This window comes from Nonomuraea sp. 3N208 (assembly GCF_052245935.1).
Taxonomy (GTDB): Bacteria; Actinomycetota; Actinomycetes; order Streptosporangiales; family Streptosporangiaceae; genus Nonomuraea.
Window position 1 is genome coordinate 56,879 of record NZ_JBQQBR010000028.1, and the last position, 111,586, is coordinate 168,464.

General features: G+C 70.7%; 111 protein-coding genes (2 of these 111 cut by a window edge). 54 read left to right on the forward strand and 57 right to left on the reverse strand.

The window, feature by feature from the left end; genetic code table 11:
* Positions 1-154, forward strand: partial view of a serine hydrolase gene (locus ACTWPT_RS36490; RefSeq protein WP_443182071.1) — the end only. It extends 728 nt beyond the left edge of the window; 154 of the gene's 882 nt are visible here — the last part of the coding sequence; the start codon falls outside the window, past its left edge; it ends in the stop codon at positions 152-154.
* On the opposite strand, the gene ACTWPT_RS36495 is transcribed toward ACTWPT_RS36490, so the two are convergent.
* From ACTWPT_RS36495 to ACTWPT_RS36505, 3 genes are read right to left on the reverse strand one after another with little or no spacing between them, the layout of a single operon-like run.
* The gene (locus ACTWPT_RS36495) at positions 151-354 is read right to left on the reverse strand and encodes an FmdB family zinc ribbon protein (protein WP_305915180.1); all 204 of its coding nucleotides are present in this window, start codon (positions 352-354) and stop codon (positions 151-153) included. The two genes, ACTWPT_RS36490 and ACTWPT_RS36495, sit on opposite strands and share 4 nt — an antisense overlap.
* 3 nt (positions 355-357) lie before the next feature.
* Positions 358-1,155 carry a GNAT family N-acetyltransferase gene (locus ACTWPT_RS36500; protein WP_443182072.1) on the reverse strand — a complete coding sequence of 266 codons (798 nt, stop codon included), beginning with the start codon at positions 1,153-1,155 and terminating at the stop codon, positions 358-360.
* 54 nt (positions 1,156-1,209) lie between these two features.
* Positions 1,210-1,719, reverse strand: coding sequence for an HNH endonuclease (locus ACTWPT_RS36505; protein WP_443182073.1), 510 nt, complete (start codon positions 1,717-1,719; stop codon positions 1,210-1,212).
* A gap of 280 nt (positions 1,720-1,999) precedes the next feature.
* Here ACTWPT_RS36505 and ACTWPT_RS36510 point away from each other — a divergent pair, with 280 nt between their 5' ends.
* Genes ACTWPT_RS36510 through ACTWPT_RS36530 form a run of 5 tightly spaced genes read left to right on the forward strand, consistent with a single transcriptional unit; the run spans position 2,000 to position 5,860 of the window.
* Complete coding sequence (locus ACTWPT_RS36510) at positions 2,000-4,057, forward strand: prolyl oligopeptidase family serine peptidase (RefSeq protein WP_443182074.1); 2,058 nt, start codon at positions 2,000-2,002, stop codon at positions 4,055-4,057.
* Positions 4,058-4,067: 10 nt separating this feature from the next.
* On the forward strand, positions 4,068-4,859 hold the full coding sequence (locus ACTWPT_RS36515; protein WP_443182075.1) for a helix-turn-helix domain-containing protein: 792 nt from the start codon (positions 4,068-4,070) through the stop codon (positions 4,857-4,859).
* A gap of 4 nt (positions 4,860-4,863) precedes the next feature.
* On the forward strand, positions 4,864-5,214 hold the full coding sequence (locus tag ACTWPT_RS36520; RefSeq protein WP_443182076.1) for a VOC family protein: 351 nt from the start codon (positions 4,864-4,866) through the stop codon (positions 5,212-5,214).
* The gene (locus ACTWPT_RS36525) at positions 5,211-5,621 is read left to right on the forward strand and encodes a cupin domain-containing protein (protein WP_443182077.1); all 411 of its coding nucleotides are present in this window, start codon (positions 5,211-5,213) and stop codon (positions 5,619-5,621) included. The genes ACTWPT_RS36520 and ACTWPT_RS36525 overlap by 4 nt, the downstream gene beginning before the upstream one ends.
* The gene (locus ACTWPT_RS36530; protein ID WP_443182078.1) at positions 5,618-5,860 is read left to right on the forward strand and encodes a hypothetical protein; all 243 of its coding nucleotides are present in this window, start codon (positions 5,618-5,620) and stop codon (positions 5,858-5,860) included. Before ACTWPT_RS36525 ends, ACTWPT_RS36530 begins: the two co-directional genes overlap by 4 nt.
* Here the strand turns inward: ACTWPT_RS36530 and purU are convergent.
* A complete protein-coding gene (gene purU, locus ACTWPT_RS36535; protein WP_443182184.1) occupies positions 5,857-6,711 on the reverse strand; it encodes a formyltetrahydrofolate deformylase in 855 nt (284 codons plus the stop codon). The genes ACTWPT_RS36530 and purU overlap by 4 nt on opposite strands.
* A 256-nt stretch (positions 6,712-6,967) precedes the next feature.
* Here purU and ACTWPT_RS36540 point away from each other — a divergent pair, with 256 nt between their 5' ends.
* Complete coding sequence (locus ACTWPT_RS36540; RefSeq protein WP_443182079.1) at positions 6,968-7,915, forward strand: inorganic phosphate transporter; 948 nt, start codon at positions 6,968-6,970, stop codon at positions 7,913-7,915.
* A 37-nt stretch (positions 7,916-7,952) separates the two neighbouring features.
* A complete protein-coding gene (locus tag ACTWPT_RS36545) occupies positions 7,953-8,585 on the forward strand; it encodes a DUF47 domain-containing protein (protein WP_443182080.1) in 633 nt (210 codons plus the stop codon).
* Positions 8,586-8,595: 10 nt separating this feature from the next.
* On the opposite strand, the gene ACTWPT_RS36550 is transcribed toward ACTWPT_RS36545, so the two are convergent.
* Both ACTWPT_RS36550 and ACTWPT_RS36555 read right to left on the reverse strand, forming a co-directional pair.
* Positions 8,596-9,561, reverse strand: a complete 966-nt coding sequence (locus tag ACTWPT_RS36550; RefSeq protein WP_443182081.1) for an SDR family NAD(P)-dependent oxidoreductase — start codon at positions 9,559-9,561, stop codon at positions 8,596-8,598.
* A gap of 149 nt (positions 9,562-9,710) precedes the next feature.
* Positions 9,711-10,592 carry an LLM class F420-dependent oxidoreductase gene (locus ACTWPT_RS36555; RefSeq protein ID WP_443182082.1) on the reverse strand — a complete coding sequence of 294 codons (882 nt, stop codon included), beginning with the start codon at positions 10,590-10,592 and terminating at the stop codon, positions 9,711-9,713.
* 33 nt (positions 10,593-10,625) lie between these two features.
* Between ACTWPT_RS36555 and ACTWPT_RS36560 the strand changes: the two genes are divergently transcribed.
* On the forward strand, positions 10,626-10,988 hold the full coding sequence (locus ACTWPT_RS36560) for an ArsR/SmtB family transcription factor (RefSeq protein WP_443182083.1): 363 nt from the start codon (positions 10,626-10,628) through the stop codon (positions 10,986-10,988).
* Entirely contained in the window at positions 10,981-11,424 is a 444-nt protein-coding gene (locus ACTWPT_RS36565; RefSeq protein WP_443182084.1) for an NUDIX hydrolase, read from the forward strand. Before ACTWPT_RS36560 ends, ACTWPT_RS36565 begins: the two co-directional genes overlap by 8 nt.
* Here ACTWPT_RS36565 and ACTWPT_RS36570 read toward each other — a convergent pair.
* From ACTWPT_RS36570 to ACTWPT_RS36580, 3 genes are read right to left on the reverse strand one after another with little or no spacing between them, the layout of a single operon-like run.
* Complete coding sequence (locus tag ACTWPT_RS36570; protein WP_443182085.1) at positions 11,405-12,148, reverse strand: MBL fold metallo-hydrolase; 744 nt, start codon at positions 12,146-12,148, stop codon at positions 11,405-11,407. The two genes, ACTWPT_RS36565 and ACTWPT_RS36570, sit on opposite strands and share 20 nt — an antisense overlap.
* Entirely contained in the window at positions 12,148-12,918 is a 771-nt protein-coding gene (locus tag ACTWPT_RS36575; protein ID WP_443182086.1) for a hypothetical protein, read from the reverse strand. Before ACTWPT_RS36575 ends, ACTWPT_RS36570 begins: the two co-directional genes overlap by 1 nt.
* Before the next feature lie 15 nt (positions 12,919-12,933).
* Complete coding sequence (locus ACTWPT_RS36580; protein ID WP_443182087.1) at positions 12,934-13,560, reverse strand: TetR/AcrR family transcriptional regulator; 627 nt, start codon at positions 13,558-13,560, stop codon at positions 12,934-12,936.
* An 86-nt stretch (positions 13,561-13,646) separates the two neighbouring features.
* On the opposite strand from ACTWPT_RS36580, the gene ACTWPT_RS36585 reads away from it, so the two are divergent.
* Entirely contained in the window at positions 13,647-15,383 is a 1,737-nt protein-coding gene (locus ACTWPT_RS36585; RefSeq protein ID WP_443182088.1) for an NmrA family NAD(P)-binding protein, read from the forward strand.
* 18 nt (positions 15,384-15,401) lie between these two features.
* Here the strand turns inward: ACTWPT_RS36585 and ACTWPT_RS36590 are convergent, their stop codons facing one another.
* From ACTWPT_RS36590 to ACTWPT_RS36610, 5 genes are all read right to left on the reverse strand, one after another.
* A complete protein-coding gene (locus ACTWPT_RS36590) occupies positions 15,402-15,854 on the reverse strand; it encodes a hypothetical protein (protein WP_443182089.1) in 453 nt (150 codons plus the stop codon).
* 68 nt (positions 15,855-15,922) lie between these two features.
* Positions 15,923-17,560: a tetratricopeptide repeat protein gene (locus ACTWPT_RS36595; RefSeq protein WP_443182090.1), complete on the reverse strand. Its 1,638-nt coding sequence runs from the start codon at positions 17,558-17,560 to the stop codon at positions 15,923-15,925.
* A 271-nt stretch (positions 17,561-17,831) separates the two neighbouring features.
* Positions 17,832-19,094, reverse strand: a complete 1,263-nt coding sequence (locus tag ACTWPT_RS36600; protein ID WP_443182091.1) for a DMT family transporter — start codon at positions 19,092-19,094, stop codon at positions 17,832-17,834.
* Positions 19,095-19,415: 321 nt separating this feature from the next.
* Positions 19,416-19,904, reverse strand: a complete 489-nt coding sequence (locus ACTWPT_RS36605) for a GNAT family N-acetyltransferase (protein ID WP_443182092.1) — start codon at positions 19,902-19,904, stop codon at positions 19,416-19,418.
* A complete protein-coding gene (locus ACTWPT_RS36610) occupies positions 19,901-21,451 on the reverse strand; it encodes an XRE family transcriptional regulator (protein WP_443182093.1) in 1,551 nt (516 codons plus the stop codon). Before ACTWPT_RS36610 ends, ACTWPT_RS36605 begins: the two co-directional genes overlap by 4 nt.
* A gap of 277 nt (positions 21,452-21,728) precedes the next feature.
* Between ACTWPT_RS36610 and ACTWPT_RS36615 the strand changes: the two genes are divergently transcribed.
* From ACTWPT_RS36615 to ACTWPT_RS36630, 4 genes are all read left to right on the forward strand, one after another.
* Entirely contained in the window at positions 21,729-22,013 is a 285-nt protein-coding gene (locus ACTWPT_RS36615) for a hypothetical protein (RefSeq protein ID WP_443182094.1), read from the forward strand.
* Between the two features lie 610 nt (positions 22,014-22,623).
* A complete protein-coding gene (locus tag ACTWPT_RS36620) occupies positions 22,624-23,442 on the forward strand; it encodes a mechanosensitive ion channel family protein (RefSeq protein ID WP_443182095.1) in 819 nt (272 codons plus the stop codon).
* A gap of 4 nt (positions 23,443-23,446) precedes the next feature.
* The gene (locus ACTWPT_RS36625; protein ID WP_443182096.1) at positions 23,447-23,833 is read left to right on the forward strand and encodes a globin; all 387 of its coding nucleotides are present in this window, start codon (positions 23,447-23,449) and stop codon (positions 23,831-23,833) included.
* A gap of 18 nt (positions 23,834-23,851) precedes the next feature.
* The gene (locus ACTWPT_RS36630) at positions 23,852-25,354 is read left to right on the forward strand and encodes a glycoside hydrolase family 13 protein (RefSeq protein WP_443182097.1); all 1,503 of its coding nucleotides are present in this window, start codon (positions 23,852-23,854) and stop codon (positions 25,352-25,354) included.
* Here ACTWPT_RS36630 and ACTWPT_RS36635 read toward each other — a convergent pair.
* The 3 genes from ACTWPT_RS36635 to ACTWPT_RS36645 all read right to left on the reverse strand — a co-directional run bounded on the left by ACTWPT_RS36635 (position 25,349) and on the right by ACTWPT_RS36645 (position 27,680).
* A complete protein-coding gene (locus ACTWPT_RS36635) occupies positions 25,349-26,512 on the reverse strand; it encodes an MFS transporter (RefSeq protein ID WP_443182098.1) in 1,164 nt (387 codons plus the stop codon). The two genes, ACTWPT_RS36630 and ACTWPT_RS36635, sit on opposite strands and share 6 nt — an antisense overlap.
* The gene (locus tag ACTWPT_RS36640) at positions 26,509-26,928 is read right to left on the reverse strand and encodes an acyl-CoA thioesterase (protein WP_443182099.1); all 420 of its coding nucleotides are present in this window, start codon (positions 26,926-26,928) and stop codon (positions 26,509-26,511) included. Before ACTWPT_RS36640 ends, ACTWPT_RS36635 begins: the two co-directional genes overlap by 4 nt.
* Positions 26,929-27,068: 140 nt before the next feature.
* Positions 27,069-27,680: a TetR/AcrR family transcriptional regulator gene (locus ACTWPT_RS36645; RefSeq protein WP_443182100.1), complete on the reverse strand. Its 612-nt coding sequence runs from the start codon at positions 27,678-27,680 to the stop codon at positions 27,069-27,071.
* Positions 27,681-27,866: 186 nt separating this feature from the next.
* Between ACTWPT_RS36645 and ACTWPT_RS36650 the strand changes: the two genes are divergently transcribed.
* Positions 27,867-28,268 (forward strand): NUDIX hydrolase, encoded by a 402-nt coding sequence (locus ACTWPT_RS36650; RefSeq protein WP_443182101.1) that lies wholly within the window; start codon positions 27,867-27,869, stop codon positions 28,266-28,268.
* Positions 28,269-28,272: 4 nt separating this feature from the next.
* Here ACTWPT_RS36650 and ACTWPT_RS36655 read toward each other — a convergent pair whose 3' ends face one another.
* The 13 genes from ACTWPT_RS36655 to ACTWPT_RS36715 form a co-directional block, all read right to left on the reverse strand.
* On the reverse strand, positions 28,273-28,524 hold the full coding sequence (locus ACTWPT_RS36655; RefSeq protein ID WP_443182102.1) for an SCO4226 family nickel-binding protein: 252 nt from the start codon (positions 28,522-28,524) through the stop codon (positions 28,273-28,275).
* Between the two features lie 407 nt (positions 28,525-28,931).
* On the reverse strand, positions 28,932-29,444 hold the full coding sequence (locus ACTWPT_RS36660) for a VOC family protein (protein ID WP_443182103.1): 513 nt from the start codon (positions 29,442-29,444) through the stop codon (positions 28,932-28,934).
* Positions 29,445-29,592: 148 nt separating this feature from the next.
* Entirely contained in the window at positions 29,593-31,257 is a 1,665-nt protein-coding gene (gene ettA, locus ACTWPT_RS36665; protein WP_443182104.1) for an energy-dependent translational throttle protein EttA, read from the reverse strand.
* A 265-nt stretch (positions 31,258-31,522) separates the two neighbouring features.
* Positions 31,523-32,674, reverse strand: a complete 1,152-nt coding sequence (locus ACTWPT_RS36670; RefSeq protein WP_443182105.1) for a GGDEF domain-containing protein — start codon at positions 32,672-32,674, stop codon at positions 31,523-31,525.
* A gap of 813 nt (positions 32,675-33,487) precedes the next feature.
* Positions 33,488-34,081, reverse strand: a complete 594-nt coding sequence (locus tag ACTWPT_RS36675; protein ID WP_443182106.1) for a single-stranded DNA-binding protein — start codon at positions 34,079-34,081, stop codon at positions 33,488-33,490.
* A 137-nt stretch (positions 34,082-34,218) separates the two neighbouring features.
* The gene (locus ACTWPT_RS36680) at positions 34,219-35,841 is read right to left on the reverse strand and encodes a GTP-binding protein (protein ID WP_443182107.1); all 1,623 of its coding nucleotides are present in this window, start codon (positions 35,839-35,841) and stop codon (positions 34,219-34,221) included.
* Positions 35,838-38,501, reverse strand: coding sequence for a dynamin family protein (locus tag ACTWPT_RS36685; protein WP_443182108.1), 2,664 nt, complete (start codon positions 38,499-38,501; stop codon positions 35,838-35,840). The genes ACTWPT_RS36680 and ACTWPT_RS36685 overlap by 4 nt, the downstream gene beginning before the upstream one ends.
* 8 nt (positions 38,502-38,509) lie before the next feature.
* Positions 38,510-39,742, reverse strand: a complete 1,233-nt coding sequence (cobA, locus tag ACTWPT_RS36690) for a uroporphyrinogen-III C-methyltransferase (RefSeq protein ID WP_443182109.1) — start codon at positions 39,740-39,742, stop codon at positions 38,510-38,512.
* A gap of 79 nt (positions 39,743-39,821) precedes the next feature.
* On the reverse strand, positions 39,822-40,838 hold the full coding sequence (gene speB / locus ACTWPT_RS36695; protein ID WP_443182110.1) for an agmatinase: 1,017 nt from the start codon (positions 40,836-40,838) through the stop codon (positions 39,822-39,824).
* Positions 40,839-40,851: 13 nt separating this feature from the next.
* The gene (gene cobT / locus ACTWPT_RS36700; protein ID WP_443182111.1) at positions 40,852-41,922 is read right to left on the reverse strand and encodes a nicotinate-nucleotide--dimethylbenzimidazole phosphoribosyltransferase; all 1,071 of its coding nucleotides are present in this window, start codon (positions 41,920-41,922) and stop codon (positions 40,852-40,854) included.
* Positions 41,923-41,981: 59 nt separating this feature from the next.
* Complete coding sequence (locus ACTWPT_RS36705; protein WP_443182112.1) at positions 41,982-42,824, reverse strand: sirohydrochlorin chelatase; 843 nt, start codon at positions 42,822-42,824, stop codon at positions 41,982-41,984.
* Between the two features lie 70 nt (positions 42,825-42,894).
* Entirely contained in the window at positions 42,895-44,070 is a 1,176-nt protein-coding gene (locus ACTWPT_RS36710; RefSeq protein WP_443182113.1) for a bifunctional cobalt-precorrin-7 (C(5))-methyltransferase/cobalt-precorrin-6B (C(15))-methyltransferase, read from the reverse strand.
* A gap of 184 nt (positions 44,071-44,254) precedes the next feature.
* On the reverse strand, positions 44,255-45,409 hold the full coding sequence (locus tag ACTWPT_RS36715; RefSeq protein ID WP_443182114.1) for a GNAT family N-acetyltransferase: 1,155 nt from the start codon (positions 45,407-45,409) through the stop codon (positions 44,255-44,257).
* Between the two features lie 77 nt (positions 45,410-45,486).
* Here ACTWPT_RS36715 and ACTWPT_RS36720 point away from each other — a divergent pair, with 77 nt between their 5' ends.
* Both ACTWPT_RS36720 and ACTWPT_RS36725 read left to right on the forward strand, forming a co-directional pair.
* A complete protein-coding gene (locus ACTWPT_RS36720) occupies positions 45,487-45,897 on the forward strand; it encodes a DUF2795 domain-containing protein (RefSeq protein WP_443182115.1) in 411 nt (136 codons plus the stop codon).
* A gap of 3 nt (positions 45,898-45,900) precedes the next feature.
* Positions 45,901-46,911 (forward strand): baeRF2 domain-containing protein, encoded by a 1,011-nt coding sequence (locus tag ACTWPT_RS36725; RefSeq protein ID WP_443182116.1) that lies wholly within the window; start codon positions 45,901-45,903, stop codon positions 46,909-46,911.
* Here the strand turns inward: ACTWPT_RS36725 and ACTWPT_RS36730 are convergent.
* From ACTWPT_RS36730 to ACTWPT_RS36740, 3 genes are read right to left on the reverse strand one after another with little or no spacing between them, the layout of a single operon-like run.
* Positions 46,901-47,446: a LutC/YkgG family protein gene (locus ACTWPT_RS36730; protein WP_443182117.1), complete on the reverse strand. Its 546-nt coding sequence runs from the start codon at positions 47,444-47,446 to the stop codon at positions 46,901-46,903. The genes ACTWPT_RS36725 and ACTWPT_RS36730 overlap by 11 nt on opposite strands.
* Positions 47,433-48,824: a lactate utilization protein B gene (locus ACTWPT_RS36735; RefSeq protein WP_443182118.1), complete on the reverse strand. Its 1,392-nt coding sequence runs from the start codon at positions 48,822-48,824 to the stop codon at positions 47,433-47,435. Before ACTWPT_RS36735 ends, ACTWPT_RS36730 begins: the two co-directional genes overlap by 14 nt.
* A complete protein-coding gene (locus ACTWPT_RS36740) occupies positions 48,821-49,552 on the reverse strand; it encodes a (Fe-S)-binding protein (RefSeq protein WP_443182119.1) in 732 nt (243 codons plus the stop codon). Before ACTWPT_RS36740 ends, ACTWPT_RS36735 begins: the two co-directional genes overlap by 4 nt.
* A gap of 62 nt (positions 49,553-49,614) precedes the next feature.
* On the opposite strand from ACTWPT_RS36740, the gene ACTWPT_RS36745 reads away from it, so the two are divergent.
* On the forward strand, positions 49,615-50,322 hold the full coding sequence (locus ACTWPT_RS36745; protein ID WP_443182120.1) for a FadR/GntR family transcriptional regulator: 708 nt from the start codon (positions 49,615-49,617) through the stop codon (positions 50,320-50,322).
* Positions 50,323-50,377: 55 nt separating this feature from the next.
* Here ACTWPT_RS36745 and ACTWPT_RS36750 read toward each other — a convergent pair whose 3' ends face one another.
* Positions 50,378-51,784, reverse strand: coding sequence for a sulfatase family protein (locus tag ACTWPT_RS36750; RefSeq protein WP_443182121.1), 1,407 nt, complete (start codon positions 51,782-51,784; stop codon positions 50,378-50,380).
* A gap of 115 nt (positions 51,785-51,899) precedes the next feature.
* On the opposite strand from ACTWPT_RS36750, the gene ACTWPT_RS36755 reads away from it, so the two are divergent.
* From ACTWPT_RS36755 to ACTWPT_RS36765, 3 genes are read left to right on the forward strand one after another with little or no spacing between them, the layout of a single operon-like run.
* Positions 51,900-52,901: an LLM class F420-dependent oxidoreductase gene (locus ACTWPT_RS36755; RefSeq protein WP_443182122.1), complete on the forward strand. Its 1,002-nt coding sequence runs from the start codon at positions 51,900-51,902 to the stop codon at positions 52,899-52,901.
* 43 nt (positions 52,902-52,944) lie between these two features.
* Positions 52,945-53,592 (forward strand): response regulator, encoded by a 648-nt coding sequence (locus ACTWPT_RS36760; RefSeq protein ID WP_443182123.1) that lies wholly within the window; start codon positions 52,945-52,947, stop codon positions 53,590-53,592.
* A 46-nt stretch (positions 53,593-53,638) separates the two neighbouring features.
* Complete coding sequence (locus tag ACTWPT_RS36765; RefSeq protein WP_443182124.1) at positions 53,639-54,349, forward strand: DUF4328 domain-containing protein; 711 nt, start codon at positions 53,639-53,641, stop codon at positions 54,347-54,349.
* A 13-nt stretch (positions 54,350-54,362) separates the two neighbouring features.
* Here ACTWPT_RS36765 and ACTWPT_RS36770 read toward each other — a convergent pair whose 3' ends face one another.
* Genes ACTWPT_RS36770 through ACTWPT_RS36780 form a run of 3 tightly spaced genes read right to left on the reverse strand, consistent with a single transcriptional unit; the run spans position 54,363 to position 59,085 of the window.
* Positions 54,363-57,992, reverse strand: coding sequence for a DNA polymerase III subunit alpha (locus tag ACTWPT_RS36770; RefSeq protein ID WP_443182125.1), 3,630 nt, complete (start codon positions 57,990-57,992; stop codon positions 54,363-54,365).
* The gene (locus ACTWPT_RS36775) at positions 57,992-58,258 is read right to left on the reverse strand and encodes a DUF6504 family protein (RefSeq protein WP_327590012.1); all 267 of its coding nucleotides are present in this window, start codon (positions 58,256-58,258) and stop codon (positions 57,992-57,994) included. The genes ACTWPT_RS36770 and ACTWPT_RS36775 overlap by 1 nt, the downstream gene beginning before the upstream one ends.
* Before the next feature lie 59 nt (positions 58,259-58,317).
* Entirely contained in the window at positions 58,318-59,085 is a 768-nt protein-coding gene (locus ACTWPT_RS36780; RefSeq protein WP_443182126.1) for a GntR family transcriptional regulator, read from the reverse strand.
* Positions 59,086-59,197: 112 nt separating this feature from the next.
* Here ACTWPT_RS36780 and ACTWPT_RS36785 point away from each other — a divergent pair, with 112 nt between their 5' ends.
* The 6 genes from ACTWPT_RS36785 to ACTWPT_RS36810 all read left to right on the forward strand — a co-directional run bounded on the left by ACTWPT_RS36785 (position 59,198) and on the right by ACTWPT_RS36810 (position 65,534).
* Entirely contained in the window at positions 59,198-60,352 is a 1,155-nt protein-coding gene (locus ACTWPT_RS36785; protein ID WP_443182127.1) for an ABC transporter substrate-binding protein, read from the forward strand.
* On the forward strand, positions 60,349-61,173 hold the full coding sequence (locus ACTWPT_RS36790; RefSeq protein WP_443182128.1) for an ABC transporter permease: 825 nt from the start codon (positions 60,349-60,351) through the stop codon (positions 61,171-61,173). The genes ACTWPT_RS36785 and ACTWPT_RS36790 overlap by 4 nt, the downstream gene beginning before the upstream one ends.
* Positions 61,161-62,012, forward strand: coding sequence for an ABC transporter permease (locus ACTWPT_RS36795; protein ID WP_443182129.1), 852 nt, complete (start codon positions 61,161-61,163; stop codon positions 62,010-62,012). Before ACTWPT_RS36790 ends, ACTWPT_RS36795 begins: the two co-directional genes overlap by 13 nt.
* A complete protein-coding gene (locus ACTWPT_RS36800; protein WP_443182130.1) occupies positions 62,009-63,082 on the forward strand; it encodes an ABC transporter ATP-binding protein in 1,074 nt (357 codons plus the stop codon). Before ACTWPT_RS36795 ends, ACTWPT_RS36800 begins: the two co-directional genes overlap by 4 nt.
* Before the next feature lie 67 nt (positions 63,083-63,149).
* Positions 63,150-63,896 carry an HAD family hydrolase gene (locus ACTWPT_RS36805; RefSeq protein WP_443182131.1) on the forward strand — a complete coding sequence of 249 codons (747 nt, stop codon included), beginning with the start codon at positions 63,150-63,152 and terminating at the stop codon, positions 63,894-63,896.
* Between the two features lie 9 nt (positions 63,897-63,905).
* A complete protein-coding gene (locus tag ACTWPT_RS36810; RefSeq protein WP_443182132.1) occupies positions 63,906-65,534 on the forward strand; it encodes a serine/threonine-protein kinase in 1,629 nt (542 codons plus the stop codon).
* A 36-nt stretch (positions 65,535-65,570) separates the two neighbouring features.
* On the opposite strand, the gene ACTWPT_RS36815 is transcribed toward ACTWPT_RS36810, so the two are convergent.
* On the reverse strand, positions 65,571-66,170 hold the full coding sequence (locus ACTWPT_RS36815; RefSeq protein ID WP_443182133.1) for a TetR/AcrR family transcriptional regulator: 600 nt from the start codon (positions 66,168-66,170) through the stop codon (positions 65,571-65,573).
* Between the two features lie 228 nt (positions 66,171-66,398).
* Here ACTWPT_RS36815 and ACTWPT_RS36820 point away from each other — a divergent pair, with 228 nt between their 5' ends.
* Complete coding sequence (locus ACTWPT_RS36820) at positions 66,399-67,289, forward strand: Vgb family protein (protein ID WP_443182134.1); 891 nt, start codon at positions 66,399-66,401, stop codon at positions 67,287-67,289.
* Positions 67,290-67,381: 92 nt separating this feature from the next.
* Here ACTWPT_RS36820 and ACTWPT_RS36825 read toward each other — a convergent pair whose 3' ends face one another.
* Complete coding sequence (locus ACTWPT_RS36825) at positions 67,382-67,540, reverse strand: hypothetical protein (RefSeq protein WP_443182135.1); 159 nt, start codon at positions 67,538-67,540, stop codon at positions 67,382-67,384.
* 190 nt (positions 67,541-67,730) lie between these two features.
* Between ACTWPT_RS36825 and ACTWPT_RS36830 the strand changes: the two genes are divergently transcribed.
* The gene (locus ACTWPT_RS36830; RefSeq protein ID WP_443182136.1) at positions 67,731-68,678 is read left to right on the forward strand and encodes a quinone oxidoreductase family protein; all 948 of its coding nucleotides are present in this window, start codon (positions 67,731-67,733) and stop codon (positions 68,676-68,678) included.
* Positions 68,679-68,683: 5 nt separating this feature from the next.
* Positions 68,684-69,307 (forward strand): LysE family translocator, encoded by a 624-nt coding sequence (locus tag ACTWPT_RS36835; RefSeq protein ID WP_443182137.1) that lies wholly within the window; start codon positions 68,684-68,686, stop codon positions 69,305-69,307.
* Positions 69,308-69,327: 20 nt separating this feature from the next.
* On the opposite strand, the gene ACTWPT_RS36840 is transcribed toward ACTWPT_RS36835, so the two are convergent.
* Positions 69,328-70,350 carry a PucR family transcriptional regulator gene (locus ACTWPT_RS36840; RefSeq protein ID WP_443182138.1) on the reverse strand — a complete coding sequence of 341 codons (1,023 nt, stop codon included), beginning with the start codon at positions 70,348-70,350 and terminating at the stop codon, positions 69,328-69,330.
* Positions 70,351-70,508: 158 nt separating this feature from the next.
* Here ACTWPT_RS36840 and ACTWPT_RS36845 point away from each other — a divergent pair, with 158 nt between their 5' ends.
* Positions 70,509-71,735 (forward strand): RNA-guided endonuclease InsQ/TnpB family protein, encoded by a 1,227-nt coding sequence (locus tag ACTWPT_RS36845; protein ID WP_443182139.1) that lies wholly within the window; start codon positions 70,509-70,511, stop codon positions 71,733-71,735.
* Between the two features lie 37 nt (positions 71,736-71,772).
* On the opposite strand, the gene ACTWPT_RS36850 is transcribed toward ACTWPT_RS36845, so the two are convergent.
* Together ACTWPT_RS36850 and ACTWPT_RS36855 are read right to left on the reverse strand one after the other, a co-directional pair.
* Positions 71,773-72,564, reverse strand: coding sequence for an ABC transporter permease subunit (locus ACTWPT_RS36850; RefSeq protein ID WP_443182140.1), 792 nt, complete (start codon positions 72,562-72,564; stop codon positions 71,773-71,775).
* A complete protein-coding gene (locus ACTWPT_RS36855; RefSeq protein WP_443182141.1) occupies positions 72,561-73,454 on the reverse strand; it encodes an ABC transporter ATP-binding protein in 894 nt (297 codons plus the stop codon). The genes ACTWPT_RS36850 and ACTWPT_RS36855 overlap by 4 nt, the downstream gene beginning before the upstream one ends.
* A gap of 100 nt (positions 73,455-73,554) precedes the next feature.
* Between ACTWPT_RS36855 and ACTWPT_RS36860 the strand changes: the two genes are divergently transcribed.
* On the forward strand, positions 73,555-74,367 hold the full coding sequence (locus tag ACTWPT_RS36860; protein ID WP_443182142.1) for a patatin-like phospholipase family protein: 813 nt from the start codon (positions 73,555-73,557) through the stop codon (positions 74,365-74,367).
* A gap of 25 nt (positions 74,368-74,392) precedes the next feature.
* On the forward strand, positions 74,393-75,427 hold the full coding sequence (locus ACTWPT_RS36865; protein WP_443182143.1) for a 1-acyl-sn-glycerol-3-phosphate acyltransferase: 1,035 nt from the start codon (positions 74,393-74,395) through the stop codon (positions 75,425-75,427).
* Here ACTWPT_RS36865 and ACTWPT_RS36870 read toward each other — a convergent pair.
* Both ACTWPT_RS36870 and ACTWPT_RS36875 read right to left on the reverse strand, forming a co-directional pair.
* Complete coding sequence (locus ACTWPT_RS36870; RefSeq protein ID WP_443182144.1) at positions 75,369-76,856, reverse strand: cobyric acid synthase; 1,488 nt, start codon at positions 76,854-76,856, stop codon at positions 75,369-75,371. The two genes, ACTWPT_RS36865 and ACTWPT_RS36870, sit on opposite strands and share 59 nt — an antisense overlap.
* 315 nt (positions 76,857-77,171) lie before the next feature.
* On the reverse strand, positions 77,172-77,405 hold the full coding sequence (locus ACTWPT_RS36875; protein ID WP_443182145.1) for an antitoxin: 234 nt from the start codon (positions 77,403-77,405) through the stop codon (positions 77,172-77,174).
* A gap of 183 nt (positions 77,406-77,588) precedes the next feature.
* Between ACTWPT_RS36875 and ACTWPT_RS36880 the strand changes: the two genes are divergently transcribed.
* Together ACTWPT_RS36880 and ACTWPT_RS36885 are read left to right on the forward strand one after the other, a co-directional pair.
* On the forward strand, positions 77,589-78,557 hold the full coding sequence (locus ACTWPT_RS36880) for a CapA family protein (protein ID WP_443182146.1): 969 nt from the start codon (positions 77,589-77,591) through the stop codon (positions 78,555-78,557).
* Positions 78,558-78,645: 88 nt separating this feature from the next.
* Entirely contained in the window at positions 78,646-79,065 is a 420-nt protein-coding gene (locus ACTWPT_RS36885) for an SPW repeat protein (RefSeq protein WP_443182147.1), read from the forward strand.
* Between the two features lie 47 nt (positions 79,066-79,112).
* On the opposite strand, the gene ACTWPT_RS36890 is transcribed toward ACTWPT_RS36885, so the two are convergent.
* Positions 79,113-80,546: a hypothetical protein gene (locus tag ACTWPT_RS36890; protein WP_443182148.1), complete on the reverse strand. Its 1,434-nt coding sequence runs from the start codon at positions 80,544-80,546 to the stop codon at positions 79,113-79,115.
* A 167-nt stretch (positions 80,547-80,713) separates the two neighbouring features.
* Here ACTWPT_RS36890 and ACTWPT_RS36895 point away from each other — a divergent pair, with 167 nt between their 5' ends.
* Positions 80,714-81,145, forward strand: coding sequence for a CBS domain-containing protein (locus tag ACTWPT_RS36895; protein WP_443182149.1), 432 nt, complete (start codon positions 80,714-80,716; stop codon positions 81,143-81,145).
* 178 nt (positions 81,146-81,323) lie between these two features.
* Here ACTWPT_RS36895 and ACTWPT_RS36900 read toward each other — a convergent pair whose 3' ends face one another.
* From ACTWPT_RS36900 to ACTWPT_RS36915, 4 genes are all read right to left on the reverse strand, one after another.
* Positions 81,324-81,791 carry a general stress protein gene (locus ACTWPT_RS36900; RefSeq protein WP_443182185.1) on the reverse strand — a complete coding sequence of 156 codons (468 nt, stop codon included), beginning with the start codon at positions 81,789-81,791 and terminating at the stop codon, positions 81,324-81,326.
* 113 nt (positions 81,792-81,904) lie between these two features.
* Entirely contained in the window at positions 81,905-84,541 is a 2,637-nt protein-coding gene (locus tag ACTWPT_RS36905) for an AAA family ATPase (protein ID WP_443182150.1), read from the reverse strand.
* Between the two features lie 109 nt (positions 84,542-84,650).
* Positions 84,651-85,670 carry a cytochrome d ubiquinol oxidase subunit II gene (locus ACTWPT_RS36910; RefSeq protein ID WP_443182151.1) on the reverse strand — a complete coding sequence of 340 codons (1,020 nt, stop codon included), beginning with the start codon at positions 85,668-85,670 and terminating at the stop codon, positions 84,651-84,653.
* A gap of 2 nt (positions 85,671-85,672) precedes the next feature.
* Positions 85,673-87,037: a cytochrome ubiquinol oxidase subunit I gene (locus tag ACTWPT_RS36915; RefSeq protein WP_443182152.1), complete on the reverse strand. Its 1,365-nt coding sequence runs from the start codon at positions 87,035-87,037 to the stop codon at positions 85,673-85,675.
* A gap of 215 nt (positions 87,038-87,252) precedes the next feature.
* Here ACTWPT_RS36915 and ACTWPT_RS36920 point away from each other — a divergent pair, with 215 nt between their 5' ends.
* The 4 genes from ACTWPT_RS36920 to ACTWPT_RS36935 all read left to right on the forward strand — a co-directional run bounded on the left by ACTWPT_RS36920 (position 87,253) and on the right by ACTWPT_RS36935 (position 90,997).
* Complete coding sequence (locus ACTWPT_RS36920; protein WP_443182153.1) at positions 87,253-88,092, forward strand: SDR family NAD(P)-dependent oxidoreductase; 840 nt, start codon at positions 87,253-87,255, stop codon at positions 88,090-88,092.
* 82 nt (positions 88,093-88,174) lie between these two features.
* Positions 88,175-89,554 carry an aldehyde dehydrogenase family protein gene (locus ACTWPT_RS36925; RefSeq protein ID WP_443182154.1) on the forward strand — a complete coding sequence of 460 codons (1,380 nt, stop codon included), beginning with the start codon at positions 88,175-88,177 and terminating at the stop codon, positions 89,552-89,554.
* A gap of 4 nt (positions 89,555-89,558) precedes the next feature.
* Positions 89,559-89,996, forward strand: a complete 438-nt coding sequence (locus tag ACTWPT_RS36930; protein WP_443182155.1) for a DUF3598 family protein — start codon at positions 89,559-89,561, stop codon at positions 89,994-89,996.
* Positions 89,993-90,997: a nitrilase-related carbon-nitrogen hydrolase gene (locus tag ACTWPT_RS36935; protein WP_443182156.1), complete on the forward strand. Its 1,005-nt coding sequence runs from the start codon at positions 89,993-89,995 to the stop codon at positions 90,995-90,997. Before ACTWPT_RS36930 ends, ACTWPT_RS36935 begins: the two co-directional genes overlap by 4 nt.
* Positions 90,998-91,009: 12 nt before the next feature.
* Here the strand turns inward: ACTWPT_RS36935 and ACTWPT_RS36940 are convergent, their stop codons facing one another.
* The 4 genes from ACTWPT_RS36940 to ACTWPT_RS36955 are packed head-to-tail and all read right to left on the reverse strand — an operon-like array spanning position 91,010 to position 94,585.
* The gene (locus ACTWPT_RS36940) at positions 91,010-91,810 is read right to left on the reverse strand and encodes an ABC transporter permease (protein WP_443182157.1); all 801 of its coding nucleotides are present in this window, start codon (positions 91,808-91,810) and stop codon (positions 91,010-91,012) included.
* Positions 91,807-92,586, reverse strand: a complete 780-nt coding sequence (locus ACTWPT_RS36945; protein WP_443182158.1) for an ABC transporter permease — start codon at positions 92,584-92,586, stop codon at positions 91,807-91,809. Before ACTWPT_RS36945 ends, ACTWPT_RS36940 begins: the two co-directional genes overlap by 4 nt.
* Positions 92,583-93,560: an ABC transporter substrate-binding protein gene (locus ACTWPT_RS36950; protein ID WP_443182159.1), complete on the reverse strand. Its 978-nt coding sequence runs from the start codon at positions 93,558-93,560 to the stop codon at positions 92,583-92,585. The genes ACTWPT_RS36945 and ACTWPT_RS36950 overlap by 4 nt, the downstream gene beginning before the upstream one ends.
* Positions 93,561-93,607: 47 nt before the next feature.
* A complete protein-coding gene (locus tag ACTWPT_RS36955) occupies positions 93,608-94,585 on the reverse strand; it encodes an ABC transporter substrate-binding protein (protein WP_443182160.1) in 978 nt (325 codons plus the stop codon).
* 419 nt (positions 94,586-95,004) lie between these two features.
* Here ACTWPT_RS36955 and ACTWPT_RS36960 point away from each other — a divergent pair, with 419 nt between their 5' ends.
* The 8 genes from ACTWPT_RS36960 (at position 95,005) to ACTWPT_RS36995 (ending at position 103,266) form a co-directional block, all read left to right on the forward strand.
* Entirely contained in the window at positions 95,005-97,500 is a 2,496-nt protein-coding gene (locus ACTWPT_RS36960; protein ID WP_443182161.1) for a nitrate- and nitrite sensing domain-containing protein, read from the forward strand.
* A 174-nt stretch (positions 97,501-97,674) separates the two neighbouring features.
* Positions 97,675-99,165 (forward strand): polysaccharide deacetylase family protein, encoded by a 1,491-nt coding sequence (locus tag ACTWPT_RS36965; RefSeq protein WP_443182162.1) that lies wholly within the window; start codon positions 97,675-97,677, stop codon positions 99,163-99,165.
* A gap of 49 nt (positions 99,166-99,214) precedes the next feature.
* The gene (locus tag ACTWPT_RS36970) at positions 99,215-99,718 is read left to right on the forward strand and encodes a SigE family RNA polymerase sigma factor (protein WP_443182163.1); all 504 of its coding nucleotides are present in this window, start codon (positions 99,215-99,217) and stop codon (positions 99,716-99,718) included.
* Positions 99,719-99,731: 13 nt separating this feature from the next.
* Entirely contained in the window at positions 99,732-100,877 is a 1,146-nt protein-coding gene (locus ACTWPT_RS36975; RefSeq protein ID WP_443182164.1) for a hypothetical protein, read from the forward strand.
* 24 nt (positions 100,878-100,901) lie between these two features.
* On the forward strand, positions 100,902-101,333 hold the full coding sequence (locus tag ACTWPT_RS36980) for a YciI family protein (RefSeq protein ID WP_443182165.1): 432 nt from the start codon (positions 100,902-100,904) through the stop codon (positions 101,331-101,333).
* A 284-nt stretch (positions 101,334-101,617) separates the two neighbouring features.
* Entirely contained in the window at positions 101,618-101,794 is a 177-nt protein-coding gene (locus ACTWPT_RS36985; RefSeq protein ID WP_443182166.1) for a hypothetical protein, read from the forward strand.
* A gap of 114 nt (positions 101,795-101,908) precedes the next feature.
* The gene (locus ACTWPT_RS36990; RefSeq protein WP_443182186.1) at positions 101,909-102,091 is read left to right on the forward strand and encodes an oligopeptide/dipeptide ABC transporter ATP-binding protein; all 183 of its coding nucleotides are present in this window, start codon (positions 101,909-101,911) and stop codon (positions 102,089-102,091) included.
* A 44-nt stretch (positions 102,092-102,135) separates the two neighbouring features.
* Positions 102,136-103,266: an acyltransferase family protein gene (locus ACTWPT_RS36995; protein WP_443182167.1), complete on the forward strand. Its 1,131-nt coding sequence runs from the start codon at positions 102,136-102,138 to the stop codon at positions 103,264-103,266.
* A gap of 39 nt (positions 103,267-103,305) precedes the next feature.
* On the opposite strand, the gene ACTWPT_RS37000 is transcribed toward ACTWPT_RS36995, so the two are convergent.
* Positions 103,306-104,760, reverse strand: coding sequence for a PucR family transcriptional regulator (locus tag ACTWPT_RS37000; protein WP_443182168.1), 1,455 nt, complete (start codon positions 104,758-104,760; stop codon positions 103,306-103,308).
* A gap of 137 nt (positions 104,761-104,897) precedes the next feature.
* Between ACTWPT_RS37000 and ACTWPT_RS37005 the strand changes: the two genes are divergently transcribed.
* From ACTWPT_RS37005 to ACTWPT_RS37025, 5 genes are read left to right on the forward strand one after another with little or no spacing between them, the layout of a single operon-like run.
* The gene (locus ACTWPT_RS37005; protein WP_443182169.1) at positions 104,898-105,758 is read left to right on the forward strand and encodes an ABC transporter substrate-binding protein; all 861 of its coding nucleotides are present in this window, start codon (positions 104,898-104,900) and stop codon (positions 105,756-105,758) included.
* On the forward strand, positions 105,755-106,594 hold the full coding sequence (locus tag ACTWPT_RS37010) for an amino acid ABC transporter permease (RefSeq protein WP_443182170.1): 840 nt from the start codon (positions 105,755-105,757) through the stop codon (positions 106,592-106,594). Before ACTWPT_RS37005 ends, ACTWPT_RS37010 begins: the two co-directional genes overlap by 4 nt.
* Entirely contained in the window at positions 106,591-107,361 is a 771-nt protein-coding gene (locus ACTWPT_RS37015; RefSeq protein WP_443182171.1) for an amino acid ABC transporter ATP-binding protein, read from the forward strand. The genes ACTWPT_RS37010 and ACTWPT_RS37015 overlap by 4 nt, the downstream gene beginning before the upstream one ends.
* A gap of 13 nt (positions 107,362-107,374) precedes the next feature.
* Entirely contained in the window at positions 107,375-109,102 is a 1,728-nt protein-coding gene (locus tag ACTWPT_RS37020) for a thiamine pyrophosphate-binding protein (RefSeq protein WP_443182172.1), read from the forward strand.
* 15 nt (positions 109,103-109,117) lie between these two features.
* Entirely contained in the window at positions 109,118-110,212 is a 1,095-nt protein-coding gene (locus ACTWPT_RS37025) for a TetR/AcrR family transcriptional regulator (protein WP_443182173.1), read from the forward strand.
* Positions 110,213-110,262: 50 nt separating this feature from the next.
* On the opposite strand, the gene ACTWPT_RS37030 is transcribed toward ACTWPT_RS37025, so the two are convergent.
* The 3 genes in view from ACTWPT_RS37030 to ACTWPT_RS37040 are tightly spaced (each overlapping or abutting the next) and all read right to left on the reverse strand, a layout consistent with a single transcriptional unit that may run on beyond the window.
* A complete protein-coding gene (locus ACTWPT_RS37030) occupies positions 110,263-110,844 on the reverse strand; it encodes a GTP-binding protein (protein WP_443182174.1) in 582 nt (193 codons plus the stop codon).
* The gene (locus ACTWPT_RS37035) at positions 110,825-111,184 is read right to left on the reverse strand and encodes a DUF742 domain-containing protein (RefSeq protein ID WP_443182175.1); all 360 of its coding nucleotides are present in this window, start codon (positions 111,182-111,184) and stop codon (positions 110,825-110,827) included. Before ACTWPT_RS37035 ends, ACTWPT_RS37030 begins: the two co-directional genes overlap by 20 nt.
* On the reverse strand, positions 111,181-111,586 hold the 3' portion of the coding sequence (locus ACTWPT_RS37040) for a roadblock/LC7 domain-containing protein (RefSeq protein ID WP_443182176.1). The gene runs 20 nt beyond the window's last position; the window shows 406 of its 426 coding nt (coding positions 21-426); its start codon lies beyond the right edge, outside the window; it ends in the stop codon at positions 111,181-111,183. The genes ACTWPT_RS37035 and ACTWPT_RS37040 overlap by 4 nt, the downstream gene beginning before the upstream one ends.

A 111,586-nucleotide genomic window follows, 5' to 3' on the forward strand; every position in this document is an offset into this window, starting at 1 on the left:
ACGGCTCCGCGTGCGCGGGCACGAGCTGCTGATCGCCGTCCTGTCAGAGCGCAGCCCGGACATGGAGACCGGCGTCGCCACCGTGGAACACCTGGCCAAGCTGGCGGTCAACGCCCTGACCCGGGCGGAGACGACCGTCGAGGCAGTGTCCTAGGAGCAGCAGCCACCGCCGCAGCAGCCACCGCCGGTTGCCCTGGGCGCGGCCGCGCCGCCCGTCATGGCCACCGTGGACAGCAGCTTCACCGTGTCGTCGTGGCCCTCCGGGCAGGCCGCCGGGTCGTCGGAGGCCGACATGGGACGGGACACTTCGAACGTGGAGCCGCAGGCGCGGCAGCGGAAGTCGTAACGCGGCATGGACTAAGCGTAAGTGATGTGCGCGTAGTCGGACACGGGCTCGTAGCCGATCGCCTGGTAGATGGCGTTGCTTGTCGGGTTGTCCAGGTCGGTGAAAAGCACCACTTGGTCGCAGCGCTCCGCCAGCCCGGTCTGGCTCGCGTACGCCGTGACGGCAGCGGCGTATCCGCGCTTGCGGCACGACGGCGGCGTGTAGACGGGCCCGATCCGGCAGACCCCGCCGGCGGCGGGTGAGAGCGCGGCGAGCGAGACGGGCACCCCGTCCGCCTCCCACACGAACAACTCCCGCGCCGCCAGCCGCTGGGCAACGCGCTCGGCGGCGTCGCCCTCGGGCAGCGCCACCTCGTCGCTGAACGCCTGATACCAGCTCACCAGCAGCGGATAGTCGGCGGGCACCGCAGGCCTGCCCCACCCCGGCACGTCGGGGACGGCGAGTGTGCCGAGCCGGTAGAGCCGCTCGGAGATCACCCGGATGGGCGGCCCGAGCAGGCGCGCGACCTCGTCGGTCAGCTCCACCTGGCCCACGAGCGCCGGAATGTCCCGGCCGAGCGCCTCCACCAGCGACGGGACGGCCTCGACCGGCATGACGGCGAGCCCGATCGGGTACGGAGGGGTGTGGAAGGCCGCCCCGCGCACTACGCCGTCCACCGTCCACCAGCCGAAACGAGGGTCCTTGGCAGGCATGCCGGCCCTCAGGTTGGCCAGGACGGTCAGCGGGACGGTGTTGCCCACCGGGTCGCCGAGCAGGTAAGGCTCGGCGACCGCGGCGTACTCCTCAGTGTCCGAGGTGAAGGTCCACATGCCTGGCATCGTGTCAGGCCGGGACCGCCTCGTCCAAAGCGGTTTCAGGCCCCTTTATGCAGCGGCCTCGAGGTAGGGCGCCCACTGGGGGTCTCCGACGAGCGACGCGCCGATCAGCCTCCAGTGGGCGCCCCGTGGCACCGCCGGGCTGACGTGTAGCGTCCACCCCAGCTCCTCCAGGTATTTGTCGGCCTTCCTGTGGTTGCACGTCGTGCAGGACGCGACGCAGTTTTCCCAGGTGTGGGCGCCACCCCGGGACCGTGGGATGACGTGGTCGATGGTCTCGGCCCGCTGACCGCAGTAGGCGCAGCGGTAGTTGTCGCGGCGCATGAGCGCTGCCCTGGTCAGGGGGATGCGGGACCGGTAGGGGATGCGGACGTATCTGCGGAGCCTGATCACCGAGGGCACATCGAGCGTGCAGCTGGCGGAGCGTAGCACCGCGCCCCTGCCGTCGCGATGCACGATGTCGGCCTTCTCCCGCAGCACGAGCACGATGGCACGGTGCAGCGAGAGGGTGGTCATGGGCTCGTAAGTGGCGTTGAGCAGCAGGACTTGGCGCGTCATCGTGCCTCTCCCTGCTGCGCGCGTATCAAAGGGGACATGCCGCGGCATGTCCCGCCTGTCGGCCCCTCCTGGGGCACTTGTGCTTCCGTCACGTGGACCTCCGCCGGACGGCCCAGCGGATGGTCACCACGGCACCGTCCTGTCACCAAGTCTGGCGTTTGCACCGTGGTCCCCGCCACCCCAAAAACATCTGACCGGAATGACTAGAGGGACGCACGATACGTTTTATGCCCGTTTCACCAGCGCTTTACCCCTCTCCATTGGCAGTAGGGTTCCGTGCATGACGCGAGAGCCGTACCCGACCGCACGCCGCGAAGACACTGTCGACATCCTTCACGGAACGCCCGTTCCGGACCCCTACAGGTGGCTCGAGGACCCCGACAGTCCGGAGACGAAGGGATGGCTGCTCGCGCAGGCCGAGTTGTTCTCCCGCGGAAGGGGGCCGCAGCGGTTCAAGAGCCGCATCGCCGAGCTGCTCAGGTCCGGCTCGGTCGGCACGCCGGCGTGGCGCGGCGGGCGTCACTTCTTCAGTCGCCGCACCCCCGACCAGGAGCACGCCGTCTACTACGTCGTCGAGCCGGACGGGACCGAGCGGGCGCTGGTCGACCCCATGGCGATCGACCCGTCCGGGCTGACCACGCTCGACGCCGTGCAGCCCGACAAGGAGGGGCGCCTGCTGGCGTACCAGATCTCGGTCGGCGGCGACGAGGAGTCGGCGCTCTACGTCATGGACGTGGCCACGGGCGCGCGCATCGAGGGCCCGATCGACCGCTGCCGCTACTCCCCCATTGCCTGGCTGCCCGGCGGCGAGGCGTTCTACTACGTGCGCAGGCTGCCGAGCACCGAGGTGCCGGAGAACGAGACGCAGTTCCACCGCCGCGTCTACCTGCACCGCGTCGGCACCTCCACCGAGGACGACGTGATGATCTTCGGCGAGGGCCTGAAGATGACCAACTACTACGGCGTGTCGGTCTCACGGGACGGCCGCTGGCTGCAGGTGTCCTCGCACGAGGGCACGGCGCCGCGCAACGACCTCTGGGTGGCCGACCTGACCGCCTCCCCGATCGACCGGCCGGAGCTGACGGTGGTCCAGGAGGGCGTGGACGCGCAGACCGGGCTGGCGTTCGGCCGCGACGGCAGGCTCTATGTGCACACCGATCGCGAGGCGTCGAGGGCCAGGGTGTGCGTCACCGACCCGGCCACGCCCGGCTACGACACCTGGCGCGAGCTGATCCCCGAGGACCCCGAGGCGGTGCTGAGCGACTTCGCGATCCTCGACGACCTCGAACGCCCCATCATGCTGGTGGGCTGGACCCGGCACGCGATCAGCGAGATCACCGTCCACGACCTGGAGACCGGCGAGCGCGTCGGCGAGGTGCCCACGCCCGGACTCGGCACGATCGGCGGCATCGCCGAGCGCCCCGAGGGCGGCCACGAGGCCTGGTTCGGCTACACCGACAACACCACGCCGCCCACCATCCAGCACTACGACGCCAGGACCGGCGAGACCACGCTGTGGGCGGCCTCGCCCGGGGCCATCGAGGTGCCGGAGGTGCGGACCCGGCAGGTCGTCTACCAGTCGAAGGACGGCACGGACGTCCGCATGCTGATCATCTCTCCTCTTGAGGAGAGCTCCGGCCCGCGGCCCACGATCCTTTACGGCTACGGCGGCTTCGGCCTGTCGATGACCCCCGGCTACTCGGCGTCGGTCCTGGCCTGGGTGGAGGCCGGCGGCGTATACGCCATCGCCAACCTGCGTGGCGGCGGCGAGGAGGGCGAGGACTGGCACCGCGCGGGCATGCTGGCCCATAAGCAGAACGTGTTCGACGACTTCCACTCGGCCGCCGAACACCTCATCGAGACCGGCGTCACCACGTCCGCCCAGCTCGGCATCTCCGGCGGCTCCAACGGCGGCCTGCTCGTGGGCGCCGCGCTGACGCAGCGCCCCGACCTGTACGCGGCCGTGGTCTGCTCCGCGCCGCTGCTCGACATGATCAGGTACGAGCAGTTCGGCCTCGGCGCCACCTGGAACGTCGAGTACGGCAGCGCCGAAGACCCCGAGCAGTTCGGCTGGTTGCGGAGCTACTCGCCCTACCACCACGTTCAGGAGGCGGTGGCGTACCCCGCGACGCTCTTCACCGTCTTCCAGTCCGACACGCGCGTGCACCCGCTGCACGCGTGGAAGATGTGCGCGGCGCTCCAGCACGCCTCGACGGCGGAGCGGCCTGTGTTGTTGCGTAACGAGGCCGAGGTGGGACACGGGGCGCGCGCGGTGAGCCGTACGGTCGACCTGTCGGCCGACACGCTCACCTTCCTCGCCACGCACACCGGCCTCTAATCTTGGTCATATGAGCACACTGGGGCTGGCCGTGGTGGAGGCCGCCCCCAGCGCTGCGTTGCGCCCCTACGTGACGCGGCTGTGCGCTTACCGCGAGCACTATGGCTCCCCGGTCACACGGTCGGAGGCCGCGATGCCCGGGGCCGTGCTCATCCTCGCGTTCGGCGGGCCGATGGAGGTGCGCGGGGAGCGTTTCACGGCGTTCACGGGCGGGCTGGGCGACCGGTTCACCATCACCCGTGTGACCGGGCCGTGTGAGGGCGTGGAGGTGGACCTCACGCCGTTCGGGGCCAGGCGCCTCTACGGTCTGCCGATGCGGCACCTGACGAACCTGACGGTGCCGGTCGCGGAGCTGCTCGGGCCGTGGGCGGACATGGCTGTGGGGCGGCTGGCGGAGACGCCGTCGTGGCGGGAGCGGCTGGCGCTGGCCGATCGGCTGCTCACGGCCCGCATCCATGAGGAGCCTCCGCTGGGACCCGAGGTGGCGTGGGCCTGGGCGCGGCTGCTGTCGGCGGGCGGCCGGCTGAGCTCCTCCTCGCTGGCGGAGTCGCTCGGCTGGAGCCACCGGCACCTCGTGGCGCGCTTCCAGGACCAGATCGGGCTGCCGCCGAAGACGGCCGCCCGGGTGATCAGGTTCGGGCGCGCCATGCGCCTGTTGCGCTCGGGCACCCCCATCACGCAGGTGGCGGCGGAGTGCGGCTTCTACGACCAGGCACACATGAACCGGGAGTTCCGGGTGCTCGGGGACACGACGCCGGGTCAGATTTATCCAAGACTGGAAGGAGCGGGCGGGGCATCCTGAGCACATGGAGCGAACCGTTTACGCACTAGCCCGCTACCAGAACTGCCAGGCCGCGATCGACTTCCTGACCAGCGCGTTCGGCTTCCGGGTCCACGAGGCGTCCAAGAACGACGAAGGCGCCGTCAACCACGCCGAACTGCTCGTCGGCAACGACATGATCATGATCGGCGAGGGGCGGCCGGGCGGGCCCGGCATCTACGTCGCGGTCGGCGACGTCGACGCCCATCATGACCGTGCCAAGGCGGCGGGGGCCGCGATCATCATGGAGCTGGTCGACCAGCCGTACGGGTCGCGCGAGTACGGATGCAAGGACCCTCAGGGCAATTCCTGGTGGTTCGGGACCTACCGGCCATGAGTCTGCTCAAGGCGGAGCCGTTGCTCGGGCGGACGGCCGGGCGGATGGACGGGTCGTTCCTGGTCGCGGAGTGGAGCGACCCCGGCTCGACCGCCGGCTACATCGCCGTGCCGCACCGGCACCTGCGCGATGACGAGATCTGGTACGTGCTGGAGGGCACGCTCAGGTTCCGGCTGGGCGGCGACGAGGTAGAGGCCGAGGCGGGAGCGGCGGTGTTGGGGCCCGCGGGGGTGCCGCACACGTTCTGGAACCCCTCGTCCTCGCCGGCCCGGTACCTGGTGGTGATGTCGCCGGGTACGGTGCGGCTGATCGAGGAGCTCCACTCGGTGCCGGACCGCTCGGGGGAGCGACTGCGGGAGCTGTTCGAGCGGCACGGCTGCGAGTACTTGCCGGACCTGTGGTCGTGACGACCCGCTCCGCGGGGCAGGAGCGTGTGGGCGAGCGACCGCTGCTGCAGCAGCCCGATGGGAACCCGCAGAATCCGCTGGGCGACATCTACTGCGTGTCCTTCTTCCGCGAGCCCACTCCCATCGAGGTGCTGCGCCGGTTCGGCGGCCCGGGTGAGCCGTCCGCGCGGGAGATGACCTTCGAGGAGTTGCTCGATGGCCCCCTCCTCGTCGGCGCCATCGACCAGAGTCTCGGTTAGCGCGGGAAGACGACGGTCTTGTGGCCGTCCAGCAGCACCCGCTGCTCGGCATGCCACTTGACCGCCCTGGCCAGCGTCACGCACTCCACGTCCCGCCCGATCGCCGCCAGGTCCTCAGGCGAGTGGCTGTGGTTGACCCTGGCCACTTCCTGCTCGATGATCGGCCCTTCGTCCAGGTCGGAGGTCACGTAGTGAGCGGTGGCGCCGATCAGCTTGACGCCGCGGTCGTGCGCCTGGTGGTAGGGCTTGGCGCCCTTGAACGACGGCAGGAACGAGTGATGGATGTTGATCGCCCGCCCGGCCAGCTTCTCGCACAGGGCCCGCGAGAGCACCTGCATGTAGCGGGCCAGCACCACCAGGTCCACCTGGTAGTGCTCGACCAGCGCCAGCACCTCGGCCTCCTGCTTGGGCTTGGTCTCCGGGGTGACCGGCAAGTGGTGGTAGTCGATGCCGTACGACTGCGTGAGCGGCCGCAGGTCGGGATGGTTGGACACGACGGCCACGATCTCGATGCCGAGAGTCTTGGCCTTGACCCGGTAGAGCAGGTCGTTGAGGCAGTGATCGAACTTGCTGACCATGATCAGCACCCGCGGTTTCCTGGCCACGTCGCGCACCGTGAATTCCATGGCGAAGCCGGGCGCGAGCGCGGCGAAGGCCGCGTTGAGGTCGTCCTCGCCCAGCGGTCCGGCGAACTGCACGCGCATGAAGAACCGCTGCGCGACCCTGTCACCGAACTGCTGGCTCTCGATGATGTTGCATCCGTTCCGCGCCAGCAGGCCGGAGACGGCGGCCACCACACCGGGCCGGTCGGGGCAGGACAGCGTCAGGATGTATTCGGCTGGGCTGGTCACTTCGTTCACTCTCGCGGGCAGGGGATCGTCAGGTGCCTTGCGGCTGATCTGGGCAGAGTACCGGTCGCCGGGCACGTCCACCGCTGCCTCCCCCGTCAACTACCGGTGGTGGCGGCACGATCGAGCGTACCGGGCGCGACGCGGCTTCTCCGGCGTGGCGCTGATCTCCCGGATCTTGGGTAGTAATCGGGCATTACGGACAATCGCCGGGACTCTAGCGCGCCTCGCCCCAGCCAGGCGAGAGGGAATGGAGTGCATGCTTTTGGACGCCGCCGTTCTGATCGTGGTCGCGGGTTTGTTCGCGGCCGTGTCCGGGGTCAACGACGGGGGCGCCCTTCTCGCCACCGGGCTCAAGCTGCCCACGGTGCGCCCGGCCACCGGCATCCTCGCCCTCGTGGTGATGGTGGCGATCGTGCCGCTGGTCACGCACCAGGTGGCGCGGACATTCGTGACCAGGCTGGCGAGCTTCCACGAGCCCGGCGGCAAGATCGCGACCACGATCGCGGTGATCTCGGCTCTGGCCGTGGTGGCGGCGCTCAGCGCGAAGGGCCGCCCGACCAGCCTCACCCTGGCCATCGTGGGTGGCCTCACCGGGGCCGGGCTCGGGTGGGGGCTGCCGGTCTCGCCGGGGTGGGTGGCGCTGGTGCTGGCGTTCGGCCTGGCGGCGCCTGCCGTCGGCGGCCTGCTGGCCTGGGCGCTCATCCGGGTGCTGGTGGTGGTGACCACGGCGCGGGGGCTGGGGTCCTGGCATCGGGCGGGGTTCCTGCTCCAGACCCTCGCGTACGCGGCCAACGACGGCCAGAAGATGCTCGCCGTATTCATGATCGCACTGGGCTTCTCGGACGCGCCGCTCGCGTACACGTCGCTGGTGGCCTCCCTGTTCGCGCTCGGCACCTTGTACGGACTGCCCAAGGCCGGGCGCACGCTCAGCCGCGAGATCATCGTCTTCCGGCCGACGCACGGTGTCGCCGCGGAGCTGGCGGCGGGCGTGGCGGTGATCGGCTGCGCGGCCGCCGGCATGCCGGTGAGCATGACCCAGGCCGTTGCCGGAGGGCTCGTCGGCGCGGGCATGGCCCAGGGGGGCGGACGGGTCCGCTGGTACGCCGCCGTCAAGATCGGTACGGCCTGGATGCTGACCCTGCCGGCGAGCGCGCTGCTGGGCGGGGTGGGGGCCTTCGTGGTGAAGGGGATGACGCAGTTATGAACGGATCACCCGCGACGTCCAGGAAGGCAGGCAGGGGATGAAGCGGCTACGGCGGATCAGGGATCTCATGGCCGGCCGCATGGACAGTGCGGTCACCGAGGCCCTGCTCGGGCAGCTGAAGGCCACCAAGGATGGGGCGTGGCTGGCCATGGCCATGATCGGCGGCGAGGTGGGCCGTACGGGGGCACACGAGCAGATGCGCTCCATCGAGCACCTCGGCGACGAGGAGCGGGCCCGCCTCGTCGACGAGCTCAAGACCGCGCTCGTCACACCCATCGATCCGGAGGACCTGTTCCGGCTGTCCCGGTCGATCGACGACGTGCTCGACTCGCTGCGGGACTTCGTCCGCGAGTCCCACCTCTACCGGGTGCCCGACCAGATCCGCTTCTCTCCCCTGCTCGACCAGGTCATCGTCGGCATCGACGCGCTCGAGAACGCGGTCCGCGGCCTCGCCTCCCGGCCTTCCGGGGTGGCGGTCGACGCGCTGGAGGCGAAGAAGGCGGGCGGGGCCATCCGGCGGATGTACCAGTACGAGATCTCGCGGATCTTCTCTGGGGAGCTGACGGCGGACGTCATGAAGGAGCGTGAGCTGGTGCGCCGCCTGGAGATCGTCGGCGTGGCTATCGGCGACGCGGCCGACGCGATCGCGGACGGAGCGATGAAGCGGTGAACCCAGGTGGTCAGCGGGTTGAGGCGAAGGCGTCGACGCCAGTCAGGTCGGCCGAGAGCCGCCACAAACGTGCCGCCTCATCCGGGTCGATCGCGTAGGGGCGCACTCCCCGCCCAGGGTTGTCTTCGATGGTCACCTCCGCGATCTCGCAGTCCTCGCAGTAGACGCCGCCCATGCCGGCCAGCTGCGGCGAGGTGGCCGCCCACACCTGGGTCGCCGCTCCCTGCTCGGGCGTCTTGAAACTGGAGTCCAGCGCATGGCCCGCCTCGTCGATCCACCCGGCCGCGACCATCTCCTCCTTGGGCAGATGCCGCTGCAGCGGTGTGAGAATGGCACCGGGATGCAGCGAGAACGCGTGTGCCCCCGCATCCCGTGCCAGCTTGTCCAAGTGCACGGCGAACAGGATGTTGGCGGTTTTAGCCTGCCCGTACGCCTGCCACTTGTCATAAGCCCGCTCAAACTGAACGTCGTCCCATCGGATGCCCGAAATGCGGTGACCGCCGGACGAGACGGTCACGACCCGGCCCTGGCCGCGGGCGATGGCCGGCCACAGGCGGTTGACGAGTGCGTGGTGCCCGAGGTGGTTGGTCGCGAACTGCGCCTCCCAGCCAGGACCGACCCGCGTCTCCGGGCAGGCCATGATGCCCGCGTTGGCGATGACGATCTCGGCGCTGCGACCGGTGGCGAGGAAACGCTCCGCGAACCGCCGTACGCTCTCCAGGTCAGCGAGGTCGAGCTCGTCCACCTCGACCCCGTCGATGCCCCCGACCGCCTCCTGAGCGGTGTCGGGACGGCGGGCGGGCACGACGACGCGGGCGCCGGCCCGGGCGAGCGCACGTGTGGTCTCCAGCCCAAGGCCGGAGTAGCCCCCGGTGACGATCGCCAGCTTCCCGGACAGATCGATGCCTTGGAGCACGTCGTCCGCGGTGCTCCTGGCGCCGAAGCCCGACCCGATCTTGTGCTGTGGCGTTGTCATGTCCCCACGCTACGAATTGGAGCGCACTCCAGGTCAACCCGCATGGCGTAGGCCATGCGGAGGCGAGCTCGCCCCGCGCGGCGCCCGGCTGCCGGGGGTGTGTGCGGACCTCTCCGGCGCGCCCCCGGCCTCGGGCGTTGGCACTGGTTCTACAGGGGGAGGGCAGGGGCGAGGTGGGTGAGTTGAGTGAGAGCCTCGGTGAGGTCCGGGGCGTTGGGCGACAAGGGCTGGATGGCGACGTGGTCGGCGCCGGCGTCCAGGTGGGCGCGGACCCGCTTGACGATGGCGTCCGCATCGCCCCAGGCCACGATCGCGTCTGCCAGGCGGTCGCTGCCCCCGTCGGCGAAGTCGGCGTCCGTGAAGCCCAGCGTGCGCAGGTTGTTGAGGTAGTTGGGCAGGGTCAGGTAGTAGGCCATGTGGGTGCGGGCGATCTCGCGGGCGCGGGCCGGGTCGGACTCGAGGACGACCGCCTGCTCGGGGATCAGGAGGCGGCCGGGGCCGAGGATGCGGCGAGCCTGGGCGGTGTGCTCCGGCGGCACGAAGTAGGAGTGGGCACCGGCCGCCCGCTCCCGGGAGAGCTCCAACATCTTCGGGCGGAGCGCCGCCAGGATCCTCGGAGGGCCGGCCGCGGGGAGGCTCTGCGCGGCCTCATCCATGGCGTCGAGATAGGCCCGCATCGTGGTCAGCGGCTTGCCGTAGTCGTGGCCGCGCTGGCCCACCAGAGGGGCGTGGCTGACGCCGATGCCCAGCAGGAAGCGGCCTGGGTAGCCATCGGCCAGCGTGACACCCGCCGCCGTCATGGTCATGGCGTCGCGAGCCCAGAGGTTGGCGATGCCGGTGCCGACGGCGATGCGCTCGGTGGCGGCCAGCACGATGGCCGCCACCGTGAACGGCTCCTTGCTGCCCCAGCCCTCGTTGACCCAGACGGTGCCGTAACCCAGCTCCTCGATCCGGGCCGCCGCCCGCCGCGCCTCCTCGGCGGGGGCCTTGCCGATCAGGGGGTGCCAGACTCCGACGCGGCCGATGTCCACGGTCGCTCCCCTCGCGTAGGATGTTCGATCGAGATGGAACACTACACGAGTGTTCGACCGACGTCGAACAGGGCACGCGCCCTCACGCACACTTCTCCCCTCGAGGTCTCGCTCCAGGCCGCCCTCGACGCCCTCGGCGACTCCGTACGCCGCCGCATCGTCCGCGAGCTCGCCGGTGTGCCCGACTGGACCCGCCCCTGCGGGACGTTCGCCCACCTGCCGGTGGCCAAGTCCACGCTCAGCCACCACTTCGCCGTCCTGCGCAACGTCGGCCTGCTGGAGCAGCGCGACGAGGGCAGCCGCAGGCTCAACCGGCTCAGGAGGGCGGAGTTCGATGAACGGTTCCCCGGGCTGCTTGCGCTGGTTCTGAGTGAGGAGCCGCTCCCCGATGAGTGACCCGAGCGACCGCCCCGCCGCGCGCGTCGTGTGCCTGGACCGGGACGGCAGGGTGCTGCTGATGCACTGGTACGACCGCGTCAGCCGCACCGACGTGTGGGAGCCGCCGGGCGGCGGGATCGACCCCGGCGAGACCCCGCTGGAGGCGGCCAGGCGGGAACTGGCCGAGGAGACCGGGCTGCCCGGCGAGGCCGTCCTGGACCGCTACGTCCAGGTCGAGCGGGATTTCACCTGGCTGGGCGTCCATTACGTCAAGACTGAGCCCTTCTACCTGGCCAGGTTCGGCACACCCCGCCCGGCGGTCGATCCGGGTGAGCTTACAGAGGAGGAGCGTCAGGCGTACCTCGGCTACGAGTGGGCCGAGGAGCTGCCCGAGGCGGTCGACCCGCCGGAGCTGGCGAAGGTCGTCGAGCGGCTCACCCGAGATCGAGGGTGAGGCCGCCGGAGGCGACGGACAGCGGGCCGCCGTAGGAGCGGGCGGCCGCCGCGAGCGCGGGCTCCGCCGGAGTGTCCGGCCACAGGTGGGTGAGCAGCAGCCGCGCCGCTCCGGCCGATGACGCGGTACGCCCTGCGTCCAGCGCACTGGACAGGTAAGGCGCGTCCTCGTCGGGCACCCGTTGGGGGTATGTCGCCTCCGCCACCAGCAAGTCGGCGTCCTTGGCAAGGGAGAGCAACTCGGCCGACGGCCCCGTGTCCCCCGTGTACGCGATCACCCGCCCGCCGCCGCTCAGCCGCAGTCCCGCGTTGGGCACGTGATGCGGCAGATCGAAGACGTCCAGGCGGAAGGGCCCGATCTCGACCGGCGTGCCGTGACGGAGCTCCCGAGGGGAGAAGCTCCCCGCCAGCATGCGGCGGTTGTCCAGCGCGAGCACGGCGTCCAGCGCACCCGGCGGCGCGTGCACCGGCAGCGTCGCCGCCGGTACGCCGGCCAGGGCGCGGGCACGCAGCAGCGGGTTGAGGTCGGCGCAGTGATCCGGGTGGCCATGGCTGACCAGCACCGCGTCCACCTCGTCGGCCCTCATCCGCTCGAGCAGCCGCGGCAGGACGGCGTAGCCGGGATCGATGAGGACGCGGAAGCCTTCGTGCTCGAGCACGTATCCGCTGCACGCCTGACCGGCCGCGGGCCAGGCGCCGCACCCGCCCAGCACGGTGAATCTCATCAACCCCCCAGCTCGGCCAGCGTGGTCGCCATCAGCTCGCGCAACAACGCGCCCGCCAGCTTCTCGTGCGTGTGCTCCACGGACAGCCCTTTGGCCACGCGCTCCCGGTAGATCTCCCGCTCGCGCCCGTCGGTGTAGGGCAGCGCGGTCATGCCGACGACCACGGTGACCCGGGTGCCGCCCCGCGGCAGGACGGCGACGGCATGCGTACGCAGGCAGGTCTCGTCGGGCGCGCCGAACCAGCCGCACTTGATCCCAGCGTCGGCCGCCCCGAGCACCTCCCGCACGCCGAACGCCTGCTCCACGTCGACCTGCCGCATCCACCCAAGGACGGTCGCCGCGGCCGGATCGCCCGCGACGGCGCACTGGGCGAACGCCGCGTAGGCGGTGGCGACCTCGTCGGCGGCCACCTCGACGGAGCCGAACCGCGACGGGTCGCCGTTGGGCGGCGACCAGGCGACGCCCGTGCGCCGGCGGATGTCGTCGAGGATGACGCCGGGCCCGACGGCGAGCCAGAGGTTGAGGGTGTCGGCGTTGGAGGAGATGACGACGGCGGGTTCCGCGTGGCGGCGCCACCGGTCGGCGTCGGGGATGCGGTCCGCGCTCACCCATGCGTACAGAGGCTTGAGCAGTGAGGCACAGCGCAGCCGCGCCAGGCCGGATCTGACGCCGACCGTGCGGGCCGGCGGCCCGCCGTAGCCGCGCCTGATGCCGGCCGCCTGGACACCGGCACTGGAATCAAGGTCGTTGAGCAGCTCGTAGTACGCCACCCATCCACCGTAGACCTAAGGGCTCTCTCCCCAACGGCCTTCGTACCACTCCAGGCTCGGTGGGTCGCCGGGCAGCTCAGTCCGCCCCGGCGCACGCAGGCCGTCGAGCGCGATGGCCAGCAACCGCTGCTTGACGTGCTGGTGCTGTTCGCTGGGGGGTCCAGGGGCGGGGCGGCTGAACTGCTCGATGAGCAGGGAGACGTCGAGCATGGTCACGTCGTTCCTGAGCACACCGGCCTCGCGTGCCCGGGAGACCAGCCGATCGGCCAGCTCCGTGGCCTTCCGCGAGGTCCGCCACATCTCGTCGGTGACCTCGATGGTGCCCGCGACGGGCGCGAGCGCGCCGGATCTGAGACCCACGCAGGTGCGTACGTACAGCTCCAGACCGGCCCAGGGATCTTCGTCCGCGAGCCCCGCGTCGGCGGCCTCGACCACGCGTTCCATGGCGATCAGGCAGAGCCGCTGGAGCAGCTCCTCCTTGGTGCGGTAGCGGCGGTAGAGGCTGCCCATTCCCACGCCGGCCTGCTTGGCGATGGCCGACACCGGCGCGTCGAACCCTTGCGTGGTGAACACCTCGTGCGCGGCCTGCAGCAGCCGCAGATCGTTGCGTGCCGCCTCGGCCTGCCTGCCGCGTGTCGCCATGCCGTCCAGGATAGCCCTGTTGCGGAGCGATCCGCTCCGGTATAGATTTCGGAGCGGATCGCTCCGAATAAATGTGGAGGTATGTCATGCGTGCGGTGGTCTTGAGGCGGTACGGCGGGCCGGAGTCACTCGTAGTCGAGGAGGTGCCGGACCCCGTCGCCGGGCCGGGGCAGGTGCTGGTGGAGGTCGCGGTGGCGGGCGTCACGTTCGTGGAGACGCAGGTACGCGCCGACCGCGGACCGCGCCGGGCCGAGCTGCCCGCGATCCTGGGCAACGGGGTCGCGGGCACTGTGCTGGCGGTGGGCGAGGGCGTGGACGCGTCGCTGGTCGGCACGAGGGTGGTCAGCACGCTGGGCGGCTCCGGGGGTTACGCGGAGCTGGCGGTGGCGAGCGCCGGCGACCTGATCCCGGTGCCGGAGGGCCTGTCGCTGGAGACCGCGGTGGCGCTGCTGGCCGACGGGCGTACCGCCGTGGGCCTGGCCAGGGCCGCCGCGCCACAGCCCGGCGAGTGGGTGCTGGTGGAGGCCGCGGGCGGCGGCGTGGGCAGCCTGCTGGTGCAGCTGGCCCACACCGCCGGGGCACGCGTGATCGGCGCGGCGAGCAGCGCGGACAAGCGTGAGCTGGCCGCGAGCCTGGGCGCCGAGCTGACCGTCGACTACACCGACCCCGGCTGGACCGAGGTGGTACGCGCCGCGACCGGCGGCTTGGACGTCGTCTTCGACGGCGTGGGCGGCGAGCTCGGCGCGGCGGCCCAGGGCCTGCTCAAGGACGGAGGCCGCATCAGCGTGTACGGCATGGCAGGCGGACCCATGACCACTCCCGACCCACGCGTGACAGCCGTCCCCTGGCCTCAGACGGACCTGCGCGAGCTGTCGAGGGCAGCGCTGGCGGAGGCCGTGGCCGGCCGCCTGCGTCCCACGATCGGCGCCGTGCTCCCCCTGGAGTCTGCCGCCGATGCCCACGCGGCCATCGAGTCGCGCACGGTCACCGGCAAGACCCTGCTGCTGCCCGCACGGGCGCGGACCATCCTGGTCACCGGCGCGACCGGCAACCAGGGCGGGGCGGTGGCCCGTGAGCTGCTCGCCCGGGGCTGGTCGGTCCGCGCCCTGGTCCGCGACCCGGACTCCGCCCGCCTGCCCGCCGGCGTCTCACCGGTCCAAGGGGACCTGAACGACGCGGACTCCGTACGCACGGCCATGGCAGGCGTCCACGGCGTCTTCAGCATGCAGGCGTTCGCGTGGACGGAGGAAGAGCTGGCCAGAGAGGTCCGCCAGGGCACGACCATCGCCGACGCGACCAAGGAGCTCCACGTGGCACACCTGGTCTACAGCTCGGTCGGCGGCGCCGAACGCGACACCGGGATCGCTCACTTCGCGAGCAAGTTCGCCGTCGAACAGCACATCGCGGCTGCCGGCGTGCCCGCCACGATCCTGCGCCCGACCTTCTTCATGACGAACCTCCTCTTCTACGCCGACGCGCCCGACGGCGAGCGGATGATCGAACTGCCGTTCCTCCCTGGGCAGCGCATGCAGATGATCGCACCCGAGGACATCGCGTACTTCGCGGCCGAGGCGTTCGACCACCCGGCCGATTACGTGGGCCGGCGGCTGGAGATCGCCGGCGACGCCCCCACCGGGGACGAGATCGCCGAGGTGTACGAGCGGGTCACCGGCGTGGCCACCCGCTTCGCACCGCAACCAGCCGGCGGGGAGCGGATGTACGAGTGGTTCCAGGAGAGCGGCTACCAGGCCGACCTCGAGGCTCTCAGGAAGGAGCACCCGGGCCTCACGACGTTCGAGTCATTCCTCCAGAGCCACCTCTGACCGGCGTTCCCGGGCGCCTCAGAGACCGGACCTCGCCAGCGACAGGGCGAGCGCGACCGGCGCCAGGGCCACCAGCGCCACCGCCGCCGCCACCTTCCAGCCCCTGGCCAACCCCGCCTCCGTCACGAACGCCGCCACGGCCCCCGCCACCGCGAACGCCGCCCCCGCCGCGACGGCGTCCGCCATCTGGGACGTCCACGATGGCAGCGTCTCCCCGGCCAGCCTGAACGCCACCAGCGCCCCGGCCGCCACCACGGCCACCCGCCGCCCGGGCCGTACGTTCACCCGCTCCAGCACCAGCGCCGCCCCGGCGAGCAGTGCGAGCGAGATCACCACGACCACCCCCAGGGCCGGGACCAGGCACCCCCAGTCCTCGCAGCCCACGCCCGTCCAGGCCAGGCGGACGGTCGCCCACCACAGCACCCCCAGGGCCGCGCACACCACAGACGCCCGGCCCATTCGCCCCCTCATACCACCAATGTTCCCACCAGCCGAAGCCGTCCTGTCATGAGCGACCGGCCAGGCATCTACAGGCACTGTCAGGAGAACAGGCTCGCCCGGCGTTCATCGGCGTCGGCGTCGGCGTCGCGGCCCAGCGCGCGCAGGGCGATGGCCCGGTTGACGTAGAGATCCGGCTGCGGCTGCAGCTCGATGGCCCGGCTCAGGTCCTCGACCGCGCCCTCCAGATCCCCGGCCGTGTATCTCAGCACCGCCCGGTTCCCCCAGGCCGCCGCCAGCGTGGGCGCGCCCTCCACGGCCAGGTCCAGCGCCGTCCTGGCCTCGGCGAGCCGGCCGGCCGTCGTCTCCAGCTGGCCCAGGACCGTGAGCAGGTGCGGGTTGCCGGGCACCAGGGCGAGCCCGGCCGTGACGTCGGCCATGGCCTCCTCGTCCTGTCCCGTGGCGGCCAGGAGCCCCGCCCGGTTGATGTAGGCGTCCAGGTAGTCAGGGTCCAGCTCGATCACCCGGCCCAGGTCGGCGAGCGCGCCCCCGGTGTCGCCGCGCACGATCCGCAGCTCGGCCCGGTTGTAGTACGCCTCGGGCAGCGGCGGCCCGGCGCGCATGGCCCTCTCGTAGTCCGCCAGGGCCTCCTCGTGCTGCCCCAGTTTGAACAGCAGGTTGCCGCGTTCCAGGTAGTAGTCGGGGAAGGCGGGATCGATGGCGATCGCGGCCGCGTAGTCCTCCAGCGCCTCCTTGGCGTGCCCGAGCGCGGCCAGCAGCTGGGCCCGGTTGGCCAGCAGCACCATCCGGTGCAGCGGATGCCGCTCCCCCAGCTCACGCGCCAGCTCGATGGCCGACTCGACCAGCGACAACGCGGCGCCGAGCCGCCCGTGCCGCAGCTCGATCAAGGCCAGCCCGTTGCGGTCGAAGCCGAGCTTGAAGGCCCGCTCGGCGGGGTCGGGCAGGATGGTGGAGATGGCGATCGCCTCGTTGATCCAGCGCCTGGCCCTGGCGAGGTCGCGCCGCGCGGGGTCGGGGTGGCGGGCGTCGAGCATAGCGGTGCCGTACGCGCTGGCGGCGTGCATCGCCGGATCCTGGCTGACCGCGCGCACCCGGTCCCACAGCGCGCGGGCCTCCGCGGTACGGCCGAGCCCGCCGAGCGCGGTCGCGGTGCGCTGGGCGAAGGACCACCAGCGCGCCCCGCCCGGCTCTGTGCCGGCCATGCCGCGCTCCCCCAGCTCGACGACGGCGTGCAGGTAGCCCTCCCGCATGGAGCGATCCACCGTCGCCCACAGCTCGTCGGTGTCGCGGGTGTCGGGCGCGGGCTCGGGTCCGTCCGAGTACAGCATGATCTCCAGCGTGGCCGGCGGGATCCGCCGCACCATGACCTCGAGCAGCTCCAGGTCCGTCGGGTCGGCCTCGGCCACGTTGCACACGGCCAGCGTGCGCCCCGGGGACACGGCATTGCGGACGAACTCCGCGATCCCGTTGGCCAGCCGCAGCGTACGGCGGGGCGCCGGCACGAGGATGCGTTCGTCGTCGGTCAGTCGGCCGTCGATCGTGGCCCGCCCGGCCGGGACCAGATCGGCCAGCTCAGGTGCCGCCGCGAGGATCTCGATGTCATGGGCCCGCACCAGATCGCCGGATCGTTCCAGGGCCCGCGGCACCAGATGGCGTAACAGGGCCGCGGCGACCGTGTAAGGGCCGCGCGGCCGGCGATGCCCGTCTATCGGTGGCATCAGCAGCCGCGCGGCCCCCCAACTGGAAGGTGGTTCGCCCTGGACCCTGACGTGGGACCTCGCCGCAGTCACCCCTTGTGAATGACGCCGGAGGTTCCTGCGAGCCTCGCGGTTCCAGGCTTGCGGACGACGATGCGCTTCATGACGCGTACCTCTCCACTCGGGGGTGATTCCCTATTATTAGGGCACCCCTACGAATATCAAGGCTCGCGGTGAATAAGCCCGAGGCTCATGGATAAAAAGCAGTTGCCTTTTGATTGGATAATGTAACCTATTTGGACCGAAACCAGCGGAGCAATCCCGCGGTGCGCCTCTGGCCGGATTCTTCCATCAAGTCGCACAGGCAGCGACCCAGCAGCGTGACCGACCGGCAGCAACCGGGCCCCGGCAGGCTCTTGGCGCGGACGATCAGGGTGGCCCGCTCGATCAGCCGCTCCAGGCTGGGCTCACCACCACCCTTGAGCGAGCGGGTGTTCCAGGGGCACGACGCGACGTCCGCACATGCGCCCTTGGCGAGGTGCGGCACCGCCGCCCTCCTGTCGAGCCGGAGCGGATCCGCACGTTTGATCTTCAGGTCCGCCAGCGCCTTGGCGGCCGCCCGGGAGGCGACGCGAAGTTCGTGGTTCTTGCGCTTGCGTTCCGTTCCGAACGTGGCCGCCCGGGCCGGCAGCGCGAGTAGCATCGCCCCCGCCATCAGCCCGCCACCCACCAGCATGCTCAAGCCCACCTGCTCGTTGAACCAGATCACGGCGATCAGCGCCACCCAGAGGGGCTGCGACGACATCATGATCGCGCTCGGCACGGGAGGAACGTGCGCCTGCCCGTACGAGCGTGCCAGGAATCCCAGCGCGCACGAGACCACGGACAGATGCGCCAGGAGCAGCCAATCCGGCGCGCCGGCCGGCAGGGCGATCCCGTCGCGCGCTCCGAAGGCCCCCGTCAGCAGCCCGATGGTGAAGAGCTGGATCACGGTCAGCGCGTACGGGTGGAACGTGCCGCGCTTGGACAACTGGCCGAGCATGAGCGTGTGGCCGGCGTAGAGTCCGGCAGCGAAGAGCGTGGCCGCGAGCGCGAGCAGTGAGAACTCGTGCTCTCCCACCCCGCGCATCAGGGTGAACGCGGTCATGCCGGCCAGGGCCAGCACGACGCCTGCCCAGATCCGGCGCGGCACTCTGGACTTGAAGAGCAGGAGCGCCAGGATCGGCGTGATCACAACACTGCACCCGACGGCGAACCCCGACACGGCCGACGGCAGGCTTCCCAGCGCGATGGCCTGGGCGGTCTGCCCGACCCCGAACATGACCCCGAGAACGGCCCCGTTGATCCACGTGCCCCGTGAAAGCCCCCGAAAGCAGTTGGGCTTGATGAGGAGGAGCGTCAGCGCGGCGATCAAATAGCGCTCGGCGAGCAGGTCCTCTACTGGTAACCGGTCGATGAGATCCTTCATCAGTGGGAACGCCGACCCCCAAGCGGCGCTGACGAACAACAGAAGCACGGCTCCCAGGAGGGGGCGGGGAGCGGGCACGACTGTCATGCCCAGAAGCATCTCACTACTATTCGCAGCCGGTGATGTACAGGGCGCAGCCGGTGAGGTTCCTCTACCACTCGGAGTTAAGACCCTCACCCACGGGCTTGCACATCCATACCAGGAGAAGGCCTGAGCCGCTCATTTTCCACCATGGCCCATTAATGGGAAATGAGTTTCTTCCTGTGGGAAAAGCACCGCGAGGGAGTCACGCCGCCTGATTGGCGGCCATCGGCGGGGACGTCACGCCGGGGTATCCGGGGGCGGTCACCGGGAAAGACGGGAGTGCGGCCCCAGGAGGGGGTGGTGGGGCCGTACGGGAGTGCGGGGTCAATGCTCGAGGACGGCCGGCAGGACCAGGCGTTTCTCGCCGTAGACGACGATCAGGTCGCCCACGCGCTGCCTGGACAGCTCTCGCCAGCCTTGGCGCTCGTACAACGCGAGCGCGGCCTCCTGGTTGAGTGTCGTGTCTCCGACGACGCTGTGGAACCCGAGCTCCACCGCGCGCTGCTCGAGCGCGGCTAGCATGGCCGCGCCGAAGCCACGCCGCTGGAACCCGGGATGGACTCTCAACCGGCAGACCTCAGCGGTCGTGGTGTCCACTGGTTTCAGCCCGCCCATGGCGACGACCCGCGAGGACACCTCGCCCACGAGGAAGTCCCCGCCGCAGGCCAGGTAGATCTCCTGGATGCGCGGGAAGTCGTCGTCGTAGTAGACGCCGTCGCCGGGAACCAGGCCGACCTCCGCGAGACAGATCCGATGGAGCGCGAGGATGGTGTCCAGATCGGACCACCGATAGCGTCGGACCGTCAATTTCATGCACCAGCCCCTTTCATTAGGGTCTTGGGCCGCCGCAACGCGGCCCGGTACTCCGGCAGTCCTGGAGCGTTGGCGTCCTGCGCCGTAATCATCTGCTCCAGCGCCAGGGCCGGGCGCACGATGAAGTCGGTCAGGTATTCGTCCCCGACCAGCAACAGCGCCTTCGTCCCGATGGCGAGCGCCTCCTTGACGTCGCCGTCGATCAGGCGGCACTGCGCCTGATCGAGCCTGATCAGCGTCTGGTCCACGATGTGGTCCTCGTATTTGGTGAGGGCCTGGTCGAGAACCACCTCCGCCTCGATCGTCTGGCCGAGCTTGGTGAGCACGTCGCCCTGGTAGAAGTAGAGCTGCTTCTCGGTATAGCCGAAGGCGACGTCCTCCTGGTCCTCCTCGCGCATGTGCGAGAAGGCGTTCCTTGCCCGGGCCAGCGCGCGCTTGGCCTGGTCGACGACCTCCTTCTTGCTGTCGGCCCCCGACATCATGGCCAGTGCCCTCGCCTCGACGACCGGCGCCATGGCCTGGGCGGGGCACGGTGTCGAGCCGGCCAGGTCGCGGCTCTTCTTGGCCAGATGCAGTGCCTCGCGGGCGTCGCCGAAGTAGAGGGGGACGAGCGACTCACGGGCGCACACCCACGCGCGCAACGCGCGATCGCCCGTCTCGTCGGCCGCCGTGCGCCCGGTGCGGAAGAACGCCCGCGCCAATCGATGATCGCCGAGGTTGATCAGGATCATGCCGCTCAGCCCGGCCAACTGAGCGGCCATCCTGCACAGGCGCTCGGCCAGGTCCGTCGGCTGGCGGCGGGCCATGGCCGCGCGCACGGCGCTGAGCTCCAGCAGCACGTCGCACAGCAGCCGCAGCGGGGCCGTCGTGGTGTATTGGCGACCGAAACTGCTCGTCGCCTCCTCCCACTGGTCCAGCATCGCCGCCGACACGGTGGCCGACACGAGGGTCTCGTCCATCCGGCGCCTGATGCCCTCGCAGGCGCCGAGCACCGGGCCGTCGAGCTCCGCGAGGGAGGTGTCGACGTTGAGCAGATTTAAGAGCATGCGGCGGAGGATGTTCTCATCCTCCTGAGCGTCCGGGTCGGGCGGCATCGGATGGATCACCAGCTCGCGCTCCATCGGCAACAACGGGGCGCGTTCCTTCGCCTCCCCGCCCAGTAGAGCGGGCATCCGATGGCCGTGGCCGCAGATGCACGGCCCGTCGTAGCCGAGCGCGGCCGGCTCGACGCGGTAGACGGTGCACAGGTAGTGCAGGTATTCGGGCCCGGGGCGCTTGAGCCCGCTCTCGTACGCCGACAAAAGCGTCTCGCCGATCCCCGGCATCGGCTTCTTGTCACGCTCGAACAGGGCTCTGACCTGCTCGATGACGTCGGCCAGCGCGATCCCGTGGGAGAGCCGGTGCGCCTTGATGCGGGTCGTGCTGAATTGGGTCGTGCACGCCTCATGGATCTCATCGGCTATCTGGGCCGACGTGCGCCCGGCGGCCAGGCCTCTGGCCCGGACCTGTCGCGCGATCTCCGTCTCCCGGTGCTGCCTGCCGGTCATCCCGGCCCCTCTCAACGCATGTCTCGACCGGTCCACAACTGGTGACTGATCGTAGTCGCCATGTTGCTCTGCGCCTACCCATGACTATGAAGCAATGAGGGCGGCTTGGAAACGCCCACTCGCAAGATTACGGTTAAGGATCGTCCTCCGAGGGGCTGTTTCTTACAACCCATGAGGGAAAAGCAACTCCCTGTAGCCAAGAACCACGCGTTGCATCCGCCGCCGACATGAGACATCTTTGGCCCACCAGCAGCGATTCGTAGGGAGGACGAGAACGGTGGGGGACGACGACTTCGAGCTATTGGACCGTCTCGTGGCCGAACTCGGCGCGCTCGGGTTGCTCGCACGAGTGGTCAGTGCGCAGAGCGGACGCCGGTTCGTACGGGTGATCAACCCGAACGCGACCAGCCTGTCCGAGAACGTCACCTGTCGGCCGACGGCCGTGTCCGACATCCCGGACTGGTGGTACTGCTGGTCCTGGGGCGAGCGGATGCACACGGCCGACGACCCGGCCGGTGCGGCGACGAAGGTCGCCCGCGTGCTCGCCGCGGTGGGGGAGTGACGACGCGGTGATCCGGGTGGAGCGCAGCCACCGCGGCTCACCGTACCCACGGCGGCCATGCGGAGCCGGCGGGGTGACCGGTGCGGAGGGTCCCGGTATGCCGGGGCCCTGGTCACTCCGCCGGTTCCGAGTTCAATCGCGTCACCTCCCGTACGGCTCGCACCCGTACGCACGAAGCCACCCGACCGGTCCGCCGGGCGGGTGTTCGGGGGATCCCTCCCGGAACCGGCGCGGGACATGCTTCCGGGTGTGTGTCCTGCTCCGAGCCGTCCGTCACCGGAGCGTCGGCTCTCTCCCTCCGCGGCCCAGAGAGCAGGCGACCCCGTCTTCCCCGGCGTGATGTGACGGCGGGCGGTTCAGCCGACGGTATTTTGGATCGAGTTCGAAACGGTCCAAGCAGCCGGACCGAACCGCTTCCGGAGGGGGATCCACTCAAGTGTTACTGCTGGTGACACCGTCGCCACAGCCCGAGTCGACGCCATCAGGCCTTCCCGACATGGACACAGTGGCTCAGCAGATGGCCACGACCTGCACAAACGACCCGCTTTGCTCTAGCCTGGTCGGGATGTTTGGGAATGCGCCTTGGGCGGGGTTGGTGTCGAGTGCGATCGTGATCGTGCTGATCGTCGTGCTCGCGTTCGTGATCCGCAAGATCGCCCACCGGGTGATCGCGCGGGTGGTCAGTCGCGCGGCGACAGGTGGCTCGCTCACGAACAGATTCCGCAGGGGCGCCGCGCCCGACGGCCTCGACGCGCTGCTGCACGAGCGGCGCAAGCAGCGGGCCGAGACGATGGGGTCGGTGCTCAAGCACGTCGCCTCGATCGTCATCATGGGCACCGCGGCGTTGACCGTGCTCGAGCGGCTCACCGTCCCGATCGCGCCACTGCTGACCAGCGTCGGCATTCTCGGCGTGGCCATCGGCTTCGGTGCGCAGGAGCTGGTCAAGGACTTCATCGCGGGCATGTTCATGTTGCTGGAGGACCAATACGGCGTCGGCGACGTGATCGACGTGGGCCCCGCCGTGGGCACGGTCGAGGCCGTGACGCTGCGCGTCACCAGGCTGCGCGACGTGGACGGCCGGGTCTGGTACGTGCGAAACGGCACGATCACCAGGGTCGGCAACGAGTCGCAGGGCTGGTCGCGGGCGTACATGGACGTCCCGGTGGCCTACGACGCCGACATCGTGGGCGTGCGGGTGCTGCTGGAGCACGTGGCGGAGGAGGTCTGGGCCGACCCCGAGCTACGCGAGGCCAAGATCGTGGAGCAGCCGAAGGTGTTCGGCGTGGAACAGCTGTCGGACAGCTCGCTGGTGTTCCGCATCACCGTCAAGACATTGCCGTCCGCGCAGCCGGAGGTGGCCAGGGAGCTCAGGCTCAGGGTCAAGGCCGCGCTGGACTCCGCGGGCATCACCATGGTCGCCACGGCATAAGCTGATGAGCGTGACTGAGACCTCCTTCTACGACGCCGTCGGAGGCGAGGAGACCTTCCGCCGCCTCGTGCACCGCTTCTACGAGGGGGTCGCCGAAGACCCGGTGCTGCGGCCGCTCTACCCGGAGCCCGACCTGACGGGCGCCGAAGAGCGGCTGCGGGGCTTCCTGATCCAATACTGGGGCGGCCCCAAGACCTACAGCGAGGAGCGGGGCCACCCGCGGCTGCGCATGCGGCACATGCCGTTCGTGATCGGCGAGCCCGAGCGGGAAGCCTGGCTGCGGCACATGCGGGACGCGGTCGACTCGCTCGATCTCCCGGACGAGTTGGAGACCAAGCTCTGGGACTATCTGGTCTACGCGGCCCACAGCCTGGTGAACTCACCCGCATAACGGGGCATGAGACGCCACATGGATATCCCCTGGTGGCGTGATGCCGTCGTCTACGAGATCTATGTTCGCAGCTTCGCCGACGCCTCGGGAGACGGCGTCGGCGACCTGGCCGGGGTGCGGGAACACCTGCCGTACCTGCGACGGCTGGGGGTCGACGCCATCTGGCTGACGCCGTTCTACCCCTCCCCGATGGCCGACGGGGGCTACGACGTGAGCGACTATCGCGGCGTCGATCCGCTGTTCGGCTCGCTGGCCGGCTTCGATGCGCTGGTCGCCGACGCGCACGGGCTCGGGCTCAAGGTGCTGGTGGACATCGTGCCCAACCACAGCTCCGCCGAGCACCCCTGGTTTCAGGCGGCGCTGCGCGGTGAGGGCCGCGACCGGTACATCTTCCGCGACACGATCAACAACTGGCAGTCCACCTTCAGCGGGCCTGCCTGGACGCAGGTGGCGGACGGCCAGTACTACCTGCATCTGTTCGCTCCCGGGCAGCCCGACTTCAACTGGCGCAATCCCGAGGTGCACCGGGAGTTCCTGGACATCCTGCGGTTCTGGCTGGACCGGGGCGTGGACGGGTTCCGCATCGACGTGGCCATGGGCCTGTACAAGGCGGCGGGCCTGCCGGACGTGGGCGACCAGTCGTTCAAGGCGGTTTCCCCGGTGTGGGGGCAGCCGGAGGTGCACAACGTCTACCGCGACTGGCGACGGCTGCTCGACAGCTATCCGGGCGAGCGCATGGCCGTGGGCGAGGTGTGGACCGACAGCCTCGAGGACCTCGCCCTCTACGTGCGTCCTGAGGAGTTGCAGCAGAGCTTCAACTTCGCCTGGCTGCAGGCGCCGTGGTCGCCGACGGCGTTCAAGAAGGTCATCGACGACACGCTCGGGACCGTACCGTTCGCGACCTGGGTGCTGTCCAACCACGACGTCGTACGGCACCGCACCCGCTACGGGACGGCCGACCCCGGCACCGGCCTCGCGCGGGCCAGGGCGGCGCTGCTGACCATGCTGGCCCTGCCCGGTTCCGCCTACCTCTACCAGGGCGAGGAGCTGGGTCTGCCCGAGGTGACCGACCTGCCCGCCGAGGCCAGGCAGGACCCGGTGTTCTTCCAGTCTGAGGGCAAGCTGCCCGGGCGCGACGGGTGCCGGGTGCCGATCCCGTGGACGGTGGACACGCCCTCGTACGGGTTCTCGCCGGGCGGGGTGGAGCCGTGGCTGCCGCAGCCGGCGACGTTCGCTGAGCTGAGCGTCGAGAAGCAGGAGGGTGACACCGACTCGACGCTGGAGTTCTACCGCCGGGCTCTGGCCTGCCGCCGCGGCCTGGTGAGGGAGATTCCTTATACGTTGGAGTGGAAGGAGTCTCCCGAGGGTGCACTTTTCTTTACCCGCGGCCCGTTGATCTGCGCGATCAACTGCGGCACCCGGCCGGTACGCCTGCCCGAGCACGACACCGTGCTGTTGGCGAGCGGTCCGCTCAAGCGGGACCTGCTGCCGCCGGACACGGCGGTGTGGTTGTCGTCATAAGCCCTTCGGGCGCTCGCCGCGAACGGGGACGACAGGCACGGAGAGCAGCGTGCACACCAGCCCCGCCGCGAAGCCCGCCCAGAACCCGGCGCTCACCATCAGCACCCCGGCCAGCGGCGTGGCGACCAGGGAGACGGAGTTCTGGACGGTGTTGTGGGTGCCGAGCACCCTGCCCGCCCACACCGGGCCGGCGAGCTCGCCCGCCGCCAGGTAGGCGAGCCCGTTGCCGGCCACGGTCATCACCGCGGCCAGCGCGAGCATCGCGGGCCCCAGCCAGGTGCGCGTGAGCGTGCCGCCGGCCAGCAGCGCCAGCACGCCGACGTTGGCGAACGTGATCAGCAGCAGGGGCCGCATGCGCAGCCCGGTCCGGTCGGACCACCGCCCCACCGCGATGCGTACGACGGCCCCGACGATCGCCGCCACGCCGAATAACCGCCCGGCCGCCACGCTGTCCCAGCCGTAGAGCTCGACCAGGCAGCTCACGCCGTACGTGCTGACCACGATCTGCGGCACGACGTGCAGCGCGCTGGTGGCGTGCACCCGCCACAGTGCCGGCTGCCGGTACGGCGAGCCTGCCGGCGCCGTGTCGCGGCCGGCGATCTCGTGCGGCGGCTCGGCCAGGAAGATCGCGGCCAGCACGGCGGCGACCAGGCTCGTGCCCGCGCAGACCAGGAGCACGCCGGGCAGGCCGTGGGCCCGGGCGACGGGCGGCAGCGTGAACGCACCAACGGCCATGCCGAGCGTGAAGGAGACCTGGCGCAGGCCCATGGCGACGCCGCGTTCGGGAGGCTGGAACCAGCGCAGCACGATCCGTCCGCCGCCGACCATCGCGGCCGAGCCCGCCGCGCCGGCCAGGGCGAGCACCACGACCACCGCCCACGCCCGGTCGACGAACGCGACGGCGGCGAACAAGACGGCCGCCAACCCCACGCCGACGCCCAGGATCAGCCGCTCACCGTGTCGGTCGGCGAGCGCTCCCCAGGCGACAAGGGCGACCAGGATGCCGAAGGCCGGGGCGTTCGCCATGATTCCCGCCACCGGCAGCGACACACCAAAATGTCGCACGATTTCCGGCATGACTAGGGGCAGCGCGAACAACCCCAAGCTGACACTGGCATGGGCGTTGACGCCCAGTGCCAACATCCACCAGCGCCTCATAGGGAGAAACGTTTGAGGTAGGCCAGCTCACTCTCGCTGAGCCTGCGCGGGGCGGCCCGCTCGACGTCATAGGCGGCGATGACCGACATGGCGGTGACGTAGACCTGGTCGTCGTCGCGGATCTCGTAACGCAAGGTGAACCGTACCGGCCTTACCTCCTCCACCCAGGTCTCCACCCGCACGGGGTCGGGGCGGAAGCCGAGCGGGCGGCGGTAGTCGATCTCGTGCCGGGTCACGACCAGGCCCTTGAACGGCTCCTCACCCGCGTTGTGAAGGTCGATGGCGAACATGCCGAAGCGGGCGTCCTCCAGGTAGTCGAGGAAGCGCACGTTGTTCACGTGGCCTTGGGAGTCGATGTCGGCGAACCTCACCGTGCGAGGGTAGATGTGCCGCTGGGCCGGGGTACGTTCAACCACGTCCGCCACCGTACCGGGCCTACCCCCGCGACCCCGCCGCGGCCCATCCCGTCCGGCCTGCGTTCCTCACCACCCGACCCTCCAACCGCGGTGCTCACGGCCGGCCCACGGTCGCGGCGGCCGCCGGGTCGTGTCGGCGCTCAGCCGTCTTCGAGGACCTTGAGCGGGTCGAGGCGGCGGATCAGGGTCATGGCGGCCTCGATGACCTCCCGCGCCTCCTCCTCGGTGTCCGAGGTGGCGACCTCGCGTGCGGCCTCCCCGATGATGCTGGTCAGCACTACCACGGTGAACCTGTCGAGCGGATCCCCTCCGGCGCCCAGCAACACGGCGTTCTGGCGTACCCACTCCCGGCCCCTGGTCCGCCGGATCAGCTCGAACCCGGGCGGCCCGTCGCCGTCGATGAACAACCTGACGAGGTCCCGTCGCTCCCATGCCCCGTCCAGGTAGGCCCGGGCGCCCGCGATCAGCAGCTCCACCGGGTCCTCCACTCCGGCCTTCTTGGCGGCGGCCACGCTCGCCGACGACGCCTGCTCGTGCGCCGCCTGGTGGTCCTCGTAGAGTGCGAGGAACAGCTCGGTCTTGCCACCGAAGTGGTGGTAGAGGCTGCCGACGCTGGACCCGGCGCGGGCGACCACCTCAGAGACGCTGGAGTCGGCGAACCCATGCTCGCTGAAGACCTCGCGTGCCGCCTGCAGCATGCTCTTGCGGGTCTGCGCCGTACGGCTCCACTCCCACGAGGACTTACGTGCCATGCGCGAATCGTACCGCCGCCGAATTCTAGGATCCCGATCTTCACAACGTCGGGCGATGCTGCGAACCGCGTGACGTTTCCCAGCGTGACGCATGCCGGCAAGAGGATCATGAGACAAGGGCCGGCAAGTCCTCAGAGATCATCATGAACGGGCACCAGGCCCGTCGGCACGAGCGGAAGGACGACATTGAGCACCTTCTTCGACAAAGTCGCCTGGATCCACCTGGAGAACGGGAAGATCCTCAGCACTCGGTCGCGCGGCAAGGACGTGTACTATCTGCCCGGCGGCAAGCGGGAGGCGGGCGAGACCGACCTCGATACCCTGATCAGGGAGATCGACGAGGAGCTCGCCGTCGTCATCGTCCCGGCCAGCGCGGCACATTTCGGGACGTTCGAGGCGCAAGCCGACGGGCACGCTGACGGGGTCAACGTGCGGATGATCTGCTACACCGCCCGGCACCAGGGCACTCCGACGCCGAGCAGCGAGATCGACGAGGTGGTCTGGCTCACGTACGCCGACCGGGACCGCGTGGCCCCGGTCGATCAGATCGTTTTCGACCAGCTCCACCGGAGTGGCCGGCTCCTTTAACCTGCTATTCGATCTCGACGGGGACCTCGTAGATCTCCGTCGTCGGGTGCCCGGCCTGCTCGTGCACCCGCAGGACCGCCTCCTTGGACGGCCCGGTCGACAGGCAGAACACCTTGCCCGACTCCGGGTCGAGCCAGGAGTGCTCGAAGTGCACGCCTTCGGATGCCTCGATCTCCAGGTCGCGCTGGTGCTCCTCGCGCAGCTGCTCCATCGTCGCGCCGGCGAATCCGCTGTGTATGTCCATGAACTTCGCCATCGTGGATCCCTCCCCCTTGTGTGACCTTTCCCGGAAAGGGGGTCCAAATCGTTTCCATCGCCAGGGCAGCTCTCGTTCATCCGCCGACGAGCTTGCCGGCAGGAACGTCAGGACCCAGAGGACACCGGCGGCAAGCATGGACCACGCCCCACGCTCGCTGTCCAGCAGCGTCAGGACAATGGAGGTACTGAAGCACACCAACCCGAGCAGCCCGGTCACACCGATCCTGAACGACGAACGACGGTTGCCGGAGTGGATCACGTCATGGCGAACGCCGGCCCAGCCGAACGACCTCGACGGCGTGCCGTCCCTCCGGGCCGAGCTCGACGTAGAACGCCACACGATCGCCCTCGTCCAAGCTCTGGTACCCGCGAACGGGACGGTAAGAGACGCTGGGGGCCGGGGCCTCAAGGGCTGGGGACGCCGTTGCCGCTCCTGCCGCGGCCGGCCAGCACGTCCTCCAAGGTCGGACGCCAATCGGCTGCGTCCCACGGACCGGGCTGGGCGAGCTGGATCAAGACGCCGTGCGCCTCCTTCGGGTGCAGGAAAACCTCCTGCCAGCGCGGATCGGATCGGTCGAGCCCGTACAGGCGATAGCCGCGGGCGGTCAGCCGGGCCACGGCCGCGGTGAGGTCGTTGACGTGGAAGTTCAGGTGGTGGACGCCGCCCCGTGCCCGGGTGAGCTCGAAGAAGCTGTCGAAGAAGGTCGAGTCGGCCAGGGGCTCCATGAGCTCGACCTTGCTGCCGTTGGCGTACGAGAGTTGCAGCGTCCGGTAGCCGGCGGCCAGGTTGTCGCCGCCGCCTCCGAGGTGCCGGCCGCCGAGCAGGTCGCGGTAGATCGGCAGCAGGTCCCTGATCCGAGGCGCGGCCACGGCCGTGTGGTCGAAGGTCACCTCGAGGCCGTCCAGTTCCAGGTCCAACGCACGACTCCTCACTCCAGGCCAATCCTAGAATTTAATTCTAGCCGTTGGCCGGTCCGGAGTCCGACGCTGTGTGCGGCACGCTCGCCGCACACACGCCAACAGGCGTGTGAACGGGTCGCTCACACGCCTGTTGAATACGCGCGACTCAGTCGCGGTGCAGCTTCCGGTATGTCACCCGGTGCGGGCGCGCCGCGTCGGCGCCGAGGCGGTCGATCTTGTTCTTCTCGTAGTCGGCGAAGTTGCCCTCGAACCAGAACCAGTTGGAGCCTTCCTCCCACGCCAGGATGTGCGTGGCGATGCGGTCCAGGAACCACCGGTCGTGCGAGGTGATGACGGCGCAGCCCGGGAAGTCCAGCAGGGCGTTCTCCAGCGAAGACAGGGTCTCCGTGTCGAGGTCGTTGGTGGGCTCGTCGAGCAGCAGGACGTTGCCGCCCTGCTTGAGGGTGAGCGCCAGGTTGAGCCGGTTGCGCTCGCCGCCCGACAGCACGCCCGCCTTCTTCTGCTGGTCAGGGCCCTTGAAACCGAACGCCGCGATGTACGCCCGCGACGGCATCTCCACGTTGCCGACCTTCATGTGGTCGAGCCCGTCGGAGACGACCTCCCAGACGTTCTTGCTCGGGTCGATGCCGCCGCGGCTCTGGTCCGCGTACGAGATCTTGACCGTGTCACCGACCGTGATCGATCCCTTGTCGGGCGTCTCACTACCGGTGATCATGCGGAACAGCGTGGTCTTGCCGACGCCGTTGGGGCCGATGATGCCGACGATGCCGTTGCGGGGCAGGTCGAACGTCAGCCCCTCCATCAGCAGCCGGTCGCCGAAGCCCTTGGCGAGCTCGTCGGACTTGATCACCGTGGTGCCCAGGCGCGGGCCCGGCGGGATCTGGATCTCCTCGAAGTCCAGTTTGCGGTGCTTGTCCGCTTCGGCCGCCATCTCCTCGTACCGCTGGAGGCGGGCCTTGCTCTTGGTCTGGCGGGCCTTCGGGTTGGACCGGACCCACTCGAGCTCGTCCTCCAAGCGCTTCTTGCGCTTGACGTCCTTCTGCCCTTCGACCTTGAGCCGCTGGGCCTTGAGCTCCAGGTAGGTGGAGTAGTTGCCCTCGTAGGCATAGGCGCGGCCGCGGTCCAGCTCCAGGATCCAGCCGGCGACGTTGTCGAGGAAGTAGCGGTCGTGGGTGACGGCCAGCACGGTGCCGGCGTACTTCTCCAGGTGCTGCTCCAGCCACTGCACGCTCTCGGCGTCGAGGTGGTTGGTGGGCTCGTCGAGCAGCAGCAGATCGGGCCCCTCCAGCAGCAGCTTGCACAGCGCGACCCGGCGCCGCTCACCACCGGACAGCTTGGTCACCTCGGCGTCCGGCGGCGGGCACCGCAAAGCGTCCATCGCCTGCTCAAGCTGGCTGTCAAGCTCCCAAGCGTTACGGTGCTCCAGCTGATCCTGCAGCGTGCCCATCTCGTTCATCAGCTCGTCGCTGTAGTCGGTGGCCATCTGCTCGGCGATCTCGTTGAAGCGCTGGAGCATCGCCATCGTCTCGGCGACGCCCTCCTGCACGTTGCCGAGGACCGTCTTCTCCTCGTTCAACGGCGGCTCCTGCTGAAGCATGCCGACCGTGAAACCGGGCATGAGCCGGGCCTCGCCGTTGGACGGCTGCTCCAGGCCGGCCATCATCCGGAGCAGCGTCGACTTCCCGGTGCCGTTCGGCCCCAGGACACCGATCTTGGCTCCGGGCAGGAACGACAGCGTGACGTCGTCAAGGACAACCTTGTCGCCGTGCGCCTTGCGCACGCGCTGCATCGTGTAGATGTACTCCGGCATGCCCTCTAGCTTAGGGGCTCCCAACCCGGGCTTCCGCCGCTCCTCCCCAGGAGCGTCGCGGGCCCCAGGGAGGGCAATGCACGATGGCGTGTCTCCCCCTACGAGCACCACGCCACTGCTCGGCAGCACACGCGCTGCACATCGCGCCCCTACCGACGCCGCCCCTACCGGCCTGTGCTACGTCCGCCCATGACACCTGGCCGGATCTGTGCTGCAGGCGGCCAGGAGCTCTGTGGGGCAGGTGCCAGGGAGAACGCAGTCGCGATCAGGAGCGGTCCTCCGGGAGGATGCGGGGCGGGGATTGGACGGCTGGGATGCAGACGCGGTCGCGGCCCAGCTCCTTCGCCCGGTACAGCGCCAGGTCGGCGGCGGCCAGCAGATCGATCAACTCGTCGCCGTGGACGCTCATCAACGCGACGCCCGTCGAAATGGTGACCTTGACGAGGGTGTCATCGGCGGAGATGGCCATGTGTCCGATGCGGCTGCGCAGGCGTTCGGCGACCTGCCGGGCCTCGTGGATGTCGGCGCCGGGCAGCAGGACGACGAACTCCTCACCGCCGAAACGCCCCACCACGTCGTAGTCGCGCAGCTGGCTGCGCAACGTGGCCGCCACCCCGGCCAGGACCTGATCGCCGACCAGATGGCCGTGGGCGTCGTTGACGCGTTTGAAGTGGTCGATGTCGATGATCAGAAGCGCCAGGGCGTCACCGGTGCGACGGGCGCGGACGATCTCCGTGTCGGCCTCGCGTTGCCAGGCGGCGGCGTTCAGCAAGCCGGTCTTCGCGTCCGTACGTGCCGCCGCCTGGAGCTGGGCGTGCAGGAGGCTGCGTTGCAGGAGCACCACCGGCGGCAAGGCCAGCAGCAGCAGGGCGAGGTTGAGGCCGCAGGCGATCGAGACCGTGACTCCCAGGCACAGCTCCACGATGTCCAGCAGCAAGCTCTCCCGGTCCCACAACACCTCCCGCCAGGTGATGTCCGGGTTGGCCATGTGGGCGGCGATGGCGATGAGCGCGATGTTGAGCAACGAGAAGAGCACGGCGGCCGCCACCGCGTACATGATCGGCGGGCCACTGCCACGGGACAACGCCAGCGGGTCCCGGACGAACCAGTGGAACAGGACGGACGCCGTACACCCAGCCAGGCCGATGGCAGCCGCGCTGAACACCCGGCGGTGGAGCACCGTGGCCCGGACTCGCACCTGCAGCAGGACCTGCAGCACGATGGGCGCGAACAGCGCGTAGACGGGGGGCAAGAGCAAGGCCACCGGCAGCCACCAGGCTGACAGCAGGTCCCGCGAGACCCCGGCGGGCATCCCCAGGCGCCTGGTGGCCTCGATGCAGACCACACCACACCCCATGAGGGCGGCAAACGTGCCCACATCCGGCCACCTGACCTCGGTGCTGGACGCGAACACCATGATCGCGACGAGATCGAGAGCGACTATCGCGCACAAGTAGATCACGAGTGGGCGGCGTTGCCCAAGCAATGGCCAGCGGCTGACCAGTGTTGACACACCGTTGCGAGACTTTATCGAGGCGTGACTAGTCGCCGCCATCTCGTCTCCTCCCTGACTAACGATGTGTAACACAATAATTGCGGAGTGTGCGCTGCGCGATGGGAACCGATACGTTGACAGACACCACACCTGCTCAATCCGGGAGCGGGCCGTGCTGGAAAGGAGCAGCCATGGTGCGGGGCGTGACTTGGACCTGACAGATGTGCTCGCGATCTGACGCGGGTCACACACAGGTCAACACCATCGGCCGCCCTCGGGGCGATCAACGGATACGGCCGGTGCCCCCTCCCCCTCCCTCCCCTCCTCAGCCGACTCCGGCTGCGCGCACCACCAACGCCGCCGACGACTTAGCACCATTCACCACACCCGGGCCTCCAACCCTCCGGTCCCCTCCAGCCCTCCGGACGCCTGCGGCACTTTCACTCCCTCAGCACTCGGGCCCTCTGCGGCACTCGCGCCCCCTGTCGCCCCTTCCGGGCCCCTCCAGCCCACCGGCCATCCGGCCCCAACAGCCCCCTCCGGCCAGGCCATTGGCCCGTGTGGCTCGTTCGACCGCTGTGGTGTCCCCCTCTGCGCTCTTCCTCCGCCACGCTCGTCGCCCCTGGTTTCGTCGCCCGGTTCAGCGCTTCGGGCACGAAGGGACAGCTCCGGAACGCCGCCCTGTGCAGGGAGCACCGGTAAGGCGGACCGGCGCCCCCTGCCGGCTCGGGTTTTCTACGCGGCCGCACGCTCCTCCGTCGTCGGCGGCTCGGCGATCTGGCCTTCCTCATCTCCGGCGTCATCGTTTGCGCTCTCCGGCCCCAGCACACGGACGGTGTGGCTTTCGGTGGGCGCGGAGCCGGGGCGCGGGAGGGAGCGGAGGGTTCGGGAGCCCATGGCCCAGTCCTGGGTTTCCTCGTCGAGGCGGTCGCGCATTTCCTTGCTCATCGAGGCGGCCATGCCGGCGCCCCGCTCCGGCTTGGTGAAGACGCCGGTGCCCCAGCGCAGGTCGTGGCCCACCGCGCTGGCCTCAATCTCGGGCATGAAACGGCGGTCGCCTTCTGTGCCGAACTCGCGGATGCGGAGCCTGCCCGACACCACCACAGGCTGCCCCGCCCGTACGGACGTGGCGACGTTTTCTCCCAAGGCGCGCCAGCAGCGGACGGTGAAGCAGACCCGCTCCCCGTCCGTCCACTGGCCTGTCTTCTTGTCGAAGTAACGGTGCGAAGTGAGCACCTTCAGCGAGGTGACCCTGAGGCCGTCATCGAAGGTGTATTGCCGGGGCTCTGCTGCGACGTTGCCGGTGAGCGTGATGTAGATGTCGTTCATCCCGTGCCTCCCATGCGGCGGGCGGACTGCCCGCGACCTGGGACTACGGTGCCGTGAGAGAGTGGGGGCGGGGGTGGGCGAACGGGATTCTGTGGATGAGGGCGTGGGGCGGGTTGAGCCTGTGGATACAACCCGTCTCAGCCGGACAGATCGCGCAGGGCCGTGTAGAAGGCGTGGTGGCGGGATAGTTCGCGTTCGACGGGCTCCACGACCATCGTCGCCGACACGGCGGCGACCCGGCGCCTCATCTCGCGCTCAAGCCGTTCACGCTCCCGCGACGCCCCCAGCTCCACGAAGTTGCGGGACGCGATGCCCGACAGCGCGCCCAGCCCGAGCACCGAAGCCATCATGAGCGCCACCCACGGCCACGCCGCGCTGTCGCCCAGCAGCTCCAGCCCCGCAGGCAGCCGGCCGGGCATGATCAGGCCGACCGCCAGCCAGGCCGTCCCGGCCAGGAACGCCGCCACCAGGAAGTACTGCCACACCTTGAGCAGCCGCCACCACCCCGGCACCCGATCGAGCTGCGGCGCCACCTCCGTGAGGTCCTCGGTCAGGGCCTTCGGCAGCTGGCCCGCGTGGGACCTGGCCGCCTGGTGCACGGCCGTACGCCACACCGGGTGCGTGCCCACGGACAGCCCGTCGGCCAGCGCGTGCACGGCGTTGGCCACCTCGGCCGACTGGGCGCTGACCGAGCCCGCCGTGATGCCGCGGATCTCATCCCCCACGTCCTCAAGACGCAGGCTCTTCAACGGGTCGGAGCGGAACTTGTCGATCCACCGTAGATACGGCCACCCGACCCACTGGCTGGACCGCTCCGCGTAGACGTTCTCCATGGCCTCGCCCACGGCCGGCACGCCCACCGCGTCGCACAACGCGTCCGTCAGCCCCATCCTGCGGGCCTCGTCGACCGACGACGGCACGGTCAGGGCCTCGCCCAGCGGCATGGCCTCGGCCAACCGCTGCTCCAGACGGTGCAGGTCCGCCTCGAGCTTCTGGATGGCGGCACGCCGGCGGGCGACGGCGGTCGCGATGACACTCTTGAGGCTCTCGATGCCGCGCCCGCTGACCGACGAGGTGGGTACGACGCTCGGATGCTCGACGCCCTCGCGGCGCAGCAGGTCGTTGAGGTCGATGACCAGCTCGGCCAGCTCTTCGGTCGTGAGCCTGTCGGCCTGGTTGAGCGCGAACACCGTCACCGCGTCATGCCCCGCCAACTCCGTCACGTAGCGGCGGTGTGTGGAGGCGTCGGCGTACTTCTGCGGGTCCAGCACCCACACCACCAGGTCGGCCAGCCCGATGAGCCGGTCGGCCTCGGTGTCGGTCAGCGCCCTGATCGAGTCGTGGTCGGGCAGGTCCAGCAGGATGAGCCCGTGGAGCTGGCTGTCACCCTTGTCCAGCGCGCTGGCCCGGGAGAAGCGGTGTCGCCACTGGATCTGCAGCCAGTCGAGCAGCGGCGCCGCGCCCTCCAGCCCCCACACGCAGGCGTGCGTACGGGCCGTCGTCGGCCGGCGTACGCCGGTGGGCGACAGCTCCAGCCCGGAGATCGCGTTGAACAGCGACGACTTCCCGCTGCCCGTGCCGCCCGCGAGGGCGACGACGGTGTGCTCGGACGACAGCTTGAGGCGTTCTCCGGCCCGCTGCAGCAGCGCGTTGGTCTCGTTGAGCAGCTTCCTGTCGAGCCGCCCCGGGCCCAGCTCCACCACCTTGGTGAGCGCGGTCAGCCGCGCGGCGAGGCCCGGCCTGGTGGTCATGGTGGTCATCGAGCGACCTCAAGGTTGTACGTTGCCTGGTAAAGCCGAGTCGCGACGGACTCGTCGGGAATGCCCGCAGAATCGAGCGCCTGCGCGTAACGCAGAGCTTCCTGGTCGAACAGCATGCCGATCCTGGCCCGCAGGTCGCTCAGCGCCTTGGCGCCGATGCCGCGCAGCGACTCCGCGCCGAGCAGGGCGTTGACCAGCCGATGCGGCACTCCTTCGCCATTGCTGCCATGGAACATCGCGACCATGAAGATCAGTGACAGCGAGTCGGGATCGAACGACACCAGCTTCGACACCGACCGCTTGGCCACACCCTCCGTCCGTACGAGCTCGCTCAGGTGTTCCTGCCAGGACGCGATGGCCCTGCTGGTGTGCCGTACGAGATCGTCCGAAGGCCTGTCGAGGCCCTCGCCGAACTTGGCGCCCAGGTCCGAACGGTGCCGCCAGCGCGCGACCACCTCCTCGGCGGCGCGGTTGGCGGCGGCCACGATCACCGACTCCAGGCCGGTGCGGATCGCCGCCTTGAACGCCAGCACCCGTTCGGGCGCCTGCCTGGCGGCCCTGCCGCGCTTGCGCAGCCGCAGCGAGCGCATCAGATCGCCGGAGCCGGCGAAGTCCTGCCAGCGGGCCAGCACCTCGCCGTGCAACAGCGAGCCGTTCTTCGACGCCTTGTCGATCGTGCTGAGCGCACTGAAGAAAGAGGCCTCCACGTCGCTGCGCAGCTCGGTCCTGAACGCGGCCTGCGCCTCCAGGTGCTTGGCCAGCGCCGGCACGCGGGTGCGGAAGCTGTCGAGCACGCCGTTGAGCGTCTCGCGTACGGCCTGGGCACGCCGTTCCTCGTCCACCGACAGCTCGGCCAGCCACAGCCGCAGGTCGGTGACCTCACTGTCGGGCAGCCTGCCGTCCTCGACCTTCGCCTCGTGGATCACGAACCTGTCGATCTCGCCCAGGCCGTATTCAGTGAGCATGCGGACGAAGTGCTTCAGCACCACGTCGGCGGACCTCTGCTGCACCCGCGACAACACGATGGCCAGGCGGGCGCCACGCTCCTTGGCCAGCTTCAGCAGGTTCCAGGCGGGGGCGTCGGCGTAGCGGGCCGCGGTGGTCACGAAGATCCACAGGTCGGCGGCGTCGAGCATGCGGTGCGCGACCTCGTGGTGCTCCTCGACCACCGAGTCGATGTCGGGGGTGTCGAGCAGCGCGACGCCCTGCGGGAGCTTCTCCGTCGCGACGATGACGAGGCCGTGCATTCCGGAGTTGGGGGCGGGCTTGTCGAGCCGCTGCAGGTTGCCGAGCAGCTCTCCTTCCGTGAACCAGTCGCGGTCCTCGGGGTGGCAGACCAGCACGGGGGTGCCGGTGGTCGGGCGGCGTACGCCGGTGCGTGAGACGTTGCGTTCGGCGAGGGAGTTGATCAGGGTGGACTTGCCCGCGCCCGTCGAGCCCGCGACCACGATGAGGGCGGGGGCGGTGCTGGTCTTGACCCGGGGCAGCACATAGTCCTCGAGCTGGGCCAGCAGGTCGGCCTGCGCTTGCCTGGCCTCCTCCGCGCCGGGCAGGTCCAGGCCGAAGCGAAGGTCGGCGACGCTTTCCCTTAACGTGCCGAGTGCCGCCGCGAGCGCCTCGGCCGCCTCCGCCGGCAACTCCTCGGTACGGGTCGCCGAGGCCCCGGCAGAGCCTTCATCGCCTTCGTCGGAGCCTTCGTGGCTGTCCGCGGCGGCCGGCGCGGCGGTTTGGTCCGAGGCTTCGTCGCGGGCTTCCTCGTCGCCCTCCCGCTGCTGCTCGGCGGCCTGAGTCCGCTCGCTTTCACGCTCGCCGGCTTCGAGCTCGTGGGCTTCGGGTCCCTCAGCGTCGTGTGACACATTCGCGGCGTCTGGCGCCCCGGCGTCAAGGGACTCGTCCGCGGCGTTCAGGAGGTCTTCGTCGGGCTTCTCGTCCGCCGGCCGGCTCTCGCCTGGTCCCTCGCTGGATGGCTCTACGGCGCGCGGCTCCTCGTCGGCCGTTTCCCCGGCAGACGGCTCCTCGCCGGGCGCCTCCGCATCGCCTGATGGCTCGTCAGACGGTCTCGCGTCCACCGGCTGCTCGGTGCTCAGCTGCTCATCGTCCGATTGCTCGGTGGCCGGTGCGGTCGCCGGCTCGTCACGGGCGGGCGTCTCAGGCTCGGAAGCGGACGGCGGCTCCGGCGCGGAACGACCGGCGGAAGTGGGCGGCGCCTCCGGCGCGGGGCGGCCGGTGCCGGTGGCGGGCCTTCGGGGTGCGAAAAAGTTCACGGTCTCGGCGGGCTTCTGGGCGCCGGAACGGTCGACGGCGGCCTCCCCCTCGGGGGGCTCACCAGGCGCGCCCGTCTCCTGGACCCTCGGCTCCACGCGGCCGGCCCGCCCATCACCGGCCAGCGGCTCCGGACGGCCGGCCCGCCCATCACCGGCCTGTGGCCCCGGGTGGTCGGCCCGCCCATCACCGGCCGGCGGGTCGGCCCGGCCGGGCCGACTCTCGTCGGGTGCCGGCTCCTCGCGGCCGGTCCAGCCGCCGGACGCGCGTGGGTCGTCGCCCCGCGCCGCCCTGGCGCCGCCGCCCGGGGCGAAGGCGTCGAATGTGTCGTCGTCGTCCCGCACCGGCCGGAAGCTCAACGTCTGCTCCCCCAGCGACTCCGGTCGTCCGTCATCCATGGCCGTGTTCACGGCAAGCGCTCCGCTCGAACCATCTCGACCTCCTGGCCGACCCTGACGACGTCGCCGACGATGACGATCGCCGGCGGCCGTATCCCAGCCGCGGACACGCGGTCGGCCACGGTGGAAAGCGAGGCGATGACCGCCCGCTGGGTCGGAAGGGTACCGTCCTGTACCACCATTACGGGAGTCTCCGGAGAACGTCCGTCGCGAAGGAGTGCCTCGGCCACCTTCGCCAGCCGCTCAACCGCCATCAGCAGCACCAGCGTGCCCTGGGAACGGGCCAGTGCGGGCCAGTCGACGGTCGACTTGGGATCGTCCGGCGCCACGTGCACGGAGATCACGTGAAACTCCTGGCTGACCCCGCGATGCGTCACCGGCACCCCGGCCGCCGCGGGCACCGCCACGGCGCTCGTGATGCCGGGCACGATCAGCACGGGGATGCCGGCCCGGGCGCAGGCGATCATCTCCTCGCCGCCCCGCCCGAACACGAAAGGATCGCCGCCCTTGAGCCGGACCACGAACTTGCCCTGCCTGGCCCGGTCCACGAGCAGCTCGTTGATCGTCTCCTGGGACAACGACCGGCCGTAGGGCACCTTGGCGGCGTCGACCAGCTCGACATCGGGCGCGAGCTCGTCGAGCAGGGCCCGGGGCGCCAGCCGGTCGGCGACCACCACGTCGGCCTGCGCCAGGAGCTGCCGCCCCCGCACGGTGATCAGGCCGGGGTCGCCTGGCCCGCCGCCGACCAGAGCCACGCCGACCGGTTTCGTACGGTTGCGCCGGGCCTCGACCGTGCCGTCACGCAGCGCCTCGACGACCGCGTCCCTGATGCCCGCCGCCCTACGCGGGTCGCCGCCCGCGGTGACGGCCACGCTGATCTCGTCGACCCGCCCCGAGGCGGGCGTCCAGGCGGCGGAGGCGTCCTTGTCGTCGGCCCGCACGCACCACACGCGCTTGGCCTCCGCCTCGGCGGCGACCGCGGTGTTGACAGACCTGTCATCGGTACAGGCCTGGACGAGCCAGGCCCCGTCGCAGTCGCCGACCTCGTACGGCCGGGCGTGCCAGGTGACCCGCCCAGCGGCGATCAGGTCGTCGAGCGCCGGGGTCACGCTCGGGGACACGACGGTGACCTCCGCACCGGCCTCTAGCAGCGCGGGGACGCGCCGCTGGGCGACGCGGCCGCCGCCCACGACGAGCACCCGGCGGCCGGAAAGCCGCAGGCCGAGGAGGTACGGACCCATGAGGGGAATCTCCCATTCGCGAAGGTTGTGTTAGGAGGTAAACCTACCGGCTCTCAATCCTTCATTTGCTGCGCATGGGTTAACGACCATCGAGAAGTGGCTGGCGAGGATCCCAGCGAGGCCCGCCCTCATCGTCCTTCCGGCGTCTGGCCATCGCTGACAGCGCCTCAAGGATAACCCGGTTCCCCAGGTACGCGGTGATGTCCGCATGATCATACGGCGGCGCCACCTCCACCAACTCCATCCCCGCCACGGGAAGCTCGTAGCAGATCCTGCGCACCGCGTCGAGGAGCTGCCTGGCCGTGAGCCCGCCCGGCTCGGGCGTGCCGGTGCCGGGCGCGTGCCCGGGGTCGCAGACGTCGATGTCGACGGACAAGAAGACCTTGTCGCATTCGTCGAGCGCGATCTGGAACGACTCCGTCAGCACCTCGTCGAGCCCGCGCGCCACGACCTCCGTCATCTCGTACGAGCGCATCTTCTGCCGCGCCATCCACTCCAGCGTGGCGGGCTCGGGCCAGTAGCCGCGCAGCCCGATCTGCAGGAACCTGTCACCGCGGATGGCGCCCGACTCGATGAGCCGTCGCATCGGCTGGCCGTGGCCGTACAGGTGATGCCCGAAGGTGTGGTCGCCGGTGTCGGCGTGCGCGTCGAAGTGGATCATCGACGTGCGTCCCGGCGCGTGCGCCCTGGCCGTGCCGCGCGCGTCGGGCAGCGCGACCGTGTGATCGCCGCCCAGCACCAGCGGGATCGCGCCCGAGGCGGCGATGCGATGCACGGCCTCCTCGATCGCGGCCAGCGAGCCCTCGACGTCGCCCGAATAGCACTCCACGTCACCGGCGTCGAGCACGCGCAGGTCCTTCAGCGCGTCCACACGCAGAGCCAGGCTCGGCCGCGACCCGTCGAACGGCAGGTAGCAGGCCTGGCGCAGGGCCTGCGGGCCGAACCTGGCGCCGGGCCGGTTGGAGGTGCCGCCGTCGAACGGAGCACCGATGATCACCACGTCGGCGTCCTCGTAGGTCGCCGGGTCTCCGACGTCGCAGCGGTCCACGCCCAAGAACGTGAAATCCGGGCCGTACATCGCGCCGTAACGGGACAAGACCCGCCCTCCCTTACTCCGGCTTCTCGGTCACGCCCGCCGAGTCGAACGTGGCCACGTCGTGCATGACCCGCACGGCTGCGCACACCATCGGATGGGCGAGCAGCCCGCCGGTGCCCTCGCCGAGCCGCATCTCCAGCTCCACCAGGGGGCGCAGCCCGAGATGGGTGAGCGCGGCGGCATGGCCGGGCTCGGCCGAGCGATGACCTGCGACGCAGTGGTCGGGCGCGGCCGGGTCCAGTGCGGCGGCCACAAGGGCGGCGGCGCCGGCGATGACGCCGTCGAGGATCACCGGGACGCGGGCCGCCGCGCCGCCCAGGATGAAGCCCGCGATGGCGGCGTGCTCGTACCCGCCGACGGCGGCCAGCGCGCGCAGCGCCTCGCTCGCGGACGACACGTCGGCCGGCAGTCCGTTCACCCGGAGGGACTCGCGTACGACGTCCACCTTGTGTGCGTACGTCTCGTCGTCGATCCCGGTGCCCCTGCCGGTCACCTCGGCCGGGTCCTTGCCGGTGAACACGGAGATCAGGGCGGCGGAGGCGGTGGTGTTGGCGATGCCCATGTCGCCGGTGATCAGGCAGCGGATCCCCGACGTCACCATGTCGCGGGCCAGAGAGATCCCGACCTCCAGCCCTCTCACGGCCTGGTCGACGGTCATGGCGGGGCCCCGCGACAGGTCGGCGGTGCCGTACCCGATCTTGTGCTTGATGAGGCTGGGCGCGTCGGGCAGGTCGGCGGCGACGCCGACGTCGACCACGGTTACGGCCACGCCGGCCTGGGCGGCGAAGGCGTTGGCGACCGCGCCTCCGGCCACGAAGTTGGCGACCATCTGCGCGGTGACCTCCTGCGGCCACGGAGAGACGCCGCGCGCGTGCACGCCGTGGTCGGCCGCGAAGATGGCCAGCGCCGCGGGGGCGGGCATGGGCGGCGGGCAGGCGCCCGCCGCGCCCGCGAGGCGGATCGCGATCTCCTCGAGCGCGCCGAGCGAGCCGCGGGGCTTGGTGAGGCGGTCCTGGTGAGCGCGGGCTTCGGCGACCGCCGCCGGATCGGCGGGGCGGATCGCGGCGAGCGTCTCAGCTAGCACGGCGTACCTCCACTGACGGGCCTTCGCGCGGGAAGGCGGAGGGGACGAGGTCGGAGGGCTTACGGGACGAGCTGGAGCGCTTCCTCGTATCGGTCGATCACGACGTCGGCCAGGGTCTCGCAGTCGCCGATCACCTCGGCGCAGCGGATGTCGAGATCGGGGTGTCCCGCACCGTACGCCAGCGCCTGGGCCCACACGCGCTCCAGCATGCCGCCCGCGAACAGCAGGTACGGCACCACGATCACGCGTTTGGCCCCCAGGCGGCGGCAGCGCTCGAGCCCGCCGGGCACCCCGGGAGGGGTGACCGACACGAACGCGGTCTCAACGGTCATGAAGTCGTAGGCGTGCGTCTCCCAGAACAACCTGGACACCCGGTGGATCTCGGCGTTGGCGGCCGCGTCCGTCGAGCCCTCGCCCACCAGGACGACCGCGGTCTCGCCCGGCTCCACGTGCAGGGACTCCTCGACAGGGGCGTCGACGGCACGCAGCCGGGGCCGGGCGCCTACGAGCTCGAGCGGGCGCTGTGGCCTGGAGATCTCGGCGGCGGCCTCGTTGAGCCGCTCGGCCAGCAGCGCGAGCACCCGGGGGTCGGGCCCGAGCGGGCGGCCGTAGTCGTACATCAGCGTGGGGTGCCGCTTCTGCTCCAGCTCCATGGCGGCGCCGAAGTCGTCGCTGAGCCGGCTGAGGCTCAGCGGCATCGCCACGAGGCGGTGGTGGCCCCTGGCGACGAGCGAGGCGACGGACTCGCTCAGCCGGGGCGTGGCCCGCTCCAGGTAGCCACCAGAGACGTCGGCGGCCGTCTGGTCGAGGCGGCAGCGGAGTCGGTGGACAAACCTGCCGAATTCGGCGGCGTAGGCATCATCGTGCGAGCCCTGCCCGATCAGCAGGAGCGGCGGCTTCATCGTGAGGGAATCTCCATTGCGATGGACAAAGTCACGAGAGGATAACCGATAGGCCCCGGTACGGAACAGGTCACGCTGTGTGCAAAGGTGTCGCGTGCACCACGAACACGGGCTCCGCGGCGGTCAGACGGTGCGAGCCGTCGGGGTTCAGCGTCAGCTTCGAGGCCAGGATCTGGGTGCCCTCACCCCGGTAGCCCTGCTCGCGCAGCCGCTCCAGCACGGCCGAGACCTGCTCGACCTTGGTGAGCGCACACACCAGCGAGCGCGGGCGGCGCGCCGCGCAGGCCACGACCACGTCCGCCCCGCCGCCACCCACGAACACCGCGTCCGGGTCCGGCAGCGGCTCCAGCGCCGGTGGCGCCTGTCCCCTGGTCAACGCCACCTTCACGCCGTGCTCGAGCACGTTCGCGCGCAACTTGGCGCAGGACTCCTCCTCGCGCTCGACGGCCACGACGGCCGCGCCCATCCTGGCGCACTCCACGGCGATCTCGCCGACGCCCGCGCCCACGTCCCACACCAGGTCACCGAGCCGGGGGCCCAGCTTGGCCAGGATGTATGCCCTGACCTCCGCCGGGAGTCTGCTCTCGAACGGCAGCGCCCACTCGGCGGGACCCGGCTGCGCCCCAGCCACCCAGATGGGCTCCTTGGGCTGGTGCAGCGGGTCGATCACGAGCACCACGTCGGGGTCCTTCCACGGCCGGGTCGTGGCCTCGCCCATGCGGCTGTGCGTGACCCGCTCGTCGGGACCGCCGAGATCCTCGCAGACGATCAGCGCGCGGGGCGTGGTGGGGGCGAGCTCCCTGGCGATGTCCCCGGGGCCTACGCCCGGCGCGACGAGCAGCGCGACCTTGGGATGGGCGCGGCAGGCGTTCACCGCCCGGTTGAGCTGGTGCGGGCCTGACGGGGCGACGACCAGGGCGTCCTCCCAATTGAGCCCGGCGCAGGCGAAAGCCCGCGTGACCAGCGACGTCGCGGGCAGCACCTCCGGTTTCAAGCCGTGCGCCCGCAGCGTACGCACGACGCCGAAGAAGCCGGGATCACCCTCCGCGATCACGACGGCGGGACCCTCACCGTGTTCGAGGTGGTCGTCGAGTGTCTCGAGCAGTGACTCGTCGGCCGCGGTCTGCGCCGTGAGCGTGAGCTGCCCGACAATGGCGTCGGGCCCCACGACAAGGCTCGCCTCGTGCAGCCGGTCCACCGCCTTGGCCGACAGCTCGGATCCGTCCCAGCCGACCACCGTGATCATCGCGCCTCACTCTCCTCAACCTCAAGGGTGACGCTTGCGGAGAGGTTTCACAAAGGGTGCAAGGGTCAGTCCGGTGTGCCCTCGGGCCAGGTCGGAGCGGCGAGCCTGGGGCGGAGAGCGGCAGCTTGCGTAACCAGCGGAGCCCCGTGCGAGCGCGACCATAGACACAGAGCGGCTGCCCGCCCTAGACGAGATCGGACGGGACGAGGCTGAAGACGACGAGGTCCTCGCCGGCGAGGCTGGCCCGGGCGACGCCCTCGCGGCTGAACCCCGCCTTCTCGGCCACCCGTTGGGACTCAGGGTTGCCGACGGCCACGCGCAGCTGGAGCCGGCGGAAGCCGTGGCACTCGAACAACCAGCGGGCGACCGCCAGCACGGCCTCGCCGGCGTAGCCGCGGCCGCGTGCCCACGGGGCGGTCATGTATCCGACCTCGGCGGTCCCGTTCGTCCAGTCGACGTCCCTGAGGTCCACGTTCACGGCGAACCGGCCGCTCTCCCCCGCTGCGTCTGATGGTCGCGCTCCCACGGGGCTCCGCTGGTCACCCAAGCTACCGCTCTCCGCCCCATGCTCGCGCTGCACGGCCGCCCAGCCGATGCCCGCGCCCCGCAGCCGGAGCCGCTCGACGTTCTCGATGAACGCCCGCGCGTGGTCCTCGGTGTATCCGCGCGGCACTCCCGTCCTGGCCTGGGTGAGCGGGTCCGCCGCGGTGGCGGCCAGGTCCGGCACGTCGGCCGGCTCGAGCGGGCGCAGCAGCAGCCGCTCGGTACGCAGCTCCGCCTTGGGCAGCGTGGGAGCCGGGCCTCGGCCGTCGCCACGCAGCAGGCCGAACACGACCAGGTCATGCGGGCCGTCGTCTTCCATGACCGCGGCGCGCAGCACGCCTTCCCAGGTGAAGCCCGCTTTCTGGGCGACGCGCAACGAGGCGGCGTTGTCCAGGTTGGCCGTCAGGTCGATCCTGCGCAGTTCGGTGGCCGCGAACACCCACTCGACGAGCCCGCGCACCGCCTCGGTGGCCAGGCCGCGGCCCCGGTAGAGGGGGTGCACGCCGTACCCGACCTCGGTCGTGCCCGCGCTCCACGAGGTCTTGAAGAGGCTGATGGCGCCCACCACGACCCCGTCGACGTCCGTCATGGCCAGATGGACGCCCTGCCCTGACGTGCGGAGCTCGTGCACGCCGTGCGCCAGCCACTGGGCGACGCCGGACACGTGGGAGGGGGCGCCGGGTGGGAGGAACTGGACGCCGGACTCCACGATCGATCGGATCCGGGCGGCGTCCTGAGGGCCGAACGGCCGCAGCGTGAGCCGGGCCGTCTCGATGCTGACGTCGGGATCGAACACGGTCGGCAGGGTACACAGTCGCGATGTTTGCCCACGAAAGCGGGGGTAGGGGCGCAGTTGAGAGGAGTGAGGGAACCATGGAACAACGTGGGAGCGACAAGCACGGACCCCGTCTGGACGACCAGCAGAAGCACGAGACCAAGGGCATGGTCCGCGGCGGCGGCACGACGCACGCCGAGGAATGGAAGGAGCCCGAGGACATGCCGGCGCCCGGCGAGCGGTCGGAGCAGTCGTACCCGCCCGGTCACGAGCCCGGCACCCCCGCCGGAATCACCCAACGAGGCGTCGACATCCGTAGCGACCTGGCCAAGTGGCTCAGCGACTGCAAGTGGCCCGCGTCGAAGGACGACCTGGTGCGCCACGCGGAGCGTGCGGGCGCGCCTGACCAGGTGACGGACATGGTCGGATCCCTCCCCGATCGCCGGTTCGCCAACGTGGCCGAGGTGGCGCAGGCACTGGGGCTCGGTCTGGAAAAGCGGAGGTGGTGACCGGTGCGGCTCGACTTCATCAGGCCGCTGTACGAGCGGCGCGGCCCGTACGCGTCGGTGTACCTGGGCGCCCTCACCGGGGCCGAGCGGGAGAAGCAGTGGCGCGCCATGCGCGACCAGCTCGACGGGGCCGACGCGGCGACGCTGGACGCGCTGGAGGCCGAGGCGAAGCATGCGGCGGCCGGGCGGGCCCTGTTCGCCACGCACGGTGAGGTGGCGCTGGCCGAGTCGCTGTTGCGGGCGCCCTACGAGCTGGCCGTGTGGTCGCCGCTGCCCCACGTCACGCCCATGCTCATGCAGCGGGGCGAGAACGTGCCGCACCTCCGTGTGATCGTGGACCACGCGGGCGCGGAGGTGACGGTGTTCGGGGGCGGGTCGCCGCGCCGGACCATCGTGGAGGCCGAGGAGTGGCCGCTGCAGAAGACCGCGCAGGGCGGCTGGTCGCAGAAGCGGTACGAGCGGGCGGTCGACGAGACGTGGGAGAAGAACGCGGTGGCCGTCGCGCACGAGATCGACGAGCAGGTGCGCCGGATCGGCGCGGAACTGATCCTGGTGGCCGGCGAGCCGAAGTCGCGCTCGTACCTGCTGCACCATCTCGGCACCAAGTCCGCCGACAGGGTCTTGATGGTCGAGCACGGCAGCCGCGCCGACCACGGTCAGTTCGAGAAGGACGTGGAGAAGGCCCTCGACGACTGGCTCGACCGCAGGCGGGCCGAGCTGCTGGAACGCCATCAGGAGGCGTCGGGCCCGGTCGGTGTGTCCCGCGTCGCGCACGCCCTGCGCGAGGGACGGGTGCACGCGGTGCTCTCGCCCGGCGAGCTGCCGAAGCCCGTCTGGACCGGCGAGGGCGGCACCCAGCTCGCCACCGACCCGGAGGAGCTGCGCCGCTGGGGCGTGGACGACCCGGTCCAGGAGCGCGCGGACTCGGCGCTGGCCAGGGCGGCGGCGATGACGGACGCCGAATTGTGGTTCACCGACGACGTCAAGGACGTGGCGGCCGTACTCAGGTACTGATGATCACTTCCAGCGTTCTGGGTCCGTGCACGCCCTCGACCCGGTTGAGCTCGATGTCGCTGGTGGCCGACGGGCCGCTGATCCAGGTCAGTGGGCGTGCCGGGTCGAGCCTGGCGATGGCCTCGGGGACGCCGGAGACGATTTGGCCGGCCTCGACCACGCACAGGTGGTAGTCGGGGACCAGCGTCTGCTTCCTGGCCCCCTGACCGGGGCCGTGATCGAGGACGATCGTGCCGGTCTCGGCGATCGCCACGGCGCACGTGGTGACCACGCCGTCGGCGGTGTTCAGGTCCTCCCACCCGTCGCCGCCGGGCCTGATCATGCGCCGCCCGGCGACGAGCTCATCAATCTTGGCGGGCACCTCGGCCGCCGGTAGGACGTGCACGATCGCCCGGTAGTCGTCCACGCGCTCGGCGAACAACCCGACCAGGTCCTCCACCTGCTGCGTCGTACGGTAGCCGCGGGGGATCTCGACGTCGTCCGCGCCCGCGACGGCTTTCCCGATCCTGGCGAGAATCTCGTCACGCGCGCTCATTCCGCTCCCACCAGTCTCTGAAAGATTCGTCAGGAATGTCCGGGATATCCCTCGTGTCGGTCCACGCCGACAGCGGCCCGGGCAGCCGCTTCGGCACGAGCTTGCGCAGCCGGGTGGCCGCACGCTGGGCCTTGGCGAGCCGGGTGTGATCGTTGAAAATCCAGCCGGCGACCTTCATGCCGGCTCGCTCGGCCGCCGCGTGCGGGGCCTTGGCCCGCAGGTCCACCAGGACCTCCGGGATGTCGATGGCGACCGGGCAGACGTCGTAGCAGGCGCCGCACAGGCTGGAGGCGTAGGGCAGCGAGGCGTCCAGGTCCGAACCCATGCCACGCAGCTGTGGCGTGAGGATCGCGCCGATCGGGCCCGGATAGACCGAGCCGTACGCGTGGCCGCCCGCCCGCTCGTAGACCGGGCACACGTTCAGGCAGGCCGAGCAGCGGATGCAGCGCAGCGCCTGGCGGCCGACCTCGTCGGCGAGCACGTCGGTGCGGCCGTTGTCGAGCAGCACCAGGTGGAAGTCCTGGCCCTCGACCGCGCCCGTCCACATGCTGGTATAGGGATTCATCCGCTCGCCCGTGGAGCTGCGCGGAAGGAGCTGGAGGAACACCTCCAGGTCCCGCCAGGAGGGTAGGAGTTTCTCGATCCCGACCACGCTGATGAGCGTCTCGGGGAGGGTGAGGCACATGCGGCCGTTGCCCTCCGACTCCAGCACCACCAGCGTGCCGGTCTCGGCCACCATGAAGTTGGCGCCGGAGATCGCGACCTTGCTCTTGAGGAAGCGTTCGCGCAGGTGGAGCCGGGCGGCCTCGGCCAGGGCGGGCGGGTCGTCGGTCAGGTTCTCCGGGACTTTGGGCATCTTGTCGAGGAAGATCTCGCGGATCTCCGACCGGTTGCGGTGAATGGCGGGGACCAGGATGTGGCTGGGGAAGTCGTCGCCGAGCTGCACGATCAGCTCCGCCAGGTCCGTCTCGTACGCGGTGATGCCCTCCGCGGCGAGCGCCTCGTTCAGGTTGATCTCCTGGGTGGCCATGGACTTGACCTTGACCACCTCGGTCTCGCCGGTCGCCTTGACCAGGCCGGCGACGATGCAGTTGGCCTCGGCCGCGTCCCTCGCCCAGTGGACCGTGCCGCCCGCCCTGGTGACGGCCTCCTCCAGCTGGACCAGGTAGCGGTCGAGGTTGCGGAGCGTGTGATCCTTGATCGCCTTGCCGGCCGCGCGCAGCTCCTGCCAGTCGGGTAGCTCGCCGACGACGCTCGCCCGCTTGCCGCGGATGGTGTGAGTGGCCTTGCGGAGGTTGAAGCGAAGCTGCGAGTTCTGTACAGCTTTCTCAGCGTTTTTAGGGAAACTTCCGGGCATCCCCAGGAATGTCGCGCTCACTGGGCCTCCTCCGTCGACGCGAGGATCTCGGCCAGGTGCATCGTCCTGACACCGGTCTTCTGGCGGCTCAGCGTGCCGCCGATGTGCATCAGGCACGAGTTGTCCGCCGCACACAACACCTCGGCGCCGGTGTCCAGGATGCTGCGGGTCTTGTCGGCGCCCATCGCGGCGGAGACGGCCGGGTTCTTGACCGCGAACGTGCCGCCGAAACCGCAGCACTCCTCGGCCCCGGGCAGCGGCACGAGCTCCAGGCCGCGGACGTGCTGGAGCAGCCGGGTCGGCCGGTCACCGAGGCGCAGCCCGCGGAGCGAATGGCACGTCGGGTGATATGTCACCCGGTGCGGGAAATATGCGCCAACGTCCTCGACCTTCAGCACATCGATCAGGAACTCGGACAGCTCGTACACCTTGGGCACGACGGCGGCGATCGCCGCCGCCCCCTTGCTGCCCGGGCGCGCCAGCTTCGGGTACTGCTCGCGCACCATGGCCGCGCACGAACCCGACGGCGCGACGACGGCGTCGTATCCGGCGAAGACCTCGGTGAAGTGCCGCGCCAGCCGCACGCCCTCAGCGCGGTAGCCCGTGTTGACGTGCATCTGGCCGCAGCACGTCTGCGCGGCGGGAAAGTCCACGTCGCAGCCGAGCCTGCGCAGCAGCGACACGACCGCCTTGCCGGTGCCGGGGAAGAGCGTGTCGTTCACGCACGTGATGAACAGGGCGACTCGCACGGCTCTCCTTCCAAGGTATGGTCCTACCACAGTATGGTCAGACCATATCAGGGAGGTCACGGGTGGACGGCGGAGGCTGGCGTCCGGTCAAGCGCACGCGGACGTTCGAAGACGTGCTCGCGCAGATCGAGCGGCGCATCGCCGAGGACGGCCTGACGGCCGGCGACCGCCTGCCCGCCGAGCGCCAGCTCGCCGAGCAACTCGGCGTCAGCCGCTCGTCGGTACGGGAGGCCATGCGTGTGCTGGAGACGCTCGGCGTCGTGTCCTCGCAGGTCGGCCGGGGCCCGGACGCGGGCGCCGTGCTGATCTCCCGCCCGGACTCCGCGCTGACCGACCTGCTCAGGCTGCACCTCGGGCTGGCGAGCCTGGAGCTGCGCGAGGTGATCGACACCCGGCACATGATCGAACAGTGGGCGGCCTCCCGCGCCGCCGTTGCGCGGGCCGACACCTCGGCGCTCGCCGCCGCCCTGTCCGGGATGGACGCGGCGCGGACGGCGGAAGAGTTCGTGGAGCACGACACGGCCTTCCACTGCGCGATCGCGGACGCGTCGGGCAACCGGCTCGTCGCCGCCATCATGCGCTCGCTTCGCGACTCGATGCGGAGATATGCGGTCGAAGCGGTCGAGCGGCTGGGCGACACGTCGATCCTGCGCGCCGACCACGTACGCATCCTGGAGGTCATCGAGCGCGGCGAGGCGGACGAAGCCGTACGAGCCGTGTCCGAGCACCTGGCGCACGCATACCCGTCGCTGTTCTCGGACGGCCGCTGACGCTTCTCACGAGCCATGCCGGATCCGGTCATCGTCGTGGCGTGCGGAGAAGACGTCATTCCCGCATATCGGCTTCCCTGCAGCTCGCCCCCGAGCACGCCACCATCCCCGCCAGCCGCTCATCGAGACCGGACAGCAAGGCGGGATCGGCGCTGCCCGCCAGGTTCCGCAGTTGGTAGGGATCCGTCTGCAGGTCGTACAACTGCCGCTCCCCCGTGTCATACCGCACATACGTGTACCGCTGGGTACGCAACGCCTGATAGGCGGGCACAGGCGTCTGCCTGGACGACGCGCGGTTGGTCGGCCTGGTGAACTCGACCAGCACGTTCTTCCGCCACCGCGCCGGCGGGCTGGCCCGCAGCAGCGGCACCAGCGACCGCCCCTCCGCGAACGCCGGCGGCGTGGCCCCGCCCAGCTCGGCGATCGTGACCGCCAGGTCCACCGTGACCCCCATCTGCGTGATCGTGGAGCCGGGCTTGACGCCCGGGCCGCGGACCACGAGCGGGATCTTGATCGCCTCCTCGAACGGGGTGGTCTTGCCCTGCGCGAGCCGGTGCGTCCCGAGATGGAAGCCGTTGTCCGAGGTGAAGATGAGGTAGGTGTTGTCCAGCCGCCCGGTCTGCCGCAGCGCCTCGACGACGGAGCCGACGAGGTCGTCCACCCCGAGCATGGCCCGTAGCCGGGCGCGGTGACGCTCGTCGATCGCGTCGATCGTCAGTTGCTCGAGCACTGGCAGGCTGCGGAGCCAGAGCGGCTCCGCGCTCACGTCCTGCTGGTTGAACGACGGTGTACGCGGCGCCATGGCCAGCGGGAACGCGCCCGCGTGCCGCCAGGCGGGGTTGGCCGGATTGTGCGGCGCGATCGGTCCCAGATACAGGAAGAACGGCTCCGTGGACCCGGCGATGAAGTCGCGGCTCTTGCGGGCCAGCACGTCGGACAGGTAGTCCTCCTCGATCCAGCCGTAGTCGGCGAGCGTGCCGTTCTCGTTGAGCCGGTAGCCGTACTCGTCGTAGAGGTTGCGTACCGGCACGGCCCACTCGTCCCAGCCGGGCGGCACATATGTCTCCTCCGCGGTCCGGCCGGGGTAATGGTTGAGGAATTTGCCCATCAGCGCCGTGCGGTATCCGGCTTGCTGCATCCAGGTGCCCAAGGTGGAACGTTCCAGCCCTTGGGCGTGAAAGCTGTCGAAGCCCCCTTCCGGGGCGGTGTTGGTGAGGACGCCATGGCTGTGAACGTACTGGGAGCGCAGGATCGACACCCTGGACGGACAGCACCACGAGTTCGTCACGAAGAACCGGTCGAACGAGGCGCCCTCGCGCACCAGGTGCCGGGTGATGTTGGGGAAGTACGCCAGCGTGCCCGCTTCCAGGTCGTCGACCACGATGAGGACGACGTTCGGCCTGGACGTGCTCGCGGCCGCCATGGGCTCGGCGGCTGGGAGCAGCAGGAGGAGCGAGAGCAAAAGACAGGCAACGTGACAGAGACCTTTGACCACGGAGTGTGACTTCCCCGGAAGATCCTCCATTGACACCCGCGCCCGCCGCACCCGTAATAGAACTTAATTCCGGAGGTGTCCTATGAAGCTCGGGCTCCAGTTGGGTTACTGGCAACGCCACGCCGCCGACGCGACCGAGACAGTGCTCGCGGCCGAGCGGCTCGGCTACGACTCGGTGTGGACGGCGGAGGCGTACGGGAGCGACGCGTTCACGCCGCTGGCCTGGTACGGAGCGCGTACCAGCCGCATCAAGCTCGGAACGTCGGTCGCACAGCTCTCGGCCAGGCCGCCCGTGACGACGGCGATGACCGCGATGACCCTCGACCACCTCACCGGCGGCCGGTTGCTGCTCGGCGTGGGCGCGTCGGGGCCGCAGGTGGTGGAAGGCTGGTACGGGCAGCCGTTCGCCAAGCCCTTGGCCAGGACGCGTGAGTACGTCGAGATCATGCGCAAGGTCTGGCGCCGCGAGGAGCCCGTGACGAGCGAAGGCCCGCATTACCCGCTGCCGTTGGCGGGCGGCCTGGGCAAACCGCTCAAGCTCATCACGCATCCGCTCCGCTCGGACATCCCTGTCTATCTCGGGGCGGAGGGCCCGAAGAACGTCGCTCTGGCCGCCGAGGTGGCCCAGGGCTGGCTGCCGCTGTTCGCGTTCCCCGCCAAGATCGAGGAAATGTACGGGGAGTCGCTCGCGGGCGCCCCCGAGGGCTTCGACGTGGCCGCCATGGTGATGGTGATCGTCTCCGACGACGTGCGGCCGGCGCTGGACGGCGTGAAGATGATGCTCACGCTGTACATCGGCGGCATGGGCGCCAGGCACCGCAACTTCCACGCCGACATCATCGGCCGGATGGGGTACGCCGAGGCCGCCGAGCACATCCAGGCGCTCTACCTGGCCGGACGGAAGGATGAGGCATTCCGGGCGATCCCGGACGAGCTGGCCGACGGCATCTCGCTCGTCGGCCCGCCCGGCCGGATCAAGGAACGACTCGAGCTGTGGCGCAAGAGCCCGGTCACGAGCCTGCTGGTGATGGGCCCGCGCGACGAGCCCTCGCTGAAGCTGATCCGCGACCTCGTCCTGGGATAGCGGGGCCCGCCGGCAACGCGGGGGCGTCTCTAGAGTTGTGGCCGTGACTATTCGGGTTCTCATCGCCGACGATCAGCAACTGGTACGTACCGGCTTCCAGATGATTTTGGACGCTCAACCGGACATGGAGGTCGTCGCGGCGGTGGCCGACGGGGCCGAGGCCGTCGCCGAGGCGAGACGGCTGCGGCCGGACGTGTGCCTGCTCGACATCAGGATGCCCAAGCTCGACGGGATCGAGGTGACGCGGATCCTGGCCGGTCCGGGGGTGGACAATCCGCTGCGGGTGGTCATCGTCACGACGTTCGATCTGGACGAGTACGTGTACGGGGCGCTGCGCTCGGGCGCGACCGGGTTCCTGCTCAAGGACAGCGGGCCCACGCTGCTGATCGAGGCGGTCAGGGCGGCCGCGGCGGGCGACGCGCTGGTGTCACCGTCGGTGACGGTACGGCTGCTGCAGCATCTGACCGGGCCCCGGCGGGCCGCGCTCCCGGCGAACAACCCGCTGACCGACCGCGAGCTGGATGTCGTGCGGCTGGTGGCCAGGGGGCGGACCAACCAGGAGGTCGCCGCGGAGTTGTTCGTGTCCCTGTCGACGGTCAAGACGCATCTGGGAAGCATCCAGGCCAAGCTCAGTGTCAGAAATCGGGTGGGAATCGCAGCTTGGGCGTGGGAATCCGGCGTGGTGAGCTGATTAATGACGGGGCTGGCGGGATACAAGTGAATCAGAACCTCAGCGCATGGCCCGGGGGGAGAACATCGTGCGCTACACCCAGGCACCGCCTACCAGAGCCGCCTCTGCCGTCTACGTGACTCTCGTCGCGCAAGTCCTCTCCCTCGCCGCTCTCGTGATCTTCGAACACACCCGCGGTCACCGGCTGGCCGCCCAGCTCGCCGAGTTCGGCGGCCGGCCGCACGGGGCCGACGCGGAGGCGGTCGTGGGGGCCGTGACGGTGTTCGCGCTGCTGATGATGCTGGTGGCCGGCACCTCGATCGCGGCGGGCGTCGCCTACGTGACGTGGCTGGTGCGTGCCAGGCAGGCCAACGACCGCTCGGCCTCGACGGGTCCGGTCGCCGCCGCGTGGCTGATCCCCGGCGTCAACCTGGTCGCTCCCATGGTGCTGGTCGACGAGGTATGGCGGGGGGCCAGGCCGCCCGCGGGGCAGCGCGGGCGGTGGCTGGGGCTGCTCGCCGGGTGGTGGGTGAGCTGGCTGGCGGTGCTCGCGCTGATCACCGTCCGGCTGCCGCTCGACTCGTCCGCCGGGGATCTGACCGGGGTGGGGGTGCTGGAGCTGGGGTGCGCGGCGGTGGCGGCGGTGTTGTGCGCGTGCACCGTACGGGAGCTGACGCGGCTGCAGCGTACGTCCCGCTCGCCCCTTGCCACGATCCGTACGTTCTCCCACCATCCCCACCCGGCCCCGGGCTCCACACCGCTCGGCCGCACCAGCTGACCCGGGGGCGGGGTCAGGCCGCGGTGGGGCCGGAGCTGCCCGGGCTGGCGTGCCACAGTCGCCCGGGCGGGGTGACGATGGCCGGGCCGAGGTCGGAGTAGGGCGAGAGGCGGAAGCCGTTGGGGTACTCGATGCGGCGCCCGCTGACCCCCTCTTGCTCGTCGGGCTCCCGGGCGAGCAGCGCGCGGACCGCTTCGATCCCCTGGGATCGCCACAGCGCATCCAGGTCCGTCAGGTCCCAGCAGTCCACCGCCCGCATCGACACCGCCCGCGTGCCCGTGCGCCGGACCACCCCCTTGGCCAGGAGGAGCCACGACCCGAAGACGGTCGCCGCGCACCGCCCCTGCACCGACTCGAAGAACGTCAGGTCGATCGGCCCGGTCGAGTCGTCGAGCGTGGTGAAGATGACGCGCTGGCCCGAGCGCACGGCAGGCGTCTGCGTCGCCACCTTGACCCCCGCCACCAGCAACTCGGCCCCATTGCGCTGCCTGAGAAGATCCTTGGAACGTACCACTCCGAGCAGGTCGAGCAGCTCGTCGTGGAAGCTGACGATGTGCCGGCTGACGTCGATGCCGAGGATCTCCAGCTCGGCCTCGACCATCTCCGCCTCCGTCATCTCGGGCAACTCCCCCGGCGGCAAGTGCTCGGTGAAGCCCAGCGGGAGCTGCACGGAGGGCTCCTCCGGCGGGGAAGGGCGCGCGGAGGTGTAGCGCTTGGAGGTGCGCGAACCGGCCCGCACGCCGCTGGACGAGGCCCGCTCCAGCGCACCGACCTGCGCGATCAGGTCGCGTCTCGTCAGCTCGCCGGGCCGCCAGCGCGGCCCGCCCGGGTGCAGGTCGTGCAGCGCGTCCAGGCCGCCGACCTGGACGATCCGCTCGATCGTGGGCCGCGAGGGCCGGGCGCGGTCCCAGAAGTCGGCCAGCGACGTGTACGGCTGCCCGGCGACCATCCGCTCGACCTCCGCCTCGCTCACCCCCTTGATCGCCGAGAACGGGACACGCAGCGCGTACCCCTTGCCGATCTCCCCGATCCTGAACTCCACCCGCCGGCCTTCCGAAGACCGCGCGCGGACCCGGGCGCGCGGCCCGAGCCGCTCCACCTGCCAATCCTTGCCCGACTTGTTGATGTCGAGCGACAGGATCTTGATCCCGCACTGCCTGGCCTCGTCGATGATGACCCGCGGCGGGTACATGCCGGGCTCGTGCGTGAGCACCCCGGCGAAGAACGCCGCCGCGTGGTGCCGCTTCAGCCAGGCCGACTGGTACGTGGGCAGCGCGAACGCCGCCGCGTGCGCCTTGCAGAACCCGAACGCCCCGAACGCGTCCAGCACCTGCCAGGCCCGCTCCACGGCCGCGTCGTCGAAGCCGTTGGCCTGGGCCAGGGGGACGAACGCCCGGCGCACCCGCGCGCGCCCCTCCGGCGTGTCGAGCGTGCGCCGCAGCTTCTCGGCGTACGACAGGTCCCGCCCGGTCATCTCCGAAATGATCTTTAGGACCTGCTCGTGGAACACCACGACGCCGTGCGTCTCCTTCAGCGCCTCCCGCAGCCGCTCGTGCGGGTAACGCGGCTGCCGCCACCCGTGCCTGGCCTCCAGGTAAGGAGTGACCATGTCGGAGTTGACCGGCCCCGGCCGGAACAGCGAGATGTCCACGATCAGGTCGTGCAGCGTGCGCGGCTCCAGCTTGGCCACCAGCTCGCGCTGGCCCGGCGACTCGATCTGGAAGCAGCCGAGGGTGCGGGCGGCGCAGATCATGTCGTAGGTGTCCTGGTCGTCGTGTGGGACGTATTGAACGCCGGAGTCGTCCCCGCGCTGGGTGTCCAGCTCGACCACGACGTCGTCCACGCGTTTGATCTCGCTCAGCGCGTACGCCATCGCGGACTGCATCCGCACGCCCAGCACGTCGAGCTTGAGCAGCCCGGCCTCCTCCACGTCGTCCTTGTCGAACTGCGACATCGGGAACTCCAGCAGGCTGCGCTCCACCGGCGTCCTGTCCCGCAGCCCCGCGTTGCCGATCAGCACGCCGCACGGGTGCAGCGCGATGTGCCTGGGCAGGCCGTCGAGCTTCTCCGCCAGCCGGAAAACCCGGTCCAGGCCCGCCTCGTTGAGCCGGCTGTCACGCAGCTCCGGCAGGTCGTGCAGCGAAGCGGTGATCTGCTTGGCCCTGATGTGCGGGAACGCCTTGGCGACCGCGTCGATCTCGTGCGGCGGCAGGCCCATCGCGGCGGCGACGTCGCGGATGGCGCTGCGCGCCCGGTAGGTCTCCATCATGGACACGCAGGCCACGCGGGCCTCGCCGTACTGGTCGAAGATGGCCTTGTAGCAGTCGAGCCGGCGGGCCGATTCGACGTCGACGTCGATGTCGGGCAGCCCGATGCGGCCTTCGGACAGGAACCGCTCCATGAGCAGATCGTGGTGGAGCGGGTTGACCTCGCCGATGCCGATGAGGTAGTTGACCAGGCTGCCGGCGCCCGAGCCGCGGATGGCGCAGCGAATGCCCATGCCGCGGATCATGTCGGTGATGCCGGCCACGGCGATGAAATATCCGGACAGGCGCTTCTTCTCGATGATGGCCATCTCGTCCTGGAGGCGCCGCGCGGCCTCGGGCGAGCGGTCGAGGCCGCGCCGGATCAGCCCGTCCTCGACGCGGTGGCGCAGCAGCGGCACCGGGTCGCGGCCGATCTCGGGCAGGTGCAGGTTCGGCGGCTCGCGGCGGAGCGCGAGCAGGTCCAGCGCCTCCATCGAGCACGCCTCGGCCAGCCGCCTGGTCGTGTACAGCAGCCGCGCCACCCGCTCCTGGTCCGCGCCGCAGACCTTGGCCGCCACCTGCCACATCTCCTTGGTGCTCTTGAGGTAGGCGTGAGAGGTGGTGCGGTCCAGGTGGCGAGGGTGCAGCGGGACGAGCTGGCGGGCCGCGTCGAGCACGTCGCCGACCTGGTGGTCGGCCGGGTCCAGATAGCGCACCGCGTTGGTCAGCACGGCGGGCACGCCCATGGACTCGGCCAGGCCGAGCATGCGCACGGCCGTGGTGGCGTCGCGGTAGCCATACTGGTCGACCAGCTCGATCACGACGCCGGGCACCGCATCCCGCCACAGGCCGAGCAGCGTCCTGGCGTGCTCGTCGCGCCGCTGGGCCACCGCGCGGCCCACGTCGGACCTGGGGCCGAGCAGCACGACCAGGCCGTCCTCCGCGCCGAACCCGTGGTCGCCGCCCGGTCCATCATCGGGCTCGCCGGCCCATTCGCCGACCAGCTCGCGGGTCACCTCCGGTTTGCCGCGCTCCCCCGCGTAGTGGGCGGCCGTGACCAGGCGGCACAGGCGCGACCAGCCGCGGCCGCGGGCGAGCACGGTGATCCGGTCCTCGGCGTCCGGGCCGGTCTTGGGACGACGGGGGGCGGGCAGGCCGGGAAGCAGCGATGGGGGCGGGGCGGCGAACGCCAGGTTCACACCGAGCACCGGGGCGATCCCGGCCTCGGCGCACGCCTGGGCGTGCTTGATCGCGCCGTAGAGGCCGTCGCGGTCGGTCAGCCCCAGGATGTCCATGCCGAACTCGGCCGCCCGGCGCACCAGCGCCTGCGGGAAGGCGGTGCCGTAACGCATGGAGTAGGCGGAGCACACGTCGAGGTGCGGGAACGGGGGCGCCATCAGTCCCACGCCCTCAGCAGCAGCCAGCCGTTGCCGGCGGTGTCGTAACGCAGCTCGTACGAGCCGACCTCGCGCCCCGGACTAGCCTCCACCCGCCAGAACTGACGCTCACCGGGGTCGCCCTCGCTGGTCTTCCACCACTCGCGCGCGACCACCCAGTGGTCCAGGACACGGCGAACGAGATAGAGCCGATCGCGCCAGACGAACTGGGTCGGCTCCCCGTCCCTGGTCCACACCTCTATCGGATCGCCATAGAGTCTGCTCAAGACGCTTCTCCCCGCGGCTCTGGTCCTCTATCTGAGCCACCCGGGGGAAGGCGGGCGCTTTATAACTCGAACATATGTTCTCCGGCCCTAGATCGCAAGTCGATCGCCTGCCGCACGAGCGGATTCGCGCCGATCGAATTGCGGATGCTGAAGGCCACGCTGCCTGTGCGGTAACGGTCGTCGGAGGTCTCCACGGGGCGGCCCTCATGGGTGGTGGTGATCCTGCGCTGGCGCAGCAGCGGGCTGCCGCGGCGCACCACCAGCAGACGGGCGTCCTGGACCCCGGCGGAGACCGCGTCGATGAGGTGCTCGCCGTAGGCGAACACGAGCCCGATCGCGTCGTACAGCGCCTCGGTGACCGACTCGCAGTCGGCGGGCAGCCGCTCGACGGCGGGGGCCACCCACTCGGCGTACACCGTCCGCTCGATCAGGACGGGCTCGCCCTCCAGTGTGCGCAGGCGCAGCACCTCGAGCACCTCGCAACCGCCCAACCTGGCGGACTCGGCGGCGCTCGCCCGGCGGCGGCGCTGCTCGATCACCTGGCCGCCGAAGCGGTAGCCGCCCGCGCGCGCCCACTGCGCGAAGCTGTGCAGCTCGGCGAAGCTCTGGCTGCGTGCGGCGCCGAGCACGATGCGCCTGGCACCCTGCCTGGAGCCGACCAGGCCCTCGGCGACCAGCACGGCCACCGCCTGCCGCACGGTGCCGCGGGCAGCGCCGAAACGTCCGGCCAGCTCGGCCTCGCTGGGGAGCTGGGAACCGACCGGGTACGCGCCGGAGAGCATCTCCTCCCGCAGCTCATCGGCGATCAGTTCATAGCGCGCAACCAAGGCCGTCCTCTCCCATTCACGAAAGAGCAACATTCATGCGACTTACTAGTGCTCGCTTGTTTGTACAAGTTCCTCTAGTTTCTTTCCACACCCCCTGCACAATGGAGGCGTTGTGTTCACATCTCGCGCCCGCGCGGCCGGCGTTGCCGCCGCACTCACCGTAGTCACCGCGGCCTGCGGCGCCGCCCCCGGCACCCAGGCCACCACCCAGGCGTCACAAGGCGGGGTCAACGCGGCCACCGCCACCTCCGCCGCCGACTTCGGCGGCCTCGACAAGCTCGTCGAGGCGGCCAAGAAGGAGGGCAACCTGCACGTCATCGCCCTGCCGCCGAACTGGGCGAACTACGGCGAGATCATCGAGAAGTTCCAGGCCAAGTACGGCATCAAGATCGAGAGTGAGACCCCCGACGCGGCCAGCGCCGACGAGATCAACGCCGTGAAGACCCGCAAGGGCCAGGACCGCGCCCCCGACGTGCTGGACCTCGGCCAGTCGTTCGCGCTCAGCGGCGCCGCCGAGGGACTGTTCGCGCCGTACAAGGTGCAGACGTTCGACAAGATCCCCGAGGGGCAGAAGGAGCCGACCGGGCTCTGGGTCAACGACTACGGCGGCTACGTGTCGATCGGCTGCGACGCCAAGAAGATCAGCACCTGCCCGACCAGCTTCGCCGACCTGCTCAAGCCCGAGTACAAGGGCAAGGTCGCGCTGAACGGCAACCCGACCAAGTCCGGCTCGGCCTTCGCCGGCGTGTACGCGGCCTCCCTGTCCACCGGCGGCTCGTTCGACGACATCCAGCCCGGCATCGACTTCTTCAAGAAGCTGAAGGAGGCCGGCAACTTCAACCCGGTCGAGACCACGCCGGCCACCATCGAGAAGGGCGAGACCCAGATCAGCATCGACTGGGACTACAACAACGCCGCCTACGCGCCCCAGATGACGGCCAAGGGCATCGACTGGAAGGTCAACGTGCCGTCCGACGGCAAGTACTTCCAGATGTACGCCCAGGCCATCAACAAGGACGCCCCGCACCCGGCGGCGGCCAGGCTGTGGCAGGAATACCTCTACAGCGCCGAGGGCCAGAACCTGTTCCTCAAGGGCTTCGCCCGCCCCGTGCTGCTGCCGTCGATGACCACCGACGGCACCGTGGACACGGCGCTGGCCGAGAAGCTGCCCGCGGTGGACGGCTCGCCCACGTTCCCCACGCCCGCGCAGGTGGACGCGGCCAAGGCCAAGCTGGCCAGCGGCTGGGACACCGCGATCTCGGGATGAACAGGACCCGTTCGAAGGGCTGGCTGGGGGCACTGCCCCTGCTGGCGTTCTTCGCGCTCGTCTTCGGCGTCCCCGCCATCGCACTGGTGGCGGGGGCGTTCACCGCTCAGGGGCGGCCGAGCCTGGCGAATCTGGCGCAGAGCCTGCAGGGCGGCTACCTCAACGCCATGATCGGCAGCGTGCGGTTGTCGGCCGTGGTGGCGCTGCTGGGGGCCGTGCTCGGCACGTTCCTCGCCTATGCCGTCGTGACCTCGCGCTCCACGCTGCTGCGGGAGGCGGTGCTGACGGCCTCCGGGGTGCTGGCCAACTTCGGCGGGGTGCCGCTGGCCTTCTTCTGGATCGCCACGCTCGGCAACTCGGGCGTGGTCAGCGGCCTGCTCGGGCTGCCATCGGGCTCGCTCTACACGTTCTGGGGCCTGGTCGTGGTCTACCTCTACTTCTCGATCCCGTTGATGGTGCTGGTCATGGCGCCGGCGCTGGACGGGCTGCGGCCGCAGTGGCGCGAGGCGGCCGCGAACAACGGCGCCACCGCCTGGCACTACTGGCGCTTCGTGGCGCTGCCGGTGCTGACGCCGTCCATGCTGGGCGGGGTGGTGCTGCTGTTCGGCTCGTCCTTCTCCGCGTACGCCACCGCGAACGCCATGGTCGGCACCGTCGTGCCGCTCGTCACCCTGAAGATCGCCAGCGCGCTCACCGGTGACGTGCTGATCGGCTACGAGAACATCGCGCTGGCGCTCAGCCTCGACATGATCGTGGTGGCCGGGCTGGTGATGGCGATCTACCTGCCGCTGCAGAGGAGGAGCTCCCGATGGCTGCACTGACCGGCCTGGAGCCCGTCGCCGCGGTCGCCAGGCCGCCCGCCCGGCCGCGGGTGTGGCGCGGGGTGGTGTTCCTGCTGGCCGCCGCGTACTTCCTGATCCCGCTGGGGGCCTCCTTCTGGTACACGGTCTACACGCCTGTCGAAGGCGTGTCGCTGTCCGCCTACGGTGAGCTGCTGACGGCCGACGGGTTCGTGCGGTCGCTGCTGCTGTCCCTGGGGCTGGCGGCCGCCACGATCGTGCTGGTGCTGCTGCTGGCGCTGCCGGCGATGTTGGCCGTGCGGCTGTTCGCGCCGCGGCTGCGGCCGGTGATGGAGGTGTTGTGCACGCTGCCGCTGGTGGTGCCGCCGATCACGTTCGTCGCCGGGATCGGGACGTCGTTGCGGGTGGGGACCGACGTGCTGGCGCCGACGCCGTTCTGGGCCACGATCATCGCGGTGCAGGACCCTGGGTTCCCCGTGGTGCTGGTGCTGGCGTACGTGGTGCTGGTGCTGCCGTTCGTCTACCGGTCGCTGGACGCAGGGCTGCGGACGATGGACGTGCGGACGCTGGTCGAGGCGGCCCGCAATCTGGGCGCCTCGTGGCCGCATGTGTTGTTCAGGGTCGTCGTGCCCAACCTGCGCTCGGCGCTGGCCAGCGCGTCGTTCCTGACGCTGGCGCTGGTGCTGGGCGAGTACACCGTCGCCAGCCTGCTGGGGTACGAGCCGTTCGCCGTGTGGATCGTGACCGTCTCCGGCTCCGCGGGGCAGCTCTCGGTCGCCGTGTCGATCCTCAGCCTGCTGCTCATCTGGCTGCTGCTGCTGGCCGTGTCCACCGTCTTCGGTAGGGAGAAACAGAAATGACCGCATCCGTGGAGTTCCGCGGGCTCCGGCGGGTCTTCGGCAAGACGATCGCGCTGGACGGCCTCGACCTGGTCATCGCGCCCGGCGAGTTCGTCGCCCTGCTCGGGCCCTCCGGGTGCGGCAAGACGACGGCGCTGCGGTGCGTGGCCGGGTTCGAGCGGCCGGACTCGGGCGCGGTGCTGGTGGACGGCAAGGACATCACGAACGTCCCCGCCAACAAGCGGGACGCGGGCATGGTCTTCCAGTCCTACTCCCTCTTCCCGAACCTCAACGCTCGCGACAACGTCGCCTTCGGCCTGCGGGTACGCAAGGCGCCCGCGGCGGTGCGGCACGCCAAGGCGGACGAGCTGCTTGAGCTCGTCGGGCTCCCCCAGCACGCCGACCGCTACCCGCACCAGTTGTCCGGCGGCCAGCAGCAACGCGTCGCCCTGGCCCGCGCGCTCGCGCTGGAGCCGCGCGTGCTGCTGCTGGACGAGCCGCTGTCGGCGCTGGACGCCAAGGTACGGGTGGCGCTGCGGGAGGAGATCCGGCGGCTCCAGCTCGACCTCGGCATCACCACGATCTTCGTCACCCATGACCAGGAGGAGGCCTTGTCGGTCGCGGACCGGGTGGCGGTGTTGCGTGACGGGCGGCTCGAACAGGTCGGCTCGCCGGCCGAGGTCTACGACCGGCCGGCCACCCCGTTCGTGGCGGAGTTCGTCGGCACCATGAACCACCTGGCCGGGCAGATCACCGGAGACCAGGTGTCGGTGCTCGGGCAGCTCCTTCCTGTGGACGGGGCGGTGCCCGACGATCCGGCCGTGGACGTGCTGATCCGTCCGGAGGCGGTACGGGTCGTCCTGGACGAGGACGGGGCAGCCGAGGTGGTCGCCGCGTCCTTCCGCGGCGCCTCCGTGCGGCTCCGGCTGGCGGTCGAGGGCGGGGAGGTCCTCGCGGACGTGCCCGGGCACGAGGCGGCCAAGCTCGGGCCCGGGACGCGGGTCGAGGTCCGGCTGGTGGAGCGGCCGGTGCTGGTGGCGGCTCGCACGGTCACGGTGCCCGCCCCCGTCGTGGCCGCCGATGCCGTCTGACCCCGGCGGCCGCCGACCTGACCGGCCCGGCGCTCCGTTCCCGGCCCCCAAGCCCAGCTCGCCCCCCGTGGACCTCCCCGCGGAGCCCGCGGGGCCCGCGGGGCCTGGGCCCGACGCTGTGCTGCTGGACATGGACGGGACCCTCGTCGACACCGAGAGACTGTGGTGGCAGGCGGCCGCCGCCGTCGCCAGGTCACTCGGTCGCCGCCTGGGCCCGGCCGACGTCCCCCACGTACACGGCCGGACGGTCGAGGACGTGGCCGCTTACCTGGTGCTGGCCGAGCCGGCCGGGCCACCGATCCCGGGCGAGACGGCCGGGCGCCCGATCCTGGACGATGTGGCGAGACGCCCCGCCCCGGACGATACGGCCGGGCAGGCGCTCGGGGCGGTGGCCGGGCGGCTGACCGACGCCTTCGCCGACCGGGTCGCGGCGGACGTCACGCTCATGCCCGGCGCTCGCGAGCTCCTCGCCGGCCTGGCGGCCGCCGCCATCCCGACGGCCCTGGTCACCGCATCCCCGCGACGCGTGGTCGATCTGGTGCTCCCGCGACTGGACCACCCGTTCGACCTGGTGATCACGAATGAGGACACGGCACGCGGCAAGCCGTACCCGGACCCGTACCTGGAGGCCGCGCGGCGGCTGGGCGCGACTCCCGCGCGGTGCGTCGCCGTCGAGGACAGCCCGGCAGGCATCGCGGCGGCCCGGTCGGCAGGGTGCCACGTGCTCGTCGCCGGGCCCGCGGAAGGGCTGCCGTCGCTCGATCACGTACGCGCTGCGTCCACGGGTCTGCGGCGATCAAGCCGGTGTCGGTAAGCTCGCGCCGTGAGCGCAGAAACCTCCCACATCGGGCGCTACAGGTTGCTCAGCGTGCTGGGCCGCGGCGGGATGGGCACGGTTCATCTCGCCGAGGATCCCGCCGGGCAGCGGGTCGCCGTCAAGGTGATCAACGCGGAGCTGACCCAGCACGAGCAGTTCCGCATGCGCTTCCGCAGGGAGGCCGACGCCGCGCGGCGGGTACGCAGGTTCTGTACGGCGGCGGTGCTCGAGGCCGCGCTCGACGGCGACCAGCTCTACGTGGTCACGGAATACGTGCCAGGCCCCAACCTGGAGCAGGCCGTACGCCAGTCGGGGCCGCTGCGCGGCTCCAGCCTGGACGCGCTGGCCGTCAGCGTGGCCACCGCGCTCACCGCCATCCACGGCGCCGGCGTGGTGCACAGGGACCTCAAGCCGTCGAACGTGCTGCTGTCCCCCGTCGGCCCACGCGTAATCGACTTCGGCATCGCACGGGCACTGGACACGCTCAGCGGCGTCACGGGCACCGGTGAGCTGATCGGCACGCCCCGCTACATGGCGCCCGAGGTGTTGCGGGGCGACCCGCTCTCGCCGGCCTGTGACGTGTTCTCGTGGGGCTCCCTGATCGTGTTCGCCGCCAGCGGGCGGGCGCCCTTCGGCGGGGACACGCTGCCGGCGATCGTCTACCAGGTGCTCAACACCGAGCCGAACCTCGACGCCGTCGACCCCGGCCTGCGCGAGCTGGTCGCGGCGGCGCTGCGCAAGGACCCCGCCACGCGGCCCACCGCCCAGCAGCTGCTCGACCACCTCGTGGGGCGGTCGGCCGGGCCCGAGCAGGCGGCGCACACCGTGCAGGTGGCCTGGCAGCACGCCACCGCGGCGTACACCGAGGCCCAGCCGGCGAAGAAGGCGGGCCGCGGGAGACTGTACGGCGCTCTCGCAGGCGCCGCCGTCCTCCTCGCAGGCGTGGGCGTGGCCGCCTGGAGCGTGCTCGGCCCGAGCGGGCCGCCCGATCTGAGCGTGCTCTACGCGGAGGACTTCACGCAGACCTCCGGCGGGTGGAGCGGCACCTACGATCCCGACGAGTCCAGCAGTTACGGCTACCGCACCGACGGCACGTACGGGCTGGACGCGGAGAACGGCTACGAGGAGCGGTGGGCGAAGGCACCCATCCCGTTCCTCGTCGCCACGCCCACGACCACGCCCGACCCCTCGGCCACACCCACCCCGATGTTGCCTTCGAGCGTCGTCGTCGGCGTGACCGCCGAGGTCAAGCGGTCGACCGGCACCGGCGAATACGGCGTCTACTGCCACAACTCCGACGATGACGACACCTACTACGAGTTCGGGCTGGACACGAAGGGGATGGCCAGGATCCGGCGCATCGTCGACGGGGCGGGCGGCACGCTGGCCCAGCCGGTCCTGGTGGACGACGTGCGCGGCAAGCCGGCCCGCATCGCGGCCTCGTGCGAGCAGCGCGGGTCCGCCGTGCGGCTGACGATGTGGGTGAACGAGGCGCAGGTTCACCAGGTGGACGACCCGAACGGCATCGGCAACGGGTACGTCGGCCTTTTCGTGCGCACGCCGAAGGGCAGCGACTCCGTGCTGAAGACCACGTTCGACGACTTCGAACTGCGCGGCACGAAGGACGAGTCCTAAAACGCCCGCCTGCCCGGACGGGGCAGGAAAGGACCCCTACAGCACGCCGGCGCGGGCCGCGGCCAGAGCGGCGTCGGCGGCGCGGTCGGCGTCCTGCTCCGTCACCGGCTCGTGGGCCACGAACAAGCGGTAGTAGACCGGCGCCACCGCGATCCTGATCACCTCCTTGACGTCGACGACGTCCGGCAGCTCCCCTCGGGCGATCGCCCGGCGCACGATCTCGGCCGACTGCTCGTGCCTGGCTACGAAGAACTCGTGCAGCGCCCGCGCCGCCTCCGGGTTCTGCATGGCCGCGGCCACGAAGGCCGACGACACCGGGCCCAGCTCGGGGTCGGCGAACCCGGAACGTACGAGCTGGACGATGCCCCGCAGATCACCCTCGATCGTGCCGGTGTCGGGAATCGGCCACGGCTCGTCCTTGGCCAGCTCGAGGGCGTCGGAGATGAGCCCCTCCACGCTCCCCCACCGCCGGTAGACGGTCGTCTTGTGCACGCCTGACCGCTCGGCCACCTGCTCGACCGTCAACCCCGGGTAGCCGCGCTCGACCAGTTCGGCCAGCGTGGCCTGGCGCACGGCATCGCGTACGCGTGCGCTCCGCCCTCCGGGGCGTCTGCCGCTTGTCACGTCCAAAAACAACTCCAGTTGCGTTTAAGCTTTGCCAGTGGCACACTAAAGCTACATCAGTTGCGATTGGAGTTCCATCCTGATCCACCTCCAGAGGGTTTCCAAGTCGTCGCCGCTCCTCACCGAGGAGCTGGAGCAGGCGCTCGACCGCTACGACGGCACGCTCGTCGTGGTGTCACACGACCGCGCGCTCACGCGACGTTTCCGAGGTAAGTCACTACATCTCGCGGGGGGACACATATGTTGACCATGATCGACGCGGGCGCGCCGTACGACATCGCCACGGGGACGGACGGGGCCCTCTGGTTCACGCTCGTCCACGAGGGGCGGATCGGCAGGCTGGTGCCCGGCCAGAAGCCGGTGATCCACCAGCTCGACCCGGCCGACGGCCAGCCGACCGTGATCGCGCCCGGACCCGACGGTGCGATGTGGTTCACGGAAGGAAAGGGCGGGCGGGTCTGCCGCATCACCGCCGACGGGCAGGTGACCACGCACGCGGCGGACTCGCCGTATGGGATCGCCGCAGGTCCGGACGGCGCCATGTGGTTCACGCAGATGCGGAGCGGAAGGATCGGGCGCATCGCGGCCGATGGGTCGTTGGCGGACTTCGAGGTGCCGGTGGAGGGCGGCGGCATGCCCGCTTCCATCGCGGCGGGGCCGGACGGTGCCCTGTGGTTCACACTCAACCAGGGCAACGCCGTCGGGCGGATCTCGCTGGAGGGTGAGGTCGTCGTGTATCCGCTTCCCACGGAGGGCGCCGGGCCGGTAGGGATCACGTGCGGGCCGGATGAGGCGTTGTGGTTCGTTGAGATCGGTGTTGGTCAGGTGGGGCGGATCGACGTGTCGGGGAAGATCGAGGAATTCCCGCTTCCCGATCAGGAGTCACGACCGCATGCGATCGTCGCCGGTCCCGACGGCGCCCTGTGGTTCACCGAGTGGGCCGCCGACTGCGTCGGGCGCATCACCACCGACGGCATCATCGAAGAGCATCCTCTTCCGCGGCTGCCGGAGAAAGGGGTGGCGGGAGAGGGTGACGGTGTGCGGAAGGCCGAGCCTCATGGGCTGACGGTGGGGCCTGACGGGGCGATCTGGGTGGCGCTGGAAGCCGGCGCCCTGGCTCGCCTCGACTGACCGAGCGCGCGCCGGGGAGCCGGCGCCCCGGTCCGCCCTCAACACGAAGAAGCCGCCCTCCCCACACGGGAGGGCGGCTGTTCGGTTCGGCCTTAGACGTCCATGCACCACATCCAGCCCTCGCCCGAGATCCAGCAGCGGTACCACTCGTTAGGCATGGCCTGAGCAGGCGCGCTCGTCACCCCGATGGTGATGACGGTGGTCACGGCGAGAAGGGCCAGCGCCAAGGCTCGGCGGGCACCGCGGGACATGGATGACATACGAGTTCTCATGAGCATCATGCAACACGGAGCTTCTTGGAATCCTCTTGAGCCTGACTGGTCCCCCTGGGCGCAGGGTCGCCTCGGTGCACGTGCATGGAGCCGCCCTGGTGTGTCGGCTGCACGTGCACATGCGGGCCCCGGGTGGCATGGGCGGCGGCGGGCGGAGTTGACTAGGGGCATGCATGCCATCATCGTCTCCGCCCAAGGCGGTCCAGAGGTTCTCGAATACGCCGAGCGTCCCGACCCGGTGCCCGGCGACGGCGAGGTCGTGGTGGACGTCGCCGCCAGCGGCGTCAACTTCATCGACATCTACCACCGCTCCGGCGCCTACCCGCTCCCGCTTCCCACGACGATCGGGTCCGAGGCCGCCGGGACCGTGTCGGCCGTGGGGGCCGGGGTGCAGGACGTGGCCGTGGGTGACACCGTGGCCTGGGCAGGCGTGCTGGGCAGCTATGCGGAGAAGGCCGTGGTGCCGGCCGAGCGGGTGGTGCCGGTGCCCGACGGGGTGCCGGCCGACGTGGCGGCCGCGGCGATCTTGCAGGGCCTGACCGCGCATTACCTGACGCACTCCACGCACGAGGTCAAGGAGGGCGATCAGGTCCTCATCCACGCGGGCGCGGGCGGCATGGGGCAACTGCTGATCCAGCTCGCCAAGCTCAAGGGCGCCAAGGTCTACTCGACGGTCTCCACCAGCGAGAAGGAGAAGCTGGCCCGCGAGGCCGGCGCGGACGAGGTGCTGCGGTACGACACCTTTGCTGAGGCGCTGCGCGGCAAGATCGACGTCGTGTACGACGGCGTCGGCGCGACCACGTTCGACGGCGGGCTGGAGGCGCTGCGTCCGCGCGGCCTCATGGCCCTGTACGGCGCGGCCAGCGGCCCCGTGCCACCGGTGGATCCGCAGACGCTCAACAAGCAGGGCTCGCTCTTCCTGACCAGGCCCACGATCGGGCACTACATCGCCGAGCGGGCGGAGCTGGTCCAGCGCGCATCCGACCTGTTCGGCTGGATCGCGTCCGGGCAGCTCACGATCAACGTCTCGCACCGCTACCCGCTGGCCGACGCGCGGCAGGCTCACGAGGATCTGGCGGCCCGCCGTAGTACCGGAAAGCTGCTTCTCATACCCTGACGTCCATGGATATAGGGGGATCTGTCTGGTCGTTCGCCGCCGTGGTGGCACTGCTGACCATCACCCCTGGCCTGGATACGGCCTTGATCCTGCGGACGTCCTTGGTGGCCGGGAGGCGGTCGGCCTGGGGTGTGACCCTGGGGATCCAGCTAGGCACGCTCATCTGGGGCGTGATGACCGCGGCTGGGCTGTCGGCGCTGCTGGCGGCCTCGCAGCCGGCGTACAACGCGCTGCGCTGGGCGGGGGCGGCGTACCTGGTGTGGATGGGGCTGCGCATGCTCCTGGCCAGGCACGACTACGCCCAGGAGCTGCCCGAGCGGCAGCAGGAGGACGGGTTCGGGCGGGCGTTCGGGCGCGGGCTTACGACGAACCTGCTCAACCCCAAGGTCGGGGCGTTCTACGTGGCGATGTTGCCGCAGTTCATCCCGGACGAGGCGCCGCACGCCGTCATGGGGTTGCTGCTGGCCGGCGTGCACGTGGCCGAGGGGCTGGTGTGGAGCGCCGCGCTGATCGGGTTCGCGTCGCTGATGAGCGGGTTCCTGAGATCCCCGGGGGTGCGGCGGTTCCTCGACCGGCTGACGGGTGTGGTGATCGTCGGGTTCGGCGTGCGGCTGGCCGTCAGCGACTGACGTTCGGCGTCGGCCGGCCGTCAGTGGCTGAAGCCGGCGGGCCAGCCCAGGAGGCGGGCGCCGAGCACCGCGGTCTCTAAAGTGAAGCGCTGGGTGGGGTCGTCGGGTGAGAAGCCGGTCAGGCGGCGGATGCGCTCCAGCCGGTACGTCACCGCCCGTGTGCTGAGCCCCAGCCGCCGGGCGGCGGCCGTCTGGTTGCCCTGCGAGGCGAAGATCGCCTCCAGCGTCTCGAGCAGCGGCTCGTGCCCGCCCCGCGCCCCGAGCAGCGGGCTCAGCACGCTGGTGACCAGGTCTTCGATGGCGCTCCTGTCCCGCAGCAGCACGGGAAAGACCAGCAGGTCGGCGGCCTTTACGACGTCGATCCTGAGCGCCAGCGCATCGGCCAGTTCTAGGGCCTGCGCCGCTTCCCGGTAGGAGGTCACCACCCCGCCAGGCCCGCGGTGCGCCCGTCCGACGCCGACCCGCCAGCCGGCCGGGAACCGGCCGCGTACGTGGTGGGTGAACTCCCCCACCGCGGCCGGCAGCGTGGCCGGTGTGACACATACCAGCAGCCTGTCGCGGACGGCGACGAGCACATTGTGGGAGCCGAACCTGGTGATCAAGTCCCGCTCGATCCGATCTAAATGGTCGCTGTCCCGCATGCCGCAGGCCGCCGCCACCACGTACGACTCCGCCATCCGCAGCCCGAAGTGCTCGGCCCGCTCGGCCAGCCGCTCGGCCCGCCCTTGGAGCAGGTCGTCCACGAACTCCCTGCGTGCCGCCTCCTCGCTCCGGATGGCCGCGAGCTGTGCCCGTTCGTACCCCTCAATTAGTACAGAGACCGTCCGGCGCAGTGCGGGCAACGCCAGGGACAGGCCGTCTGCGGCGGCGAGCGCGCTGTCCACCAGCACTCGCAGTGGGACCCCGAGCTCGGCGGCGCGTGTGCCGACGGCCCGGCAGGCGTCGAACGCCGCGCGGTCCGGCAAACGGCCGGTCGCGGCGCATTCGGCCAGGACTTGGCGATGCTCGCCGAGTAGATCGGCGGGCATCTCGGAGAGTGCCATCACCGAACCTCTCCGAGGATGCTGCGGCCTTCAGGCCGGGGAGGAATCGGACTCCTGCGGAGCAGGACAGGAATAGCGTGATCGCCGTCAAGGCGATCAGGCGTCCGGCCACCACGAACGCTCAAAATTGTCGGACCTCCTCGGTAGATTGGGTGATCATGACTGCGGCAGCGAATTCGGGCCAGGATGCCGGGCACGCTCGGTACACCTACCGGCTTCGCGTGTCGTCGGCCGCCCACGCCGCCCTGCTGGGCGAATGGGACCGCTGCCGCTGGGTGTGGAACCAGTGCGTGGCCACATCCAAGGCCGCGTACCTGCACAACAAGACCCACCCAGAAAGCAAGCAGACCTGCGGCCCCGCCCAGCTCGACAAGATGCTGACAGTCTGGCGGGCTGAGCACGAATGGCTTGCGGCGGGGGCGTCGGTGCCCCAGCAGCAGATCATCCGTGACTTCGCCAAGTCCCGCGCCAAGGCACTCAAGGACATCACGGAGCGGCTGCCCGTCCGGCAGCGGGCCGGGATGCCCCGCTTCAAGAAGAAGGACCTGGCCGAGCCGAGCCTGAACTACACGCGGCGCGGCTTCCGCCTCAAGGACAATCGCCTGCACCTGGCCGGAAACATCATCCTGACCGTGGTCTGGTCCCGCGACCTGCCCGCAGACCCGTCCAGCGTGCGCGTCTACCGGGACAGCCTCGGCCACTGGTATTGCTCGTTCGTCGTCCCCGCCCAGACCGAACCGCTGCCCGCCACCGGGCAGGCGATCGGCATCGACTGGGGCGTGAAAGAGGTCGCCACCACCACCAGCGACGACCACGACCTGCCACACCCCGAGTACGGCAAGAAAGCCCAAGCGAAGCTGGCCCGCTACGACCGGATGATGGCCCGCCGCAAACCCGCCCGTGGACAGCCGGGCTCGAAAGGCTATCGCAAGGCGAAGAAGCTGCGCGCCAAGCAGTACAAGAAGATCACCCGCCAGCGCCAGGACACCGGCCGCAAGTGGGCCAAGAAAGTCGTCCGCGACCACGACGTGATCGCGGTAGAGGACTTCCGCCCGAAATTCCTGGCCAAGTCCAGCATGGCCCGTAAGGCCGCCGACGCGGCCATCGGCGCGACCAAGCGCGCCCTGATCGAGATGGCCCGCAAACACGGCCGTGACCTGCGGCCCGTCAACCCCGCGCACACCACCATGGACTGCGCACAGTGCGGAGCGAGAACCAAGCACGCACTACCTCTTTCCGAACGTACCTACACCTGCGCCGCGTGCGGAGCCGTCTCCCCCAGAGACAAAAACTCCGCACGCGTGATGCTGGTCCGGGCTGGTCTGAACCCGGCTGGTGCTGATCGCATAAGACCTGACCGTCCGCTGGACGCTCAGGCAGCGTGAGCCAGGAATCCCCCACACCTTCAGGCGGGGGGAGCAGTCAAACCCCTACATCGCGCCTGTCGAAGGCGAGGACCGCGGTCAGCACGAGCACGGCCGTCGCGCCCGCCAGCACAAGGTAGTCGCCGACCGGCAGCCCCTCATAGAGGGGCCGGCCCTCGGCGTAGTAGTGGAACGGCGAGACCCACTTCAGCCAGGAGATCGCGTCCACCGAGCGGCCCACGGTGACGACCATGTAGCCGGCCACGATCCACACGCCGACCACGGCCGAGGCGATCGCCTTGCGCCCGGTGGCGGCGCCGACGGTCAGCGCCACGTTGCCGCAGAACAGCCCGAGCAGGAACACCCCCGTGTGTGTGGCCAGGATCCGGTCGAACGGCACCCCGATCTGGACGGACTCGCCCACCGTCCACACCACGGCCAGTGTCACCACCGCCACGGCCAGCAGGGCCACCGCCAGCGCCGCGAACCGCTGGAGCACCAGCCGCTTGCGGTCCACCGGTAGCGTGACGACCAGCTCCAGCGTGCCGGCCTCCTCCGGCTGCGCGATCGCCCGGTTGGCCAGCAACGTCGCGCACACGATGAACAACATCGGCACGAACAGCTGGTAGACGACCGACTGCAGGTATCCGGCGCCGACGCTCAGGTCGCCCAATCCGCCCATGAGGTCGCGCAGCGCGCCGGGGAACTTGGCCATGGCCTGGGCGTTGAACGTCGCGGGGTCCTGCCTGACGTTCTCGTAGACGCTCACGTAGAGGGTCAGGAAGGCGCTGATGCCGATCGTCCACCAGATGAGCGCCCGCCGGTAGTCACGCAGACTCTTGGCGATCATGCCGCCCGCTCCTCGTCGCTGTAGTAGGTCAGGAAGATCTCCTCGAGGTCCGGCTCCGCGCTGACCATGTGCACGACGGTGAACCGGGCGGCCGCCTTGATGAGGGCGTCCGGGCGCCCGTCGATCGTGCAGCTCACGCTCGCGCCCTCCACCCGCAGGTCCCGCACGCCCGGCAGCCCCTCGAAGGCTGCGTGCGGTACGGGCGACTCGAAGTGCAGCTCGACCCGGCGCACCGCCTTCTCGCGCAGCGCCGCGACGTTCTCCACGGCCACGAGGCGGCCGTCGCGGACGATGCCGACCCGGTCGGAGACGCTCTCCACCTCGGCCAGCACGTGCGAGGACATGAGCACCGTACGGCCCGACGTGCGCACCTCCCTTACCAGGGCCAGGAACTCCTGCTGCACCAGCGGGTCCAGCCCGCCGGTCGGCTCGTCGAGTATGAGGAACTCGGGCTCGTGCATGAACGCCTGGATCAGCCCGACCTTCTGCTTGTTGCCCTTGGAGAGCTTGCGCATCTGCACCGACAGGTCGGCGTCGAACCGCTCGGCCAGCGCGTCGATGCGGGCTTCCGGCACGCCGCCGCGTACCCGGCCGAGAAAACGCAGGTAGTCCCTGGCCCGCTCGCGGCCCTCCAGGGCCAGCTCGCCCGGCAGGTAGCCGATCCTGGAGCGGACCGCAGGCTCGCGCGGGTCGGCGCCGAGCACCCGTACCAGGCCCCGGGTGGGTCTGATCACGTCGAGCAGGAGCCTGATCGTGGTGGTCTTGCCCGCGCCGTTCGGCCCGAGGTAGCCGAAGATCTCTCCCGGCTGGATCTCGAGCGTGAGATCCTCCAGGCCCCGGCGTTTGCCGTAATACTTGGTCAGCCCTTCGGCCTGCACCACTGCTGTCATGGGCGCATCGTCCCGCTCGCCGCGCCGCTCGTCATCGGGCGGATCCGGCAGCCTGCGGCGGTCTTTGCTTCCGGAGGGCGGCAACGAGAGGGTAGGTGGGGTGGAGACCGCGTTCGTGCTCGGTGGCGGCGGCGTGCTCGGCGCGCACGAGGTGGGCATGCTGCAGGCGCTCGACGAGGCGGGCATCAGGCCCGACCTCGTGGTCGGCACGTCCGTCGGCGCGCTCAACGGCGCGGTGATCGCGGCTGCCCCGGGCGAGGCGGTCGCCAGGCTGACGGGCCTGTGGCGTTCCGACGTCGTCCGTACGGCGTTCGCCGGGTCGTGGATGGCCCGGCTGTCGACGCTGGCCAGGACCGGCACCCACCTGCACCCGATGGGGCCGCTCAGGGACGTCCTGAGCGAGACGGTGCGGGTGTCGCGGATCGAGGACCTGGAGGTGCCGTTCCAGTGCGTGGCGGCGTCGGTCGAGCGGGCGGCGGCGCACTGGTTCACCAGCGGGCCGCTGGTCGAGGCGGTGCTGGCGTCGTGCGCGGTGCCCGGCCTGCTGCCGCCCGTCGTGATCGGCGGCGAGCACTTCTACGACGGCGGGCTGGTGCACAGCATTCCCGTCGGCCGGGCGGTGCAACTCGGGGCCAAGCGCGTGTACGTGCTGCACGTCGGGCGGATCGAGCGGCCGCTGTCACCGCCCAGGCGGTTCTGGGAGGTGGGCATGGTGGCGTTCGAGATCGCGCGGCGGCACCGCTTCGCCGAGGACATGGCCAGCCTGCCGCCTGGGGTGGAGGTGCACGTGCTGCCCGCCGGGGTGACCGAGCCGCTCTCGCCGCTGCGTTATCGCGACCTGTCGCAGATCGCGGCCTGCATCAAGCGGGCCTACAAGGCGTCTTCCCGCTACCTGCGCGACGGAGGAGGATGAGAGGAGACCGTCTAGGGAGGCCGCGTTGCTCCCACCACGCATCCTGCGCCGGCTCGTGCTGGCTCCGCTGGTCATCGTGGTGACCGTGTTCATGCTCGTCACGCTGCCGTTCTGGCTCGTCGTCACGGCCGCCGCCTCGCTTCGCCTGCCGCCGCCCCAACGCAGGGGGCTCAGGTTCGTGTGGTTCGGGGTGGCGTGGCTGACGCTGGAGTCGGCTGTGCTGATCGCCTGCCTGTGGTGGTGGCTGGCGGGCGGGACCCGCCGCCAGGAGCGGCACTACGAGCTGATCAGGTGGTTTCTGTCCAAGGTGTACGCCGCCGCGGTGCGGATCTTCCGGCTGACCCTGGACGTCCAGGAGCCGGAGCCGACCGAGGAGGAGCAGGCCGCCCGGTTGACGCGGCCGGTCATCGTGTTGTCCCGGCACGCCGGCCCCGGCGACTCCTTCCTGCTGATTTATCACCTCTTGGCGCTCTACCGGCGGCGGCCCCGCATCGTCATGAAGGCCGCCCTCCAGTACGACCCCTCCCTCGACGTGGTGATCAACCGCCTGCCGAACGCGTTCGTGCCCCGCAAGTCCGGGCAGGAGGGCGTCATCGAGGAGATCCGGCGGCTGGCCGCGACGATGGGCGACCAGGATGCACTGGTGATCTTCCCGGAGGGCGGCAACTTCACCCCGCGACGCCGCCGGCTGGCCATCAGGCGACTGGAGGATAAAGGGCTGGCCGAGGAGGCGGAACGGGCCCGCGGCATGGATCACCTGCTGCCGCCCCGCCCGAACGGCGCCATCGCGGCCATCGACGCGTGCCCGTCGGCGGACGTCGTCTTCGTCGCGCACACCGGGCTCGACGACCTGGTCACGCTGGGGGACGTCTGGCGCAAGCTGCCCTTCAGCGCGCACATCACCGCCAAATGGTGGCGGGTGCCCGCCGCCCAGGTGCCGCGAACACGCGAGGACCGCATCCGCTGGCTGTACGACCACTGGGAGCAGATCGACGCCTGGATCAGCGCTCAACGGTTCCCGGTGGGAGAAAAGGGACCTCCGGCGGGCCGTGCTGGATGAGGCGGAGCAGCGCGTCCGTGTCGAGGTGCCGTTCCACCAGGTCGCCGAGCGCGTCCAGCCGCTCCTCCCTGAGCGCGGCGAAGTCCGTCCCGGGAGCCGGCACGAAGTCGCGCCCCGCCCGCTCGGCAACGTCGGCCAGGAACGCGCGGCGGAACGCGTCGTTCTCCATGGCGCCGTGCCACGTGGTCCCCCAGACGTCGCCGGTCCGGCAGCCGTCGAGGAACGGCTCGCCGCCCTCCACCGTGGCCCTGCCGTGGTGGATCTCGTAGGCGCGCACCGGGTGCCCGTAGGCGCTGCCCTCCGGGCGGGCGAGCCGTTTCTCCCGCTCGAACGCGACCCGCACGGGTAGCATCCCCAGCCCTTCCACCGTGCCGGCACCCGACTCGACGTCGTCGACGATCTCGCGCCCGAGCATCTGGAACCCGCCGCAGATCCCCAGCACCGGCCCCTTCCTGGCGATGATCGCCGCGGCCAGCCCGCGCGCCCGCAGCCAGGCCAGGTCGTCCACCGTGGCCCGTGACCCGGGCACCACCACCAGGTCGGCGTCGTCCAGCTCGGCAGGCTCGGTCACGAAGCGCACCACGACGCCGGGTTCGGCGGCCAGCGCGTCCAGGTCGGTGAAGTTGGAGATCCGCGGCAGCCGCACCACCGCCACCCGCAACGTCTGCCTGCCGTGCGGGGCGCTGACGGCGACCCTGCGGCCGTCCAAGGCCAGGGAGTCCTCGACGTCCAGCCAGAGCCCGTCCAGCCAGGGCAGCACGCCGTACACCGGGCGCCCGGTCAGCCGCGTGAGCATGTCGAGCCCGGGCTCCAGCAGCTCCTTCGCGCCGCGGAACTTGTTGATGACGAATCCGGAAATGTGGGATTGGTCGTTGGCGTCCAGGAGGCCCACCGTGCCGTAGAACGCGGCGAACACCCCTCCCCTGTCGATGTCGCCGACCACGATGACCGGCAGGCCGGCGGCCCTGGCCAGGCCCATGTTGGCGATGTCGCCCCGCCGCAGGTTGATCTCGGCCGGGCTGCCCGCGCCCTCGCACACCACCACGTCGTACTGCTCGCGCAGCCGGTCGAACGCCTCCAGTGCCGCGGTCCGCAGCAGGTCCTTGAGCGTGCCGTACTCCATCGCGTCCACGTCTGCTACGGGCCGGCCCATGAGGACGACCTGGCTGCGGCGGTCGCTGCCGGGCTTGAGCAGGATCGGGTTCATGTCCGCCACCGGCTCCAGGCCGGCGGCCTGCGCCTGCATCGCCTGGGCCCGGCCGATCTCGGCGCCCTCGGCGGTGACGTAAGAGTTGAGCGACATGTTCTGGGCCTTGAAGGGCGCGACGCGCACGCCCTGGCGGGCCAGCCAGCGGCAGATGCCGGCGGTGACCACGCTCTTGCCCGCATCCGACGTCGTGCCCGCGACCAGCAATCCCCCGGTGACCATGGAATCACCGTACCGGGAGGGGACTTATGGCGAAATTTTCCTATAACCCCCCCTTTTACGGATCCTGTGACTTGCGCACTCTGACTAGAACATTGCCCTAGAACTCGATTCTAGATTTCCCTACGGAAACCTCATCGTCGGCATCGCCTCCGACCGGCTCGGGTCGCTGTCGGCGGGCATGTACATCCTGGTGATCCCGATGGTCGTGGGAGGCCTGCTCACGCTCGGGGCGCGGGCGTCGTTCGAGCGCGACGCCCGCAAGGTCATGGAGGCGGCCGCCCGCGACTGACCGCGGACGCCCGCCCTCCCGCCGCGTCAGCCCTGCGGGCCGCGGTGTTGCTGGTCGTGGCCCCGGGGCCGGTCGCGCCGGGACGCGCCGCCGTAGCGACGTTGCAGCGCGTCGGTCCCCTTCTCGATCTGCTGGTCGTACTTGTGTCCTGTCCGCTCCTTCGCGAACCGCTCGACCCGGTCCAGCAGGTGATCGGCCTGCTTGGAGTGCCCTCTGGCGAAGCTCTCCGCTTTCCTCAGCCATTCCCCGATACGGCTCATGACCGTTCTCCCCGTTCTCCACGTTCTGGGACTACCGCTCGCCCCTACCCCGAGTGGTCGGGACAATCACCGGGGCCCGCCAGAGCCGGCAAGGAGGGGGCGGCGTTGTTCGAGTCCTCATGACCTGGTGTTCTGCCGGCCGAAAACGGGTTTGGACGGGTCCTCGAGAGGCAGGGGACGCTCGTGACCGTCACGCTCGCGCTGGCGGGCGACACCATGCTCGGCCGCGGCGTGGCCGACCTGCTGGCCGCGTCCGCCGATCCGGACTTGTACCTGTCGGACGGGGTCCGCGAACACCTCGCCGAGGCCGACGCGGTCGTGCTGAACCTCGAATGCTGCATCTCCGATCGTGGCAGCCCGTGGTTCTCGCCCGGCAAGCCGTTCCATTTCCGCGCACCGCCCCAGGCCGCGGACCTGCTCGCCGAGGTCGGCGTCAGCTGCGTCACGCTGGCCAACAACCACGCGCTCGACTACGGCTACGACGCGTTGCTCGACACCCGCGCGCATCTCGAACGCGTGGAAGTTCACGCGGTGGGTGCCGGCGCCGACGAGGCGCAGGCGCGGCAGCCGGCCGTCCTCACCGTGCGGGGGATGCGCATCGGCGTCATCGCCGCGACCGATCATCCGCTGGACTACGCGGCCCGCCCCGACCGGCCGGGCGTGGCCTACGCGGACCTGCCCTCGGGTGTGCCGTCCTGGCTGACGGACGCGGTGGCCGCGATGCGCGCGGAAGCGGACGCCGTGCTGGTCACGCCCCATTGGGGTCCCAACATGACGGCCGGTCCGCAGCCCTACATCAGCGCGGCAGCCACGACCTTGGTCGAGGCCGGAGCGAGCCTGGTCGCCGGCCACTCCGCGCACGTGGTGCACGGCCTCGCGCCGCCGGTCCTGTACGACATGGGCGACTTCCTCGACGACTACATGGTGGATCCCGAGCTGCGCAACGACCTGTCGTTCCTGTTCCTGGTGACGGTCGACCAGCTCGGCCCGGTGCGCCTGCGGGCCGTCCCGCTCAAGCTCGAGTACGCCCGTACCGTCCTGGCAGAGGGGGACGAACGTGCCTGGCTGGGTCGGCGCTTCGCCAGCGCCTGCGCGGACTTCGGCACCACCGCCGCATGGGAGGACGGCCTGCTGGCCGCGGACATGCGCTAATTGGAGTGCGTCTGCCCGCCTTGGGTAGGTTTGATCTGGGAAAACGGGAATAAGGTCCCGTCATCGCGAGGGGGAGGTGATGTCACCGATGACCCGCGAGATGGAGAGTCATCCCGACATCATCCGCATGCGGGAAAGGTACGAGGTCGCCGCGGCCAATCCGGCCGTTCAACTGGCGGACGGGCTGACCCTGCTGGCCGGGCTGTTCTTGGCGCTGTCGCCGTGGATCGTGGGATTCGTCAATCTCGGATCGCTCAGCGTGAACAACATGGTCACCGGGATCGCCGTCGCGCTGCTGGCGCTGGGCTTCAGCTCGGCCTTCGGCCGCACGTACGGCATCGCCTGGACCGCCCCGCTCATCGGCCTGTGGACCATAGTGGCCCCGTGGCTGATCAGGGGCGAGCCCGCCACGGCCGGGGCGATCACCACCAATGTGATCGTCGGCGCCGTCATCACCGTCCTCGGCCTGGTCACCGTGGGCATGGGCATGACGAGAAGAAGGCGGTGAGAAACCTGTCCCGGGCCGGATGACCTCCGGCCCGGTCCCGTGGACACTCAACGGCGGGCGAACCTGGCCGCCCAAGGACCGGACAGATCGGTCTCATCCCAGGTCAGCATGTACGGCGGGAGCCGCAGCGCCTTGTGCACCGCCACGACCTGCGTCCTGCGTTCCAACGCCTGGCGGATGCGGGCCGGCAACCGCTCCGCGAAGCGCTGGATGACGCCTTGGGAGTCGCAGCCGAGCAGATAGCCGATCTGCACGCCGTTCTCTCCGTAGACCAGGCACGGCGGGCGTACCCCCAAGCTACGCAGCTCCGCCGCGGCCCGGCCGATCTCGTCCCTGCCGTGACGGTTGCCGGCCCCCATCCCATAGACGTGCGCGCCCTGGAGCGTCAGGTGCGCCAGCAGTCCGGCGATCACCACCACCGCCACACGGCGGCGCAGGCGCAGCCCCGCGACCGCCGCCTCCGCCACCGGCAACGACAGCAGCGCGTAGGCCGGCGTCAGGAAACGCGGCGCCGCGTAGTCCACATAGAACAGGTACGGCAACGCCATCGCCACAGCGGTGCCCGCGGCCAGGAGCATCGGAGGCAGCCGGCGCTCGCGCCAGGCCGCCCACAGGCCGAGCGCGGCCATCACGGGGATGGCCAGCCACCAGATAAGCGCCACCGGGGAGACCGGACCGCAGTCCGTGCCGTACCTGCACAGCGTGGGGCCGTCCAGTGCCCTGGCATGCTCGATGAGCGACACGCTCCATCCCATGGCGTTGTGCTCGCCCGCGTCCCGCAGCCGGGTCGCGAACCCGCCGAAACGCGCCTGCGCCTCGATCGCCCACTGACCCCACCCCACGCACAGACCGGCCACGATGGCGGCCAGCGCGGCCGGCAGGCGGCGGCGCACCACGGCGAGAGCCCCTACCGCCAGGGCTGCCGCGGCGACCAACGCGTCGGACGGCCGCATCAACGACATGACGGCCAGCGTCCCCGCCAGCCCCACCAACGCCGGCCGGGAACGCTCGGCCAAGATGAGGAAACCGGTGGCCGCGACGGCGGCCAGTGCGACGTACAGGTTGGGCATGGCCTGATTGCCGTAGAACAACGTCAGCCAGCAGCCGCCGAACAGCAGGGCGGCCAGCGGCACCACGTGATCGGCCCGCACCCGAAGCCAGACGTAGAACGCGCCGAACAGGGCCGCCGCCGACACCGCCGTCAGATACAGGCGCAGCACGAACACCGAATCGGTCACCGCCACCACGGGCGCGACCAGGAGCGGCACGCCCCGCGCCCGTGGCGCGCTGAACACGGCAGGCGGCGCGTGGGGGGCGACCTGGCTGGCGTAGACGGCCTCGTCCCAGCCGATACCCAGGCTCGGCGAGACCAGCAACAGCTGGGCCACGCCGTACAGGACGCTCACCCACGCCAGCAGCACGACCGGGCGCACGGCGGGCCCAGGGGCGGCAAGGACCGCGCCCGGGCGCGGGACCGTCACCACAGGAGAACGACGCCACAAGTCCACGACAACCCCCCGCAACAGGGCCTGCGCGGACATATCCGCTGGTCACGGCGCATTCACCGGGCGGCCCACCACTGATCTGGAATCTGCTGGGTAGGACTGCCCTGAAAATCCCATCCTTCTTCTCAGGGAGGCGAAAAAGAATGGGCACAACGCAAGGCAAGACCGTTCAGGACGTGATGCACCAGGGAGCGCAGTGCATCGGCGCGAGCGACAGCCTGCGCAGGGCGTCGCAGATGATGCGCGACCTGGGGGTCGGCGCGTTGCCGATCTGCGGTGACGACGACCGGCTCAAGGGCATCATCACCGACCGGGACATCGTGATCAAGTGCTGTGCCGAGGGCAAGGACCTCGACCGGACCACGGCGGGCGAGCTCGCCCACGGGCTGGTCTGGGTGGACGCCCACAGCAGCGTCGAAGAAGCGCTGCAGAAGATGGAGAAGCACCAGATCAAGCGCCTGCCGGTGATCGACAACCACCGGATCGTGGGCATGGTCAGCGAGTCGGACCTGGCGAAGGAACTGCCGGACAACAAGCTCGCCGAGTTCGTCCACCGGGTCTACGCGCCGGCGTGACACCGAGGTGCACCAGCACGTTCATCCACGGGTTGGTGCGCCCCGCCAACCCCCCACTCCCCCGAGGGAGGGGGCATCCCAGGGCGGAGAGGCGCCCTGGCCCGTGACGACGTAGCCGCGGTCGTCGAGGGCGACGGCGCCCTCCGGCCATCGGGTGTGCGGGTCGTACCCGGCGTTTCTAGTGAGGCGTCCTCCCGAGCAGCTCGTGGGCCTTGGCCGCGTGGTCCGACTCGACGAGGACCTCGTACTTGTCGGCGACGAGGCCGGCTTCGGAGACGAAGTCCCGGTGGCCGCCCTGCACCGCGTGCGCGATCAGGCCGAAGATGGCTCCGGCCACCGCGCCCCACAGCAGCCCCCAGAACACGACGGCTATCAGCGACATGGCGGTGTTCGTGAAGATCCCGAAGAACAGGCCGATGAGCAGCCCGAACCAGGCTCCGCTCAGCGCGCCCCAGCCGGCCGCGCGCAGGTAGGTCATGCGGGCGACGACCTGCTCGATCGAGCGCAGCCCCACGCCTACGATGAGCGTCCCCTTGACGGGGAACCCGTGGTCGGACAGGAAGTCGACGGTCTTCTGCGCCTCCTGATAACTGCGGTAGGTCGCGATCGGTTCCTTGTTCGTCGTGATGAGTGTCGACGAAACCATGTGGGACACGGCTCCTCCTCTCCTCCCCATGCAGAAGACATGCGGAGATCTCGGGTGCCCACATTTCCGACCCTGCTCCTGGCCCTTCCCGCCCACATCCCCCAGACGTGTAGTCAGTCTCGTCTTCCGTCGTGTGCCCGGCCGGGGGCGACCCGCCCCTGTGCCACCGCGAGGCGGGTGAGTTCGACGCGGGAATTGATGCTCAGCTTCCGGTAGACCTGCCGCAGATGGAACGTGACCGTGTGCACGCTGATGAACATCTGCTCGGCGATCTGCCGGTTGGTCCACCCGTCAACGGCCAGCAGTGAAACGGTGTACTCGGTCTCGGTGAGGCTGTCCCAGCCGGAGTCCGGCCGTTTGGCGGAGTTCCAGTGCCGGTGGCGTACCCCCATGCCGCGCAGCCGCTGCCGGATGCGGGCCGCGTCCCTGAGGGATCCGGTCTCCACGTACGCTGCCAGGGCGAGGTCCAGGCTTCTCGCCGCCTCCTCACGCCGCCCGGCCGCCTCGAGCGCCATGCCGAGATCTTCCTCGGCCGAGGCCCGCGCCCATGCGTCCACGGCCTGCTCGGCGGCGCTCGCGAGAGCGTCACGATCGCCGTCGAGCAGACCCCGGACGTGCGCGGCGGGCGCGGCCAGCGCGGGGAACTGCGGGTTGGCCCGGCTGAGGGCCTCCGCGGCGACGGCGACGGACTCTGCCGCGGACCGGTCGTCGGCGCCGAGCGCGACCCTGACCAGCCACGGTCCCGCCGTGGGCTCCATGGCGAGTGCCAGCGGCCAGGAGAGGCCGGCGAGCAGGGGCACCGCGCTGTCCGGGCCGTCGCGTGCCTCCGTGATCTGCGCGGCAAGCAAGGCGTGGCGGGTACGCGTCTCCAGCGACCCTTCCGGCGGGTCCGCGACATGTCGCGTCGCCTCACGCAGGTCGCCACGCCGCAGCGCGACGGCGGCGAGCACGGCGCCGGCCGCCGCGGCTGACAGGGGCGTGTCCAGCGCGCCGGCGAGGTCCAGCGCGCGCTCGGCCTCGCCGGCCGCGCCGTCGAGCCGGCCCGCGGCCAGCTCGGCGCGGGCCTCCAGCGCCGAGGCGTCCGCGGCCCACGCCAGGTGCCCGTTGGCGAACATGTCCTTGCGTGCCTGCCGGAGCATCGCCCTGGCCTCGTCGAGCCGGTGCACGTCCGTGAGCAGGGCGGCGGTGATGAGGCACACCTCGTAACGGCGCTGCCCGGGCCGGTCCGCGCCGACCGGCCGACGCGCGTCGCCGCTCGGCCTGCGGGCCTCCTCGGTCACCCGGCGCGCCTGCTCGGCCAGTGCCAGCGCGTCCGCGAACCGGCCTTGCTCCCGCTCGGCCACGGCGCGGGCGATCAGCGCGGCGGCCGCGGCCGCGGGACCGTGCCGGGAGCGCTCCGCGAGGACCTCGTTCGCGTACTCCGCCGCGACGCCGCCGCTGCGCTGCCGCGTGACGGCGTACAGCCGCACGAGGACGGCCCGGTCGCGGACGTGCTGGGGCAGACCGGGAACGGCCAGCACCGTCTCGGCCTCCCTGACGGCCTCCTCGCCCCGGCCGGTCAGGTACATGACCTCCGACAGCAGGGACCGCAGCTCGGCCATGCCCGGCACGGAGCCGTGATCTGCGAGGCTCCTCCTGACCATCCGCTCGGCCTCCCGCAGGCGCCCCGCGGCGATCGCGGAATCCATGGCCGCGACAGCGGGGGGCGCGGCGTCCTCGAGCACGGCGAACTGCTCCACCAGCGTCTCCTGCACGGGAGGCGGGATCCACGTGGCGACGACCTCTCTGACCAGTTCGTGGGGGAAGGCGAGGCCACGCCCGGTCACGGCCAGGACACCCGCCGCCGTGGACTCCTCCATGGCCGGGAGCAGCGCGGCGGGCGTGACGCCCAGCAGCGACGCCGCGTGTTCCAGCGACAGCGACCCGCCGAGCACCGCGGCCGTCTCCACCAGGCTCCTGGCCTCCGCGCCCAGCGGGTCGATCCAGCCCCGCACCACGGCCCGAAGCCGCGCGGGCAGGTGCGCAGCCGGCACGGGCGCCCCGAGCAGGCCTTCGCCGCGCAGGCCCGCGAGCAGCTCAGTGATCAGCAGTGGATTGCCGCCGGCGGCGGCCACGAGCGCCTGCGTGGCCGCGTCGGGCCGGTTCCCGAGCGTGTCAGCGGCCAGCGCCGTGGCGGCGTCCGGGGAGAGCGGGGCAAGCGTGGTCCGCGCGGCCCCGTGCCGCTCCAGCAGGTCGAACAGGGCGGCGCCCGGACCGTCCCGGACGGCGGTCGAGCGGCTCAGCAACCAGCCGACGGGCCGGTCGGCCAGCAGTTCGTGCAGGGTACGAAGGGTCTTCAGCGTCGCCGGGTCCGCGCGGTGCAGGTCGTCGAGCACCGCCAGCACCGGCGCCCTGGCGTCCAAGGCCACCTTCAGCCGTTCCAGCAAGCGCGTTCCTGAGCCGACGGGCGCGGCGTCGTCGGGCTCGGCTCCCAGGTCGAGCGCCTCGAGCAGCACGCCGCACGGAACGAGCTCCCCCAGCTCCGCCACACCGCCCTGCACCACGGTGATGCCTCGTGCGGGGGCCGCGGCGGCGGCCTCGGCGAGCAGCCGGCTCTTGCCCGCGCCCGGCTCGCCGTCGACCAGGAGGGTCCCACCACGCCGTCGCAGCACGCGCAGCAGGCCGTCGACATGGCGCCATTCACGTTCGCGTCCCCGCATGTCGCTGCCTCCGATGAAGCGCTTTCCTGGACCGGGACGGGGAAATCTCATGCCTCTCAAGATCTTTCACACCCCGGCGGACCACGTACCTGGGGATGTGGCCTCGCCAGCCGGAACGAGCCGAAAGAGCGGGCCAAAACCGTTTTGTGTGCGCTTGGAATCAGGGCTCGCGGTCTGAGGGGGCAGCGACGCGGTCCCGCTGGAAGGTGGTGTACAACCACCACAACGACGGCAGCAGCAACACGGCGCCCACGGCCAGGGAACCCAGGCTGGCCGCCAGGACCGTGTCGGTGGCCGCCGCGTCGGCAAGGGAGACGCCGGGGAGCAGGGACGGGTACTGGCCGACGCCCCATCCCCACAGCAGGCCCGTCACGGCCAGCGCCGCGGTGACCCGTACGGCAAGGTAGGCGCGCCGCCACAGCAGCACCAGCGAGGCCAGACCGGCCACGACGGACAGCAGCAGCAACGGCAGGGCGCGCCCGGAGGTGATCTCGGCGAACAGGGCGGGCGCATCGACGCGCAGCACGAGCAACCCGGCCGCGGACAACATCCCGACGACCGCGCCGCAGCCCAGGGCCCGCAGGCGGAAGGCGGCCACCAGGTCGGCGTCGCCGGCACGCTGGGCGTCGCGGGTCAGGTAGACGGCGGCCAGGTACGCGGCGGTGCCGACGGCAAGCGCTCCCGCCGCCACTGACGTCGGGTTGACCCAGCTGCCCACCAGATCGCCCTTGGCAATACCCGGCGGCACCCGGCCCGACGCGATCGCCCCGGCGGCCATGCCGAGGAAGAACGGCGTGGCGAAGGAGGAGAAGGCGAAGGTGGCGCCGAACAGCCGCTGCTGCCACAGCTCGGTGGAGACCTTGCGGAAGGCAAACGCGGCGCCGCGCCCGATGATCCCCAAGGCGGCCAGGGTGAGCGGGATGTAGAGGGTGGAGGCGATCGCGGCGAACACCGAGGGAATACCGGTCCACATCAGCACCATGACGAAGATCAGCCAGACGTGGTTGGCCTCCCAGACGGGGCCGATGGAGTGCTCGACCAGCGCCCGCTGCCGCCGCCCCGCCACGGCGCCGCCGGCCAGCAGGTCCCAGATGCCGCCGCCGAAGTCCGCGCCGGCGAACAACACGTACGCGGTCAGCCCGACCCACAGGACGGCCAGCATGATCTCCGGCAGCGGCATGGTCACACGACCTTGTAGCCGGTGACGTCGCGCTCCTGCGGCGCGATCGGCACGGGGACGTCGCGCGCCAGGCGGCGCAGCACGTAGACCGTGGCCACGGTTAGCGCCACGTAGACCGCGGTCACCAGCACGAACCCGTACACCAGGCCGGGCGCCGGATTGACCGCCTCCGACGTCCGCTGCACGCCGTACACGATCCACGGCTGCCTGCCCACCTCGGTGACGACCCAGCCGGCTTCCAGGGCCACGACCGCGGCCACGCCCGACAACGCCGTCGCGCGCAGGAACCACGGCGAGCCGGGCAGGTCACGCCGTCGTTTCCAGGACAGCGCCAGCCAGACTGCCAGGACGAGGAGGGCGAAGCCCAGCCCCACCATGATCTGGAACGCCCAGTGCACGACGTTGACGGGCGGCCGGTCGGCGGGCGGCACCTCGTTCAGCCCGCGGATCTCGGCATTCGGATCCCAGTGGGCCAGCAACGACAGCGCGTAGGGGATCTCCAGCGCGTACCGCATCACGCCGTCGATCTCGATGCCGCCCAGGTGGAGCGGGACCCCGCGCGCGGTCTCGAACACGCCTTCCATGGCGGCGAGCTTGACCGGCTGGTTGTCCGCGACGGCGTGCGCGGCCCAGTCGCCCACACCGATCTGCACCGGCGTGACGATCGCCGCGACCGTCAGCGGGAGCAGCAGGCCGAGCCGGTGGTAGCGGTCGCGCCGGCCGCGCAGCATGGCGACGGCGTACACGCTCGCCATGCTGAACCCGGCGACCATGAACGCCGCCAGGATCATGTGGACGGTCAGGGTCGGCGCGGCCGGGTTGAACATGGCCGCCCACGGGTCCACCGCGACGACGTGGCCGTTCTCGGCCGTGAACCCCACCGGCTGCTGCATCCACGCGTTGGCGCAGACCACGAAGAACGCGCTGGCCACGCCCGCCAGCACGATCGGGATGCCGGACAGCAGGTGCGCCACCGGCGGCAGGCGGTCCCAGGCGTACAGGTAGATGCCGAGGAAGATGGCCTCGATGAAGAACGCGATGCCTTCCAGCGAGAACGGCAGCCCGATGACCTCGCCGAAGACCCCCATCAGCCCCGGCCACAGCAGCCCCATCTCGAACGACAGGATCGTCCCCGACACCGCGCCGACCGCGAACAACACGCCCAGCGCCCTGGCCCACCGGCGTGCCAGCAGCCGGTAGTGAACGTCGCCGGTGTGGTGACCCCGCCACTCGGCGAGCAGCGTGATGGCCGGCATGCCGACGCCCAGGCAGGCCACGACGATGTGCCAGCCGAGCGACAGGGCCATCTGCATCCTGGCCGCGCCGAGGTCGGCGGCGCCGACGCCGTCCACCACCTGAACGATCATCCCAGCCCCCCGGCTCCCACGGCGCGCTCCGCCGACGCGGATCCTGCCCATCGTCAGGGGTGCGTAACACTACGTGACCGGATGCCTCCGATGGCCGCGGGCGATGATGAGGCGGCCATTGTCGCCGCCGTTTTCAAGGTAACGGAATGGGCATCGAAATACATCGGCCCGCAAGCGGATGTCGAGCGGCCGCTTGTTCTCTAATCTGTGGTCCTATGAAAGACGCGGAGAACAAAGTCGCCGTCATCACCGGCGCGGCGAGCGGCATCGGGCGGGGAATGGCCGAGGCGTTCGCCGCAGTGGGAATGCGCGTGGTGCTGAGCGACGTGGAGGAGGTCGCGCTTCATGCTACGACGGCCGAACTGCGCGATGCGGGCGCGGACGTGCAAGCCGTGCCGGCCGACGTCTCGCAAGCGCAGGACGTCGCCTCGCTCGCCGAATCCGCGCTACGCACATTCGGCGCCGTCCACGTGCTGTGCAACAACGCGGGTGTCCACACCGGAAGCAAGCCGAGCTGGGAAAGCACGCTCGACGACTGGGCGTGGATCCTCGGCGTGAACCTGATGGGCGTCGTGCACGGAATCCGCACCTTCCTCCCCGTCATGATCGAGCAGGGCGAGGACGCGCACATCGTCAACACCGCGTCAATAGCGGGTTTGCTTACCGGCGGCTCGTTGTACGGCGTGACGAAGTCGGCTGTCATTGCATATTCAGAAACCGTTCACTTGGAACTCATCGGCGGTGGCTTCAAACCGCGCATATCGGTGCTGTGCCCCGGCGTGGTCAACACGAACATCTTCAATTCCCACCGCAACCGGCCGGCCAGATTCGCCGATGCCGGCCCGTTTCCGACCGGCTGGTCCGTCGACGCCGCCCGGCAGGGGTTCACGCTCGGTGTCAGGCCGCGAACCATTGGCGAGGAGGTGCTACAGGCGATTCGCGAGGAACGTTTCTACGTCCTGACGCATCCTGAATACGCCGGACACATAGAGCACCGGATGACGCAGATACTCCACGGCGAGAACCCGACGCTGCTGCCCATGCCGGGCAGCTGATCGGCGGGGTGGACAATCCTTCGCCCGGCATGATCACAATGAAGGGTTGTTCGCTTCCATTTCTCCGCACGGAGGGCGGCCCATGAACGTCCGCGACCCGCTCACCGGCCGGATCGAGCGGCCGCTCGACCCCGTCCCGCCCGACCGGCTCGCCGCCGTCGCGGCGGAGCTGCGCGCGATGGCTCCCGCCTGGCGCGACGCCGACCGCGGCACGCTGCTGTCGCGGTTCGGCGCCGCGCTCGCCGCCGACGACGAGTTGCTCGCCGCGCTGGTGGCCGACACCGGCAGGGTGGCGGAGTCGCTGCTGGAGCGGCAGATCGTGGCCGGTCTGATCGACCGGTGGGTACGCCAGGCGCCCGCCCTGCTGGCGCCACCCGCCGAGTTCTCCGCCTCGTTGCCCGGCGTGGTCGTGGGCGGCGACGCGGTGCCGTACGAGCTGGTCGGGGCGATCACCCCGTGGAACTTCCCGCTGCTGCTCGGCCTCATCGACGCCGTGCCCGCGCTGGCCGCCGGGTGCGCGGTGGTGGTCAAGCCGAGTGAGGTGACCCCCAGGTTCATCGAGCCGCTGATGCGGCTGGTGCCCGAGGGGCTGCCGCTGCGGGTCGTCGAGGGCGACGGCGCGACGGGGGCGGCGCTGGTGGACCTGGTGGACGCGGTGGTGTTCACCGGCAGCGTGCCGACCGGGCGGCTGGTGGCACAGGCCGCGGCCCGCGCGTTCGTGCCAGCGTATTTGGAGCTCGGCGGCAAGGACCCGGCGATCGTGCTGGCCGGCGCGGACCTCGGCCGGGCGAGCTCGGCGATCCTGTGGGGCGGCACCGCCAACGCCGGGCAGGCCTGCCAGTCCATCGAGCGCATCTACGTGGCCCGCGAGGTCCACGACGAATTCCTGGCGCTGCTCGCGGACAAGGCCGCCACGGTCGGGCTGACCTGCGAGGGCGGGCCCATCGGGCCGATCATCGCGCCGGAGCAGCCGGACGTGCTCGCCGCGCACCTCGCCGACGCCGCGGCCAAGGGCGCGGTCGTGCACACGGGCGGGGTGATCGAGCGGCACGGCGGCGGCCACTGGTGCCGCCCGACCGTGTTGTCCGGAGTCGATCACACGATGCTGGTGATGACGGAGGAGACGTTCGGCCCGCTGCTGCCCGTCATGGCCGTGGACGGCGCGGACGAGGCGGTCGCGCTGGCCGACGACTCGGCGTACGGGCTGTCGGCCGCGGTCTTCGCCGCCACGGAGGAGGAGGCCAGGACCGTGGCGGCCCGGCTGCACGCCGGGGCGGTCAGCGTCAACGACGCCTCGCTGACCGCGCTCGTGCACGAGGGCGAGAAGCACTCTTTCCGGCTGTCCGGGCTCGGCGGCTCCCGCATGGGCCCCGCGTCCATCAGCCGGTTCCTGCGCCGCCGGGCCTTCCTGGTCAACCGATCCGACGCCGCCGACCCGTGGTGGCACGCGACAAAGGAGTAACCGGATGGGACTGCGCGCGGACATGCCGCTGCTGGCCCGGCACGAGGGCGAGTGGGAGGGCGAGTACCGGCACCTCGGCCGCGACGGGGCCCTGCTCGACCGGCATCGCGTACGGATGACCTGCCGCATCGTCGGCGACGCCGCCTACCACCAGGTCAACCGCTACACCTGGGACGACGGGCGCACCGAGGTGCACGAGTTCCCCGGCACCTACCTCGGCGGCGGGCGGTGCGGGTTCGACACCGAACGGCTCGAGGGCGTGTTCTGGGAGGTGGACGACGCCACGATCTACCTCACCTGGCAGTACAAGAGGCAGCCGCTGCGGCTGTTCGAGATGATCGTGCTGAGCGAGGACGGCAGGTCGCGCAGCCGGGTCTGGCAGTGGCTGGAGGACGGCGTGTGCGTGCGGCGCACCCTGATCGACGAGAGGCGTGTGGCATGACGGCCTTCACCGCGCTGGCGCTGCAGGTGCGAACCCAGACCGTCAATGGCGCCGCCGATCCGCGGGCCGAGATCCGTGCCGCGATCGAGCGCATCGGCGCGCAGGTCGGCGGCTCGAAGGCGTGGCTCGGGCCCGGCCTGCGGCTGGTGGTGCTGCCCGAGTACGTGCTGACCGGCTTCCCGATGCGGGAGAGCTTCGCCGAGTGGCGGGAGCGGGCCGCGCTCGATCCCGGCGGCCCCGAGTACCGGGCGCTCGCCGGGATCGCCGTCGCGCACGACGTGTTCCTGTGCGTGAACGCCTACGAGCGCGACGAGCACTTCCCCGAGCTGTACTTCCAGGCGTCGGTGATCCTCTCCCCCGCCGGGGAGACGGTGCTGCGGTATCGCAGGCTGCACTCGATGTTCACACCGACCCCGTACGACGTGTGGGGCGACTACGTGGAGATCTACGGCATGGACGGCGTGCTGCCGGTGGCCCGTACCGAGATCGGCAACCTGGCGGTGCTGGCCTCGGAGGAGATCCTGATGCCGGAGCTGGCCCGCGCGCTGGCGTTTCGCGGTGCCGAGGTGTTCTGCCACCCGACCTCCGAGGCGTCGTCCCCGGCGCTGACGCCCAAGGCGATCGCCCGCCGCGCCAGAGCGGTGGAGAACCTGGCGTACGTGGTGTCGGCCAACACCGGCGGCCTGTCCGGCATCGCCATCCCCGGCGACTCCACCAACGGCGGCTCAGAGCTGATCGACCACGAGGGGCGGGTGCTCGCGCAGGCAGGCGCGGGCGAGTCGCTGGTGGCCGCGGCTGAGCTCGACCTCGCCGTGCTGCGCCGGGCGCGGCGGCGGCCCGGCATGGCCAACCTGCCGAGCCGGGTGAAGACCGGCTTGTGGGCCGAGGAGTACGCCAGGCACGACGGCGAGCGGCCCGGCGGGCCGGCCGCCGGCGCCAGGGACCGCGCGTGGTTCCGCACCCGGCAGGCCGAGACGATCGAGCGGTTGTACGGCGCCTAGAGCCACACGGCTCTAGGCGCCGTTCGCGCGGGCGCCGCGGTGCCAGGACAACAGCAGCCGCTCGATCCCCAGGAACGCGGTGTTGAGCGCGATGCCGAGCAGCCCGAGCAGCACGATCCCGGCCCACATGGCGGGGATGTCGAACTGGCTCTGCGCCTCCAGCATGCGGTGGCCGATGCCCTCGCTGCTGCCGACAAGCTCCGAGATGACCATCATGATGAGGGCCAGGGACACGCTCAGCCGCAGCCCGGCGAAGATCTTCGGGGACGCGGCGGGCAGGATGATCCGGGTGAGACGCTGCCAGGCGGTCAGCCGGTAGACGGCGCCGGTCTCGATGTACTGGCGGTCGACGTGTCGGGCGCCGTCCATGGAGTTGATCAGCACCGGCCAGATGACGCCGTACACGATCGAGGCCAGCTCCATCGGGGTGCCGATCTTGAACAGCAGCAGGAACACCGGCAGCAGCGTCGCCGGCGGCACCGACCTGCCGAAGTGCACCAGCGGCTCCACCAGCGCCGACAGCAGGTACGACCGCCCCAGCGCGACCCCCGCCAGCACGCCGGCCGCGCACGCCATCGCCCATCCTGTGAACAACCGGCCCAGGCTCGGCAGCAGGTCGGCGACGGCCTCGTCGGTCAGGAACGCCCGCCAGACCGGCCCGGAGAACCACATCTCGTGCAGCCTGGCCACGATCCGCGACGGCGGCGGGAAGTAGGCGGCCTGCGCCGATCGGGTGGCCAGTTCCCAGGCGATGACGGCGACGGGCAGCAGCCAATACCACGCCAGCCGCCGCCAGAACGAGCTCCGGGTCATCCGGTGTCCCCCGTACGGGCCTGATGCCAGCGGAACACGCGGCGCTCGGCGGCCGTGAACAGCATGTTGGCGGCCAGCCCGATGAGGCCGGCCCACACGACCGCGGCGAAGATCCGATCGGCCCGGTTCGCGCTGCCCGCCAGCGACTGGAACGCCCCGATCCCGCCCCCGCCCGGTGCCAGCAGCTCCACGCTCACCGCCACGATCAGGGTCACGGACACGGCGATGCGCACGCCGGTGGCGATGAACGGCGCGGCGCTCGGCAGGCTCACCCGCAACACCACCGCCAGCGGGCCGAACCCGAAGCTGCGCAGCGTGTCCTTGGCCAGGGGATCGACGTCGCTCAGGCCGTACATCGTGTTGATCAGCAGCGGCCACGAGCAGGTGTAGACGACCAGCGCGGTCTTGGCGTCGTGGCTGTCCGGGAAGACGAACACGGCCAGCGGGATCAGCGACACCGACGGGATCGGCCGCAGGAACTCCACCAGCGGCCGCGTCGAGCGCTCCAGGAACGGCACCGTGCCGAGCAGCAGCCCCGCGGGCACGGCCACCGCGATCGCGATCGCCAGCCCGCTCAGGCAGGCCGCCAGCGTGGCCAGCACGTCGGCACGGAACTGCGCCTCCAGCGGCAGCAGCGCGGCCGTTCTCAGCACGTCCGACATGTACGGCATCACGGCCGGAACGAGCCCGGCCCGCCCGGCCAGCTCGGCGACGGCGAGGAACCCCACGACCCCGGCGGCACCCAGGATCCCCCGCTCCAGGCGCCCGCCGGTCATCCGCTCAGCGGCGCGAACAGCTGCGCCACGTCCACCTTCGCCTTGAGGTAGCCATAGCCGTGCAGCAGGTCGGCCAGCTTCTGCACGCTGGCCTTGTCGGCCTGCATCGAGAACGTGCCGAGCGTCATGGCCGCCGCCGCGTCCGCCGGGATCTGCGTGTACGTCGGCACGACCTCGTCGATCGCCTTGCGGTCGGAGCCGGCGATCTGCTGCGCCTTGGCCAGCGCGCGGTGCAGGGCGGCGGCCGTCTTCGGGTTCTTGGCCAGCCAGTCCTCGCTGACGCCCCACCCGTCGATCGGCACGCCGGCCGTGACGCCGCTGGTGGTGTCGATGATCTGGGTGGCGCCGCCCTTCGTGGCGGCGGTCAGGAACGGCTCCACCAGCCAGGCCGCGTCCACCTTGCCGGAGGACAACGCGCTGAGCTGGTCGGCGAACGGCACGGGGACGTATTTGGCGTCCTCCGGCTTGAGCCCGGCCTCCTGCAGGTGAGCGTTGGTCAGCGTCTGCCCGAGCGCCTGCAGCACGTTGACCGCGATCGTCTTGCCCTTGAGGTCGGCGGCCGTCTTGATCGGCGAGCCCTTCGCCACCACGACGCCGGCCACATTGGGGGCGGCCTCCTGGCTGTGCTGGAAGAGCTTCAGCTTGGCCGCGCCCGAGTCGTTGATCGCCATCAGCGACACGTAGCTCGTCAGGAAGGCGTCCATGCTGCCGTTGAGGATCTTCGGCATGACCGCCTGCGGCGCCTGAATGATCTCCGTCTTGACGGTCAGTCCTTCTTCCTTGAAGAAGCCGCGCTTCTCCGCGATGAACAGCGGCGCCGACGACGGCACCGGCACCACGCCGATCAAAAGCTGCGTCTTCTCCAAGCCTCCTGGGGACGCCGTGCCGGCTGTGCCGGCCCCGCCTCCTCCTCCGCACGCGCTCAACGTCAGCGCGACCGCCATACCCGCGACGACGATCCTGGCCAGCTTCATGCCACTGCCTTTCTAGGTCCTGTCATCAGGTGGAGCGCGCCTCGCGGCTACCGGCCGGGACCGGCGGCCACCATCGACGCGACGTCGACCTCGTTCTTGAGGTAGCCGAACTCGAACATCAAATCGGAGACACGCTGGATGCGGGTGGCGTTGAGCGAAGTGGGGAAGGTCCCCATCGCCATGGTCATCGCCGCTTCCTTGGGCGTCTGGGTGTAGCTGGCGACGGTCTCGGCCAGCAGGACGCGGTCGCTCGCGGCCAGCGCCTGCCCCTTGGCCAGCGCTCGCTGGAAGGCGGCCGCGGTCTTGGGATGTCTGCGCACCCAGTCCTCCGTCGCGGCCCACCCGTCGATCGGCAACTTGTCGGTCGGTCCGGTGTTGGTGTCCAGCAGCAGCCGCACCCCGGCGTTCTGGGCGCTGGACAGGAACGGCTCCACCATCCACGCCGCGTCCACCTGCTTGTTCTTGAGCGCGACCAGTTGGCTCTGGAAGTCCACGACGACGAACTTCACCTGCTCAGGCGTCAGCCCATAGGGCTTCAGATGCGCGCTCACCGACATCGTGCCGAGGTTGTTGAGCGAGTTGACGGCGATCGTCTTGTCCTTGAGGTCCTGGGCCTTCTGCAACTCCGAATCCTGCGGCACCACGACGCCGGCGATGCCCGGCGAGGCCTGCAGGGCATCATAAAGGATCTTCAGCCGCGCCGTGCCGCTGCCTTGGACGTTGATGAGCGAGACGTAGCTGCCCTTGAAGACGTCGATGTCGCCGTTGAGGATCCTGGGCATCACCGCCTGCGGCGCCTGAATGGTCTCCATCGTGACGGTCAGGCCCTCTTCCTTGAAGAAACCCTTGCGGTCGGCGATGAACACCCCCGCGGAGGACGGCGTGGGGCTGATGCCGATGAGCAGCGAGGTCTTCTCCAGGCCACTGGGCGGGGCCGGTCCGGTGGCCACGCCGGTGCACGCCGCGGTCACGAGGATCGTGCCGAGCACCGCCAGCCAAGCCCGCAAAGCAGGCCCCGATTCCATGAGTTCTCCCTTGAGCGGGTCAAGCGTCGAAAGGCCGGGCGGTGATCTTACAGCACCCGCCAGGACGACTGCCAAGAAATGTCCTGATTAACGGCTCAGTCGATCGTCACCTCTTGCACAACATGTCCGAAATATGAGGTCAATCGGATATTTTCGGAAAAGTCAGATGTTTTGTAAGTGCAGCGAGACTAGTCCATCCCGTCCCGGTATGCTCAAATTACTCTTCGTGCCCAACGGGGTGCACGAGGCACCTCCCGTACCAAGACGTGTTTTCGTTGCGAGGGAGCTAGTGGGTGAATCCGGCGACTGTGGACATTCGTCCCTCCAGCCCTCCCTTAGCCTCCAAACCAGTGCATAACCGGACGAAGAGCGCACGCCGTCGCCGATTCCGGCTTCGCGATTTGAAGGTGCGTTCGCGGTTGATCGCGCTGATTCTCATCCCGACCACGCTGGGCGTTCTGGTGGGGGCGCAGCAGGTCATCGCTTCATGGAACGCAGCCGGCCAATACCACCGCATTCTGGAAAAGGCCGAGCTCAGCGCCTCGGTCACCGAGGTCGCCCATCAGCTCGCGCTCGAGCGGGACCTGGCGATGCATTACATCGCCGCCGGCCGCACGCCGGAGCGGGAGGAGCCGCTGCGCGCGCAGTTCGCCGTCGTCGACAGGGCCGCCGCCGGCATGCGTACGAAGGCCGCCGCGATGACCACCGACCACGGGGAGAGCGCATGGACGCTCAGCCGCCAGATCCTCACCCGCCTGCCCGAGATCGCCGCGGCCCGCACCACCGTACTGAAGACCGAGGTGCTCGCACTCCCCACGCTCACGAGGTACGCCCAGATCATCGGCGCCTTCCAGCAGTTCCACGGCGAGATCGGCCAAGGCGGCGAGGACGAGGCGCTGGCCACGGGCGTCCGCGCACTGTCTGCGCTGGCCAAAGCACACGAGGCCGCGTCACAGCAGCGCGGCCTGCTCGCGGCGGTGGCCTCGGCGGGCCGGTTCCAGAGCGGTGAGCTCGACCGGTTCATGGCCGCCCGGGCGCAGCAGGACAGCGAGCTGGAGGTCTTCCGGTCGGTGGCCACGCTGCAGGAGCGGCAGGCGTACGACGACACCGTCACCGGCACCCTGGTCGACCGGGCCGAGGTGATCCGGCTGCGTGCCCTCGCGCAAGCCGGGCAGAGCGGTCCCATCGACATCGCCCCGGAGAGCGGCGAGGACGCCGGCTTCTGGTTCGCGGCGATGAGCGGGACCGTCGACGGCATGTGGACGGTCCAGAAGCGGCTCGGGGCGTCGATCATCGTGCAGAGCAGGGCGCTGGAGGACGCCGCGCGCCGCGACGCCGTCGTGGCCGCCACCTACATCCTGCTGCTCCTGCTGCTCGTACTGCTGATCACCACCTTCGTGGCCCAGTCCCTGGTCAGTCCCCTCCGCAGGTTGCGCAGGGAGGCCCTGGACATCGCGGGCATCCGGTTGCCCAGGACGGTGCGCCGGCTGCGCGAAACCGGAGACGAGTCGACTCTCACCGTCGCGCCCATCGCCGTCGACTCCTGTGACGAGGTCGGGGAGGTCGCCAGGGCCTTCGACGAGGTGCACCGCGAGGCCATCCGGCTGGCCGGCGAGGAGTCCCGGCTGCGCGCGAACATCAACGCCATGTTCGTCAACCTGTCCAGACGCAGCCAGACGCTGGTCCAGCGGCAGATCAAGCTCATCGACGGGCTCGAGCAGGGCGAGCTGGACGAGCGGCGGCTGGCCGACTTCTTCGCGCTCGACCACCTGGCCACGCGCATGCGGCGTAACAACGAGAGCCTGCTCATCCTGGCCGGTCAGGAACCACCCAGGCGATGGAACCATCCCGTCGGCCTGACCGACGTCGTCCGCGCCGCCCTGTCGGAGGTGGAGGGCTACCAGCGCGTCGCCGTCGAGATCGCCGTGAACGGCGCGATCGCCGGTCCGGCCGTCAACGACACGGTCCACCTGCTGGCGGAGCTGATCGAGAACGCTCTGTCCTTCTCGTCGCGCGACACCCGCGTGCTCGTCTCCACCGGCAGGATCGACGGCGGCATCATGGTGTCGGTCACCGACACCGGCATCGGCATGACCCATGACGAGCTGGTGCAGGCCAATGAGCGGCTGGCCCGCGTGCCCGAGGTGGACGTGTCGGTCTCGCGCCGCATGGGGCTGTATGTGGTGGCGCGGCTGGCCTACCGTCACGGCATTCGCGTACAACTGCGCCCGCATGAGACGGGCGGCCTGATCGCCGTGGTGGTGCTGCCCGACGCGCTGCTGCACGCCCCCGTGCCCGCATATTCCACGATCCAGACCCCACCGCCATCAGGCTTCTGGGACAGCGCCGCCCGTCCCAGCCGGTCCGCACCCTCCGCCACCGACTGGCCGTCCTTCGCCACCGACCCCGTCCTCCCCGTGCCCCGCCGCGGCCGAACGGCCACCGGCCCGATCCCCGTCACACGCCCGGACACGGCGTCCGTCACCGGCCCGACCGCCGTCACACGCACCGACGCGGCGTCCGTTACCGGCCCGATTCCGGCCGTCCGGCCCGGCTCGGCCGGGGACGACGACTACCTGCCGATCTTCGCGCAGGTCCAGTCCGCCTGGTTCGAGCGCGGCAACGCCGGCGGAGCGACGTGGAGCTCGGCCAAGGCCGACGCCGGCTGGAGCGCCGCCGAGGCCGCGGCCACCCCGTCCGATGCCGGCGCCACCACGTCCGGCCTGCCCAAACGCGTACCCAAGGCCAATCTGGTGCCCGGCACGGCGGAAACCACGTCCGCGCCCCGAGGCGTCGCCCCCATCCCCCGGCTCTCGCCGGAGCGGATCCGCAGTCGCCTGAGCAGCTTCCAGCAGGGGTGCCGGCAGGCCCGCACCCGCATCAGCACCGGCGACCTCCCGCCCTTCACCTCCTGATCGAGGGACATCCGCGAATTTCGGTCGCAAAGATGCCCCCACCCTGGCGCGTCCTTATGACAGGCCAACAAGGCCCGAACAAGCAGCAGGGAACGTGCATCTACCTGATGACCGCCCTGATGCGTGATTTGTACTAGTTCATGAAGGACCGCCGTGAGATCTACACCCATACCCATGACCTGGTGGCCGGCCGTCGCCGCCCTGCTGATGACGACGGCGGCCTGCGGTCCGACCACGGATGCGGCGGACACGCGCACGACCGTCCATGCCACCGTCGCGGCGGACAAGACCCCTGCGATCGCGACCGTCTCGCCGACGTGGATCCGGGGGTTGCGGGTCGTCCGTGACACCAGCAACGACCGGCGTTGCGCGTGGTCGATCGCCTACCCGCAGGTGCCGGGCGCGGAGCCGTTCACGGCGGCGCTGCGCCGCTTCGTGGAGGCCCGGCGCTCCGCCTTCCTCGGCGGAGCGCCGTCGGACGATTGTGCCGCCTCCCCGGATGTCCCGGGCCCAGAGCTGAACCTGGATTTCGCGTTCCTGGTCGCCTCGGGAGACGTCATCGGGGTGCGCTACTCGCAGTGGTGGCTCGGCGGCGCCGGCGACGGCCTGTCCACGACCACGCGGTGGTACGACGCCAAGACCGGCCGCGACCTGTCGGCATCCGCGCTCATCACCCCGGCCGCGATCGACGAGCTCGGCACCACGTCCTGGCGCAGCCGGGGATCGGACACCCGGATGGCCGCCGCCGCCCTGCGCAGCGGCGACGTCGACGACGTGGCGTTCACCGCCCGCGGGGACCTGGTAGTGACGTTCGACGAGGGCGTGGCGGGCCCTGGGGCCGCGGGGCAGGTGTGGATCGCGATTCCGGCCGCCACCGCACGCCCCCTGCTGTCCGGCTTCGGCCGCAGGGCGCAGCGGCAGGTCATGCGGCCCGATCGGGAGCTACGGCTGGACGGCGCGGCCTCCCCCGCCCCGACCCCTTCGGGCCCGGCGCATGACGGCGCGGCCACCCCGACCCCTTCGGTCCCGGCTCAGGCCGAGGGCACCGTGGTCGACTGCCACGAGGTCAGGTGCGTCGCCCTGACGTTCGACGACGGACCCGGCCCGTATACCCAGACGCTGCTCGACCGGTTGGCAGACCACCATGCCCGCGCCACGTTCTTCGTCGTGGGCCGGAACGTCGCGGCGAGCCCGGACCTGGTCCGCCGGACCGCCCTGGCCGGGCACGAGCTGGGCAACCACAGCTGGTCGCACCGCGATCTCACCAGGCTGTCCGCGTCCCAGGTACGCGACGACCTGCGCCGTACCGACGAGGCCATCAAGCAGGCGTCGGGAGTCGCCCCGGTGATCGTCCGGCCCCCGTACGGGGCGGTCAACGCGACCGTGCGCGCGCAGACCCCGCACCCGCTCGTCCTGTGGAGCGTGGACACGCTGGACTGGAAACACCGGGACGCGGCGCGGGTGACCCGGGCGGCGCTGTCGGCGGCCCGGCCCGGCGCGGTCATGCTGTTCCACGACATCCACCCGACCACGGTGGAGGCGATCCCGCGGATCCTGCGGACGCTCTCCGCCCGCGGCTACCACTTCGTGACCGTCACCCAGCTGATCGGCGCCGGCCTCCCTGCCTCCCGGACCGTTTTCAGCGGCGCCACACCGGCGCCGTGAGCGGCGCGGGGCGACATCGAACCATCACGACGATCATCTGGAGGCGAGCGTGAATTCGGCGCACCGGCAAGAGTTCCATGAGTTCGTGACGGCGCGGTCTCCGACGTTCATGCGGCTGGCGTACCTGCTGACCGCCGGAGACCAGCACGCCGCCGAGGACCTGCTGCAGACCAGCCTCGCCAAGACGGCGCTCAAGTGGGGCCGGATCGACGACCCCGACCGTTACCTCAGGCAGGTGATGTACCGGCAGCAGATTTCCTGGTGGCGGCGGCGGAGAGAATACGCGGTCCCGGACATCCCCGACCGGCCGGGCACGGACGACACCCATGCCGTGGAGCTCAAAGTCATCGTCCACAAGGCGCTCGGCAAATTGACCGCCAGACAACGGGCCGTGCTCGTGCTGCGTTACTTCGAGGACTGCTCCGAGTCCGTCGTGGCGGACACGCTCGGGTGCACCGTCGGCACGGTACGCAGCACCGCGCACCGCGCCCTGGCCCGGCTCCTGCAGCTCTGTCCCGAGCTACGGGACCTGCACATCCGCTCGAAGGCTTGAGAGGACCCACGACATGACCACTGACGAGCTCGTGAAGAACACGCTCACCGCGGTCGCCGACCAGGCCGTGGTCCCGGCCGGTCTGGCGCAGCGCGCCTGGCGGCAGCGCACCCGAAGGCGCATCACCACCGCCACCACCGCCGCGGTGGCCATGATCGCCGCCGTCACCGCGGGCACGATCACCGTGCCGTCCCTCGACGGCCGGGACGACGGCCAGATCGCCACCAGCGTGATCACCCCGTCCAGCGTGGCCGCCGATCCCGGCCATCCCACCCCGCAGAGCCGCGTCGCCGCGGGGAGCGTGACGCTCACCGCGTACGCCTCCTGCCCTCAGGGCGGAACCGGCTGCTCCTGGAGCATGCTCGACCTCGGCACCGGCCGCTACCGGACCACGCCCTGGGGATGGGTCGCCGTCTCCCGCGACGGCAGCACCGCCGCCGTGCTGGAACGGTCGCTGCCCGCCCGCCGGATCGGCGTGCTGGACACCGCCACCGGCACGGTACGCCGCTGGATCGACCTCGATCGTGCTGATGCCGGTGGCCTCGTCTGGTCCCCGGACGGGCGCCGGCTGCTGGTCACCGCCTACAACGCCGACCCAGGGCTGGTCGATGCATCCGGCGGGCAGACGTCGAGGACCGGCTTCTACATCGTGGACGCCGACAGCGGCAGGGCCACCTTCCACCGCCTGCCCGGCGACCCAGCCTCCCTCGGCATGCGCGCCGATCTGTCCTGGAGCCGTGACGGCTCGCTCATCTGGGAGGAGACCGGCTCCCCTCAACAGCCCCGCAGGTACTACGCCCTGGACGGCACCGCGCGCCCCGGCCCTGAGCAGGAGTCCCGCAGCGACCAGCCCGCCGGAGCGTCCCCGGACGGCGGCCGGCTTGCCCACGGCGGCAAGATGGGCTCGGCCCCCTTCGTGGCGGACATCGCTTCCGGGGAGACCACCCTGCTGCAGCCCTCCGGCGGCCAGGACATCGGCAGGTTGCTGACCTGGACCGACGACACGCATCTGATCGCCTGGGCCACGGACCGCAGCGCCGCCGGCGCGTTCCGGTTCCGCCTGGTCCTGGTCGACGTCGAGGATCCGCGAGAGGTCACGCCGCTGACCGGGTGGACCGATCGCCTCGCCCGGCCAGACTGGCTGCCGGCCTTCACCTGACGGCCCCCGGGCAGGCCGGCCCGGGTGCGGGAAGTTTTCGCGGCGCCCCTGTCCGGAACCGTGCCGCCCGTTCGTCGTACGGGTGAGATCCTGACCACGGAGGAGCGCGACATGAAGTACATGATGTTCGTCTGCACCGACGGCGAGCCGGACACCGACAAGGCCGACCTGCCCGACATCGACACGTGGGTGGCGGAGAACGACGCCCGCGGCCGGCGCCTGGACGGCCACGAGCTGGCTACGACGTCAGCGGCCACGACGGTGCGCGTACGCAACGGCGAGCTGCTGGTCTCCGACGGCCCGTTCGCCGAGACGAAAGAGGTGATCGTGGGGTACGACCTCCTCGAATGCGCCGACCTGGACGAGGCGATCGAGGTCGCTCGCACCCACCCCATGGCCAGGGAAGGACGGATCGAGCTACGCCCGTTCGCCGACCTGACCGTACCGAGGGCGTGAGTGATGCGAACTCCGTCGGCGGCGGCGCGGCGCAAGCCGCAGGAGCCGCAGGAGCCGCTCAGGATGACCGGCTCCTCTACGTGACGGGAGGAGACGTCGGGTCAGGCGCCCCGGATCGGGAGGATCACCGCTAAGGGGTGCGCCGGGTCGTGGTAGACCAGTTGCCGGTAGAAGTGTGGTTGGTCTGGGTCAGGCCTCGATGACGGGGTTGTCAGCCATGGTCCGCCCGGCTCGCCGGACGGACGCGGCATCGGCTTCCACCGGACCGTTCCCGGCCTGCGGGCATGGGCGAGCCCGAACTCGATGGCGCGTCGCGGAGCTGGCCGGGCAGGAAGATGTCGTACCAGCCGCCCCTGTCCCAGGAGGGCGAAATGTCGGAGATCGGGACGGCCGCCGTCCCTCGTTCGGCGACCAGGGCGATGGCGGCCCGCATGAGAGCGGAGCGCGTACGGCGGTCCTGAGCGGGGCGACCGGGCCTTCTCGAGGAGAGTGTCCTGGTCAGCGGATGATGCGCTCCCGGGCTCGGAGCAGGGCCGCCACGATCACGTCCTCGCGGTGGGGGTCGAGGCGGGATCCTGCTCAAGGGGGAGGTGCCCTCGCCGCTCGACCCGCCGTCGGGATGCAGGTTCCGGACCCGCTGCTGGCAGGCCCAGGACGTGTGCGCCCACGAAGTGCCGCCCTTGGAGCCGTCCGGCGACGAGCCGGCGCACGCGGCCGCATGCCACTTCCAGCTCCAGGAGGCGGCCGCCGGGTCGTAAGGGATGGGCTGGTCGTACGTCCTTTATGGTCTAGACTCCCACGAATGTTCGCGGCCCCTGCCCGGCTGGCCTGGCTGGACGCCCTGCGGGGGCCGGCCGCGCTGGCCGTCACGATGCATCACGCCGGCTGGACCTTCATCCCGGGCGTCTGGGCGGAGGTGGACCGCCGGATCGATCTGGGCACGTGGGGCGTGTTCGTGTTCTTCCTGGTCAGCGGCTACATCATCCCGGCCTCCCTGGAACGGCGCGGCGACCTGCGTGCCTTCTGGACCGGCCGGGCCTTCCGCCTCCTCCCCCTCCTGCTCGCCGCCTGCTGCCTGGCGCTCCTGCTCGCTCAGGCCGGCGTGCTGCCGCTCCATCCCGGGCTCGGCGAGCGTCCGCTGCCCCTGGTCGTGCTCGGCAACCTGACGATGCTGCAGGAGCTGCTCAATCTGCCCGCCGTCATCAGCGTGACGTGGACGCTGTCGTACGAGATGGCGTTCTACCTGATGAGCGTCGCGCTGTTCGCGGTACGGCAGGCACACCGGTCGGCGGGGATCGCCGTCGCCCTGGCGTTGACCGCCGTGCCCGTGGGCCTGCTGCTCCCCCGGGCGACGATCGGCGGCCGGGCCGACCTGGCTGCCGCGCTGCTCGGCCTGGCGGTCGTCGCGGCCATCGCGGTGACCGTGCTGGGGCACGGCAGGACCCGCACGGCGGCCGCGGCCGCGGGCGGTCTGCTCGGGCTGGCGCTCGTGGTCCTGGGCAGCCGGGCCGGCACCTGGCAGGGCGTGATCATCCTGGCGACGATGTTCGCGGGAACGGCCGTATACCGCGCCGAGCAGGGAACGATCTCCTGGCGCGCGGCCGCCGTCGCGGTGGTGGCGGTGCTGGGATGCGCGCTCCCCGCCAAGGACGATCCCGCCTGGGCGCCGGCGATCGTGCTGGCGTTCGGCGTCTTCGCCCTGGCGTACGCGCTGCGCCGGCGGGCGTTCCCGAGCTGGTTGGCGCAGCTCGGCGTGATCAGCTTCTCCCTCTACCTGTTGCACCCGCTCCTGCTGTACGTGGTCCCGGATCTGGCCCTGTTCTTCGTGGTCCTGATCGCGCTCAGTATCGCCACGTACCACCTGGTCGAGGCGCCGGCCCAGCGCCTCGGCAAACGTCTGGTCCGCCGGGACCAGACCGTTTCCCGCGACTGAGGAGCGAAGAGCCCCTGATCATCACCGCACCGCTGAACCTCAGTCCACGAGACCGAGCTGGCGGCCGGCCCGCAACGCCAGCCAGACTTCGGCGAACGCCGCGGTGGACGACAGGTCGCGGCCCGTCAGCTCGGCGAACCTACGCAGCCGGTACGCCAGCGTGTTGGGATGGATGTGCAGCGCGGTCGCGGCGTCCTCGGTGCGCCGGTCGCGCTCCATCCAGGTCCGCACGGACGTCAGCAGCTGCGAGCCGTGCGCGGAGTCGTACGCCAGCACCTTGCCGAGCACGTTCTCGACCAGCGCGGTGAGCGCCCAGGGGTCGTCGGGCAGCCACCTGCCGGTGGTGTCGTCGCCGTAGTGCACCAGGGCGCGCCCCGACTCGGACGCCGAGGACGCCGCCCACACCGCCTCCCGCTTGGGAACCTGCATGGACTCCCCCGGCGGGAAAGGCCTGCTCATGCCGGCCGCCACCTCCGGCAGCGCGGCGACGGCGGCGCCGAGGGCGGGTGAGCCGAGAACGTAGCGGTCCTCGCCCCTGCGGAGCATGAGGTGTGGCTGATCGTCGAGCGCGCGATGAATGGCCTCGTCGGGCACGTTCCTGATCACGAGGAGGGCCAGCTCGGCGTCCACGGGCAGCCCCATCCTGACCAGCCGCCGCCGCGCCGTGGCCGGCTCGAGGACGTCCTGGAGCAGCTCGGACAGGGTTTCCGCGCCCTGGCGGCGCAGCGTCTCGCGCTCGTGGCGGGCCATGGCCACCTGCAGGGCGGCCACGGTGGCGATGTGCTGCACCACGGCCAGCCCGGCGGGCCTGGCGCCCTGGCGTTCGAAGGCGACGAGAAAGCCCGCGGGCCCGCCCGGCGCCGGCACGGGCAGGACGAAGCCCCCGGGAATGGTGGGCGGCGCTTCCGGCTGGGACGGGAGCACGGCCAGATCGGGCACCGGCACTCCCGGCAACAACGGCCGTCCCTGCGGGGTGCAGAGGTAGACCTCATAGCCGGACAACCGTTCGAGACGTTTGAACAACGTCGCGGTGCCGAGGTTCTCCGCCGCCAGCCAGCGCAGCGCGCCGAACACCTGGAGCTGTGCGCCGAGGCGTTGACTGGCGTCCTCCTGCACGGCCGCGGCCACCTCTTGGGCGATCGCGATGAACGGCACCGCCAGCGGCACCTCGAGCACGGGCATCCCCCGCTCCTCTGCGGCCTCGATGAAGGTAGCGTGCAGCGGCGGCACGTGCAGCTGCGCCGACAGGGCGAGCGCGGACACGCCCGCATCGTCGAGCCGTTCCAGATAGGCACGCTGTTTGGCGGCCTGGCGCGGGATCGCGATGCCCGTCGTCATGATGACCTCCGCGCCGAGCAGCCACGGCGTGGGGTCGTCGAGCTCGCTGACGTGCGCCCACGACACCGACCGCCCCAGTCCCGCCTCGCCGGCCAGCAGCCGCAGCTGGAGGGCGGGAGAGCGCAGCAGGTCCTCCACCGACACTTTTGTGGTCACCCACAAAGGATATGGCGCGTCTTCAGGTCTGCCCCGATTGAAGGTCCGCAGTGCGCCCCCCACACTCAATCCCATCCACCTGTATGGGAAGGCACGGGCACCACATGAGAAGAGCACTTGCCATCACCCTCCTCACCGTGAGCGGACTCGCTCTCGCCGGCTGCGCCGCGCCTGAGGAGACCACGGCGGCCCCCACCACCCGGATCTCAGCGGGCGCGAAGGACGAGGCGATCGCCAAGCTGCTCCCCGCGGACATCCGGCAGGCCGGCAAGGTACGCGTGGCCTCCGGCGTCTCCTTCCCGCCGATGGAGTTCTTCGACACCGACAACAAGACCGTGCTCGGGTTCGACGCGGACCTGGGCAAAGCCCTCGGCGAGGTGCTGGGCGTGGAGTTCGCCTTCGAGAACGTCAACTTCGACGGCATCATCGGCGGGCTCAACGCGGGCCGCTACGACCTGGGCCTGACCAGCATGCTCGACAAGAAGGAGCGCCAGCAGCAGGTGGACTTCGTCGACTACCTCAAGTCCGGGTCGGCCCTCATGGTGCCCAAGGGCAACCCGCAGGGCGTCAAGGAAGTCCTCGACATGTGCGGCAAGAAGGTCGCCGTCGAGAAGGCCGCGACCGGCGACCTGCTCGTGGACGACGTCACGAAGAAGTGCGCCGACGGCGGCAAGCCGGCCGTGGAGAAGGTGCCCTTCCCCGACCAGGCGAGCGCCGTGCAGGCCCTGCAGTCCAAGCGGGCCGACATGGTCGCCGCGCTGGACCTGACCCTGGCCTACAGCGTGAAGCAGGCCCCGCAGCAGTTCGAGGTCGCGGTGAGCGCGATCGACCCGCTGCCCGTCGGCATCCCCGTGCCCAAGAACAAGCCGCAGCTGCGTGACGCCGTCCAGGCCGCATTGAAGAAGGTCATCGCGAACGGCACCTACGACCAGCTGCTGGCCAAGTGGAACCTGCAGGCGCAGGCGTTCAAGGACGCCGCGATCAACGCGGGCGCATGATCGACGTTCAGGAGCACGCGACCGAGCCGATCGTTCCGCTGCGGCGCACCGGCCGGTGGGTGGCCGGGGCGGTGCTCGCGGTGCTGGCCGCGATGGCGATCAGCTTCGTGGTGACCACTCCGGCACTGCGGCTCGACCTGGTGGCGGGGTACCTCTTCGAGCGGTCGATCATGCGCGGGCTGCTGCTCACGATCGAGCTGACGGTGCTCGCCATGCTGGCGGGCGTGGTGCTCGGCACGGCGCTGGCGATCATGCGCCTCTCGGACAACCCGCTGTTGCGCTGGGTCTCCGCCGCGTACGTGTGGCTCTTCCGCGGCACGCCCATCCTGGTTCAGCTGCTGTTCTGGTTCTTCCTGGGCGCGGTGATGCCGCGGATCAGCATCGGAATCCCCTTCGGGCCCGAGTTCTTCTCCGCGCCGGTCAACACGCTGATCACCCCGTTCACCGCGGCCATCCTCGGCCTCGGGCTGAACGAGGCCGCGTACATGGCCGAGATCGTCAGGGCGGGCATCGGTTCCGTGGACCCGGGGCAGCGGGAGGCCGCCGAGGCACTCGGCATGCGGCCGGCGCTGGTCTACCGGCGGGTCATCCTGCCGCAGGCGGCCCGGGTGATCGTGCCCCCGACCGCCAACGAGACGATCTCGATGCTCAAGCTCACCTCCTTGGTTCTGGTCATCGGGCTGCCGGACCTGCTGACCAGCGCCCAGCTGATCTACGGCAGGAACTTCCAGCAGATCCCGCTGCTGATCGTCGCCAGCCTCTGGTATCTCGTGCTGACCACGCTGCTGACGTTCGCCCAGTCGAGGCTCGAACGGCGACTCGGAGGTCACGTATGAACGACGTGACGCCGCTGCTCGTCGCGCGGGCCGTACGCAAGAGCTTCGGCAAGGTCGAGGTGCTCAAGGGCATCGACCTGACGGTGCGTCCCGGCCAGGTGGTGTGCCTGCTCGGCCCGTCCGGCTCGGGCAAGTCGACGTTCCTTCGGTGCGTGAATCACCTCGAACGGCTCGACGGCGGGGAGATCTGGGTCGACGGCCACCTGGTCGGCTACCGCCGCTCCGGCGGGAAGAAGTACGAGATGCGCCCACGCGAGGTGGCCGACCAGCGGCGCGACATCGGCATGGTGTTCCAGCGCTTCAACCTCTTCCCGCATCGCACGGCGCTGGAGAACATCATGGAGGCGCCCTTGCACGTGCTCGGCTGCCCCCGCGAGGCCGTCCGGCAGGCGGCGCTCGACCTGCTGCGGCGGGTCGGCATGGAGGAGCGGGCCGGCCACTACCCCGCCCAGCTCTCCGGCGGCCAGCAGCAGCGGGTCGCGATCGCCAGGGCCCTCGCCATGCAGCCCAAGCTGATGTTGTTCGACGAGCCGACCAGCGCGCTCGATCCCGAGCTCGTCGGCGAGGTCCTCGACGTCATGAAGGATCTCGCCGGGGCCGGGATGACGATGATCGTGGTGACGCACGAGATCGGGTTCGCCCGCGAGGTCGCCGACCACGTCGTCTTCATGGACGACGGGGTGGTGGTCGAGGCGGGACCGGCCGCCGAGCTGATCGCCCATCCCCAGCACCAAAGGACCAAGGCCTTCCTGGCCAAGGTCCTCTAGAAAGGAACACAACATGCCACCGGGACCCGCCGACGCAGCGCAGCAAGCCGTGAGGACAGGCGGCGACCTGGTCGTCGAGTCGCTCGCCGCGCTGGGGGCCACCACGGTCTTCGGCGAGCCCGGGCAGCACGCGCTGGGCCTGTTCGACGCACTTCGCCGAGCAGCCCTGCGGTACGTGGGCTGCCGCACCGAGTTGAGCGTCGCGCTCGCCGCCGACGGCCATGCCCGCCGGAGCTCGGCTACCGGCTCGGTCACGCCGTTCCTGGTGTCCACCGGCCCGGGCGCGCTGGGCACGCTGCCCGCGCTCATGGAGTCCCGTGCGGCCGGCGTCCCCGTTCTGGGCATCAGCAGCCAGATCCCGGCGGACGGGCTGGGCGGCAGGCGCAAGGGGTACCTGCACGAGCTGCCCGACCAGGCCGCGTCGTTCCGTGACGTCGTGAAGTCGGTCCATGTGGTGCGGACGGCCGGTCAGATCGTGCCCGCGCTGGCCCAGGCGTGGGAGATCGCGCTCACCGCGCCCGCGGGTCCTGTCTGGGTGGAGATCCCGCAGGACGTGCTGCTCGGCGCGACGGACATTCCCCCGGTCGTCGATCTCCGGGTGGCGCCGAGACCGCTCACCCCGCGGGCCGAGCTCGTCACCGCGGCAGCGGACTTGCTGGCCCGGGCGAGCGCACCGGTGATCCTGGCCGGCGGGGGCGTGGCCCGCGCCGGCGCTCAGGCGGCTCTGCTGGAGCTGGCCGAGGAACTGAGTGCGCCGGTCGCCACCACGTTCGGTGCGAAGGGCGCCTTCCCCTGGGAGCACCCGCTGTCGCTGCAGTCGTGGCTGGAGGACCGGCATCTGACGGCGTTCCTTGAGGACGCCGACGTGCTGCTGGTCGTGGGCTCGGGCCTGGGGGAACTGTCCAGCAACTACCACACGATGCGGCCGCGCGGCCGCGTCATCCAGATCGAGGCCGACCTCGGCAAGCTGGAATCCAACCATCCGGCGCTGGCCATCCACGCGGACGCGCGATTGGCCCTGGAGGCGCTGGCACCGGCCGTCAAGGCAGCGGCCTCGAAGCCCGGCCGTGGGCCGGCCGTGCGATCCGCCCAGGGATCAGCCGCGGGCACCGGCCGCGGCGTGGCGGCGCGGGACGCGGTGCGCGACGTGCTCGGGCGGGTCGCCGAGCGCCTGGACACGCAGGACCTCGCGGTCGAGCGGGCGCTGCTCGCGGCCGTGGACCGGGCGCTCCCGCCGGACGCGCTGAGCTTCTGGGACATGACGATCCTCGCGTACTGGGCCTGGTCCGCCTGGCCGCGGCCGATGGAGTCGGCGCAGGGCGCGGGCGGGCTCGGCTACGCGCTCCCCGCGGCGCTCGGCGCGGCCGCCGCCACCGGCGAGCCGGTGCTCGCGGTCAGCGGTGACGGCGGAGCGATGTACGGCCTGGCCGAGCTGGCCACACTCCGCCAGCATCACCTCGACGTGACCTGGTTGATCGTGGACGACGGCGGTTACGGCATCCTGCGCGAGTACATGACCGGCGCGTTCGGCGCCGCCACGGGGACCGAGCTGGCCCGGCCGGACTTCGTCGCGCTCGCGGACGCCTTCGGAGTGCCCGCCTGCCGCACCACCCCGGCAGACCTGGAAGATGACCTCGCGCGGGCGCTGCGAACGCCGGGACCGAGCGTCGTGGTGCTGCCCGCGACCCTCCGCATGTTCACCCCGACGCATCTGGGTGATAAGAACATCCGAATGATGTGAGTATGAGGGGGCGCAATGGTCCGGCTGACCCGGGCGCAACAGCAGGAACGCACCCGAGCGGCCGTGCTGGCCGCCGCGAGGGAGGAGTTCGCCGAGCGCGGATACGCCGACGCCAAGATCGACCGGATCGCGGAGCGCGCCGATCTGACCCGTGGCGCGGTCTACTCCAACTTCCCGAGCAAGCGCGCGCTCTACCTGGCGGTCCTGATCGGCTCGATCGAGCACGCGGACGCCGCCGCGGCGCCGTCGCCGCCGGACCTGGCCGAGGCGGTGGGCGCGTTCGCCCGCGTCTGGCTCGAACGGCTGCCGTTGACCGGCGACACGCCCGCCGGCGCGAGCCTGCGGCTGCGCTCGCTGGCCGGGGTGTTCGACGACGAGCCGGGCCGCACCGTGCTGGCGGAGGTCACCAGGCTGGAGGCGCTGCTGCTCGCGCTCGCGCTGGAGTCATGTGTGCCGCGCCACACCAGGCGGGTACGCCTGGCCGAGCTGGCCCTCACACTGCTCACCGGAGCCGGCCACCTGGCCGATGCGGCACCGGGCTTCGGCGACCCCTTCGACGTGGCCCGCGCCTGCCGGCACCTGGCCGGCCTCGACCTCGCCGACACGTGGGACCCGCCGCACCTGCCCTACATCACCCCCGCGCGACCCGCCCAGGACGCCTGGCAGCCGCCCGCGGAACTGCCTGATCAGGTCACCGGTCACCCGGTCGGATTCGACGCCGACGGCGTGATCGCGGTCCTCGGCGCCGGCCGGCTGGCGGCGGCCGAGGAAGCCGTCCGCGCCGCCCACCCGGACGACCGGATCACCGTGGCCGTCGTGACCGACGATCCCGCCGAGATCGGCCTGCTCGTGCGGCTCAGGATCAGTGACCTCACCGGCTGCCTGCGACGGGTGTTCGCACCGGACGCCTGGCCCGGCCTCCGCCTCGTCCTCGACGAGGGCGCCGTCCTCGCCTCCGCCCTCGGGATCCAGGACCCCGATGACGCCACCGAGGCCGCGGTACGCATCCGGGCAGGCAAGATCTCCGCCCGGGCACACGGCAGAGGCGCCGCCCACGCCGCGGCCGCTCAGTGGCGTGGGCTGCCCAACGTGACGAGGAGGTCTTCGTGAAGCTGGAACCACACCGTGTGGTACGAGGCGCCTCATGGCGGCCCGCACGGTCATGGGCCTTCCACCGCGTACGTGACCAGCGTGGTGAGCACGCGCTTGACCGACTCGCGATCGCGCACGTCGCACAGCACGATCGGGATGATCTCGTTCAGCGAGAGCGCCCGCCGCACCTTCGCCGGGTCGTGGCGGCGGGCACCGTCGAAGCAGTTCACGGCGACCAGGAACGGGACGCCGCGCTGCTCGAAGTAGTCCACCGCGGGGAAGCAGTCCTCCAGGCGCCGGGTGTCGGCGAGCACGACCGCGCCCAGCGCGCCGAGAGCCAGCTCGTCCCACATGAACCAGAACCGGTCCTGCCCGGGCGTGCCGAACAGGTACAACCACAGCCCCTCGCGGATCGTGATGCGGCCGAAATCCAGCGCCACAGTGGTCGTGGTCTTGGCCTCCACCCCCGAGGTGTCGTCCACCCCGACGCCTCGCTCGCTCAGCAACTCCTCGGTGTGCAGTGGCCGGATCTCGCTGATCGTGCCCACCATGGTCGTCTTGCCGACGCCGAAGCCGCCTGCGATGAGGATCTTGATGGCCAAGGCCGAGGCGACCGCGGTCGCCCCCGGCTCAGAGGCTGCGTAGTCCATGCAGCACTTCCCTGTAGATGCGTTCGTCGATCGTCTGCGCCACCGGGCGCGGGCGCTCGATGGTGACAAAGCCCTCGCGCCGCAGGTCGCCCAGGATCACCCGAGTGATGTTGAGCGGCAGCCTGAGGTGCGCCGCGACATCGGCCACCGGCGTGGGCCTGCGGCACAACGACAGCACGGCGCGATGCTCCGGGATCAGCTCCGCGGAGTCGTAGGAGCCGGAGCTCGCGCCGACCGTTGTGACTATCGCCACCAGGTCGAACGCCTCGCCCTGCGGACGCGCCCTGCCCCCGGTCAGCCCGAACAGCCGGATCAGCGGCCCGGGATCCTCCCCTGTCACGCTCTCGCGCCGTTCCAGGCGGGTGCCGGTGCCGCCCCCCTCGGCTGTGCGGTGAGGTGCTCGCCCACCCGCTTGACCATGAGCGCCATCTCGTACGTGACCATGCCCAGGTCGGCGTCACCCGAGGCGAGCACGGCCAGCCGGGCGCCCTGGCCCGCCGCGGTGACGAACAGGAAGCCGCCTTCCAACTCGATGATCGTCTGCCGTACGCCGCCCATGCCGAAGTGCCGTCCCGCGCCCATGGCGAGGCTATGGCTGCCGGCGGAGATGGCGGACAAGTGCTCGGCGTCCTCCCGGGTGAGCTCACGGGAGCCGCCCATGGCCAGCCCGTCGGCGGACAGCACGATGGCATGCCGGATGCCGGGGACGCGCTGGGTGAGGTCGTCGAGCAGCCAGCTCAGT

Coding starts and splice junctions, on each gene's coding strand:
- ACTWPT_RS36905 (WP_443182150.1), bottom strand. CDS start 84,541: ATGAGATTTCCCCGTCCCGGTCCAGGAAAGCGCTTCATCGGAGGCAGC.
- ACTWPT_RS36540 (WP_443182079.1), top strand. CDS start 6,968: ATGCTTTTGGACGCCGCCGTTCTGATCGTGGTCGCGGGTTTGTTCGCG.
- ACTWPT_RS36985 (WP_443182166.1), top strand. CDS start 101,618: ATGGGCGAGCCCGAACTCGATGGCGCGTCGCGGAGCTGGCCGGGCAGG.
- ACTWPT_RS37015 (WP_443182171.1), top strand. CDS start 106,591: ATGAACGACGTGACGCCGCTGCTCGTCGCGCGGGCCGTACGCAAGAGC.
- ACTWPT_RS36765 (WP_443182124.1), top strand. CDS start 53,639: ATGGCCCGGGGGGAGAACATCGTGCGCTACACCCAGGCACCGCCTACC.
- ACTWPT_RS36585 (WP_443182088.1), top strand. CDS start 13,647: ATGCGTGCGGTGGTCTTGAGGCGGTACGGCGGGCCGGAGTCACTCGTA.
- ACTWPT_RS36930 (WP_443182155.1), top strand. CDS start 89,559: ATGGGACTGCGCGCGGACATGCCGCTGCTGGCCCGGCACGAGGGCGAG.
- ACTWPT_RS36835 (WP_443182137.1), top strand. CDS start 68,684: ATGGATATAGGGGGATCTGTCTGGTCGTTCGCCGCCGTGGTGGCACTG.
- ACTWPT_RS36840 (WP_443182138.1), bottom strand. CDS start 70,350: ATGGCACTCTCCGAGATGCCCGCCGATCTACTCGGCGAGCATCGCCAA.
- ACTWPT_RS36875 (WP_443182145.1), bottom strand. CDS start 77,405: ATGAGCCGTATCGGGGAATGGCTGAGGAAAGCGGAGAGCTTCGCCAGA.
- ACTWPT_RS36505 (WP_443182073.1), bottom strand. CDS start 1,719: ATGACGCGCCAAGTCCTGCTGCTCAACGCCACTTACGAGCCCATGACC.
- ACTWPT_RS36705 (WP_443182112.1), bottom strand. CDS start 42,824: ATGAAGCCGCCGCTCCTGCTGATCGGGCAGGGCTCGCACGATGATGCC.
- ACTWPT_RS36545 (WP_443182080.1), top strand. CDS start 7,953: ATGAAGCGGCTACGGCGGATCAGGGATCTCATGGCCGGCCGCATGGAC.
- ACTWPT_RS36910 (WP_443182151.1), bottom strand. CDS start 85,670: ATGCCGCTGCCGGAGATCATGCTGGCCGTCCTGTGGGTCGGGCTGACC.
- ACTWPT_RS36710 (WP_443182113.1), bottom strand. CDS start 44,070: ATGATCACGGTGGTCGGCTGGGACGGATCCGAGCTGTCGGCCAAGGCG.
- ACTWPT_RS37025 (WP_443182173.1), top strand. CDS start 109,118: ATGGTCCGGCTGACCCGGGCGCAACAGCAGGAACGCACCCGAGCGGCC.
- ACTWPT_RS36720 (WP_443182115.1), top strand. CDS start 45,487: ATGGAACAACGTGGGAGCGACAAGCACGGACCCCGTCTGGACGACCAG.
- ACTWPT_RS36885 (WP_443182147.1), top strand. CDS start 78,646: ATGACCCGCGAGATGGAGAGTCATCCCGACATCATCCGCATGCGGGAA.
- ACTWPT_RS36820 (WP_443182134.1), top strand. CDS start 66,399: ATGTTGACCATGATCGACGCGGGCGCGCCGTACGACATCGCCACGGGG.
- ACTWPT_RS36590 (WP_443182089.1), bottom strand. CDS start 15,854: ATGAGGGGGCGAATGGGCCGGGCGTCTGTGGTGTGCGCGGCCCTGGGG.
- ACTWPT_RS36925 (WP_443182154.1), top strand. CDS start 88,175: ATGAACGTCCGCGACCCGCTCACCGGCCGGATCGAGCGGCCGCTCGAC.
- ACTWPT_RS36900 (WP_443182185.1), bottom strand. CDS start 81,791: ATGGTTTCGTCGACACTCATCACGACGAACAAGGAACCGATCGCGACC.
- ACTWPT_RS36940 (WP_443182157.1), bottom strand. CDS start 91,810: ATGACCCGGAGCTCGTTCTGGCGGCGGCTGGCGTGGTATTGGCTGCTG.
- ACTWPT_RS36730 (WP_443182117.1), bottom strand. CDS start 47,446: ATGAGCGCGCGTGACGAGATTCTCGCCAGGATCGGGAAAGCCGTCGCG.
- ACTWPT_RS36790 (WP_443182128.1), top strand. CDS start 60,349: ATGAACAGGACCCGTTCGAAGGGCTGGCTGGGGGCACTGCCCCTGCTG.
- ACTWPT_RS36655 (WP_443182102.1), bottom strand. CDS start 28,524: ATGGCGAAGTTCATGGACATACACAGCGGATTCGCCGGCGCGACGATG.
- ACTWPT_RS36645 (WP_443182100.1), bottom strand. CDS start 27,680: ATGGCACGTAAGTCCTCGTGGGAGTGGAGCCGTACGGCGCAGACCCGC.
- ACTWPT_RS36935 (WP_443182156.1), top strand. CDS start 89,993: ATGACGGCCTTCACCGCGCTGGCGCTGCAGGTGCGAACCCAGACCGTC.
- ACTWPT_RS36920 (WP_443182153.1), top strand. CDS start 87,253: ATGAAAGACGCGGAGAACAAAGTCGCCGTCATCACCGGCGCGGCGAGC.
- ACTWPT_RS36975 (WP_443182164.1), top strand. CDS start 99,732: ATGACCACTGACGAGCTCGTGAAGAACACGCTCACCGCGGTCGCCGAC.
- ettA (WP_443182104.1), bottom strand. CDS start 31,257: ATGCCGGAGTACATCTACACGATGCAGCGCGTGCGCAAGGCGCACGGC.
- ACTWPT_RS36800 (WP_443182130.1), top strand. CDS start 62,009: ATGACCGCATCCGTGGAGTTCCGCGGGCTCCGGCGGGTCTTCGGCAAG.
- ACTWPT_RS36830 (WP_443182136.1), top strand. CDS start 67,731: ATGCATGCCATCATCGTCTCCGCCCAAGGCGGTCCAGAGGTTCTCGAA.
- ACTWPT_RS36500 (WP_443182072.1), bottom strand. CDS start 1,155: ATGTGGACCTTCACCTCGGACACTGAGGAGTACGCCGCGGTCGCCGAG.
- ACTWPT_RS36825 (WP_443182135.1), bottom strand. CDS start 67,540: ATGTCCCGCGGTGCCCGCCGAGCCTTGGCGCTGGCCCTTCTCGCCGTG.
- ACTWPT_RS37010 (WP_443182170.1), top strand. CDS start 105,755: ATGATCGACGTTCAGGAGCACGCGACCGAGCCGATCGTTCCGCTGCGG.
- ACTWPT_RS36610 (WP_443182093.1), bottom strand. CDS start 21,451: ATGACCGGCAGGCAGCACCGGGAGACGGAGATCGCGCGACAGGTCCGG.
- ACTWPT_RS36520 (WP_443182076.1), top strand. CDS start 4,864: ATGGAGCGAACCGTTTACGCACTAGCCCGCTACCAGAACTGCCAGGCC.
- ACTWPT_RS36595 (WP_443182090.1), bottom strand. CDS start 17,560: ATGCCACCGATAGACGGGCATCGCCGGCCGCGCGGCCCTTACACGGTC.
- ACTWPT_RS36950 (WP_443182159.1), bottom strand. CDS start 93,560: ATGAAGCTGGCCAGGATCGTCGTCGCGGGTATGGCGGTCGCGCTGACG.
- ACTWPT_RS36855 (WP_443182141.1), bottom strand. CDS start 73,454: ATGACAGCAGTGGTGCAGGCCGAAGGGCTGACCAAGTATTACGGCAAA.
- ACTWPT_RS36770 (WP_443182125.1), bottom strand. CDS start 57,992: ATGGCGCCCCCGTTCCCGCACCTCGACGTGTGCTCCGCCTACTCCATG.
- ACTWPT_RS36560 (WP_443182083.1), top strand. CDS start 10,626: ATGGAACACTACACGAGTGTTCGACCGACGTCGAACAGGGCACGCGCC.
- ACTWPT_RS36635 (WP_443182098.1), bottom strand. CDS start 26,512: ATGAGGCGCTGGTGGATGTTGGCACTGGGCGTCAACGCCCATGCCAGT.
- ACTWPT_RS36850 (WP_443182140.1), bottom strand. CDS start 72,564: ATGATCGCCAAGAGTCTGCGTGACTACCGGCGGGCGCTCATCTGGTGG.
- ACTWPT_RS36965 (WP_443182162.1), top strand. CDS start 97,675: ATGACCTGGTGGCCGGCCGTCGCCGCCCTGCTGATGACGACGGCGGCC.
- ACTWPT_RS36795 (WP_443182129.1), top strand. CDS start 61,161: ATGGCTGCACTGACCGGCCTGGAGCCCGTCGCCGCGGTCGCCAGGCCG.
- ACTWPT_RS36685 (WP_443182108.1), bottom strand. CDS start 38,501: ATGGATGACGGACGACCGGAGTCGCTGGGGGAGCAGACGTTGAGCTTC.
- ACTWPT_RS37030 (WP_443182174.1), bottom strand. CDS start 110,844: ATGGACTACGCAGCCTCTGAGCCGGGGGCGACCGCGGTCGCCTCGGCC.
- ACTWPT_RS36670 (WP_443182105.1), bottom strand. CDS start 32,674: ATGGTGTTCGCGTCCAGCACCGAGGTCAGGTGGCCGGATGTGGGCACG.
- ACTWPT_RS36515 (WP_443182075.1), top strand. CDS start 4,068: ATGAGCACACTGGGGCTGGCCGTGGTGGAGGCCGCCCCCAGCGCTGCG.
- ACTWPT_RS36605 (WP_443182092.1), bottom strand. CDS start 19,904: ATGAAATTGACGGTCCGACGCTATCGGTGGTCCGATCTGGACACCATC.
- ACTWPT_RS36625 (WP_443182096.1), top strand. CDS start 23,447: ATGAGCGTGACTGAGACCTCCTTCTACGACGCCGTCGGAGGCGAGGAG.
- ACTWPT_RS36495 (WP_305915180.1), bottom strand. CDS start 354: ATGCCGCGTTACGACTTCCGCTGCCGCGCCTGCGGCTCCACGTTCGAA.
- ACTWPT_RS36870 (WP_443182144.1), bottom strand. CDS start 76,856: ATGGTCACCGGGGGATTGCTGGTCGCGGGCACGACGTCGGATGCGGGC.
- ACTWPT_RS36995 (WP_443182167.1), top strand. CDS start 102,136: ATGTTCGCGGCCCCTGCCCGGCTGGCCTGGCTGGACGCCCTGCGGGGG.
- ACTWPT_RS36510 (WP_443182074.1), top strand. CDS start 2,000: ATGACGCGAGAGCCGTACCCGACCGCACGCCGCGAAGACACTGTCGAC.
- ACTWPT_RS36570 (WP_443182085.1), bottom strand. CDS start 12,148: ATGAGATTCACCGTGCTGGGCGGGTGCGGCGCCTGGCCCGCGGCCGGT.
- ACTWPT_RS36945 (WP_443182158.1), bottom strand. CDS start 92,586: ATGACCGGCGGGCGCCTGGAGCGGGGGATCCTGGGTGCCGCCGGGGTC.
- ACTWPT_RS36675 (WP_443182106.1), bottom strand. CDS start 34,081: ATGAACGACATCTACATCACGCTCACCGGCAACGTCGCAGCAGAGCCC.
- ACTWPT_RS36915 (WP_443182152.1), bottom strand. CDS start 87,037: ATGATCGTTCAGGTGGTGGACGGCGTCGGCGCCGCCGACCTCGGCGCG.
- ACTWPT_RS36525 (WP_443182077.1), top strand. CDS start 5,211: ATGAGTCTGCTCAAGGCGGAGCCGTTGCTCGGGCGGACGGCCGGGCGG.
- ACTWPT_RS36755 (WP_443182122.1), top strand. CDS start 51,900: ATGAAGCTCGGGCTCCAGTTGGGTTACTGGCAACGCCACGCCGCCGAC.
- ACTWPT_RS36895 (WP_443182149.1), top strand. CDS start 80,714: ATGGGCACAACGCAAGGCAAGACCGTTCAGGACGTGATGCACCAGGGA.
- cobA (WP_443182109.1), bottom strand. CDS start 39,742: ATGGGTCCGTACCTCCTCGGCCTGCGGCTTTCCGGCCGCCGGGTGCTC.
- ACTWPT_RS36630 (WP_443182097.1), top strand. CDS start 23,852: ATGGATATCCCCTGGTGGCGTGATGCCGTCGTCTACGAGATCTATGTT.
- ACTWPT_RS36845 (WP_443182139.1), top strand. CDS start 70,509: ATGACTGCGGCAGCGAATTCGGGCCAGGATGCCGGGCACGCTCGGTAC.
- ACTWPT_RS37020 (WP_443182172.1), top strand. CDS start 107,375: ATGCCACCGGGACCCGCCGACGCAGCGCAGCAAGCCGTGAGGACAGGC.
- ACTWPT_RS36550 (WP_443182081.1), bottom strand. CDS start 9,561: ATGACAACGCCACAGCACAAGATCGGGTCGGGCTTCGGCGCCAGGAGC.
- ACTWPT_RS36565 (WP_443182084.1), top strand. CDS start 10,981: ATGAGTGACCCGAGCGACCGCCCCGCCGCGCGCGTCGTGTGCCTGGAC.
- ACTWPT_RS36955 (WP_443182160.1), bottom strand. CDS start 94,585: ATGGAATCGGGGCCTGCTTTGCGGGCTTGGCTGGCGGTGCTCGGCACG.
- ACTWPT_RS36600 (WP_443182091.1), bottom strand. CDS start 19,094: ATGACAGTCGTGCCCGCTCCCCGCCCCCTCCTGGGAGCCGTGCTTCTG.
- ACTWPT_RS36680 (WP_443182107.1), bottom strand. CDS start 35,841: ATGACCACCATGACCACCAGGCCGGGCCTCGCCGCGCGGCTGACCGCG.
- ACTWPT_RS36580 (WP_443182087.1), bottom strand. CDS start 13,560: ATGGCGACACGCGGCAGGCAGGCCGAGGCGGCACGCAACGATCTGCGG.